General features: G+C 36.3%; 95 protein-coding genes, 3 pseudogenes and 2 riboswitches (2 of these 100 only partly in view). Of the genes and pseudogenes, 60 read left to right on the top strand and 38 right to left on the bottom strand.

Annotated elements, in window-relative coordinates:
- The 3 genes from ED622_RS01245 to ED622_RS01235 all read right to left on the bottom strand — a co-directional run.
- A protein-coding gene (locus ED622_RS01245) for a sensor domain-containing diguanylate cyclase (protein WP_122032163.1) crosses the window boundary here: on the bottom strand, positions 1-701 show its beginning. It extends 889 nt beyond the left edge of the window; the window shows 701 of its 1590 coding nt (coding positions 1-701); the start codon lies at positions 699-701; its stop codon lies beyond the left edge, outside the window.
- 297 nt (positions 702-998) lie between these two features.
- A complete protein-coding gene (locus ED622_RS01240) occupies positions 999-1535 on the bottom strand; it encodes a cobalamin adenosyltransferase (protein WP_122032162.1) in 537 nt (178 codons plus the stop codon).
- A gap of 54 nt (positions 1536-1589) precedes the next feature.
- Entirely contained in the window at positions 1590-2177 is a 588-nt protein-coding gene (locus ED622_RS01235; RefSeq protein ID WP_122032161.1) for a hypothetical protein, read from the bottom strand.
- A 148-nt stretch (positions 2178-2325) separates the two neighbouring features.
- Positions 2326-2392: riboswitch (cobalamin riboswitch) on the top strand.
- Between the two features lie 64 nt (positions 2393-2456).
- Here ED622_RS01235 and ED622_RS01230 point away from each other — a divergent pair.
- From ED622_RS01230 to ED622_RS01215, 4 genes and pseudogenes are all read left to right on the top strand, one after another.
- Entirely contained in the window at positions 2457-3374 is a 918-nt protein-coding gene (locus ED622_RS01230) for an ABC transporter substrate-binding protein (RefSeq protein ID WP_122032160.1), read from the top strand.
- Positions 3374-4414 (top strand): iron ABC transporter permease, encoded by a 1041-nt coding sequence (locus ED622_RS01225; RefSeq protein ID WP_122032159.1) that lies wholly within the window; start codon positions 3374-3376, stop codon positions 4412-4414. The genes ED622_RS01230 and ED622_RS01225 overlap by 1 nt, the downstream gene beginning before the upstream one ends.
- A pseudogene (locus tag ED622_RS20140) lies at positions 4414-5203 on the top strand (ABC transporter ATP-binding protein). Before ED622_RS01225 ends, ED622_RS20140 begins: the two are co-directional and overlap by 1 nt.
- Before the next feature lie 280 nt (positions 5204-5483).
- The gene (locus tag ED622_RS01215; RefSeq protein WP_122032158.1) at positions 5484-7340 is read left to right on the top strand and encodes a methyl-accepting chemotaxis protein; all 1857 of its coding nucleotides are present in this window, start codon (positions 5484-5486) and stop codon (positions 7338-7340) included.
- A gap of 96 nt (positions 7341-7436) precedes the next feature.
- Here ED622_RS01215 and ED622_RS01210 read toward each other — a convergent pair whose 3' ends face one another.
- From ED622_RS01210 to ED622_RS01200, 3 genes are all read right to left on the bottom strand, one after another.
- Positions 7437-8807: an L-serine ammonia-lyase gene (locus ED622_RS01210; RefSeq protein WP_122032157.1), complete on the bottom strand. Its 1371-nt coding sequence runs from the start codon at positions 8805-8807 to the stop codon at positions 7437-7439.
- 253 nt (positions 8808-9060) lie between these two features.
- A complete protein-coding gene (gene nfsA / locus ED622_RS01205; RefSeq protein ID WP_122032156.1) occupies positions 9061-9783 on the bottom strand; it encodes an oxygen-insensitive NADPH nitroreductase in 723 nt (240 codons plus the stop codon).
- A gap of 99 nt (positions 9784-9882) precedes the next feature.
- Positions 9883-10440, bottom strand: a complete 558-nt coding sequence (locus ED622_RS01200; RefSeq protein ID WP_162922415.1) for a TMEM165/GDT1 family protein — start codon at positions 10438-10440, stop codon at positions 9883-9885.
- 95 nt (positions 10441-10535) lie between these two features.
- A riboswitch (yybP-ykoY riboswitch) is annotated at positions 10536-10667 on the bottom strand.
- 83 nt (positions 10668-10750) lie between these two features.
- On the opposite strand from ED622_RS01200, the gene ED622_RS01195 reads away from it, so the two are divergent.
- Both ED622_RS01195 and ED622_RS01190 read left to right on the top strand, forming a co-directional pair.
- Positions 10751-11662, top strand: coding sequence for a LysR family transcriptional regulator (locus ED622_RS01195; protein ID WP_122032154.1), 912 nt, complete (start codon positions 10751-10753; stop codon positions 11660-11662).
- A gap of 100 nt (positions 11663-11762) precedes the next feature.
- A complete protein-coding gene (locus ED622_RS01190; protein ID WP_122032153.1) occupies positions 11763-12527 on the top strand; it encodes a bifunctional 2-polyprenyl-6-hydroxyphenol methylase/3-demethylubiquinol 3-O-methyltransferase UbiG in 765 nt (254 codons plus the stop codon).
- 15 nt (positions 12528-12542) lie between these two features.
- Here the strand turns inward: ED622_RS01190 and ED622_RS01185 are convergent, their stop codons facing one another.
- The 3 genes from ED622_RS01185 to ED622_RS01175 all read right to left on the bottom strand — a co-directional run bounded on the left by ED622_RS01185 (position 12543) and on the right by ED622_RS01175 (position 15874).
- Positions 12543-13454, bottom strand: a complete 912-nt coding sequence (locus ED622_RS01185) for a YjjW family glycine radical enzyme activase (protein WP_122032152.1) — start codon at positions 13452-13454, stop codon at positions 12543-12545.
- 12 nt (positions 13455-13466) lie between these two features.
- The gene (locus tag ED622_RS01180) at positions 13467-14993 is read right to left on the bottom strand and encodes a YjjI family glycine radical enzyme (protein ID WP_122032151.1); all 1527 of its coding nucleotides are present in this window, start codon (positions 14991-14993) and stop codon (positions 13467-13469) included.
- A 119-nt stretch (positions 14994-15112) separates the two neighbouring features.
- Positions 15113-15874, bottom strand: coding sequence for a helix-turn-helix domain-containing protein (locus ED622_RS01175; RefSeq protein ID WP_122032150.1), 762 nt, complete (start codon positions 15872-15874; stop codon positions 15113-15115).
- 98 nt (positions 15875-15972) lie between these two features.
- On the opposite strand from ED622_RS01175, the gene ED622_RS01170 reads away from it, so the two are divergent.
- Complete coding sequence (locus ED622_RS01170; RefSeq protein ID WP_162922414.1) at positions 15973-17094, top strand: multidrug effflux MFS transporter; 1122 nt, start codon at positions 15973-15975, stop codon at positions 17092-17094.
- A 60-nt stretch (positions 17095-17154) separates the two neighbouring features.
- Here the strand turns inward: ED622_RS01170 and ED622_RS01165 are convergent, their stop codons facing one another.
- The 4 genes from ED622_RS01165 to dsrO all read right to left on the bottom strand — a co-directional run bounded on the left by ED622_RS01165 (position 17155) and on the right by dsrO (position 22993).
- A complete protein-coding gene (locus ED622_RS01165) occupies positions 17155-17730 on the bottom strand; it encodes a hypothetical protein (RefSeq protein ID WP_122032149.1) in 576 nt (191 codons plus the stop codon).
- Between the two features lie 278 nt (positions 17731-18008).
- Positions 18009-21110, bottom strand: coding sequence for a tetrathionate reductase subunit A (locus ED622_RS01160; protein WP_122032148.1), 3102 nt, complete (start codon positions 21108-21110; stop codon positions 18009-18011).
- A 9-nt stretch (positions 21111-21119) separates the two neighbouring features.
- On the bottom strand, positions 21120-22220 hold the full coding sequence (gene nrfD / locus ED622_RS01155) for an NrfD/PsrC family molybdoenzyme membrane anchor subunit (RefSeq protein WP_122032147.1): 1101 nt from the start codon (positions 22218-22220) through the stop codon (positions 21120-21122).
- Complete coding sequence (gene dsrO, locus ED622_RS01150; RefSeq protein ID WP_122032146.1) at positions 22217-22993, bottom strand: sulfate reduction electron transfer complex DsrMKJOP subunit DsrO; 777 nt, start codon at positions 22991-22993, stop codon at positions 22217-22219. The genes nrfD and dsrO overlap by 4 nt, the downstream gene beginning before the upstream one ends.
- A gap of 186 nt (positions 22994-23179) precedes the next feature.
- Here dsrO and ED622_RS20135 point away from each other — a divergent pair.
- Positions 23180-24007 (top strand): annotated as a pseudogene (locus ED622_RS20135) (phosphate/phosphite/phosphonate ABC transporter substrate-binding protein); the annotation flags it as partial.
- Positions 24008-24060: 53 nt separating this feature from the next.
- Here ED622_RS20135 and ED622_RS20130 read toward each other — a convergent pair.
- Positions 24061-24135, bottom strand: coding sequence for a hypothetical protein (locus ED622_RS20130; protein WP_371413421.1), 75 nt, complete (start codon positions 24133-24135; stop codon positions 24061-24063).
- On the opposite strand from ED622_RS20130, the gene ED622_RS20125 reads away from it, so the two are divergent.
- The 4 genes from ED622_RS20125 to ED622_RS01130 all read left to right on the top strand — a co-directional run bounded on the left by ED622_RS20125 (position 24134) and on the right by ED622_RS01130 (position 28891).
- The gene (locus tag ED622_RS20125) at positions 24134-25006 is read left to right on the top strand and encodes a sensor histidine kinase (RefSeq protein WP_371413420.1); all 873 of its coding nucleotides are present in this window, start codon (positions 24134-24136) and stop codon (positions 25004-25006) included. The two genes, ED622_RS20130 and ED622_RS20125, sit on opposite strands and share 2 nt — an antisense overlap.
- Positions 25007-25035: 29 nt before the next feature.
- Positions 25036-25644: a response regulator transcription factor gene (locus tag ED622_RS01140; protein ID WP_122032144.1), complete on the top strand. Its 609-nt coding sequence runs from the start codon at positions 25036-25038 to the stop codon at positions 25642-25644.
- Positions 25645-25763: 119 nt separating this feature from the next.
- Positions 25764-26927 carry an extracellular solute-binding protein gene (locus tag ED622_RS01135; protein ID WP_122032143.1) on the top strand — a complete coding sequence of 388 codons (1164 nt, stop codon included), beginning with the start codon at positions 25764-25766 and terminating at the stop codon, positions 26925-26927.
- Complete coding sequence (locus ED622_RS01130; RefSeq protein ID WP_122032142.1) at positions 26924-28891, top strand: GGDEF domain-containing protein; 1968 nt, start codon at positions 26924-26926, stop codon at positions 28889-28891. Before ED622_RS01135 ends, ED622_RS01130 begins: the two co-directional genes overlap by 4 nt.
- A gap of 105 nt (positions 28892-28996) precedes the next feature.
- Here the strand turns inward: ED622_RS01130 and ED622_RS01125 are convergent, their stop codons facing one another.
- On the bottom strand, positions 28997-29887 hold the full coding sequence (locus ED622_RS01125; protein ID WP_122032141.1) for a LysR family transcriptional regulator: 891 nt from the start codon (positions 29885-29887) through the stop codon (positions 28997-28999).
- 206 nt (positions 29888-30093) lie between these two features.
- Between ED622_RS01125 and ED622_RS01120 the strand changes: the two genes are divergently transcribed.
- The 8 genes from ED622_RS01120 to ED622_RS01085 all read left to right on the top strand — a co-directional run bounded on the left by ED622_RS01120 (position 30094) and on the right by ED622_RS01085 (position 43233).
- Entirely contained in the window at positions 30094-30546 is a 453-nt protein-coding gene (locus ED622_RS01120; RefSeq protein WP_122032140.1) for a DoxX family protein, read from the top strand.
- Positions 30547-30583: 37 nt separating this feature from the next.
- On the top strand, positions 30584-31276 hold the full coding sequence (locus ED622_RS01115; RefSeq protein WP_122032139.1) for a pirin-like bicupin family protein: 693 nt from the start codon (positions 30584-30586) through the stop codon (positions 31274-31276).
- Positions 31277-31487: 211 nt separating this feature from the next.
- Positions 31488-35264: a DUF6701 domain-containing protein gene (locus ED622_RS01110; protein WP_162922413.1), complete on the top strand. Its 3777-nt coding sequence runs from the start codon at positions 31488-31490 to the stop codon at positions 35262-35264.
- 199 nt (positions 35265-35463) lie between these two features.
- On the top strand, positions 35464-39150 hold the full coding sequence (locus tag ED622_RS01105) for a transporter substrate-binding domain-containing protein (protein ID WP_122032137.1): 3687 nt from the start codon (positions 35464-35466) through the stop codon (positions 39148-39150).
- The gene (locus ED622_RS01100; RefSeq protein ID WP_122032136.1) at positions 39143-40330 is read left to right on the top strand and encodes an EAL domain-containing protein; all 1188 of its coding nucleotides are present in this window, start codon (positions 39143-39145) and stop codon (positions 40328-40330) included. The genes ED622_RS01105 and ED622_RS01100 overlap by 8 nt, the downstream gene beginning before the upstream one ends.
- Positions 40330-40944 carry a response regulator transcription factor gene (locus ED622_RS01095; RefSeq protein WP_122032135.1) on the top strand — a complete coding sequence of 205 codons (615 nt, stop codon included), beginning with the start codon at positions 40330-40332 and terminating at the stop codon, positions 40942-40944. Before ED622_RS01100 ends, ED622_RS01095 begins: the two co-directional genes overlap by 1 nt.
- A 29-nt stretch (positions 40945-40973) precedes the next feature.
- Positions 40974-42350, top strand: coding sequence for a diguanylate cyclase (locus tag ED622_RS01090; RefSeq protein WP_122032134.1), 1377 nt, complete (start codon positions 40974-40976; stop codon positions 42348-42350).
- Between the two features lies 1 nt (position 42351).
- Positions 42352-43233, top strand: a complete 882-nt coding sequence (locus ED622_RS01085) for a LysR family transcriptional regulator (protein WP_122032133.1) — start codon at positions 42352-42354, stop codon at positions 43231-43233.
- 4 nt (positions 43234-43237) lie between these two features.
- On the opposite strand, the gene ED622_RS01080 is transcribed toward ED622_RS01085, so the two are convergent.
- Complete coding sequence (locus ED622_RS01080) at positions 43238-43849, bottom strand: response regulator transcription factor (protein WP_122032132.1); 612 nt, start codon at positions 43847-43849, stop codon at positions 43238-43240.
- 368 nt (positions 43850-44217) lie between these two features.
- Between ED622_RS01080 and ED622_RS01075 the strand changes: the two genes are divergently transcribed.
- Positions 44218-44961 carry a glycerophosphodiester phosphodiesterase family protein gene (locus ED622_RS01075; RefSeq protein WP_122032131.1) on the top strand — a complete coding sequence of 248 codons (744 nt, stop codon included), beginning with the start codon at positions 44218-44220 and terminating at the stop codon, positions 44959-44961.
- Positions 44962-45001: 40 nt separating this feature from the next.
- The gene (locus tag ED622_RS01070; protein ID WP_122032130.1) at positions 45002-46297 is read left to right on the top strand and encodes an MFS transporter; all 1296 of its coding nucleotides are present in this window, start codon (positions 45002-45004) and stop codon (positions 46295-46297) included.
- 93 nt (positions 46298-46390) lie between these two features.
- Here the strand turns inward: ED622_RS01070 and yidA are convergent, their stop codons facing one another.
- Complete coding sequence (gene yidA, locus ED622_RS01065; RefSeq protein ID WP_162922456.1) at positions 46391-47200, bottom strand: sugar-phosphatase; 810 nt, start codon at positions 47198-47200, stop codon at positions 46391-46393.
- Positions 47201-47301: 101 nt separating this feature from the next.
- Between yidA and ED622_RS01060 the strand changes: the two genes are divergently transcribed.
- A complete protein-coding gene (locus ED622_RS01060; protein WP_122032128.1) occupies positions 47302-47955 on the top strand; it encodes a tRNA (adenine(22)-N(1))-methyltransferase TrmK in 654 nt (217 codons plus the stop codon).
- Between the two features lie 57 nt (positions 47956-48012).
- Here ED622_RS01060 and ED622_RS01055 read toward each other — a convergent pair whose 3' ends face one another.
- Both ED622_RS01055 and ED622_RS01050 read right to left on the bottom strand, forming a co-directional pair.
- On the bottom strand, positions 48013-48648 hold the full coding sequence (locus tag ED622_RS01055) for a hypothetical protein (protein ID WP_122032127.1): 636 nt from the start codon (positions 48646-48648) through the stop codon (positions 48013-48015).
- Between the two features lie 116 nt (positions 48649-48764).
- Complete coding sequence (locus tag ED622_RS01050; protein ID WP_162922412.1) at positions 48765-49706, bottom strand: YeiH family protein; 942 nt, start codon at positions 49704-49706, stop codon at positions 48765-48767.
- 269 nt (positions 49707-49975) lie between these two features.
- Here ED622_RS01050 and ED622_RS01045 point away from each other — a divergent pair, with 269 nt between their 5' ends.
- Positions 49976-51247, top strand: coding sequence for an MFS transporter (locus tag ED622_RS01045; protein ID WP_122032125.1), 1272 nt, complete (start codon positions 49976-49978; stop codon positions 51245-51247).
- On the opposite strand, the gene ED622_RS01040 is transcribed toward ED622_RS01045, so the two are convergent.
- Positions 51244-52191, bottom strand: a complete 948-nt coding sequence (locus tag ED622_RS01040; RefSeq protein WP_122032124.1) for an endonuclease/exonuclease/phosphatase family protein — start codon at positions 52189-52191, stop codon at positions 51244-51246. The genes ED622_RS01045 and ED622_RS01040 overlap by 4 nt on opposite strands.
- Positions 52192-52390: 199 nt before the next feature.
- Here ED622_RS01040 and ED622_RS01035 point away from each other — a divergent pair, with 199 nt between their 5' ends.
- The 21 genes from ED622_RS01035 (at position 52391) to ED622_RS00935 (ending at position 71018) form a co-directional block, all read left to right on the top strand.
- Positions 52391-54019 (top strand): phosphoethanolamine transferase, encoded by a 1629-nt coding sequence (locus tag ED622_RS01035; RefSeq protein ID WP_122032123.1) that lies wholly within the window; start codon positions 52391-52393, stop codon positions 54017-54019.
- Between the two features lie 101 nt (positions 54020-54120).
- Positions 54121-54807 (top strand): response regulator transcription factor, encoded by a 687-nt coding sequence (locus ED622_RS01030; RefSeq protein WP_122032122.1) that lies wholly within the window; start codon positions 54121-54123, stop codon positions 54805-54807.
- Positions 54795-56216 carry a cell wall metabolism sensor histidine kinase WalK gene (locus tag ED622_RS01025; protein ID WP_122032121.1) on the top strand — a complete coding sequence of 474 codons (1422 nt, stop codon included), beginning with the start codon at positions 54795-54797 and terminating at the stop codon, positions 56214-56216. The genes ED622_RS01030 and ED622_RS01025 overlap by 13 nt, the downstream gene beginning before the upstream one ends.
- Before the next feature lie 110 nt (positions 56217-56326).
- Positions 56327-57469, top strand: a complete 1143-nt coding sequence (locus tag ED622_RS01020) for an ABC transporter substrate-binding protein (protein WP_122032120.1) — start codon at positions 56327-56329, stop codon at positions 57467-57469.
- A 231-nt stretch (positions 57470-57700) separates the two neighbouring features.
- On the top strand, positions 57701-58591 hold the full coding sequence (locus tag ED622_RS01015) for a transcriptional regulator (protein WP_122032119.1): 891 nt from the start codon (positions 57701-57703) through the stop codon (positions 58589-58591).
- Positions 58581-59009, top strand: a complete 429-nt coding sequence (locus ED622_RS01010) for a two-component system response regulator (protein WP_122032118.1) — start codon at positions 58581-58583, stop codon at positions 59007-59009. The genes ED622_RS01015 and ED622_RS01010 overlap by 11 nt, the downstream gene beginning before the upstream one ends.
- A complete protein-coding gene (locus tag ED622_RS01005) occupies positions 59002-59322 on the top strand; it encodes an Hpt domain-containing protein (protein WP_122032117.1) in 321 nt (106 codons plus the stop codon). The genes ED622_RS01010 and ED622_RS01005 overlap by 8 nt, the downstream gene beginning before the upstream one ends.
- Before the next feature lie 388 nt (positions 59323-59710).
- On the top strand, positions 59711-59920 hold the full coding sequence (locus tag ED622_RS01000; protein WP_122032116.1) for a Flp family type IVb pilin: 210 nt from the start codon (positions 59711-59713) through the stop codon (positions 59918-59920).
- 12 nt (positions 59921-59932) lie between these two features.
- Positions 59933-60367 (top strand): prepilin peptidase, encoded by a 435-nt coding sequence (locus tag ED622_RS00995; RefSeq protein WP_122032115.1) that lies wholly within the window; start codon positions 59933-59935, stop codon positions 60365-60367.
- An 8-nt stretch (positions 60368-60375) separates the two neighbouring features.
- The gene (gene cpaB / locus ED622_RS00990; RefSeq protein ID WP_122032114.1) at positions 60376-61167 is read left to right on the top strand and encodes a Flp pilus assembly protein CpaB; all 792 of its coding nucleotides are present in this window, start codon (positions 60376-60378) and stop codon (positions 61165-61167) included.
- A gap of 10 nt (positions 61168-61177) precedes the next feature.
- Entirely contained in the window at positions 61178-62506 is a 1329-nt protein-coding gene (locus ED622_RS00985; protein WP_122032113.1) for a type II and III secretion system protein family protein, read from the top strand.
- Positions 62503-63012, top strand: coding sequence for a hypothetical protein (locus tag ED622_RS00980; protein ID WP_122032112.1), 510 nt, complete (start codon positions 62503-62505; stop codon positions 63010-63012). The genes ED622_RS00985 and ED622_RS00980 overlap by 4 nt, the downstream gene beginning before the upstream one ends.
- Position 63013: 1 nt before the next feature.
- A complete protein-coding gene (locus tag ED622_RS00975; RefSeq protein WP_122032111.1) occupies positions 63014-64234 on the top strand; it encodes a chromosome partitioning protein ParA in 1221 nt (406 codons plus the stop codon).
- Position 64235: 1 nt separating this feature from the next.
- Positions 64236-65522, top strand: coding sequence for a CpaF family protein (locus tag ED622_RS00970; protein WP_122032110.1), 1287 nt, complete (start codon positions 64236-64238; stop codon positions 65520-65522).
- Positions 65519-66430, top strand: coding sequence for a type II secretion system F family protein (locus ED622_RS00965; RefSeq protein WP_122032109.1), 912 nt, complete (start codon positions 65519-65521; stop codon positions 66428-66430). Before ED622_RS00970 ends, ED622_RS00965 begins: the two co-directional genes overlap by 4 nt.
- Positions 66427-67305, top strand: coding sequence for a type II secretion system F family protein (locus ED622_RS00960; RefSeq protein ID WP_371413416.1), 879 nt, complete (start codon positions 66427-66429; stop codon positions 67303-67305). The genes ED622_RS00965 and ED622_RS00960 overlap by 4 nt, the downstream gene beginning before the upstream one ends.
- Complete coding sequence (locus ED622_RS00955) at positions 67295-68056, top strand: hypothetical protein (protein WP_216822068.1); 762 nt, start codon at positions 67295-67297, stop codon at positions 68054-68056. Before ED622_RS00960 ends, ED622_RS00955 begins: the two co-directional genes overlap by 11 nt.
- The gene (locus ED622_RS00950; protein ID WP_122032817.1) at positions 68043-68531 is read left to right on the top strand and encodes a TadE/TadG family type IV pilus assembly protein; all 489 of its coding nucleotides are present in this window, start codon (positions 68043-68045) and stop codon (positions 68529-68531) included. The genes ED622_RS00955 and ED622_RS00950 overlap by 14 nt, the downstream gene beginning before the upstream one ends.
- Complete coding sequence (gene tadF, locus ED622_RS00945; RefSeq protein ID WP_122032108.1) at positions 68515-69054, top strand: tight adherence pilus pseudopilin TadF; 540 nt, start codon at positions 68515-68517, stop codon at positions 69052-69054. The genes ED622_RS00950 and tadF overlap by 17 nt, the downstream gene beginning before the upstream one ends.
- 4 nt (positions 69055-69058) lie before the next feature.
- Positions 69059-70336, top strand: coding sequence for a TadE/TadG family type IV pilus assembly protein (locus tag ED622_RS00940; RefSeq protein WP_122032107.1), 1278 nt, complete (start codon positions 69059-69061; stop codon positions 70334-70336).
- A 13-nt stretch (positions 70337-70349) separates the two neighbouring features.
- Complete coding sequence (locus tag ED622_RS00935; RefSeq protein ID WP_254052567.1) at positions 70350-71018, top strand: OmpA family protein; 669 nt, start codon at positions 70350-70352, stop codon at positions 71016-71018.
- A 70-nt stretch (positions 71019-71088) separates the two neighbouring features.
- On the opposite strand, the gene ED622_RS00930 is transcribed toward ED622_RS00935, so the two are convergent.
- Complete coding sequence (locus ED622_RS00930) at positions 71089-73308, bottom strand: ATP-binding protein (protein WP_122032106.1); 2220 nt, start codon at positions 73306-73308, stop codon at positions 71089-71091.
- 559 nt (positions 73309-73867) lie between these two features.
- Between ED622_RS00930 and ED622_RS00925 the strand changes: the two genes are divergently transcribed.
- The 5 genes from ED622_RS00925 (at position 73868) to ED622_RS00905 (ending at position 80214) form a co-directional block, all read left to right on the top strand.
- Positions 73868-74722, top strand: coding sequence for an MIP/aquaporin family protein (locus ED622_RS00925; protein WP_122032105.1), 855 nt, complete (start codon positions 73868-73870; stop codon positions 74720-74722).
- Positions 74723-74801: 79 nt separating this feature from the next.
- Positions 74802-76316: a glycerol kinase GlpK gene (gene glpK / locus ED622_RS00920; protein WP_122032104.1), complete on the top strand. Its 1515-nt coding sequence runs from the start codon at positions 74802-74804 to the stop codon at positions 76314-76316.
- 189 nt (positions 76317-76505) lie between these two features.
- Positions 76506-77273, top strand: coding sequence for a DeoR/GlpR family transcriptional regulator (locus tag ED622_RS00915; RefSeq protein ID WP_065593347.1), 768 nt, complete (start codon positions 76506-76508; stop codon positions 77271-77273).
- Between the two features lie 181 nt (positions 77274-77454).
- Positions 77455-79002: a glycerol-3-phosphate dehydrogenase gene (gene glpD, locus ED622_RS00910; RefSeq protein ID WP_122032103.1), complete on the top strand. Its 1548-nt coding sequence runs from the start codon at positions 77455-77457 to the stop codon at positions 79000-79002.
- Between the two features lie 123 nt (positions 79003-79125).
- Positions 79126-80214 carry a linear amide C-N hydrolase gene (locus ED622_RS00905; protein ID WP_122032102.1) on the top strand — a complete coding sequence of 363 codons (1089 nt, stop codon included), beginning with the start codon at positions 79126-79128 and terminating at the stop codon, positions 80212-80214.
- Positions 80215-80236: 22 nt separating this feature from the next.
- Here the strand turns inward: ED622_RS00905 and ED622_RS00900 are convergent, their stop codons facing one another.
- Positions 80237-81937, bottom strand: coding sequence for a GGDEF domain-containing protein (locus ED622_RS00900; RefSeq protein ID WP_122032101.1), 1701 nt, complete (start codon positions 81935-81937; stop codon positions 80237-80239).
- A gap of 554 nt (positions 81938-82491) precedes the next feature.
- Between ED622_RS00900 and ED622_RS00895 the strand changes: the two genes are divergently transcribed.
- Positions 82492-84453 (top strand): methyl-accepting chemotaxis protein, encoded by a 1962-nt coding sequence (locus tag ED622_RS00895; protein ID WP_254052566.1) that lies wholly within the window; start codon positions 82492-82494, stop codon positions 84451-84453.
- A gap of 35 nt (positions 84454-84488) precedes the next feature.
- On the opposite strand, the gene ED622_RS00890 is transcribed toward ED622_RS00895, so the two are convergent.
- Positions 84489-85628, bottom strand: coding sequence for a winged helix-turn-helix domain-containing protein (locus tag ED622_RS00890; protein WP_122032100.1), 1140 nt, complete (start codon positions 85626-85628; stop codon positions 84489-84491).
- 438 nt (positions 85629-86066) lie between these two features.
- Between ED622_RS00890 and ED622_RS00885 the strand changes: the two are divergent.
- Positions 86067-87575: pseudogene (locus tag ED622_RS00885) on the top strand (methyl-accepting chemotaxis protein); the annotation flags it as partial.
- A gap of 170 nt (positions 87576-87745) precedes the next feature.
- Positions 87746-88657, top strand: coding sequence for a methyl-accepting chemotaxis protein (locus ED622_RS00880; protein WP_122032098.1), 912 nt, complete (start codon positions 87746-87748; stop codon positions 88655-88657).
- A 750-nt stretch (positions 88658-89407) separates the two neighbouring features.
- Here ED622_RS00880 and glpC read toward each other — a convergent pair.
- Genes glpC through glpA form a run of 3 tightly spaced genes read right to left on the bottom strand, consistent with a single transcriptional unit; the run spans position 89408 to position 93770 of the window.
- The gene (glpC, locus tag ED622_RS00870) at positions 89408-90709 is read right to left on the bottom strand and encodes an anaerobic glycerol-3-phosphate dehydrogenase subunit GlpC (protein ID WP_122032096.1); all 1302 of its coding nucleotides are present in this window, start codon (positions 90707-90709) and stop codon (positions 89408-89410) included.
- Positions 90706-92076, bottom strand: coding sequence for a glycerol-3-phosphate dehydrogenase subunit GlpB (gene glpB, locus ED622_RS00865; protein WP_122032095.1), 1371 nt, complete (start codon positions 92074-92076; stop codon positions 90706-90708). The genes glpC and glpB overlap by 4 nt, the downstream gene beginning before the upstream one ends.
- Positions 92073-93770 (bottom strand): anaerobic glycerol-3-phosphate dehydrogenase subunit A, encoded by a 1698-nt coding sequence (gene glpA, locus ED622_RS00860; RefSeq protein ID WP_122032094.1) that lies wholly within the window; start codon positions 93768-93770, stop codon positions 92073-92075. Before glpA ends, glpB begins: the two co-directional genes overlap by 4 nt.
- Positions 93771-94064: 294 nt before the next feature.
- On the opposite strand from glpA, the gene fdhF reads away from it, so the two are divergent.
- Entirely contained in the window at positions 94065-98225 is a 4161-nt protein-coding gene (gene fdhF / locus ED622_RS00855) for a formate dehydrogenase subunit alpha (protein WP_122032093.1), read from the top strand.
- A gap of 82 nt (positions 98226-98307) precedes the next feature.
- Here fdhF and pepT read toward each other — a convergent pair whose 3' ends face one another.
- Both pepT and ED622_RS00845 read right to left on the bottom strand, forming a co-directional pair.
- On the bottom strand, positions 98308-99537 hold the full coding sequence (pepT, locus tag ED622_RS00850; protein WP_122032092.1) for a peptidase T: 1230 nt from the start codon (positions 99535-99537) through the stop codon (positions 98308-98310).
- A gap of 127 nt (positions 99538-99664) precedes the next feature.
- Positions 99665-100024 carry a helix-turn-helix domain-containing protein gene (locus ED622_RS00845; RefSeq protein ID WP_254052565.1) on the bottom strand — a complete coding sequence of 120 codons (360 nt, stop codon included), beginning with the start codon at positions 100022-100024 and terminating at the stop codon, positions 99665-99667.
- A 529-nt stretch (positions 100025-100553) separates the two neighbouring features.
- Here ED622_RS00845 and ED622_RS00840 point away from each other — a divergent pair.
- Positions 100554-101342 (top strand): helix-turn-helix domain-containing protein, encoded by a 789-nt coding sequence (locus ED622_RS00840; RefSeq protein ID WP_122032090.1) that lies wholly within the window; start codon positions 100554-100556, stop codon positions 101340-101342.
- 6 nt (positions 101343-101348) lie between these two features.
- On the opposite strand, the gene ED622_RS00835 is transcribed toward ED622_RS00840, so the two are convergent.
- Entirely contained in the window at positions 101349-101540 is a 192-nt protein-coding gene (locus ED622_RS00835) for a hypothetical protein (RefSeq protein ID WP_122032089.1), read from the bottom strand.
- A gap of 73 nt (positions 101541-101613) precedes the next feature.
- Between ED622_RS00835 and ED622_RS00830 the strand changes: the two genes are divergently transcribed.
- Positions 101614-101961, top strand: a complete 348-nt coding sequence (locus ED622_RS00830; RefSeq protein WP_122032814.1) for an MmcQ/YjbR family DNA-binding protein — start codon at positions 101614-101616, stop codon at positions 101959-101961.
- A 137-nt stretch (positions 101962-102098) separates the two neighbouring features.
- Positions 102099-103448, top strand: coding sequence for a diguanylate cyclase (locus ED622_RS00825; RefSeq protein ID WP_122032088.1), 1350 nt, complete (start codon positions 102099-102101; stop codon positions 103446-103448).
- 90 nt (positions 103449-103538) lie between these two features.
- Here ED622_RS00825 and ED622_RS00820 read toward each other — a convergent pair whose 3' ends face one another.
- Positions 103539-104102: a hypothetical protein gene (locus ED622_RS00820; RefSeq protein WP_122032087.1), complete on the bottom strand. Its 564-nt coding sequence runs from the start codon at positions 104100-104102 to the stop codon at positions 103539-103541.
- 135 nt (positions 104103-104237) lie between these two features.
- On the opposite strand from ED622_RS00820, the gene ED622_RS00815 reads away from it, so the two are divergent.
- The gene (locus tag ED622_RS00815) at positions 104238-105740 is read left to right on the top strand and encodes a DUF3612 domain-containing protein (RefSeq protein ID WP_122032086.1); all 1503 of its coding nucleotides are present in this window, start codon (positions 104238-104240) and stop codon (positions 105738-105740) included.
- A gap of 35 nt (positions 105741-105775) precedes the next feature.
- On the opposite strand, the gene ED622_RS00810 is transcribed toward ED622_RS00815, so the two are convergent.
- From ED622_RS00810 to ED622_RS00775, 8 genes are all read right to left on the bottom strand, one after another.
- The gene (locus ED622_RS00810; RefSeq protein WP_122032085.1) at positions 105776-106879 is read right to left on the bottom strand and encodes a winged helix-turn-helix domain-containing protein; all 1104 of its coding nucleotides are present in this window, start codon (positions 106877-106879) and stop codon (positions 105776-105778) included.
- A gap of 385 nt (positions 106880-107264) precedes the next feature.
- Complete coding sequence (locus ED622_RS00805; protein ID WP_122032084.1) at positions 107265-109181, bottom strand: monovalent cation:proton antiporter-2 (CPA2) family protein; 1917 nt, start codon at positions 109179-109181, stop codon at positions 107265-107267.
- A gap of 6 nt (positions 109182-109187) precedes the next feature.
- Positions 109188-109805: an NAD(P)H-dependent oxidoreductase gene (locus ED622_RS00800; RefSeq protein ID WP_122032083.1), complete on the bottom strand. Its 618-nt coding sequence runs from the start codon at positions 109803-109805 to the stop codon at positions 109188-109190.
- 72 nt (positions 109806-109877) lie between these two features.
- A complete protein-coding gene (locus ED622_RS00795) occupies positions 109878-110207 on the bottom strand; it encodes a multidrug efflux SMR transporter (protein WP_122032082.1) in 330 nt (109 codons plus the stop codon).
- 190 nt (positions 110208-110397) lie between these two features.
- On the bottom strand, positions 110398-110814 hold the full coding sequence (locus ED622_RS00790; protein ID WP_122032081.1) for an RNA-binding S4 domain-containing protein: 417 nt from the start codon (positions 110812-110814) through the stop codon (positions 110398-110400).
- An 88-nt stretch (positions 110815-110902) separates the two neighbouring features.
- Positions 110903-112075, bottom strand: coding sequence for a YcbX family protein (locus tag ED622_RS00785; RefSeq protein ID WP_122032080.1), 1173 nt, complete (start codon positions 112073-112075; stop codon positions 110903-110905).
- 70 nt (positions 112076-112145) lie between these two features.
- Positions 112146-113405: a HAMP domain-containing sensor histidine kinase gene (locus tag ED622_RS00780; RefSeq protein ID WP_122032079.1), complete on the bottom strand. Its 1260-nt coding sequence runs from the start codon at positions 113403-113405 to the stop codon at positions 112146-112148.
- A complete protein-coding gene (locus tag ED622_RS00775; RefSeq protein ID WP_122032078.1) occupies positions 113380-114045 on the bottom strand; it encodes a response regulator transcription factor in 666 nt (221 codons plus the stop codon). Before ED622_RS00775 ends, ED622_RS00780 begins: the two co-directional genes overlap by 26 nt.
- An 82-nt stretch (positions 114046-114127) precedes the next feature.
- On the opposite strand from ED622_RS00775, the gene ED622_RS00770 reads away from it, so the two are divergent.
- The gene (locus ED622_RS00770) at positions 114128-115030 is read left to right on the top strand and encodes a DUF5666 domain-containing protein (RefSeq protein ID WP_122032077.1); all 903 of its coding nucleotides are present in this window, start codon (positions 114128-114130) and stop codon (positions 115028-115030) included.
- 142 nt (positions 115031-115172) lie between these two features.
- Positions 115173-115343, top strand: partial view of a DUF808 domain-containing protein gene (locus tag ED622_RS00765; protein WP_122032813.1) — the beginning only. 738 nt of this gene lie beyond the right edge of the window; 171 of the gene's 909 nt are visible here — the first part of the coding sequence; it begins with the start codon at positions 115173-115175; the stop codon falls past the right edge of the window.

The following is a 115343-nucleotide window of genomic DNA, read 5'->3' as shown; positions in this document are numbered from 1 at the left end:
AGAAAATAATCATCGCTATTAATAAGCATATGATGGTTTCGTTGCTCTAATGAGAAGATCTTTAAGCCATCAAGCAGATGCTTAGCTAAATAATTGAGTACAACTACGCCGCGTTTTGTCCCGTACTCATCAAAGACAGGTGTCGCAAGACGGATCATTGGCTTATAAGGTAACTCAATCTTATCGTGTTCAATGTTTAAATCTAGAATAGAGATATAGATTTCATCGTCATGTAACTTCAAGCTGTCTTTAAAGTAGTATCTGTTACGTTTATTTTGTAAGTGATCTTTAGGTACAACCGTAGGAATGCCATCATTATAATTAATACGTATGATCTCATTGCCATCAAGATCAAGGTAACGTAGTTGGTCGTAAAGCCCTTTTCTAAGGCTCAAAGCAAGGGTATTTAACTCGGCAAGTTTAATGAGCTTTTTATCGTGTCTTTGGTAAGCCTTATTGATCTCAATGAAATCAGAAAGCAGCAAGAGATCTTTCCCTATGCTGTTAAGGGTCATTGCAATGTATTTTTTCTGAGCAGAAATTAGCGCACTTTGTTCTGTTTTTATTTGATTAATCTTTATTTCACTTTCTGAATGCTTATAGAAATAAAAAATAGAAAATAAGAAAGAAAATAAACACAAAAATAAAACAATAAAGCGAGGCCAAAAATATAGATTATTGGACTTATTAAATGTAATCACTTTATTCACTTAACTTAAAATTAACATGGGCACCATTTATGTAATAAACTGTTTTGTTAGAATATTATTTGTTGGTGTTATAAGCGATGAACTTTATAGCATATGAATATTTCTATCAACGTTAAAAAATAATAATACAGAAGAAAAATTAACCTATCTTGTTTTGATGTTATTGGTTAGGGTCTTATGTAGTGTTATGTGGTTAATTGTTATTCATTGTAAGTATGTTTTAGGCAGGCAACAAGCAGCAAACTAATCAGAGACCAGTAGGCGCTTGTTGATAAAATATAGGTTTACTTACTTTGGCATTGGGTAATTTATACTAACGTACTCTGGTTCTTCTATTCCTGCGTCTTGGTTTAATACGCGTGTTAGTACGAAATAGTAGTTAGCTAATACATTGGCAAAGCGAGGTAGTGTTTCTGGTATCTTCTTTGTGGTTAACTTATCTATTTGAACCAAAGCGCGAACCACTTTTTTACTTAGGCTACGACATTGGTGTAGTTGGATCACCGGCCCTGTTCCTCTTGGAAGAACAAAACGTTTTCCTTTATCTTCAACTTGTTCTTTAAACGCAAGCATTTCAGCAAGTAGTTCTTGTACATCTTCTTCAAAAATACCGCACTTTCCACGTATTGAACCATTTAGATGAAATATCTTTGGCTGCAAACGCTCTAGAGATCCTCTTACTTGCACATGAGTGATTTGGGAAAGAGCCAAACCAGTATAGGCACATAACTCATCGGTTAATATTTCAAAATCACACAATGGACTGTCTTCAAAAATGAAAGGGTATGAAAGCTCACCAACCACACCAGATGCTTTTAGTGCCATAATTAAATCACTTAGTTATCAATGAAAGAGTGAATATACTTTATCACGTCTACTCTAGGATTGATTATCCTTTTCTTGGCTTAGTAACTGTAAAATATTGTCGTGATTCTTATTGGTCATTTCAAGAGATAAAGCTGAATTCTCGATGGCTTTTGCCATGGTTGAAATATTGGTAGTTGCTTGTAATAGGGTATTTTGTAACGGACGAAGAATAAACCAATAGAAGCAGGCAATAATTGCGACTAAGGCAAGAACAACGATAGCAAGTAATAAAATGACTTTAAAAGTGAGATCATCAAAGAATTGGGTGCTGGTTGTTGAAAGGGTTTCTTTGGATTCTTTTAAAAAAGTGGGTAAAGATTGAAGAGAGTTAGATGATACATCGACAAGGTTATTGATGTTTTCTATTGTTTTATGAATATTTTGTTGTTGCTCTGGAGTGAGGTTTCTATTTTGTGCGATGAGTTCAAGGGAGTTTGCCATTCTTTGCATTGCTTGGGCGCCTTGTTCTGCTGATTGTTCAATGCCTTTAATATCAACCATGGCGTTAATACTGATAAGAGGTGGGGTAATTTTTTCTTCGCTATTGGCAAAACTAACAGAAGTAAATAGAGTGAGTAGAAGCAGTAGCGTGTATTTCATTTTCAATCCTTTGCACAATATATCCTATGTAAGGGTAACTATAGAAAGAAATTACTTCTATTTCCATTGCTTAGCTCTAATAAAAAAGGGTTTGAAAGTATAAAGATAGAATATATAGCGGTAGCAAAGTACAATACGACCCATCTTCGGAATACGGTGAAAATCCGTAACGGACGCGCCACTGTGAAAGTCTCAATGGGATTTGAGTCAGATACGAAGTGCTTAATTTTATGTTCTATTACATTAGAACAATAATGTACGCGATTTACAGGAGTTTTCATGCGCTGGCCTGCGTTAAAATCATTTATTATTGCCTCTTCTTTTTTGTTTTCTTTTTCATCGACGGCTGAGACTATTTATCCGTTAAGCGTGGTTGATGGCTTAGGAAATTCTGTCGTTATTGAGAAAGAGCCTAAGAAAATCTCATCTAAAACTCTATTTACTGATGCTGTGTTATTAGAATTGGTGGATGACAGTTCACTCTCCAGTTTGACTGATTTAGCCAACAACCCTAATTACTCAGCGGTAAAAGACATTCTTCCTAAATCAGTCCCGTTGTTAGCACTGAATGTTGAAATGATCATTGCTAATCGTCCTGACATTGTGTTTGCGGCTAACTGGAGTGATGCTTCAAAGTTAGCGATTATTGAAAGTGCAGGTATTCCTGTTTATCGAATTCAAACACCTAAAACAATTGCAGAGATCGAAACTGAGATCTTACGTGTTGGCGAGATAGTTAACAAAAGTGAAGCGGCTAACAAAGTCGTTGCCAAAATGAAAGCGCGATTAACTCAAGATGTGATTAAGCCAAAACAAAGATTAACAGCGTTAGATTACAACCCGTGGGGAACATCAAGCGGACAAGACTCAACATGGGATGAAGTATTAGAACAAGCGGATTTGGATAATGCGATTGAAGGGTTAGTCAGTGATAAGTACGGCCAAGTGCCTGTATCAAAAGAAATGGTCATTGTGCTTAATCCTGATGTGTTGTTTATTCCTGCATGGGTTTATGGCGATAAGGATGGGGCTGAACAGTTTAAGCAAGAAGTAATGTCTGACCCATCACTACAATCTGTCACTGCTATTAAAGAAGGGCGTGTGTATCAAATGCCTCATGTATTAAGAAGCGTTTATAGTCAGTACATTATTGATGCTGTTCTTTTTGTTAATCATTCTGCGTATAAGAAACTCTAATGCCTTTTTATCGTTTAACATCATTTCAAATTATTATCTCAGTCAGTCTGTTTATTAGTCTGTTTTTGGCGTATCTCAGCCTTGGAGCTGTGCATATCCCTGTTCTCGATATATTGGCGATGTTTAAGAGTTACTTACTTAATGGTAGCGAATTCGCAGCAAAAGAATACCCATTAGCCTCTGCGATTGTAATGCACATTCGATTACCAAGAGCGTGTGCCGCTATTCTGGCTGGTGGCGCATTGGCGTTGGCAGGAGCTTGTACTCAGGGCTTATTCAAAAATCCATTAGCCAGTCCAGATGTGCTAGGTGTGAGTTCTGGCAGTAGTTTTGGGGCAGTCATCGCAATTGTATCTGGCTTCTCGTTTATGAACCCGATGTGGTTACCTATTTTTACTACGGTGGGGGCATTAGCGGCATCAGCATTTATTTATGTGCTTGCATCTCGTCATTCATCCTCTCAAATCTTGTTTTTAATCTTAACGGGTTTGGCGCTTTCTAGTTTATTAGGTGGCGCTCGAATGGGGTTGCTATTAATGGCTCAGCAATACGAAGTCAGCCAATTTGTCTTTTGGGCAATGGGTGGTTTAGATGGTCGTATGTGGCAACATTTATTATGGCCAACGCCAGTTATTATCATTGTTTCAATTTTGCTCTTAAAAGAGAGCCGTGCCTTAAATTTATTAGCATTAGGTGAAGAGAGTGCGCACGGCATGGGGCTTAATGTAAAGCAAACCCGATTCAAGCTATTGATGTTCGCTACTTTACTTACCGCAATGTCGATAGCGATAGCCGGACCAATTGGTTTTATTGGTTTGATGGTGCCACATTTAGTGCGTTTATTGGTTGGGCCTGCGCATGAAAAGCTGTTGCCGTTCTCTGCCATTTTTGGTGTTATTTTCTTGCTCGTATGTGATTTGTTAGGCCGTTGGGTTATTGCGCCAAATGAATTGAAAGCAGGGATCATTACCTCGTTTATTGGCGGTTGTTACTTTATAGGTTTAATTATTCGATTCCAAAGAAAAGGGCGTTTAGCATGATGAATTCAACAGCGGCACTACTAAACGTATCAAACCTAAGTTATCAAGTTGGTTCAAAAACGCTATTAAAAGACATTTCTTTTTCTGTGAATGCGGGTGAGTTAGTCGGTATTATTGGCCCTAATGGCGCAGGTAAAAGTACCTTAATGAAGTGTATTAGTGGCTTTCAAGCATATTCACAGGGTGAGATATCGATCAAAGATGAATCGCTATCGAGCCTTTCTCATATTGAGCGTGCATTAAGCATGAGCTACTTACCCCAGTACAGTGAAGCAGCATTCCCATTTAGTGTGATGGAAACTATTGGTTTAGGGTTTCATGCCCGTCAGCAACAAGAAGTCATTTCAGCAGCCCTGATTAAAGGATCAAAGCAAAGTGGCGTTAGAAAGGGTGGGAATAGGGCATTTAAGTTCTAGAACCGTGACCGATTTATCTGGAGGCGAAAAGCAACTTGTACATTTTGCTCGAACCTTAGTCCAAGGTACCTCTTTAATGTTGCTTGATGAGCCAACCGCCAGTTTGGATATTGGCCATGAATCTCAGTTAATGAATGTACTCCATAAAGAGTGTCAGAATGGAAAATCTGCCTTGGTTGCGATTCATAACTTAAATACTGCGGCAGAGTTTTGTGATCGGCTAATCTTGATTAACCAAGGTGAAGTGATGGCTGAAGGTAAGCCTAATGAGGTATTGAGTGAAGAGAATATCCGAACTTTATACCAAGACTTAGTGATGGTGTCTCATCATGCAGTGACAGGGAATACGATAGTGTCGCCGTATAAAAGATAGAACAGTAACCAAATTTACCCTATAAAAATCCAGAGCCTCGTTTGAGAACTCTGGATTTTTTCTTATGGTAGTTCTACGAAGAACCTTATTTTTAGATGTAAAACAATTGATCTATTTTATGAATGATTATACCAATAATATAATTCAGAATGGTCAGTTTTATTTTGTGTGATCTAGATCGTAAATATTATATTGTAATATTTTATTGCGATTTATATGGATATGTAACTTAAATTTATGATGCTATAAATATTGCCACTTTAACTCTGGTAAATTTAATATGATAAAAAAAATAAATACCTTTTTTTTAATAGGCATGATTTTATCTATGATGATATCTAGCGTTTTTCTTTATTGGAAAATAAATGATATTAAAGATGAAAGAATAACAACAACTAATAATGATGTTGTGAATGTTATTTCTAAAACATTTAGAGGTAAGTTAGATTCACTTACAACATTAATGAAAAGCATTGCTATTACTGTTGATATTGAAAAAAATAGTGAGTTACTAGAAAAACTTAAACTTACGAATAAAGAAAATGATGCTGTTATTGGATTGTTTGTTGCTAATTTAAAAGGGGATGTTTTTAGTGATAATCTTAATGGTTGGGTTCCTGGGTTTAACGCAAGAGAAGTCGGGAGAGAGTGGTTTAATAGCGTAGCTATAGATGAAATGAACTCAAATATTTCAGCCCCTTATATGTCAGAAGAGAATGGAGAAAGTGTCGTTACGGTATCTGTTCCTATTTATAAAAATAATGAAATTATCGGTATCCTTGGTGCTGATATTTCGTTGTCTTTATTGATGGTAGATTTAAATTTAGAATACGCAATTACTGATAATAAAGGCACAGTTATCGTTGCCGATAAAACAACGGAAGGGTGGTTGTATAAAAATATTTATAAGATAAGACCTGAGTTTGAAAATGTGACAAAATTACCCTACTTATATGACACTCCTGATAGTGACATTTATACAGTATCAAAAACAGCGATTGGAAAAAATTATCAACTTTTTTCTTTTACTGGACAAAAAGAAAATTTAAAAAAACTAAATGACTTGATGGTTTTTATATTTGTTTTATTTATATTTATAGGGGCGTTCCTTTCCTTAATTGTATGTGTTGTGGTGAAAAGGGAATTGAAAATATTACCGATTATATCTGAAAATATAGTAAGCATGTCAAAAGGAGAATTCCATGTGCCTGATATTTCATCTTCTGGAAATGAACTAGATCTTATTATTAACTCTTTAAAAGAAATGAATACAACGATATTAAAAACAACTCGGCTCTCTTCTCATGTGGTTAGTGAGCTTATGAATAGCCAAGAAAGCATTAGTAAAGTCGTAGAAAATAGTGATGTAGGATTGCAAGAAAGTATGTTGCTTGTTGGTGATTCATTGCAAAACTCTAACGATCTTTCTGTAATCGCAAAGAGCGTTGCTGAACAAGCTGAATTAGCGAAAATATCGACGGATAAAGCACTTAATTCAATAGAAAATAGTCGTTTAACATTGAATAAATCTGAAGAAATATCTCAAAAAATAACTCATACAATGGAGTGTTCAGCTGAATTAACTAAAGATATGCGGAAGTACACAGAAGCGATAGATTCGGTAATTGAAGTGATTGAAACCATTTCAGAACAAACTAATTTATTAGCATTAAACGCCGCAATAGAAGCAGCAAGAGCTGGGGAGTTTGGTAGAGGTTTTTCTGTGGTGGCAGATGAAGTTCGAACCTTAGCCACTAAAACACAGAGCTCAACTGTTAATGTAAAAGAAATCATTTCTAAGTTAAAAGAGCAATCTATAAAAACCGATAACTTCATGATTGATAACGTATCGTTGATTGAAGAGTCGAAGAAAATAGTTTCGACCCTATCTGTTGTCTTTGATGGTCTTACTGACAACGTCAATGAAGTGTCTAGGATTAATAATGCAGTCAACTCTGATTCTAAAAATCAAGTATTGGTTGCTGAGAAAATTTCAGTTTCGTTAAATCACATGAATGATATGTCCAAACAAAATATTCAATACCTAAAAGAAACCGTTGTTGTTAATGATCAAATTTCAGTATTAACCGATAAATTGAAAGAGAATATTTCATTCTTTGATGGAGAGAATAAATAAAGTATTCGTTATCTGATATTTTCAGATGGATTAACATAAAAAATCCAGAGCCTCGTTTGAGTCGCTCTGGATTTTTTGTTTACTGGTTAGATGAAATTATTCACACGGTGGTGCCATGTGAATTAACGCCAATCCACCAAGTGATGTCTCACGGTATTTACGGTTCATGTCTTTACCTGTTTGATACATGGTATCGATCACTTTATCGAGTGAAATAAGACATTTACTAGTGCGCTTTAATGCCATGCGAGAGGCGTTAATTGCTTTCATTGACCCCATTGCATTACGTTCGATACAAGGCACTTGAACAAGACCACCAATCGGGTCACAGGTCATGCCCAATGAGTGTTCCATGGCAATTTCCGCTGCCATACAAATTTGCTCATTACTGCCGCCGCGAAGTGCTGTTAGTCCTGCTGCTGCCATTGAGGATGAAACACCCACTTCACCCTGACAACCCACCTCAGCACCAGAAATCGAGGCATTGGTTTTGTATAAAATACCAATGGCCCCAGAGACAGCTAAGAAGTCTTTTAGTTGTTTCGTATCTAGTTCTTTAATGAATCTATGGTAATACATTAACACGCCAGGAATGACGCCAGCAGCACCATTAGTTGGTGATGTTACTACTTGGCCGCCTGCTGCGTTTTCTTCACTTACTGCAAACGCAAATAAGTTAATCCAATCCATGATCTCCATTGGATCATTCTCAATAGAGGCGTTTGCTTCTAGCTTTTTCAATAAAGCAGGAGCACGACGAACGACATTTAGGCCGCCTTCAAGGATGCCTTCAGTTTGAAAACCGCGGTCCATACAAAGAGACATTACTTTCCAAATTTGGTCGGCTTTTGCATCAATGGCTTCCATCGGCTGAAATGCAACTTCGTTACGTAGTACAAAAGCACCTAAGCTTAATCCTTGTTCTTCTGCTTTTTCTAGCATCTCATCAGCAGACTTAAATGGGAATTCAACCTCAACAGTAGTGGTGCTTTTTCCATTCGTTAATTCATCTGCGGTTGCAATAAAACCACCACCAACTGAGTAGTAGGTTTCTATTACTAATAGATCTCCCGTGTTATTAAACGCAGAAATCGTCATGCCATTTTCATGTAAAGGTAAGTTGGTTTTATGAAATAGCATATCCGTTTCATAATCAAAAATGATTTCATGATCGCCAGCAATGCGTAATACTTTATCTTCAATTGCTTTTTTCATGGCTAAGTTGGCGCTGGTAATCTTGATATTATCTGGACGATTTCCCAGTAACCCTAAAATGGTTGCACGGTCAGTGTGGTGGCCGATCCCCGTTAAAGAGAGTGAACCATATAAATCAACCTGAACACGAGAAACTTGCGCTAAATGTGGTTGAATAAGTTGGGTGAAGTTGTACCCAGCAATCATAGGACCATTTGTGTGTGAGCTTGATGGCCCAACGCCAATTTTGTAGATATCAAAGATAGACAGCATAAGACATTACCTATTTTAGAGTTGCAAAACCAAGAATATAAATGTGTGAGCGGCATTTACAGGCATTGCTATTATAATTATTAAGTTTAGTTGTTTTGTAGATTTGTGCTGATACCAATTGAATTTCGTTAGTTGGTATCAAAATTAAAAATCCCAAGTACACATAATGATAACTCGGGATTAATGAGGCGGAAAGTAACATGAATATGGAAGGACAAATACCCCAAAAAAGAAGGGGTAAAGGATTTATTGATTACTTAATCGCTAGGCCTTTGTTATTCAAGTACCCCTTGATATGAGGGCGTGACTCTTGTGACAACTTGCCTGTGATTTGTTCTGACCATGAACTTTGTTTTTGATTACTGCTACGGGTTGCATAGTATGTCGACATGATGTCGTCGTATTCATGGATTTTGCTTTTATCTAATGGTTGATATGTATTTTCATGAACAATGACATCTGGACTTAGACGTGGTTTTTTTTGTGGTGTTTGAGCTGGATGGCCTAAACACATACCAAAGAGAACGGCGGTGTAATCTGGCAACTCAAGTAAATTATCGACTTCTTGCGCATGAGTACGTAAACCACCAATATATACACCACCTAGTTCCATCGATTCGGCCGCCAATAAGCAATTTTGAGCCATGATCCCTGCGTCAACAGCACCAATCAGGGTTAATTCTGTATATTCAGCTTTTATTTCTGGATTCATTTCATAGTGACGTTGAAAATCAATACAAAAAACCAAAAACTCCGCAGCGCCTTCTACATAAGGTTGACCGTCAGAAAGCTCAACTAACGCTTTACGTCTATCTATATCGGTAACACGAATAATTGAATTTACTTGAAGTAAGCTAGAAGAAGAGGCTGCAATACCAGCGCTGATGATGGTATCTAATTGCTCTTTAGAGATAGGTTCGTTAGTAAAAGAACGAATAGAGCGGTGGTTTAGAATCGTATCGATAACTGGGTTCATAAATAGTCCATTATTCGGTTTGTAGGAAAAGTAAATAGCTTACATGAGTGATTTATCAATATTTCTTAAATCAAGAATAATCACTCATGCTCACTATGTCTACATTCCGAAGAAAGTACCTACTGCCAAGCCTAGGAAGATCAAGGCAGTAACACGATGAATTAAGGTTAACGGCAGTTTATCGGCAGAGAATTTACCAATCAATACGACTGGAACGTTTGCAAGTAACATACCTACCGTTGTTCCTAGAATAACCCAATGTAAAGCATCGGCATTTTGGGCACCTAAGATCGACGTGGCGATTTGTGTTTTATCACCAATCTCAGCAATGAAAAAGGCAATGAAGCTAGCAACAAAAGGGCCTCTGTTTGAGATGGTTTCGTCTTCATCTAATTTGTCAGGAATTAAAACCCAACCAGCCATCGCCACAAAACTAACAATGAGAGCCCACTTTAAGGTTTCAGGGGTTAAGAAGTCAGCAACAACTACGCCTAAATATGCAGCTAAAGCATGATTTAAAATAGTCGCAAAAAAGATCGCGGCAATAATAGGGATTGGTTTTCGGTATCTACTGGCAAGCAGCAAAGAGAGAAGTTGGGTTTTATCACCGATTTCAGCTAGTGCGACGGTGGTTATGGATATTGCTAATACACTCACGACATTACTCACTTGGGCGGGATTATAATTATAAGATCCACAGAAAAACCTCACGCCCACCCAATGGTTCGTGATGTTAATCTAAGGTCTTGCCGAACAAGTTGCTCATACTTGTCTCGTATACCATGATGATTTTGCATCAATTATGTTGATATACGAACTTTCAGGTTTCTCTATATTTAGATAAAACAAGAAAGCGGGCTACTCCCCAAAGAGTAAGGCGGTGGATATTAAAGGATGTTATTTCTTATTTCAACTGCAAAGTGTTTTATAATGTTTCTAGGTTTAACTTTTTACTCAATGGGCAATAATGGATCTTATTCAACTCTCTCGCATTAGCTTCAAGCATCTTACTGCGTTGCATGTCATGCTCTCTACACACAGCGTAACGCAAAGTGCTGAGATATTATGCATGAGCCCATCAAGTGTGAGTAAAACCTTATCTCAATTACGACAATTATTGGATGATGAGCTGTTTTATCGTGACGGTACGAAATTAATTCCAACCTCTTATGCGTTAAAAATTGGACCCGTATTGCATCAAATTTTAAATAATATGAATGGGTTATTGAATCAGTCTACGTTTAAACCTAAAGACTTCTCTGGTAAGTACTCACTCTCAATGCGAGAAAGTACTTTTGAGATATTTGCCCCAATCATTAGTGATATTCTTTCGACTCAAGCGCCTAGTTCTCATATCGACATCCACTCAAAAGAGCAGTTGGGGTTTGATGCCTTATTAAATGGCCAAGTTGATGTGATTTTACTGCCACATGATAGAAGTCAGCCGCCAACAACTGAAAAGCAGTTGGTTTGGGAAACGGTGATCGAAGATGAAATGATTTGTCTTATGAGTGCCGACCATCCCTTAGTTGATAAGGAGTTAACGGTTGAGGATTATCTAGCTTATAAACATATTGGTATTTTTGATAAGGAATTAAATGTCCCCTATTTTGAGCAGTGTCTAGCTCAGCAATACCAACCAAGGGACGTCGCTATTTCTGTGGCTGATTTTGGCAGTGCAGCAACCTTGTGTCATCACACTGAATTTTTATTTACGAGCTCTAAAAAATGGGCAGAAATGGCAAGTCAGGCGAAGGGGTTAGTGATAAAACAGATGCCATTTGATTATGGGCAGGTGGTGTATAGCATGGTTTATAATAAATTAAGTATCAATGATCAGGCCGTAAGCTGGCTGTGTGATCGCATTAAGGAAAAATAAGACATGCTGCTTAGGTAATTAATGTTACTATTTTTGAAGAAATATCAGCATCACATTTAATTTGGATGCTTTATAACCAATTGTTTATCAAGGCAGTAAAATGGATTTACCACAAGAACAGATCACCGCAGAACACTCTTTAGAACGTATTTACCCAAAACAGCTGAACCAAGATGATAAAGGTCATCAAGATGTGTTGGAAATCCATTTAGAACGCTATCAATTTGCCTCTGAACAGTTACGTGGCAGTTCTATTTTAGATATTGCTTGTGGTTGTGGTTATGGCACTGCATTAATGGCAGAAGCTCATCCTGATAAACAATTTGTTGGTGTTGATGTTGATCCAATAGCGGTTAACTATGCCAGAGAGCATTATCAAGCGGATAACTTACGTTATGAATGCGGTAATGGTATGGATTTTCAATTAGCTAACAAAGAGGGCGGCTTTCAGCACTTTGATACTATCATTAGCTTAGAAACCATAGAGCATGTGCCTGAGCCTCAAAAAATGGTAACGCACTTATTAACTCAGTTGAATGAACAAGGGGTTATGATCGCGTCGGTTCCGACCACGCCTACGGTTGATGGGAATCCTCACCATTTGCATGATTTTACAGTGGCCTCTTTTTATCGTCTGTTTTCAGCTTCAAATTATCAAGCGGGTGAAACGTTTGAGCAGATCCAATATTGGGAATTTAAAGGATTGTTTTCGAAAAAAGAATCTAAAGAAAACCGCTCGCAAGGTGTCGGTCGCAATATCGTTAAACACTATATTAAAAAACCGAGCGCACTGTTTTATAGAGTGCACTCGATCCTTACTAAAGGTTTAAATAATCGCTATTTGACTGCGGTATTTTCAAAATAACCAATAACCAAAGCATTAAGTATAAATCGATGGGGTGATCACTGAACGCCCTAATCGAGTCACTAACTTGGCTTCAAACTCTTCCATCTGTGCTTTACTGCATTTATCCCACACTAACGCTTCACCAATCACGCCATGATGTTGGAATGCATTTAAACGGATAGTAATATTTTCGGATAATGTCTTTAAATACTCACTAATAGCATCGATTTCACACAATAAATCGGTTTTATTTGGAATGTACAACAGTCGAACTTCGTGCAATTTTTCGTGCTTAGCTAATAGATTGATCGACTGTAATACGCGATGGTTTTCTCTACCGACTAACCATAGATGCGTGTCATTTTGCCATGCTTTTAAGTCAATCATAGTCCCATCTAAATAGGGTAGAACTTTATTCCAGCCTTGCTCAGATAGACTGCCATTGCTGTCTATGAAACAAGTAAGGTGGCCTAATGATTTTTCTGATTTGATGGCTTTAAAGTATTCAATAATGAAGGGTAATTGCAGGGTCGCTTCACCACCAGAAATCGTAACACCACTTAAAAATGGCGCGTGTTTTTTGGTGAATTCAATTAGTTTTCCTACCGTATACGTTGTTATTTTTGGGTTTGATTTACTTGGGCAGACATCAATGCATTTATCACATTGAGTACACAGCGCTTCATTCCATATAACTTTCTTGTTTGGTGAATCATCAAAGGTTAATGCACCTGTTGGGCATGGCTCTACGCAATTACCACAATGATCACAGTGATTAATAGTATGAGGGTTATGACAAGTTATACAATCGTAATTACAGCCTTGTAAGAAGATCACAAGGCGGTTTCCGGGGCCATCAACACAAGAAAAGGTCAGTATTTTACTGACCAATCCTGTTTTGTTGTCGTTGATGTTATCGCCAGAAAAAAGATCAGCGTTAACCATAGTAATGACTTCTTATTCTGCGTATGCAGGTGTCATTTCTATCGCCACAACACGAGGTGTACGGTTCAATACTTCCGTGTTTTTCGCCGCTTCTGCTCCTAAAAACGTAGTATTGGTTCGAGAGCCTTCAGCGTCGTACTTAGCGATATCAGACAGTTTTACCATGTAACCGGTAATACGAACTAAATCGTTAGAAGCAACATTGGCGGTAAACTCTCGATAGCCTAATTGCAGTGCGCCTTTTGCTAAATTAAACATCGCTTCAGGGTTTGATTTAACTGTTTCATCAATGGTCAAAATATCACTGACACCAGAGGTGTAATATTGGTGGTGCTCAGCGGTGGCTTGCACATAAGATACTGGATCAGGTTCTGTGCCGTAAGGGATACGAACACCTGGAGTAACATCAAGATCTAAGCTAATGCCACCTTGTGCATGAAGCAGTGCTTTCCCGTGATAGCCGTGTTTTACCTCGGTTGCATCAACGATCTCTGAGAGTTGTTTTGAAATAGCATGGCCCAATTGGTTTGCCATTTCATCATGACCGTATTTTGCTGCAATGCCTTCTTTTTCCATAAGAATATCGACGGCTTCAGCCATGCCGTAAATGCCAAACATTGGTGCGAATCGGTCTTCACTAATTAATCCTTCTTTGGTTAAAAAACCTTCAAAGAAATTTGATTTTTCATGTAAGAATGAACTTCTTGTATTAATTAAGCCAAACATAACGTTGCAGTAATTAGGTAGCACGTTATCAACAAAGTCCGCTTTATTTTGGGCTTTTTTAGCCACTTCTTTTAAGTTCATGCGGACAAGAGTGTTAGAGCCACCAGCTAATGGTAGCGAGTTGTAGCAACTGACGATGCCAAAGCCGGTGTTATTGTACGCTTTTGCGTGTACTGGGTAATTTGCAATGTGAGGTTTACTGCACTCACAAATATTTGCAGCCGCTTGACGAAGCAGATCATCTGGTGTGATCTCAGCATCGTACATAAAGGTTAAGTTAGGAGCAATTTGCTTTAATTCAGCATCAACACGTAAAATAGTACGACAAATAATATTATCTGTTGGGCCAATGTTTACGTGCATGAAGGCATCAGGTAGTGTGCGATCAAGCATTATCCAAAAGCGTTTTATTTTTTGGTAAATTTCTTCATCACTAAGGGTACCAACAAAAGGCATAAGCACAGTATCAAGTTGGCCAAGATAAACAGGGATAGAAGTAACGGAAGGGACATGATGATAAATTATAGTGAGTAAATTTAATGCATCATCAAAATCTTCGGCCGCAGATAGCTCTAGGTATTTTGAACCTTGAGATAAAAATTTTGCGTAATCAGGTAATACATAACGAGGTTTAAAAGGGGCGTGGCCCTCAAACATATCACACAGAATGCCATCATCCAGTGCTTGTTGAGTATCAGAGTCAATCTCCATATAAGGCAAGCTAGCCTCAGCTTCTAATGCTAAATATTGTGATTTCTGTTTTGGAGAAAGGTTTGCATCGGTAATGATGCTATAGAAACGTTCTTGACTCATGATAAAACCCTTTTTATTAGTATGGGTTTATTCTAATGGAATAGTATAATTTCTTTTAGTGAAAGTATGCGAAGTACTTATTTCTATTTTGGAAATATAATAATTAGTAGTCGATATGTTCACATAAATCGCGCTGGTGTCTCACCTGTGTGTTGTTTGAAAAAGTGAATAAATGCGCTATCACTAGAGAACTCTAATGAATGAGCAACTTCTGAGACGCTTTTATTTTCAGCAAGATGTTCAATAGCGGTAAGTAAGCGCCATTGTTGTCGCCACGCTTGATAAGGCATCCCTGTTTCTTTTATGAATAAACGTGAGATGGTTTTGCTACTGGCCCCAATTTGAATCGACATTTCATTTAATGGCTGTGGAAGGATCGCCTTTGTGGTTATTTTATTTAACCATGCAGTGAGTCGTTTGTCCGTAGGTAAAGGAAGGGTGAGATCGTATCTTTCAGCATGAAGTAATTCCTCACAACATAAAGCCAGAGTATTGGTTTGTTCATTGCTTGGTTTATCCCACTCCCAAAAGGCCATTCGTTCAATAAGTTCTTTCAATAAGGGGGTAACGTTAAAGATGGCGAGTTCGCTAGGTAAGTTATCAATAGCTGAGGGAGCAAAATAGAGCGATCGATAAGCGACAACATTTCTCATGACAGCGCAGTGTTTCACGCCTGCTGGGATCCATGCGGCTTTGGTTGGTGGAAGTACACAGTGTGAGCCATCCAGAGTAATAGTCATGCATCCGTGCGGAGCAAATAGCAGTTGAGCTCGATTATGCTTATGCATGCCTGAATCATGTTTACCTACTTCTGCCGCAATCCCCACAAAAGGATAGAGGGTGTTATCGACATTAATTGGTGTTTTTCCATCGATTAACATAGCTTGTCCTTATTTTGATGTTTATTGTTCTACTGTTGATATTTGACCATGGCGCAAATCTTTATACTTCTTTTATTCCAATTTTAGAAGAAAAGAATATGAATAAAAAACCTCACATGGGATTACTCATCATGCTATTGATGTTCCCTCAAGTTGTTGAAACCATTTATAGCCCTGTATTACCTCACCTCGTCGATTATTTTGGCATATCAATGGCAAGCGCCAGTCAAACCTTATCTATCTATTTTATGGCCTTTGCTGTGGGTGTTGTTTTCTGGGGGCGCATCGCTGATGTAATTGGACGCCGAAAAGCGATGCTATGTGGTTTGCTGATTTATGCTATTGGTTGCCTGTTGGCCATTATTGCCGTTGATTTTAATATGGTGTTAATGGCACGTATTATTTCCGCTTTTGGTGCCGCAGTTGGTTCTGTTATCGGTCAGACAATATTACGTGATAGCTATGAAGGTAAAGAGTTAGGCAAAGTATTTTCAGTAGCGGTTATTGCGGTATCTATTAGCCCTGTTGTGGGTTTAATGCTGGGGGGATTTATTGCTGAGTATTTCGGGCATTTGATTGTATTTAGCTTGTTATTTGTTATAGCTATTATACTTTTAGTTGTGTCTACAGTGTCATTGCAAGAAACAAAACCTAGTCATCTTCAAACGATTAGTTTTATGAGTGTCTTTAAGGCAATGCTTAAAGATGGTGCTATTTGGAAGAGTGCGATTTTGGTTGCTTGCTTTAATATCATGATGTTTAGCTATTACTCTTTAGCGCCATTTATGTTTAGTCAGCTTGGATTAAGTTCGATGGAATTTGGTTACAGTGGTGTGGTCCTAGCTGTGGCTTCTATTTTTGGTAGTACATTAAATAAACGACTGTTAGAAAATGAGTGGAGCTCGCAGCGGTTAATTCAGGTGGCTGTTGTATTTAGCATGATAGGCTCGGTTCAGGTGTATTTGTATCAAGAGAGTCTTTGGTTTTTGCTCGGAATGGCAAGTGTGGTTGCTGGGTTTGGTATGGCTATTCCTAATATATTTAGCACGGCACTCGTTAATTATAAACACCAAGTAGGAACTGCTGGAGCGATTTTAGGTTTGTTTTATTATTGCTTAATTGGCAGTGGATTGAGTCTTGCTGGTGTCGTCGGGGATTTAGGGTTAGTGCTAATAGCAATGTCTTTATTGGCTGGAACCATCTTGTTATCCAGAGAATAAAGAGGATATGAATAAAAAGAGAGGCGCTAATAGCCTCTCTTTATGATTGATTTGATTATTTTATTTTGCCAGTTCGTAGTTTGCTTTCATTTCTTCTGGTGCAATAGCGTATTCGTAATCAGCAAGATAACCGTCTTTGTAGACTGTCATCCCTTTATCATCCCAACTCACTTGAATGATCGCAGTTTTACCATCTTCACTGCCCATCAGTGTTAGCATTTCATCATCAATCTTCACGGCTTTGATGGTTTTAATACGCTTAAATGATGCAAATTCTGTTGAGGTCGGAAGAATACCATACGTGCCTTTCCATACGTCTTGAGGTACTAACCATTCGTTATAGACATCATCAACAACTGCGGCTGGCATTCTAGCGACAACAACCTCTTTGATCATCGTATTGCTTGTTTCTAGATGGTAACCACCTTTGCCATCAGATACATAAGTAGGAAATTCTTTACCTATTTCAGAGGTTTTTGGTAATCGACCTAGCGTTGGTGAGCTCTTTATAAACAGTTGAGCAGATTCAAACTTTGTCATGATCTCTGGGATTTTTTGAAACTCGACAGGTGCTGAAAAGACTGAAAAAGAAGCGAACAAAGATGAAATAAGAAGGGTGTTTACGTATTTTTTCATTATAAACTCAATTGTCAATAAAGGTTGATTTCGCGACAATATAACGTATTTGGTTTTCATAAACAGGGACTGTGCTAACAATACCGCAATAAAAAGCCCTTATTACTAAAAGTGAATAAGGACTTTATTTTAAGCCAATAGACGCTGCTATTTATTATTAAACTTATTAATAAATTTGGGTATTGTGGTTTTCCACATTTATACATAATAATTATTTATTAAGATTAGCTGCTAATCCGGAGAGTACCAGCTAATCAATATGGATAATCAGTAGTTATTTATCCTATCTGGATTTTTGCAGGCAGCGCTTGTCTTGCCGCCGCACCTACTACCCAATCCAGTAATACGCCTTTACCTTTACGAGTTGGGTCAATCAATCCAATGTCATTAATATTCACGCCATCGTTTGATTTCATTTTAACGGGTTGCTGAATATCGCCAATCCAGTGGGCGCGTTCGCTAAGCTCTTTATGACCAAAACCGTGTTCAAAACCAAGCGTACCGATTTGGATACCATCTACCAGCATAGCTAACGCTTTGGTTGAGCTACTTGGTGTGGTGATAGTAAATACATCGCCTGTTGTTATTCCCATTTTTTGGGCATCTGTTGGATGAATATAAACAGGGTTTACGCCTTTAATTGAATTCAAACGAGGTGATAAATTAGACACCGCACTGTGAATGTTTGATTTAAAGTTGGTTAGTGTAAATGGCCACTCTGTCTTTGGGTATTTATCCGCTAGCGGCGTACCATCAGCCAGTTTTTGTGGATACCAAGTTGGACAGCCAATATATTGCTCTCCTGTCATGGTATTGCGAGATGTACCCACTTTTTCATTCCAAATGGAGAGCGGTTTTTTCCATTTATGCTTCATCTCATCGTTTTTGTAGGCTTCTGTTGCATCTTCAAATCGGCCGCCACGAGCAAAAATATAAGCGACTTTACCAAACTCTTCTTGCGTTAATACTCGCTGCATCTCAGGGACTAGACGCTCTAATCCTGAAAGAACAATGTCTTCAGCCGTGGCTGTTGGTGCGCCATTCGCCGCATTCGCCGCATACGCTAAGTTTGCGGCTGAGCGTAAATAGAAGTCTTCAGCTGAGTGAATTGCATGCCAATTTCCTTGAGTATCAGGCATTGCATTGTCACCAAAACCGCCAAGGTCCATTGATTTTGCAATATCAATAAAGAAATTTTCTAGATTGATAGAGCGACCGTCGGCTGTTTTTTCTGTTAATGGTTCAACAATCGGCCAACGTGCTGTCACCGCTTTGGTTGGTACGCCATGCCACGGTGTTGCCATTCCCCAGCTTTCATAAGTCACAGTATCTGGTACTAAATAATCAGACAGAGCGGTGGTTTCGTTAATAAAGGCATCAACAGAGACGATTAATCCGAGTTGTTTAGGATCTTTCAGTTTCTCACCCAATAAATTGTCGAGTCCTGGAACCCCATAAAGAGGGTTCGCCATGTGGTTAATCCATGCTTTTGCTCGGTACGGATAACCATCAATCGCTGCCGATAAATGTTCGGTTAATAATGGTGCTGATATAGGGTACCAAGGTGAGCGTGTTGGATATGGCGATTGTCCAGCCGCTATTTTACGCTTGTATTCGCTTGTTTTTTCATAAGGGAATTTACTGCGAGATAAAAATACGCCTTTTGGTTTTACTTTGCCTTTGAATTTAGCAAAATTATAACGAGGACCCGCTGCAGAGGTTGGATACCCGCCCGCTTTTGCCATCGTTCCACCTTTTAGGTTGATATTACCGATAAGGGCGTTAAGCATTAAAATAGAGAATGAATTATAGAAACCATTACTGTGCATGTTACCACCATGGGTATCTACCACCGCTTTGGTACCATGACTGGTAAATTTAGTCGCGAGAGCAATAATATCCTTTTGTGAAATACCACACTGTTCACTGTAGAAAGCCAAGTCATATTTAAAGGCTTCTTCTTTTAGACGTTGCAGAGAAGATTTGACAGTTATCGTGCCATTAATTGTCTCTAATCGTTGACTAACAAATAAGGTCGCAGGTTTATTTTGCGTATTAACTGACGGTTCATTACTTTGTGCATCAATAATGACATAAGGATCACTGTCTGACAGTGCTTTACCTTCAAAAGGGAGGCCCATTTCAGATGCGCGTAAGAATGCGCCGTTTCTAGGATGGTTTTCATCACTAATAACAAGGTGAGTAGCATTACACCAATGGGCAGTGCCGGCATGTTTCATTGCAGCCGCACTTGGTTGCGCTAAGAAGGTTTTATTATAACGCTCATTAGTGATGATCCATTGGATCATACCAAGCACTAAAGCAGAATCCGTCCCTGAGTTAATTGGCATCCAACGGTTATTATCACCTGCGGCTAGGCTTGATGAACCAGCAGGCAAACTTGGTGTGATAATGGTGTACTCAAAATTTCCACGAGTACGAGCGGCTGCTAATTGGCGAGCTTGGCGTTTAAATGGATTACCGGCTTGAGCAGGAGACATGCCAATAAATATCGCAAATTCAGTGTGTTCTAAATCTGGTTTAACATGAGCGAATTTATTGAGATCACTCATTAAGGCACCAGATCCTGCGCGGAACGCGTAACCACAATATGAGCCATGATGACCAAAGTTACGTGTGCCATAGCTGTTAAAAGCAAAGCGTTTTAGAATATCATCACGACCTTCGTTACCTGCATTGGTGACTAATAGTTGGTTCGATTTTGGTCCATATTCAGGGTTGTTTGGATCTAATGGCGTTTTAATATCACGGATCTCACGTAAGCCTTCAACATGACCTTCACCAAACAGATCGCCGCCTTCAACCACTTCTTTTAGGAGTTGCTCGTAGCTGATAGGAACCCATTTTCCTTCGCCACGTTTACCCACACGTTTTAATGGTTGAGTAATACGATACGGGCTATTACGGATCTCCATCATGCCGTTACCACGAGCACAAGCGGTTGAACGTCCGGCTAATCCTGCTTCACCTGCCATGCCAATATAAGCGTCTTTTACTGACGTATTGAATGGGATTTGTTGTTCATGAGACAAAGGGTGATAAGGATTACCAGAGATACGTAAAATGTTATCGTTTTCGTTATCAATACGAACACGTAAGCCACACAGTGTCCAACAACCAAAGCACATAGAGGGTGCTACGCGCTGCTTTGGATTTGCAATCAATTTGCCATTTTCTGTCACCGTGTATTCTGGCTCTAGTGAATTACCATGATGGATATGATTGGTTTTTTTACCTGCGGTTCCATCAATGACACCGTGCGCCATGTGTGTGCCTGTGGTTGCATATCCTGCTGCAAAAGCACCTACACCACCAACAGCAAGGCCTGATTTTAAAAACTGACGACGTTTGTTATCCATAATTAAATCCTACTTTGTTGTGTGTTTTGTGGTTGAAAGAGAGGTTTTTTGCGTATTCACGATTTCGGATGCAGCTAACGCGAGTGCCATCCATAAACCAAACATTCCTAAGATGCCAAGTAAACCTGCGCCTCCCATTGGTAGTTCGTATGGGTATGCACCAACATCAAATTTTGGGATGGTTTGTACATCCATCATGGTTACCCAACGTAAATAGAAACTCGCAAACAGGGTGGTGGCAGTGATAATGATGAAGCTTGCGCGGTTAAGGTTTTTTAAGGTTTGAGCGACAACAAAACAAGCAATAAAACCAAGAGATAAGAGGCCTAATCGAGTGATCCATGCTTGGTTTTCATATAAAGAAAAAGTCGGATTATTTGAAGTCCATAACGGTACTAAAATAAGAGAAAGTACAGAGCTTAATACCAAGGTGCGCTTGATAAGAGAGGCGTCTCCCTCACTCATTGAAGTCTTGTCTGTATGGCTTGAGGGAAATAAAAACAGCAATAAAGTACTAAAGCCAATCGCCCCCAGAAAAGCGGTCACAAACCAAAGAATAGGGGAGGCGGCTTGATTCCATAACGGGCGACTCTCAATGATGGCAATTTCAGCGCCAGTATAAAGAGCAATACTTAGTCCTGATAAGGTAGTGATGGCTGCGACAATGATCATTTGTGTATGAGTAATTTTCCAATCGCCCAAGGTCAATAAACCCACGAGTTTTGCGATGGGATTGGTGCTGTTTCTTAGCTCTGCAATATCATCGCGCAAATACAGCCATGCCGTAGCTACCGCTAATGCAGAGAACAGAGGTAAGAAGAGTGAACCAAGAGACATCCAAGACCAAGGAGTTAGATGAAAGAAGAAATGCCATGCACGTCCCGGTTGATGTAGATCGCCAGTTAATGCTAATGGGCCAACAATAGCACCAATAGCCACAGTTAAAACCAGAGCTGAACGCATCTTATGGCTAGTATGTTGTTGAAATATCAAGCTCAGTAAAAAGAGAATAGCCGCGGCGTAAGAAGAGCCTATGTATAAGAAATATTGTACTGCCCACGGTAGCCATGCGGTCGCTTGTGGTTGAATTAAGACTTCTGTGATGTTCATGCGTTTTCTCCTTTTGGATCATAAATCGCCGTTTTTCCTTCAATGTGAGAGGTAAAACGCGCATCCATCCCGATGTAGAAGACGTGTGGCTGTGTTTTTTCTTCTGGTTTGAGTACTTTAATGTCCGCTTGGTTTTCTGCCATTAAACGTAAGATTTCACTGCTTGGATCATTTAAGTCACCAATCACACGAGCACCACCAACGCAGGTTTCAACACATGCTGGAAGTAGGCCTTTTTCTAAACGATGCGCACAGAAAGTACATTTATCAGCGGTTAAGGTTTCTTCGTTAATAAAACGGGCATCATAAGGGCAAGCTTGAACACAGTAAGCACAAGCTACGCAACGCTCGTTATCCACCATGACAATGCCATCTTCACGTTGAAAGGTCGCTTGAACAGGACATACTTTGACACAAGGAGGATTATCACAGTGATTACACAAACGAGGTAACATGAATGATTTCACATTCTGAACGTCAGTATTGCCATTATCTAATGTCACTTCGTATTGTTTAACGGTAGTTCTGAACTGGCCAATTGGCGCTTGATTTTCGATAGAGCATCCGACAGTACAGGCTTGGCAACCCACACATTTACGTAAATCAACCACCATGGCGTAGCGTTTACCCACCATGCCTTTTCTATCCGGTTGGTTATTATTTCGGATGATGCTAGTGGCTGATAAGGTACCAGCTCCTGCGACAGGAATAATGGCAGCGCCTGCGGTGAGTGTGCCAAGACGATTGAGAAATCGACGTTTGGTATTGTCCATAAAACCTCTTTTTGTGATGGTTTACTGCGTATGTCAAAATATGAACAAATTATTAATAATTGAGTCTGTTGTGCCTACTGTGGTTTTCCACATAGCGTAAGCTCACTTGATCTAAAACAAGAAAAAACTTGGGAAATAAACAGATATTGATATCCTAGTTAAGTCAGTAATGGATCTGAGAGTGTAATGAGCAAAGAACAGAGAATGGAATGGCACAAGCAAGGTCGATATTTTGTTATATTTATAGGGATAGTTTGTGCATTGCTCTCCAACACGGCTGTTGCTCAAACTCAGAACGTGGATGTAGGTGTATTAGCTACACGAGGTGCGTTAGAAGCGAATCATCGTTGGCAACCGACAATGGATTGGCTATCTCTTAATATTCCTGATACGGCTTTTGTCCTACATCCATTTACTCTTTCTGAGATGGAACAGGCGGTAGAGAATAAAACCGTCGATTTTGTGATCACTAACCCTGGGCAAGCAGTACGACTTGGGCGTCAGTTTTCTTTATCTTGGCTTGCGACGTTAAACAGCGCGAATGGTAATGATCAATCAGGTACCACTCATGCCATTGGTTCAGCTTTTGTAGTTCTAAAAGACTCTTCATATCAAGCTATTGACTCTTTAAGTGGTTATCCTTTAGCTGCGGTCAATGAAAATGCTTTTGGTGGTTATCTCACGATGCGGTATGAGATAAATAAACTGGGTTTAAGTCAATCTCATTATTTTTCTAATATTCAGTTTTTAGGTTTTCCTTTGGATGTACTGCTTTATCAATTACGAGATAAACACATAGAAGGAGCGATAGTACCCGTGTGTTTACTAGAAAGAATGAGCCAAGAAGGCTTACTTAATAAAGATAATTTTCGAGTCATTAATAACGTCGCCCCCCAAGAATTTCCATGTGCCACTTCAACACCGCTTTACCCAAATTGGTCGTTTGCAAAAACAGGTAGAGCGAATAAAGGCTTAGCGAAACCAATTACCAGAGCATTATTGTCATTACCAAGTGATCATCCAGCGGCTATTGCAGCAAACTCATTAGGCTGGACACCTGCAGTAAGTCAGCTGTCGGTGGATAAATTGTACCAAGGTTTAGATATGCATCCACTGCAAAAACCGTGGTGGCAAGAGGCGATGTCGTGGCTAAAGCGAAATCAACAATGGGGATGGATGCTATTTATTCTGGTGATTGTACTCAATGGTTATCACTTTTTATTGGAATATCGTTTTAGTCGAAGTAAGCGAGAATTAGAGAATACACTTAACTCGTTAAAAGAAAAAAACGCCATGTTAGAGCATGCACAGAGAGTGGCCATTGTCGGGGAATTAGGCAGCAGTTTAGCGCATGAAATAAACCAACCTTTAGCCGCGATCCGCAATTACAGCCAAGGCGGATTATTGCGAATAAAAAAAGGAAAAGGGGCACAAGAATTAGTCCCAATCTTTGAGAAAATAGAACAGCAAGTGATACGCGCAGATAGTATTATTCAACGCTTAAGAGCCTTGATAAATAAACGTACTATTGCTAAATCAAATTGTGATATTAAAGACATTATTTCAGATACGTTATTGCTGCTTGATTATGATTTTAAAAAGAAAGAGATTCAAATAATACAAGATAATGAACAGGAGACTTACTCATATTGGGGTGATGCTGTCGGCTTACAACAAGTATTATTAAATGTGTTAAATAATGCGGCAGATGCCTGTTTACAGCGGGAAGAACAAGAGGGTACTTTAGCTCATAAGATCTGGATAGAGACAACCATGAGTGAGCAGAATATTAAGATAGTCATTCGAGATAATGGCATTGGATTAGTTGATAATAATCAACCGTTATCAAAGGCCTTTGTCACAACTAAAGAGAATGGATTAGGGTTAGGCCTAGCAATCTGTCGTGATGTGATTGAAGACCATAATGGAACTTTTTTATTACAATCTGCTCAGCCACAAGGCTGCCAAGTCACAGTAACCTTGCCAATAACAGGTCATAATAGTGCGCATTAATTGCCAGTGAAGTTAAAAGGGAGTAAATCATGTCAAAAATAAATGTGCCAGTCTATGTGGTTGATGACGATGAATCAGTGCGAGATTCATTAGCGTTTATGCTAGAGGGCCATGACTTTAACGTGACTACCTTTGAGGATGGAAAGGCGTTTATTGATGAAGTGGATCTATTACTACCCGGCTGTGTGGTCCTTGATAGCCGAATGCCGATATTGAGAGGCCAAGAGGTTCAACTACGATTAAACCAACAACAGAGCCCATTGTCGATTATCTTCTTAACTGGTCATGGTGATGTCCCTATGGCCGTTGATGCGTTGAAGTTAGGTGCGGTTGATTTCTTTCAAAAGCCAGTGGATGGCGAAAAATTGGCTTTGGCTATTCATAAAGCGATAACGCATTCTTTAACCATGTATGAGTATCAAGCAAATAAAAGACAGTTTGATGCGCTAACAGAAAGAGAAATGGAGATTTTAAAACTCATCGTGAAAGGTCAGCGTAATCAACAGATTGCTGATAAATTATGCGTCGCAGTACGAACTATAGAAGTGCATCGTTCAAGTTTGATGAAAAAATGCCAAGCCAAAACCGTGGCAGATTTAGTGATGAGTTTTGCAAATATAACTAAGAGTATTTTATAAGATATAAAGTCATTTACTAATAGTAAGGGTTAATATTTGCTTTGTCTGATATAATGCCTTACTTCTTATTTACGGTGTAAATGTCCCATAGCTAATCCTTTCAGAAGTCTTTAATTACCATGCCTAAATACCTTATTCTAATCAGTCTCTTATTTTCATTTTCTTCACAAGCCGGAATGTTGGAGTTTTGGAGTGCATTTGGCGATAACGTCGATCAGAAACTCGCAAAGGAATTCGAAGCGAGAACGGGTAATAAACTGATGGTTCGCAAGTTTTCTATTGATGAAATGAAAGCGGAATTATTATTGGCATCTAGATCGAAAAATTACATGCCAGATGTAGCATGGGTACCTTCTGATTTTTTAGGTTTGCACAAGTTTATCGGAATTACTCCTATTCCTAAAGCATGGATAAAACAAGAACAATTAGAATCAGCAGCAAAACAGAGTGCGATGGTTGGCGATCGTTATATGGGATTACCTCTGTTTCTTGGTAATCACCTCATGCTTTTTTATGATAAGACTAAGACAGCGACACCTGTTACACAGTGGGAGCAACTGCAAGCGTTATCTCAAAATGAACCGAATAAGATGCACATTAGTTACAGTGTGAAGGATATGTATTTTTTCTCAGTTTTTTTCAGTCTGTTTCGTCCAAATGTACCTTTAGACCAACTTCACTTTGATGATCCTAAATCTTTAGAAACACTAGCATTTTATTATAATACTGCAAAAAAAAATAAACTCAGTACGCAATGTAATAGTTTATGTAGCCGCCAATTATTTATTGATGGTAAATCATCTTACCTTATAGATGGTGACTGGGCTGTTAGTCACTTAATTGAAGAGTTTGGTTCTGATTTAGGAATCGCCTCATTACCGAGTTACCAAGGCATACCAATGAAATCCTTGTCTGGTGGTAAAGTTCTGACAATGACGAAAACGAGCTTCCAAGATCCTGAAAAAAGAGCAATGATCAAACAACTGATGGAATTAGCACAGGATAAAGAGTTTTTGACTCGTTTGATTAATGAACATCAATACATATCAGCTTCTACAGAAGTAAATCAAGCTGCAATATTACCCAATAAAAAAGTAATGAATGCGGTGTATCAGCAATATCTACAATCTCAACCTATGCCTACAAGTTTACGAGTTTCTTTTGTATGGGAAGCATTAGCCAGAGGGGCCTCTCGTCATTCAGATGGTATGCCAGAGAAAGAAACAATGGTATATATTGAGAACTTAATTGATCGATTTTCGGCTAAAGTGGAAGATTTATGATTACTCGTCCTTATTTTAGTTTACGTAAATCTTTTACCTATACATTGCTAATTGCATCATTAGCTCCGTTAATTTTTATTAGTCAATTTGTGACCAGTAGTATTGGTGAAACATTATTTAATCAAAAAGAACAACAAATTCAAAATGCAGTATCAACGATTTCTCAAGAAATAGTCGTGGAGTTTGATCGCATCCAGCAAAGCCTAAATTGGCTATCTCGCGATAGATTCAATATTCAGGCATTGGATAATATCTTGTATACAAGCGTTGTCATGCACAATCTCACTCGGTTTAGTGAATTGTCGCACTTGATTAACAGCGTTTATATTTTGAATGACAAATGGGAACCATTATATGATCTTAATGGCCGCCCTTATCACTTTGAAAATAGCCAATTATTAAACGAAATCAGTGCAGATAAATCGATTTATGAGCAGGGGTTAACTAAAACGCATTTCTATACAGAACCAAATTTAATCAAAGGGATCCCCTCGTCAAAGGGCATTGCTTTAATTACACCAATGTTAGCTTATAACTTAGAAGGTGCTGGCCGTTATCGTGCATCTGGTTACGTAGTTGTTCTAATATCGTTTGATACCATAGAGCAGAGCTTCCAACATTTTTTACTAAAAGATGAGAGTTTTGATTTGAACCCTCATTTAGATACTGGTAGTGAGCTAAAAACAGAGATGACAGAGAGTGGGGCTCTTGAGCGGATTTTTGTCTTAAATAACTCGTCATTCTCATCGCCTTTAGCCCTTGATATTACTTATCAATTCTCAGATATAGAGCGTCTTAAAGAGATGAAATCCTCTCTTTTGGCTTTATTTACTGTCATTGGGTGGACATTTATAACGGTTCTTTTAATCGCAATGGGGATCACTCGTTGGATCTCTAGAGAGTTTATCGATATAGAAGACACTATAGTTAGTTATGCATCCAACAAAGAAGTAAAGGGTAAGAAATTTCAATTCTCTGAATTTGATCGAATGGCACTGGTTTTAAATAAAATGAGCATTACAATCAGAACTCAATTGAGTGAACTTAAAAACAAAAATGATGAGTTAAATGATTCTAAAAAAGTCATTGAACGAAGCAATAAAAAACTCTCCAATTTTAATCAAGAGCTTGAGGTTCAAGTAACAAAACAAACCGCTCAACTTAGTGATGCTTTAACTAGAGAAGAATTACACAAGAACAATTTAGCAGCAGTGATAGAGTTTGGTTCAATATATAAAACATTGAGTTATCGTGATTTACCTCAAAAAGTAGAAGCTCAATTACAGCATCTGTTTTCTGACACTCAGTGGCAGTTACGATTTAAACCTTTAGGAAGCCATAAGGGGCTTCAAATACTATCTAGCAAGGATAAATTTTTAGCTAGCTTGAGGTTTGAATCTAGCCCTCAATTAGAAGCAAATCAATTAGTATTTGAGTTATTTGTTAAACAGCTTTCCTCGTGGTTAGAGTTAGTTGATATCGCAAGAAGTGATGCATTGGTGCAATGTGGTAATCGGAAGGCTTTCGATGAAGATCTTGCACATTATCAAAAACGCTATCGAGATTCAGAAGCCACTTGGAATTTTGGATTATTTATTTTAGATGTTAATGGTTTAAAAGCAATTAACGACCAATATGGCCATGATTTAGGAGATGAACTCATCCGAGTTAGCAGTTCTCACATTTCTGGGTTGTTGAGCGAAAATGAGTCTTTCTATCGAATTGGTGGTGATGAGTTTGCTCTTTTAACTAAGGGAATGACTAGAAAAGAATGCGCATCCTTGGCTGAACAATTACAAGTAAGCCAAGAAAGCTTAAAATTCTTTGATAAAGAAGGAAAAGTGTATGATGGGCATTACTCTATTGGTTGGGCGTGCTCTGATAATACTGATTTGTTTAAAATGTTCACTATTGCTGATGAGTCTATGTATCAAGATAAGAGAGAATATTACTTACATTTATAATGGAATAGCACATTTTAATTAATGTGCTATTTTTATTATCTAATTAATTTTGTACATCTCTTTATCAATAATGAATACTTTCCACATTAGTTATAAAGTAAGTAATTACAACCACACTTTACTGATTAATTCATTAGTTAACCATTCGCACGCTTTACCATCGTTATCTTTATGCCATGCAATAAATAAAGGTGGATTAACTCTTGGTACTGTGCATTTTTTCTCTATCAGAAGACCTTCGTTTAGTTGTTGTTTAATTAAATGACGAGGTAAAAAACCAACCCCAAGGCCCATTGTCTGAGCTTCAATTTTAGCCTGCATGGTTTTAAAGCTAATTTGTTGTTTGCTTTTAAATAGGCCGGTATCTCTAGTGGGCAGCAATAAAGAAGAATCAGATACAATTAAAGAAGGATAAAGCAACAAATCATTGGCTTCAATAGGTCGTTCTATGAGGGCCAAAGGATGGTACTGGCTTACTGCAAATAGAAAATCGACTCGACCAATCTCTTTTATTTGATATTCGCCTTTTGGTAAGTGATCTGAAACGCCAATGGCAATATCGGTCCGATTACTATGCAGAGCATCCCAACCTCCACCGAGTGATTCTTCAGAAATAGTAACATTGGTATCATGTTCTAATTTATTGAACTCAAAAATAGACTCTAGCAAAGGAGTTAGCGGGATAATGGTATCTCTTGAGATGGTAATGTTTCTTTCCCACCCAGAATCAAGCTGCTTTACTGCTGATTCTAATTTATCGGTAGCGATTAGAATTTCTCGTCCTTGCTCTAGAATCAACTTGCCAACAGAGGTTAGTTGGGCTTTCTGTTTTGAGCGATCAAACAAAACCACACTAAGGTCATCTTCGAGCTTTTTAATGGTATAAGTGAGTGCTGAAGGGACTTTAAATAAGGATTTAGCTGCGGCTGCAAAACTGCCTTTTCTATCTATGGCATCTAATGCTCTTAGTGCATCAAGTGTGATGGGTGATTGCATAAGGTCCCTCATTCTAAAGGTATTGAGTCGAAATATGACAGAATTGAATTAATACTAGACCGCTTACCTTATCATGCCAATTTTTATATTCAAAAAATTTGAATGATAAGCTCAAATACTTCCAATTTTCTTTATGAGCCGATTATCTATACTGATTAGCAACGACAGAGGGATCTCCTCTTAGACTTAATTGGTAAGGAAATAAAATGAAACAGAAAATTGAGCAACTATTAGCTTCAAATGCAGGATTTAGCACATTAGCGCTTCGTATTCCTGTGGGCATTATCTTTATGGCACATGGTGCTCAAAAACTGTTTGCGTGGTTTGGTGGCTATGGTTTATCTGGCACGGGGCAGTTCTTTGAATCGATTGGATTAGCACCGGGTGTTGCAATGGCATTTTTAGCAGGCAGTGCTGAGTTTTTTGGTGGCCTATTTATTATTCTTGGTTTACTGACTCGACCATCGGCCTTGGTATTGGCATTTACTATGTTGATTGCGATTGTAAGCGTTCACTTACCTAATGGATTGTTTATGTCCAATGGCGGCTATGAGTTTGGTTTAGCACTATTGGCAGCGAGTGTTTCTTTGATGTTATCTGGTGGCGGTAAAGTAGCGGTGGATAACTGGTTAGCAGCTCGATTTTCTGTGCAAAAGTAATGTTTAGTAAACTTGAGTGATAATTAAGGAGAAGATGATGTTTGAATTAAGAAAAGCGAATGAGCGTGGTAGTGCAAATTTTGGTTGGTTGAATGCAAAGCATACCTTCTCCTTTGGGCACTACTATGATGTGAATCACATGGGGTTTGGCCCATTACGAGTGATTAATGAAGACCGAATTAAACCTGAAGGTGGCTTTGCAACTCATGGTCATGAAAATATGGAAATCTTAACCGTTGTGTTGTCAGGCGCAATTGCCCATAAAGACAGTATGGGACAAAGTGAGAAGCTTGTACCTGGTGAATATCAGCTGATGTCTGCAGGAGCAGGGGTTCAACACAGTGAGTTTAATCCCTCTTCAAATGAAGAATTGCATTTATTGCAAATCTGGATACAACCGAATGTATTTAATGGTGAGCCGAGCTATCAACAGAAACCTTTCCCTCAAGAACAAGGCTTTGTAGATATAGCAACGCCAACAGCGAGTGGAGGCTCATTTTTAATTAAGCAAAATGCGGTGATAAAACAACTTATTTTAGAACCCAATACTCAGCAATCACTTTCTATTGAATTAGATAAAAAGGTCTTTGTACAAAGCATTAATTATGGGTTGTCAGTTGGTGAGATAGAACTAAGCTCTGGTGATGGGCTTAAAATAACTCAGGAACCAGAATTACTATTTAGCAATAACAGTTCAAAGCAGGTTAAAGCTATCGTTTTTATTATGTGACTGCCCTTATTATGCATCTAAGTAAAGGTAGTTTCTTATAAATAATCGGCATATAAATGGTGCTAGTAAATTATAATACTAAGTGCCATTTATTTAGTTCTTGAAAAAATAAAATAAGAATTACCCCCTTCATTATTCAGATTTTCCCTACATTATATTATTGAAATTGACATTATTATTTCTTTTTAATCTGGTTTAAGAAGAGTAATTTGTGATTCGATTAGTTATTGTTTTTTTCTTTATATTTATAAGCTTTAATGCACTAAGCATGGAGTTTGGTCGATTTAATGTATTAGAAACTACAAATAAAAGCTGTATTGATTCATTATGTAGAATAAATTTTAAAGAAGAATATACAGAGAATCCTAGGGTATTCTTAATGGACTCGGTTGTATTTAAAAATGAAAATGATATGCCATCTAGTTTGCGTATTATTAATATTACAACCAAATATGTCGAATTCATTCAAAAAATAGCACCAAATAGTAAACAATCAAATAATTATAAATATGAACCTACTATTATGACGCATATCGATTATTTGATCGGAGGAGATGGTGTCTATGACCTTGGTAATAACCAACAATTAATTATCGGTGCTGTCAATTCAAAAAAATACCAAAGTAAAATAGCCCACTCATCAAGTGCTAATGTAACTAGAGGGAAATGGGAGACGATTTACTATTCTCATTTTAGTGCTGAAAAATTTACTGCAAAGCCTGGAATTATTCATCAAGTTCAATCGATAAATAATAAAGATGATTTTTGGCTAACATCTACAGTTAGCAATGTAAGTGCTCAGTCGTTTAGGTTGTCGTTAGAGCGCTCTGAGATTGGTGGAAGTATAAATCAAAATATAAGACCATATCCTGAGTTGAATGAAACTATTGCATTTGTAGCTGCTGCTGGTGAAGGGGTTGTTAACGGACTTAAGTTTGTAATGAAAAGCATGGTCACGCGAAATTCACAAAATGGCCAACCACCAGTATCAACAGGTTGTGAAGTATATGCTAATTACGATACTTTTCCTTCCAGCCCAATTGTATTAGCAAATAAGAACACACGTAGTGGTGTTGATGGAGGGTGGTTAAGACGTTGTCGCTTAGAAGCTAATCGTGCTAGTTTCATGATAGATGAAGATTTTGATAATGATTCAGAGCGAGGGCATACCGCTGAAACTATTGGTATTTTAGCTATAGAGCCTAGAGTTGATATTGATATTTGTACTATCGCAGGGAATGCAGCTCAAAGTTGGGATACAGCTTCGACAATTTCATTCAAAGGATCAAGTCAAATTCAAAATACGGTAGAAAGCCATAAAATTGGCTATAATTCGATTTCTGGAAATAGTTCATGCGACGGTTCTAGTTGTGTATTCGATCCTACTTTACTTGTAAAAAAATATAATTTCTCTCAGTTTGATAACTCATCTTACAATGATCTGGTTTTTAATTCATGGAATGACCATATAGCAGAGCCTGGTTATTACAATAAAGCAAATATACAAACTAAAAAGGTGATATTTAAAGAAGGTGTGTATTGGTTTAATGATATAACTCTTGGAGGTAATACTGAGTTTGCTACGACAGGACCAGTCATTATAAATACGAATTATTTTGAATTAGCAGGCAGTGCTAGTTTCAATGTGAATGGAATTCCTGCGGATGTATTAATTATTGCCCATGGGGATAACGGTGAAATAAAAATTAAGGGGAATTCAAAGATTGTCGGATTTTTATTATCTGAAGGTAAGATTGAAGTTCTTAATAGTGTCAAAGTTACAGGTGGCATTACATCTTTACATGCAGAGTTAGAAGGAAACAGTCGAGTTGTTGGTGATTCTTCGGGTTGCAAAATTCCAATTAATAAACATCTAGTCATATCCCCAAATACCAATATAACAAATGCAGGTGATGCAATGGAGATTACTTTTTCTATAGTTGATGAAGAAGGAGTAATAGATACCAATTTTTTAGGAAATCTTAATATATCAACAGATAAAGAGAGTGATCCTGCAGTTTGTTGGAAATCATCTCAGACTGCCAATTGTGAGAAACAAGTTAATTCAGTTCCTATTATTGGAGGGAAAACAAAACTTTATCTGTATAGCAGTCAAGAAAATGAAGTAAACATTAATGTACATATAAATGAAGACCCGCAATTGCAATCTACTGGTGGACCTTATGTATTCAATAGTAAAGGGGGATTCATATTTACTCCTTCACCACTTTACATCATCGCTGGTAAACCAACTACAGTGGAAGTTTCAGTTATAGATCCAAACTCAGGGAATGTAGTCACTGATTATCATGGAGATAAGGAACTGATGATTAGCCAAGTTACTTACGTCATTCCTAGTACTGGCACGGACAATCCTTATTTACTTAACCAAACAATTAAATTCAATCAAGGCATAGGAACACTAACACTGGTTTATCCCGATGCAGGAGCTATTGCCATAGATATTGAGGATATAGAAGAAGAAATAGTAGGGGTATTATCAATTCAGTCACGTCCTCATACTTTCGCTATTTGTGATGTTACTTCATCAAATGGAAATACAAATATAGATGGAACAACTACAGAAGGAAACGTATTTTCTGAAGCAGGAGAGCATTTTTCTGTTCGCTTGAAACCAATAATCTGGACATTAGATAGTAGTTTAGATCATTCAGGTGATGGGAAACCCGATATTAGTAGTAAAAATTTATGTGCGATTAAAACTACGCCAAATTACTATTCAAATAGCAATAATAAAGCTTCTGTTTCTCTTTCTATCCCCCAATATTCCGCAACACCTAAATTAGGGGATGGAGGCCAATTAAATCATAATGATATTTACTCAAACTCTATTGAATCGGAATTCAAGACTGCAGAAGAAGCGATGAATGGGATTGTCATTTCAGCATTATCTTGGACTGAGGTAGGTAGTCTGTGGCTACAGGTCGATGGAGTAGAAAATGAATGGATAGGAGGGAGTATTATACAAGGTATTACAGAAGTAGGTCGTTTTGTGCCTGCTCATTTCTATATTTTAGAAAGTAATATTACTAATGCTATGGATGATATATTTACCTATATGGGACAAGAGTTTCAAGCTGAATTTACAATTCAGGTACGCAATAGATATAACCAAGTTACAACTAATTACGATGATTTTAAACAAGATTTCATGCAGTCAATTGATATTCTAGCTGTAGAGCAAGGGACAAAAAAAGACTTATCTTCAAGAATTGATTATTCTATGCTACCCAATAAGTGGCAAAGTTCTTGGTTAAATGGGGAGCTAACTATTGATCATACTAACATGGTATTTAATCGAAGTTATATTGATACAGAAAGTAGTACACCAGATGGACCATACCTTATTGATTTATATTTATTAGTACCTTTGTCTGATTGTGGAATAACAGGGTGTTTTTCATTTTTATTTAATGAGAACATTTTTGGAGATGACATTTCATTTGGGCAAAGTTTGAATGGCTTTATTGATTCTCGGTATGGTCGATTAAAGTTAAAAGATGTTGGAGGTGCTGTTAATTCTGAGTTGATAGTACCTACAATTGCTGAATATTGGGATATAAATGGAAAGTTTAGCAAGAATATTGACGATAATAAATCTACATTCGATGGGGATAATTATTGCAGGAATGCTATTTATTCAAAGAGAGATATTAAGGAAACTGAAGCCTCGTTAGAAGGTAATATTGAATTAAACAATGGTAGTGGGAATGCATTAATAGCAAAACAAAATCAAACTAAATCTTATAAAGAACAGGTTCGTTTATGGTTACGTTTAGGAGGAGGGATTCCTGATGGTGATGATAATAAATGTTTAGGAATGGAACCAGTATTTATTCATAGCCACCCTTGGTTAAAGTATAACTGGCGTGGTTTTGGTGATGAGGACCCATCTGCAGTGGTTACTTTTGGTATATACAGAGGCAATGACCGAATATTATTTAGAGGTGAACCAAATATGATGTGAATAGCTTCTATTTGTTTTAGTCATTCCCTAGTAGATAGATTATGTAGGATAACATTTATTGAGTTGTAGGTCTTGGCCTACAAGCTTTATATTTTTTTAATTAAATCAAAAGTTTATGTTTGTTTTGTTTTCGTGGTGAGTTTGACAATAATCAAGTTAGCTTTACTCTAGTACTTTACTTACTCCTTGGTGGTTTTAAATGTATAGAGTGTTAGCTTTTTTTATGATGTTATTTTTATCTATGGCAGTTTCTGCCGTTGAAATTAAACTTACAGCAATTGAAAAAGATTTCATAAAAAAACACAAAACACTCTCTGTTGCAGTTTTAACAGAAAGCTGGTCACCATACATAGTGAAATCATCTACTAATGAGTATAACGGTATTCATGTTGATTATATTAAAAAAATATCAAAGATTGCTGGTTTTAATGTTAGATTTAATGCATTTCAAACAGTTAAGGAATTATTAGAAAGCGTAAAATCTGGTGAGTCAGATATAGCTATTGGTTTTAGTTCTACGCGAGAACGTAGCCAATCATTTATTTTTTCAGTACCATTTTTTACCGGTAGTGTCGCAGTGTGGTATAGGAAAGACAGAGCTGCTTATTTTCCTATAGAGAGCTTATCGTGGTCTTGTGTTAGAGGTACAATTTATTGTGATCGATTAAAGGAAAAAGGTGTCGTTAATATCTATAAAAAAGATAATTTTTATGATGCAATTGACTTAGTTAACAGTGGTAAAGCAGATGCTATTATTGCTAATTATGTAACTATAGCTGAATATTTGAATGATGAAAATATAATTAATGGTACAACTCAATTACCAGGGTGGCTTGAGCCCGAAAGTACTGGAGTAATATCCTCGAAAAGCAATAGAATCCTTATCGATATTATTAATAAAATTGTGTTTTCTAAGAGAGGAAGCTCATCTCAAGGTTCAATTAAATCAGATAATATTTACCATCAAAGTGATTTATTAAACCTTGAATACAGAAATATTAAGAGTGAAGAACAGACGATTAGATATAGTTTGAAAGAAGATTCATATCCTCTTTTTTATAGGAATGATGACGGAAAAATAACAGGATACTTATATGACTATATTAAGCTAATACAAGCTAGAACTGGTTTGAAATTTAAATATATTCCGACTATAGGTGAAACTGCGTGGGATAGTTTATCTAAAGGAAACATAGACCTTATTCCACTGGCATATCCCGGTTACATTAATGTCGATAATGTTACGTTAAGTAACCCATACATGAAAATAGTTTATCGCTCTGTTGAGAAAAAGAACAATTTAAATAAAGCTAAAAAATCAGGATTTTTAGTTGATACTAATAGCGATAAAGTTAGTTTAATTAACTCAGGTTTTAAGCATGAAGCGGTTACATCTAATGATATTAAATTATTATTAGATGATTTAGAAAATGATTTAATAGATAAGATATATTTACCTAATGATTTGATTCAAGGTTTGATAGCTAAAGACTTTACTGATAAGTTTGTTATTGGTAAAAGTAAAGATAAATTAATTGATATCTCATTTGCAGTTTCTAATGAGAATAAGTTACTTTCTAACGTTATAAATGCAGTGTTGAATACTGTGGATAATGAAGAGTTAAAAAAATTAAAAAGAGGATATCGCCAATTTAATGTTATATATGGATATGAAAAAAGCAGAGTATACAAGGTTATTATATTATTAAGTTTAGCAGTTCTTCTTTCTTGCTTAGTGATTAACTTTTGGCTTAAAAATTTAAAATTACAAGTTAAGTTAAAAGAGAAAGATGTAAAGCAATCAGAATCGGATAAGAAATGGTTACAAAGTATAATTAATGAATTACCAAGTATAATATTCATTAAAGATAGTGATGATAATATAATATTAAGTAATTGTGTTGAGTTTAAATATTATAAGTGCGTAAATTGTGTCCTATTTGCAGATAAAAATACAGATGATAATAAAAAAATAATAAATGGAGATACAGTTTCTGATGATTTTTTTGTGAAAGGATGTAATCTTTCCTATGAGCAAGTAAAGCGAGTAAGAAAAAAAGTCATAGCACCAAATACTCAAAATGAATTTATGCTAATCGTTATCAATGATATTACGGAACAAAAAAAACAAGAAGCAGCTTTGATAGCAGCAAACGATGCTGCTCAAAATGCAATAGTTTCAAGAGAGCGATTTCTAGCAAGTATGAGTCATGAGTTAAGAACTCCTATAGCTGGGGTTACTGGCTTATTAGAACTGCTATCAACAAGGGTTAATGGAACTGAGAAACAAGGATTAGTTGATAATATTTCTTCTTCCATGCGCCATTTGCATATGCTCGTAAATGATATTTTAGATTTTTCTAAATTAGAAGCAAAACAGCTTAGCTTAGAATTGAGAGAGTGTAATTATTTAAAAGAGCTTGGGAGTGTATTTCGTTTGCATAATGCTGCAGCGTTAGAAAAAAAACTGAGTTTATATATTAATATAACACCTAGCAATGTAGAGATGATAAAAATAGATTCTTTAAGGCTAAGTCAGATAGTAAATAATTTATTGTCTAATGCTATTAAATTTACAGAAAGAGGTCATGTTGAAATTTTAGTCTATTTTATTGAAAATAAACTAAACATTCGAATTTGTGATACAGGTGTAGGAATGAATAGCTCTCAACTGGGAGGGGTATTTAAGCCTTTTACTCAAGCTGATAATAGCATTGCTAGAAAATATGGAGGAACTGGTCTTGGTTTAAACATTGTTAATGAATTAGTTAAGTTAATGGATGGAGAGCTTAATATAAATAGTGTAGTAGGTGTAGGAACATCAGTAGATTTATCAATACCTATAGAGATTAGCAGCTATTACACGCAATCTTTAAAAGGTTTAAATATAGACTGCACTCTTAATGATAAAAACATTAACGAATGGTTACGCTTATGGTTTGGTTATGATTTTCCTAATGAGTTAATATCTAACAAATCTGTAAAAATTACAGATAATAAAAATGAAATCAATAATGGTTTAGATATTATTTATTTGGGGGGGGGGAATTTAGAAAATGATAACTTAGATAATAGGATTGTCTCAATAAATAATAAACCTTTATTTATTGATGAACTATATTCTTCTATATTAAATATTAATCTTGAACAAGATGATCATTTATTAGAAATTTCACCTCATTTAGAGGGATGTGTTTTAATTGCGGAAGATAATAAAATAAATCAAAAGTTATTAGTGAAACAATTAGAAGAATTTGGTGTTATGTCAGTTGTTACTAATAATGGAAAAGAAGCCTTCGATAAGCTACTAGAAGAATCAGAGAGGTACGATGCTTTGATCACGGATTGCCATATGCCTATAATTGACGGTTTTACGTTAGCTGAAAAAGTCAGAGAAGAAATCCCCAATTTTTCTAAAAAAGCGATTATAGGATGTACTGCAGAAGATCTTAGAGTATCTAGATTAAATGGGAAAACATCAGGCTTTGATGATATGTTATTTAAACCCTATGGGCTTAAAGAATTATACTCGATATTAAGCAATAGATTAAAAAAAAACACTGATACTATAGATAAACAATTTTACTTAAATAAATTTATAGAGTTACATTCCAGTGGTCTTTTTGAAATTTTCATTGAAACAATGCGAGAAGATTATTATTTGTTAACTTCATCATTATCTCATGATGATTTTAATAGTGCTCTACACCGGATAAAGGGTGGCGCTGGAAGTATTGAACTTCAACCTTTAGTTATTTTGATAAATGATATATCAAATTATAGTTTTGGAACTGATAAATATAAAGAGTGTTTAAATAAAGTAATTGCAAATATGAATCACGTTATAAATGAAGCATCTGAGTGGTATGAGTTAAATTATGACTAGTTTAAATATTCTTATTGTTGATGATCATAGATTACAAGCTCAAGTTTTAAAAAATAAACTTATAAATATTGGAGGAGCAAATATTACGTGTGTATATTCAGGGAGAGAGGCGGTATCTAAAGTTAAAAGTGATTCCTTTGATGTTATATTTTGCGATCTTAATATGCCTGAAATGGATGGGGTACAATTATTATCATCTATAAAAGATTGTGGGTATAATCGCTCTATTGTAATATTAAGTGCTCTAGAAAAAGATATTATTTCAACAGTTGGAGACATATGTAAAAAGTTAGACTTTTCTTTCATAGAAACGATGGAGAAACCTGCAAGTGTTTCTAAATTATTTCAAGTAATTGATAGAATAGAAAAATCAAATGTAATTGATGCGTCGGTCGTTAAATTTAATAATAAGTTACCTCTTAGTATAACAACAGATGATGTATTACTTGGGCTTAGTCAAGGAGAGTTTAAAAACTACTATCAACCACAAATTGACTTTAAGTCAGGTAAAACTGTATCTGTTGAAGTGTTAGCAAGGTGGCTGCACCCTATTTATGGAATATTAACACCGAATGTTTTTTTGCCTATTATAGAGTCTGAAGGCTTAATTGATGAGTTATTTGAAGTTATTTTAATGAATACACTTAGAGATTATTCAAAAAAAATGCTTAGCTATCCATCATCAATCAATGTAACTCAAGATTCGTTAAATAGAGATAATTTTTCAGACCAATTCTTTGATTTATGTAATGAATATAAAGTTGATCCTACGCTTTTTACATTTGAACTTACAGAAAAGGAAGTTTTTAGCGATTCTATTAATTTATTAGAAAACTTATCGAGATTAAGAATAAATAAAGTTGGCCTGTCAATTGATGACTTTGGTACTGGGTATTCATCGTTAATTAAACTATCTAAACTACCGTTTACTGAAATTAAAGTAGATAGAAGCTTTATTTCTAATTGTATAAATAGTACATCAGAGAAACTTATTGTTGATTTTTCATGTGCTTTAGCTAAAGAAATGGGTTTAATTATTGTTGCTGAAGGCGTTGAAGATAAAGACACATTAGAATATTTGAAAAAATCAGGATTTAATCTTTGTCAAGGATATTACACAGGTAAACCTATGCCTATAGAAGTATTTATCATATTTATTGAAATTGAAGGAATGAAATAATGGTACTAAATAAAAAAATAAATGTCTTAATATTAGATGATCATCCTTTAGTATGTGCAGCAATAAAAAATTTGATAACACCTATAGATTATATTGATACAGTCTTAACCATATCAGATGTTAGAAAAGCATTTAAAATTATAAAATCATTAAATATAGATTTACTTATTTTGGATATTAATTTAGGTGATAATGATGGGTTTGATTTTTATCGGAGAATTAAGGCCCATGGATATAATGGTAAGATACTTTTTATATCTGCAAATGATAACCAATTATATTCAGACACAGCATTCAAGTTAGGAGCTGATGGCTATATTTGTAAATCGGAAGATATGGATTTAATTAAAGAGTCTTTAGATGGAATAATGAAAGGATATACGTTCTTTAAGTTTAAGTCTAGTGATGATGGTTGTAATAAAAAAGTAGCATTATCTAATAGAGAAACAGTTGTGTTTAATTATTTAATAAAAGGAAAAACAAACACAGAAATAGCTGAAATATTATCACTAAGCACAAAAACGGTAAGTACATATAAAAGACGAATTTTTGATAAATATCAAATAGATAACATAGTTGATTTGATTAAGTTAGACAATTGGCGATTGTACTAATAATTGAAATTTAAATAAAAGGAATTTAGATGAGAATTTTAGTAAATAAAGTTCATGAGCTAGTTTTGCGTTCAATGTTAATATCTATAATTTTGTTTTTAACCATGATTATTTTATTTTCTGAACGATTAGTTAAAAATGAACTTCAGACATTTGATTTAATAACGACTCAAATTAAAGAGTATAAGAATAATATTCTCTTGATTGGTCTTTTGTTAGAAGATAGGATTGCTGGAGTGAATTTAAAAAAAGATAACGTTGATAAATATGTTGATTTACCATTAGGTGGAATCTATAAGTTAGATATTGAAAAATTTACTAGAGAAGAATATTTAGTGTTACAAGAGTCAAAAGAACTATTTAATTATTTACCTAATTTTTATAATGATGAACATTATCTATTATATTATCGTTCTTATATTGGTAGGAAATTATTCACAGCAAGAAGACACCCTGATTATATATTAACTGAAAACGTATTTTCTAGTGAGAGATTGAAAAAAAATAGGTCTTCTACTTTATATGGAAGCGTTCTGGATTTAAAAGATAGGGTGATTATATCTGGTATATATACTGATGATATAACAGGTAATTATATTGTTACTATTGGAACACCTATTTATAAAGGAGATGAAATAATAGGAGATATAAATATTGATATATATATTGAGAATGGTATTTTTCTCAATGATGGAAAAGAGATAAATTTTAATAAAAATGGTTTTTATAATATTGTATTAATTGAACATAAATCTTATCCATTACATTTTTTTTCATACTCAAAAGAGTATGTTATTGATAATAACACAATGTTTATTTATAAAGTCCCATTTTCAAAAATTATTGTGGATTTTATTTGGTTATTTATTGGTTTGATCTTTTTAATGTTTTATATTTTATATAAACTTTCAGAACTTAAAGGAAATAAAATAAAGTTAAATTATGCAGAATCAGTCGTTAATTTAGATGAATTAACAGGGTTATATAATCGTTCAATATTAAATGATGATGTTTTATTAAATAAGATTGTACAAGAAAAGTCATCGATAATTGCTATAGATGGGGATAAATTAAAGTATATTAATGACAACTATGGACATCATATTGGTGATGAAGCAATTAAACAAATATCACATGGTATGAGGGTTACTTTTAGAGATAGTGATTATTTGATCAGAACTGGAGGGGATGAGTTTTTAGTTATCTTACCAAATTGTGATAGTACAGCGGCACAACGTTTAGCTTTTGATTTACAAGAAAATGTTAGTTCGGTTACATTTAGTAGTTATAGTTTATCCGTTAAAGTCAGTACTGGAGTAACTAGTATTTTGAAGAAAGAAACATTAGAATCAGCTATAAACCGTGCTGACACATTACTATATAGTGAAAAATCAAAAAGGAAGTGATATGAAACAAGGGGTTGATTATAATTTATTGAGAGTATTAATTTTACTAAATAAGCACCGTAATTTAAAAAAAGTGGCTTTCATTTTAGAAAAAACAGAGAGTGCAGTAAGTAAATACCTAGCAAAATTGAGAGAGCAGATCGGAGATCCATTATTTATTCGGTCCTCTCAAGGGTTAGAACCAACATATTTGCTGTTATCATTACTACCAAGTATTGAGGCTGGACTGAATACAATTGATAATGCATTACTTAATAAAGTAAAGTTTTCTTCAAAAGATTATGATGAACCAATTCGAATTGCAATTCACTCTGTTGCTATTTCATTGTATGCCTCAGATATTTATAAAGCGATTCGTTCACATTTCCCTAAGCCTATTATATCTATTGAAGTGTGGACGGAATCTACAGAGCTGAGACTTCTTGATAATAAAGTTCAAATAGGGATAAACTTTATGCATGAAGAGCGTATAAAAACTATTTACCAATCAAAATTAATTGATACTACACTAGTTATAGCACTTCCAAAAGATAGTCCGATTAATACATGGGAAGAAGCTATTGATGGGGAGTTTGTATTTTTTAAAGTGAATGATTGGAATCATTCAAGACAATATTTTGTTGAGCATTGTAAGAAAGAAGGCATTAATCTTAACTATAGAATGACTACTGATGATTTTGCGACAGCTATACGTTTATCAATAGAAGAGAATATGCTTCTTATCTCATTAAAAAGATTAATTAATACGGATAGGTTAAAGACTATTGAAATTCCTGGGGACTTTCAATCTATGTTCCCAATGGTGTCTTGCCTTAAATTATCAAACAGGCAAAACCCATTGCATACTCAGTTAGAGAATATTATTAGAGATGTAATTAATTAATTTTTTAACATGCTTCTTTTATGCTGTTATTTACATTTAATAATTCAATAATAGAACCTGCATTATATTTATCTAATATTCTTGATTTATAAGTACTAATAGTTTTTGCACTTAGAGATAATATTTCAGAAATTTGTTTATTGTTATACCCTCGAATTAAGTAATCTAAAACAATTACCTCTCGATTTGATAGGTCCATATTTTTCTCTGATAATGAAGTATGTTTAAAAATAGAATATCCTCTTAATATATTACTGATAGCATCATTGATAAGTTCTGTTGGTTCTTCTTTAGAAATATAGCCATTTGCACCTACATTTTTTGCTGAGTCTGAGTACATTTCATAGCCATAACTTGAAATTACAATAATGTATCCCTGGTAATTCTTAGATCTTAGCCTTTTTATAAAATCTAGCCCATTGAATTGATTTTGTTTTATATCTAGTGCGATAAATCCAATGTTATTTTCTTTAATAATAGTTAATGCTTTTTGCATAGTTGTTGCAGTATAAATTTGTTCAATGTTTTCTTTGCTTTTTAGTTGTCTCGTTATTGATTCAACAATAATAGGAAATGTATCTAAAATTAATGCGTTAACCTTAAAAGAAGAAGGCATTTATGTCTCCACTTGTATATGTTATTTGTCATAAAACGCATCCTTTTGACGTATCCATTAACGTATTAGAAATATAGTAACAGTTAGTATACAAAACTAAAGGAAAAACCAACTTTCCAAAATGGAAAGTGATAGGTCAATAATTATCTTCTTGTGTGGTTTGAGGCAGTAACTTGATACCGACACAGCTTAAATTTAGGGATATGCTTCTTTCATATAGTATTAATAATGTTAACTGTTAGACAAAAAAACAGATAAAGCTCCAATTCGAACGTTCGAATGCGCATTATGTTCGTTTGTGTCACATTTATGTCATGCTCTTCGCGTTATCATCGCTCCCATCTTCTAACACGTTAAATAGGTTAACAATGAAAACATTAATAGCGCATCGTGGAATGTCTTCTCTTGCTCCTGAAAATACGCTTTCAGCTTTCTCTTTATGCAAAGACCATGGTGTTCAATGGTTTGAATGTGACGTAGATATTCTTCAAGACGGTACGGTCATTATTTCTCATGATGATACGTTAGATCGTTGTACTGATAAAAGCGGTCGCTTATGTGACATTAGTAGCGCTGATTTGTCTTCTATTGATGCGGGTAGCTGGTTTAGTGATGATTATATTGATGAGCGTTTACCTACTGTTCAACAATTAATTGCTATGGCGAACGAAAAAGAACTGAATTTAAACATTGAAATTAAGTCGTGTTCAGCTAGTGCGAAGCTAAGTCATCTGTTGATTGATAACTTGATCATTGCTCTTAAAGAATTAGCGCCAGAAAGAGAGCTGATTATTTCAAGTTTTAACCACCTTGTACTATCAGAGTTTAAGCGTAAAAGTCCTCAAACTAAAATTGCGTGTTTGTTTGAAAGTCATAACTTATGGGATGACTGGAATTCAATTATTGAATGGTGTGAAGCGGATTATATTCATCCTGAAGAGAAAGGCCTAACTCGTGAAATGGTACAAAAATTCAAAGCGTCTGGCATTAAAGTCAATGTTTGGACGGTTAATGATTTAGCGCGTGCAAATGAACTGTTTAACTGGGGAGTTGATGGTATTTGTACCGATATAGCGCATAAGTTCCCTTCGAAATACAAAGCTCAAAAATAATAATTAAAAAATAAAACAATAACGTGAAAGGATTACCTCTATGAACTTCTTTGAAAAAATAGGCTTTACTAGCCGAAATCAATTGTTTGGCTTCTTCTCTGTCGTGATGTCAGGTCAAATTATTTATTCGGCTTTTGAAGCTTTTAAGGGAACATTTTACAACTTACTTTTAGACGTTCTGCAAATAGACAACACCCAAATGGGGATCTTGTTTACGCTGATAGGCTCAGCGATGTTCTTTTATATTCCGGCTGGCTGGGTCAATAACCGTTTCTCTGTAAAATCCATTTTAATCACCAGTTTGAGTATTCGATTCTTGAGTATGATGGCCATCATATTTTTACAACCTGGCTTTAGTGTATTGGTGGTAATTGCCGGTATTTGGGGTTTAGTTGATGCCGCTTTCTGGCCTGCGGTTGTAAATGGCGTGACCTTAATGTCTGGCGATAAAAATAAAGGTATGGCATTTGGCTTGTTAGAATCTGTACGACGCGCGGCTGAAATGAGCATGAATGCGGTGATCGTTGGTATTATGGCACTGGTTGGCGGCTCTATTCTTGTATTCCAGGGCGCGATTGTTTTCTATACGTTATTAATCCTTCCTATGATTTTCTGTGTATGGAAATTTGTGCCAGATAACCACATGGAAATCAAACAAGGTGAAAGTAAAAACAAAGAAGCGTTAAAAGGTTTATTCCATGTATTGAAAATGCCAACGGTATGGTTAGCTGCTATTACGTCTCTAACGGTATATTGGATTTACATCACTCTGATTTACACGGTTCCTTATCTACAAGCGGTATTTGGATTATCAACAGCACAAGCGGCTATCTTCGGTATTATTAATACTGGTGCAATGGGTGTAGTTGCTGGTTTGGTTGCGGGTTCGATTGCCGATTTCGTATTTAAATCGTCGATAAAAATGATGTTCTTTGCATTAGGCTTAACTGCGGTGTGTTTAGGTGTGACTATTGCGTTGCCTAAGACTGAAGGCATGCTGATGATGAACATGGTGCTACTAATGTGCTTCTCATTCAGTATCTTCTTAGCAAAAGGAATTATCTTAGCGCCAGTAGCTGAAGCCGGTGTACCAAAAGATTACAGCGGCTCTGCAATGAGTGTGGGTTCGTTTGCGGCTTACGCTTCTGTATTCTGGGCTTACGCATTAAATGGTTGGATTATCGATACTTACCCTGCGATTGAAGCCTATCAAATGATCTTTGGTATTGGTTTAACGGTAGCGGTACTTGGCATGGTGTGTTCACTTATTCTGATTTCACTGAAGAAGAAAAACGGTGGTGATCAAGAGGGTAAACTGGTTGAGTCAGAAGCTTAATTATCTATTGAATTAAATAAAAACCCCAGAGTGTTAAAATGCTCTGGGGTTTTATTTGTTAGGTATGTTGAGTTATCAATATAACGTGAACGATTAAGCGTTCAGTACAAACTCTTCAATCACTTTAGCTACGCCGTGATCATTATTGCTAACGGTAATATGGTTCGCAATTTCTTTGATATCATCAGTTGCGTTTGCCATTGCAACGCCAAGACCTGCGTATTTGATCATATGCCAGTCATTGCCCGCATCGCCCATACAGATCACTTCATCTGCAGTAATACCAAGATGATCCGCCAGTGCTTTTACACCGACGCCTTTATTGCTGTTTGGGTTTAAAAACTCCAAGAAGAAAGGCGCACTTTGTACAATCGTAAATTGCTCATATAGCTCTGCTGGCAGTTGCTTGATAGCTGCTGAAAGTAATTCTTCTTCATCAATCATCATCGCTTTTAAGATCTGCTCGTCATCGGCCAGTTCTTCAAAATCAATCACGGTGATTGGCATGCCAGTGATGCTAGATTCATGCTCAGTGTAATAGCTTGATTCTGGTGTAATTAAGCCTTTTTCTTGAGAGAAAGCATGAATATGAATCCCAAGCTTTTTAGCCAGTTTAGCAATGGCCTTTGCATCCGCACCCGTAATGATTTGGCTGCGGATCACTTCTTCACTTTTTACTTTTTGAACTAATGAAGCGTTATAGCTAAGAACGTAGTCGTCCTCAGTGGTCATGCCTAGTTCTTGTAGCTGTGGTTTCATGCCATTTAATGGGCGACCTGAAGCTAATACAACGACAACGCCTTTTTTACGAGCTGCAGCAATTGCCGCTTTGTTTTCTGCTGAGATTTGTTTATCTGAATTAAGCAGAGTGCCATCCATATCCAGTGCGATTAATTTATACATCATAGTTACCATTGGATTAAAAATACTATTAGCTAGCTTACCTGAATTTTATGAAAAAAATACTATATACTGTGGCTGATTTTTACTACTGATACAGGCTAATGAAGTTAAGTTCTCGTTTAGATACCATAAAAAATAAAGTTACCGATCACTATAATCATATTTGGGATTGCTGTTGTGATCATGGCCAATTAGGTGTTGCTTTATTGAGCTCACAACCTAAAAGTATGATCCACTTTGTTGATGTCGTAGATGAATTGATGGTTGATCTTGAAAGTCAGCTTCAAAAACACGCATCAGCAATTCAGTCTCAATGGCAAGTGCATTGTATGGATGTAGCGAAACTACCGTTAATAAAAGGGAAAAAGAACCTGATTATTATTGCAGGAGTTGGTGGGGACTTGTTGATTGAGTTGGTGCGTTCTATTCAGACACGTCATAGTGATATTGAGCTGGAGTTTATTCTTTGTCCTGTATTACATAACTATATGGTTAGGTGTGAGTTGATAGAGATGGGCTTTGGTCTGATATCAGAAACATTAGTTAAAGAGAACAAACGCTTCTATGAAGTACTGCATATTAGTAACCAAGCAGCAAAACCGATTACGTCTGTTGGAAGCGACATGTGGAATTTATTAGATAGTGATCATCAAGAATATTTAAACAAGACTATTTCACATTATCAACGAATGGAAGCGAATTCTAAATGCACGAGTAGGGTAAGTGAGCAGTATCAAGAGCTTATAGGTAAGTAAGTATTTGGTGAGTAAAAGCTAACGCAATTGAATAATCGTTAGCTTTGTTCGCCTTAATTAATGTTTTTGAAGGCGATGAACTTCAATACCAAACCCTAAAGCACTGTAAGCCAATAAAGAGTAACCAAGCAACTCGGTGCCTTCTTCAGCTAAGTTTTTTATGGTTCGAATATAGTGCCCATCAAGCAATGTTTGCCATAAATAGTTCATTCCTGCTAATCGAGAGAAAACAAGAATAATCACCAATGCACAGCTGAGAGTGTAAAAATAGCGGCTATCAAAAAATCTTGCTGACGTAGACAATAGGCCTTTTCTATTTTTAAATGCTAAGAACAGACAAGTGAAAGCAACGATCAAAGCTGGAACCAACCAGAACCCATGATAAACCTTGTCCAGAACCCCGTCAGACTCCCTTATAAACATACAACTAAAGAAACCAATGATCAGCGTAGCAAAGGCTCGTGCTTTTTTGTTCACTACAGCGATGTAAGTAAAAGAGACGATCACAACGAGTAGTAAAAACTGTTGATAATACTCTGTTAATGAATTTTCACTAAGCCCATTCTTTAAAACGATGATATCAGTACGAATAACAAGATAGGCAATAGCGGCGACAATACATTGGATAAAAAATTGCAGTAATCCTTTTTGGATTTTTTTGATATCTGGATGTGTTGAATAGGTAAGAAACATGACAGCCTCAAGTGTTATTGACTAATTCATCATTATAGAGGGTGTGACACAATCTGTATGTACCCATTTATTAAAAATAGGATTCCATATCAAGAGGCTATCATGTTGTAAATGTCTTATGAAGCGTAATTCATAATATAAAACAGAGAGGTTGTTGATATCACAACCCACAAGCTAACACCAAAGATCAACGGTTTTGCGCCCGCTGCTTTGATTTTTTCAATCGAAATACCACAGCCAATAAAGAATAAGCACAGAACTAAGAGCTTTTTCGACACATCAAAAATACCACCATAGATCAGGCTAAATTGCGGTAAGTTATCACTAATTAAAATAGCTAAGCAGTAGAAAAGGATAAAGTAAGGGATCGTGATTTTTTTACTGTTGCTACGAAAAAGTAGAGCACTAATAAAGGCAACTGGAACAATCCATAATGCACGCGCTAATTTAAGCGTTGTTGCAGTTTTTAACGCTTCTTCACCGTATGCAGAAGCGGCACCAACCACAGATGAAGTATCGTGAATCGCAATAGCTGCCCAAGTACCAAAGGCGTGTTGGCTTAGCTCTAATGCATGGCCAATGACTGGGAAAATGAATAGCGCAATTGAGTTCAATACAAATACCGTAGCTAAAGCAAGACCTGTAGATTCTTCATCAGCATTAATCGCAGGAGCAACTGCAGCAATAGCGCTACCGCCACAAATAGCAGTACCCGATGCGATCAGATGGCCTGTCACTTTATCCAGTTTCATCAATCGTGCCAGTAACCAACCTAGAACGAGTGTGCCTACGATGGTTGATAAAATAATGCCAATTCCATTTGAAGTGGCCTCTATTGCTTCATTCAGCTGAATACCAAACCCTAAACCAACAATAGAGTAAGCTAACAATTTTTTAGTGACTTTTCCCAACGCAAAGGTCGTGGGTACAAAACCAAAACTAGCCAGAGCAAAACCCATAACTAAAGCGGTTGGTGAACTAACCCAAGGGGTGAGCGTTAATAGTGCAGCAAGATAAAAAGGAAAATAATGTTGTAAATGGGATTTATTAAAAGTCATGTTTATTATTCGTAGGCATAGATAAAGCAAAGATATCACTTTTATTCTGTTTAGTAAGTTTAATAATTCAATATATTAGGTTAAATAAACCTTAACAGAAGTAAGGATTTTAGAAATAAGACACAAGGCAGTGTAATAGACTGGTTTCATTAAAAATAAAAGCAAACTTAAGAGATTTACACTCTTATAAATTTAAGGTTAATCGGTATACTTTTTAAACAAAGGAAAATAATAAAAAATGGCTAGATAGCAGATCCCAAGGAGGGTGTATGGAAGAGACAAAAACAGCTGATGGAAATAGTGGCGTAGAAGAAACGGAAGAAAGTGGAAGCGTATTACAGTGGGACCGTCTTTCTCGTTTTAATCATATTATCTGGACAGTATTGGTTGGAACTCTTTTAGCGCGAACTACGTATTTTATGGCTTGGCCCTTTCTTATTGTCATTCTCTATCAAGATTTTAATGCCAGTGCAGTAACGGTAGGGGCTATTTTAGCTGGCTCAGCAGTGGTGGGGTCATTTACTGGGCTATATTCTGGTTGGTTATCTGATAAATTTGGCCGTAAGTGGGTGATGGTTTCTGGCTGTATTATTGCGGCGTTTTCCTATTCAGGAATTGGTATTGCGAATTCTATTTTTCAATTATTTATTTTGGTCGGTATGTGCGGCTTAATGCGACCTATGATAGAAGCCCCTGCAAAGGCGGTGATTGGAGATAACCTAGACGATGACAAAGACAGAGAGCTAGCGCTTAATGTTCGTTATTTCTTGATTAATGTAGGTGGAGCAATTGGTCCTTTAATTGGTATTACTTTAGGTTTAGCTCATCCAAAAATATTGTTCTTAGTCACAGGAATTACCTATTTGGCTTTTGGTCTCTTTTTGTTTATCTCTTTTGCCAGAAGTAATAGCGAAACATTACTGTCTAAAAGTACAAGTGATGTAACGTCCTTTTTCTCAACAGTTCGGATCATCAGTAAAGACAAGCTATTTATTAAATTGATTGCCGCAAATTTAATTATGATGTTTGTCTATGGTCAGTATGAATCTTCGATCCCTCAAGTAATCGTTCGTACGGATATTGTCGATGCTGCCAAGTTTATTAGTGGCTTGGTGTTAGTGAATACATTAACGATAGTGGTATTGCAGTTTCCGATGTTAAAGCTGCTTGAGAATGTACCATTATTTACACGCACTCGGATTGGTATGGTGATGATGGCCTTGGCACAAATTGCTTTCTTAATGGTGCCTATTGATTTTCCGGTTGGTTGGCTAATGGCATGCTTTATTTTAAGTGTGGGGGAGGTGATTGCTTTTCCAACCTTGAATGTGCAAATAGACCAATTAGCGCCTAAACATTTACGAGGAAGTTATTTTGGTGCCGCCGCGATTTACGGGCTAGGGTTTGCACTTGCTCCCTTCGTTGGTGGAGTGCTTATTCAACTTGGTGGTGCACCCCCTCTGTTTATTGCTTGTTTTGTTCTTTCTTTATTAATGATTGCTTTATATAAGTGGGCGGAGAAGGAAATTCCAAGTAATTAGTTTGGTTTTGATTTAGCCGAAAGATAGGTCACCACCGCACTATGATCAGAGCCTGAAAACTGAGGTAATGCTTCACGTTTACAGATAAACAACGAGGGTTCCTCAGAATTTCTTATCCAAAAATGGTCAATGGCGATCTGTGCAAAAGTTGGGATAGGAATGCCTTTGATCTCTCTTGGCCAACTTTGAACAGGGGCTGTTTGGTATTCTTTGTAAGCGTGTTTAAAGCGTTGTGTATTTGCAGATAAATTGAAATCACCAATAATTAAGGTATCAGTATAAGGGGAGTAATCTGCTAGGCGTTCTAAACTTCCTATAAGTGCATTTCTTTCATGCCAAAGTTGCTTGGTTCTTGGTGATGGTGGATGAGCAGTATATAAACTCACTGGGCGATGTTCACTGCTTTGCCATATACCGCTGATCATATAATGACCTGCTGGAGTATTCTGTGCTCTTAGATTCAATGGTTGTTTACTGATTATCATTTGCCCGCTTGGGTAGCCAAGTCCAGGTGTTCCTCCAAATTGATACGGATATTCATCTATTAACTCCATAAGTCGATCACCATGCCACGGTGCTGTTTCTTGAAGCACGACAAGATCAATATCATTATCTTTTAAATAGTCTAAAAAGGGAGTGAGATCAGGGTTGGTGTAATACAGATTATATTGAATTATAACAAGAGGGTTGTGGCACTTTTGGTTTGAGTAACTCGCTTGTGGGGACTGATAGAGCCAAGCAAAGAATAAGCTCAAAGCTAAGAAAGAATAAAAGTAATAGCGGCGCAATAATAAAACAATAAAAAGAAAGGCATAACCAAAAGCAATGATACTTGGTATACCTAAAATGTTTTCTAACCACCAAATAGCGGGCACATAAGAGAGTGAAACCCAAAGTAGACTAGGTAAAATTAGTAGTGCAATCCAAAGTCCTTTTTTATGCATTTAGCCTCCATTTATTACTCTTATGCTTAAGACTGTTTAATTTGTCTTAGGTATTTAGTATGGGTGATAAATTAGAGGTTTGCGCAAAATTATTAATGCATTCAAATTAATAATGAACCACAGCGAATCATAAGTTTATCTTCAGTGAATCTTAAGTTTGATATGTGACACTCGTTTCATTCCCTAAGAGCCTGAAGGTATGCTTGTGTTGTCCAATTTGATTTCAAAACTTAAAAGCCAAAAAATAACCATGAAGATGGTGTCACTGATTACTTTAGTGTCCCTGTATTTTGCCGTGGTATTTAACTATCCAATTAATGAAAAGATTTATCTACTTTCTCAAGGTAATGGCCTTTTTCTGTTTCTAACACCTGCGATTCTTACTTGTGCTTTTATTATTATTTTCTCAATGATTGCTGTGCCTTACTTGTTCAAAGGTATTGTGATTATTTTGACTCTCACCTCTTCGATGGCGTTTTATGCCGCGTTGCAATACAACACCATGTTTGATTATGCGATGATCGAGAATATCTTTGAAACCAACGTTGGTGAAGCTTCCTCTTATTTAAGCTCGGCTTCTATCGGTTACTTTATTGTCTTTGGTGTGCTTCCATCATTGTTTCTATTAAAAGTAAAAGTGATCCGCAATGCTTCATGGGGTAAAGAGCTATTTCATCGTGCTGCATTAATGAGTGTTGCGATTGTGGGGCTGCTGCTGATTTCTGTTTTCTATTTTAAAGACTATGCCTCGATTGGTCGCAATAACTCGTATTTAAATAAAATGATTAACCCTGCCGATGCTTTCAATACGGTTAAGTACATTAATAATGAATATCTAACCGCACCTTTGGACTACATCACAATCGGTGAAGATGCAGAGGTAATTCCAGCGAAGAACGGTAAACCGACACTAATGGTAGTGTTAGTTGGTGAAACTGCTCGTGCGCAAAACAGTGCTTATAATGGATATGAAAGAGAAACCAATCCATACACTAAAGATCTTGGTTTGATTGCTTTTCAAAATGTGTCGTCGTGCGGAACAGCAACAGCCCATTCTTTACCATGTATGTTCTCTAATATGGTGCGTACTAATTACAATAGAGAGCGTGCCAATAACCAAGATGACGTATTAGACGTGTTGACTCATGCTGGTGTCAAATCGGTATGGATAGATAACGATGGTGGTGACAAAGCGGTTGCCAAGAACATTGAAAAAGTGATGATTAGCGATACCTCTTCAGATGAATTTTGTAATGGCTCAAGTTGTTATGATGAAGTGTTATTACAAGGCTTAGATGAGCGAATTCAAAATACCACAGGAGACCAACTGTACGCACTGCATATGATTGGTAGCCATGGCCCAACGTATTGGAAGCGTTATCCTGAGAATATGGCGGTATTTACCCCTGCATGTAATCGTAGCGATATTGAAAATTGCAGTGATGAAGAGATCACCAATGTGTATGACAATACATTAGTTTATACCGACTACGTAATTGCGCAGACGATTGCAAAGCTAAAAACGTATTCTGATAAATATAATGTAGTGATGCTATACATTTCAGATCACGGGGAATCGCTTGGTGAAAATGGGTTATATCTGCATGGCGCGCCTTACATGATAGCGCCTAAAGAGCAGACTCATGTGCCTTTCTATGTTTGGATGAGCGATGATTATGCGAACCAAAAAGGCATAAATAAAGCCAGTGTTATCAGCAAAGCGGCAGCGGGTGGTTTTTCCCATGATAATTTGTTCCATACGTTACTTGGCTTATATGGTGTGAAGACTAGCGCGAAAGACAATAGTTTAGACATTATGGCGAACTAGTTAGAATTGAGTTCCTCAAATAAAGAAATGGGTTAATCATGAGAATGGTTAGCCCATTTTTGCTACTATCATTATATAAAATAATAAAGTGGTACTGAATAATGAAAATATTGCTAATAGAAGACTCTGAACACTTACGTCGTAGCTTAGTGGTGGGTCTGAGTAACCTTGGTTTTACTATTGATGAAACTGGAGACGGTTCAAAGGGGCTCTCGATGGCAATTACCAATGAGTATGACTTTATTATTTTGGATTTAATGCTTCCTAATGTCGATGGTATCACGCTCTTAAAAAGCATTCGTAAAATGGGTAATGATGTAAAAGTGATTATCTTATCGGCAAAATCACAGCCTGAAGATCGCGTTGAAGGCTTAATGTCTGGCGCTGATGATTATTTAGTTAAGCCATTTTCGTTTGATGAACTGCATGCTCGTATCTTAACCGTAGCTCGTCGAGGTGGAGTAAAGCATAATGACGACCACGTGGAAATTGAAGGATTTACGCTTGATTTAGCAAAGAAAGAACTCGAATTCTCAGGTCAATTGATTGAACTAACAAAAAATGAGTACAAGATTGTCGAGTGTATGTTTCGTTCTCGCAATCAGGTAATGACAACAGAAAATATCAGTGATTATGTTATTGGTTCATTTGATTCAGTTTCGAAAAATACCATAGAATCACACTTATCCTCCATTCGAAAAAAGGCGAAAGCCGTTGGTGGCGAACTGCCAATAAAAAATAAACGAGGCTTTGGTTACTACGTGGAAAAACGCTCATGTACTCAATAAAAGATCGGTTGGTTAATGCGTTAACCGTGATCATTGGCATCATTTTATTGGTGGTCTTTTTATCTTTGGATTTTATTCTCGATGCTTGGGTTGATCAGCAATTCGACGATGCATTAGTGGAAAAATCAAACTACTTCAAATCCTTAGTTGAAGTGGAAAGTGATGGTATTGAGTTTGAATATCACAAAGGTTTTATGCCTCAATTTGAGAGAGAAGAAGAAGCTCAATACTTTCAGATTTGGTTAGGTGAGAGTACTTTTGCAAAGTCGCAATCTCTTAGCTATTTTGATGATATTGACCTTGATTATCAAGATGTACCTACCCATGAGAGTCGTATCTTTGATATTAAACTCCCTGATGGTAATATGGGAAAAGCTATTTCAGCTCGTTTCCAACCACAATTATCATCCGATGTAGATCCTACAGATGTGACTTATATTGAAACCATGTACTTAACCTTGGCGATCTCTAATCAACGAGTGAGTAACATTCTATTGATGGCAGATTTGTCTCTTATCTTTGTTTTTATTACTGCTATCTTTGGTATTCGAATGGTTGTAATAAAAGTAGTAGATAGAGAATTAGATTCATTGTATTTGCTCAATAAAGAAATTTCAGAGCTTGATGAAAATGCACAAGGTATTCAATCTAATCCAAAAGAAAGCAAAGAAATTTCACCTATTAGAAAAGAGCTCAATCGATATATTGAGTTGAATATTCAAAATGTAGCCAATGAAAAACGTCTTTCTTCCGATATTGCCCATGAGTTAAAAACACCGATAGCAGAGCTCATTAGTTTAAGTGAAATGAACATTCGTTTTCCTGATGATATTCGTATTTCAGCTACTTACAAAGAAGATGTACTATCGATTTCGAATAATATGAAGACCATCGTCAATCAATTAATGGCATTGAGTCAAAGTGCATCAGGAAATTATGGGATTGAAAAGAAGGAAGTGGATGTTCGACTCTTGACTGAAGAGATCTGTGCAGAATTGCAGTTTAAGTATCCAACAATGGGAGAGAGAGTTGCTTTCTCTTCATCATTAGCCTCTCCGATGATTTATGTTGACCGTTTTAGCTTAGAAACCGTGATTAAAAATTTATTGGATAACGCTCTTTTTTATAGTGTAGAAGAGTCCATCGTGTCTGCGAGTATTGAAAAAGAGGGAGATGGAAGTGTTGTGATTAAGATAAAAAATACATCTTCTAATCCATTAACTCATGACGATCTCAATAACATATTCAAACCTTTATATCAGGTAGATAAATCAAGAACCCACACAGATAGGCATGGCTTAGGCTTAGCTATTGTAAAGAATATAGCTCAATTAAATGGTTATGATTTATCGGTTGATTATCAAGAGAGTAGAGAGATCACATTTACTGTTGTGATACCGCAAATATAGCTATTTTTGATTATTAAATATAACCACAAAGCTCTGAATAATCATAATTTATACACTATAATCGGGACTAACATAATAAAAATACTCTTTAATGGATAAAGGAAAAACAGATGAAAAAGTGGTTGTTATTGCTCAATAGCCTAATACTTTCTTTTAGCGTTCATGCTGCAGATACATGGAAAGAAATAGAACAAAAAGCCAAAGGCCAAACGGTATATTTCCACGCATGGGGGGGAAGCCAAGAGATAAACAATTACCTTCGTTGGGCAGATAAAGAGCTACAGCGTAATTATGGTGTCACGCTAAAACACGTAAAAGTGGGTGATATTGCGGAAAGTACGTCACGTTTATTGGCTGAAAAAACCGCAGGGAAAAACGACGGTGGCAGTGTTGATATGGTTTGGATTAATGGTGAAAACTTTAAATCCATGAAGAATAACCAACTGTTGTTTGGTCCATTTGTTAATAAGTTACCAAGCTGGGAGTTTGTGGATAAAACCTTGCCTGTAGACAGTGACTTTTCTGAGCCGACGTTAGGCTTGGAAGCGCCGTGGGGTGTGGGTCAACTTGTATTTATTCATGATAAGCAAACACTAAGTAATCCGCCACAATCTTTTGCTGAGCTGCTTAGTTACAGCAAAGCTTTTCCAAATAGAATTACTTATCCTAAGCCGCCAGAATTTCATGGTACGAGTTTCTTAAAAGCGCTATTAATTGAGTTAACCAATAACAACCCTCAGTTAATGAAGCCAGTAGAGCAAGTGAACTTTGCTGAGGTGACTAAACCATTATGGCTATATCTGGATGAACTGCATCAAACGGCATGGCGCAAAGGTAAGCAGTTCCCATCAGGTACGGCACAATCATTACAATTATTAGATGACGGTCAGATTGATCTTGCGGTTACGTTTAATCCAAATGAAGTCTTTTCTGCACAAGCGAGTGGTAAGTTAGCTGGCACCACACAAACCTACGCAATGGAAGCGGGGGCACTGTCTAATATTCATTTCTTAGCTATCCCATGGAATGCATCAGCAAAAGAGGGCGCTCAAGTAGCAATTAACTTTTTACTGAGCCCAGAAGCACAGTCTCGTAAAGGGGATTTAAGTGTCTGGGGTGATCCATCAGTGCTGTCGTCACAGTATTTAACGGGATCGGCAAAAAACACCAAGCTATTTAAATCCTTAGCAGAACCACATCCAAGCTGGCAGGTGGCGTTAGAGAAAGAGTGGCTAGTTCGCTATAGCAAATAAATTATAAGTACGATAAAGGCTGGATAATTAGTATTTATTACTCATTCTCACAGCCTTTTTTTATAAAATGCGTTCTTGGCTAATCTTAAAAATGTGACGTAAAAGTAAGCAAAAGATCTATAGACTCGCTTTCCTTGTAGGCATTTTTGTTTAACTTGTCATTTGAAATGCTATGTGAATAAAAAAAAGAAAGGATTACCTTGCGCAAAGGTAGAGAATTAGTTGATTTTTATGAAGCGTTTATTTGAGCAGATTTTAAAAAAATATAGAATAAGAAGCGGAATTACACAGGAATTCATGGTCGACTTATTAAGTAATAGTTCTCCTAAACTGCAAAAATTAGATAATGTTACCTTTAGTCGTTGGGAAAGAGGGATTACTATTCCTCCGTTTCGAAAGCAAATTGAAGTATATCAACTGCTTGAGGTTGATCCCATTGATGAGCTTATCGAATTAGACATAAAATTACCTGTCATAGAGAGTGGTGAATATTTTGTCGCTGATCATTATCTGGAATCGATAGAAGCCTTTTCTTCTGACTTCTTAAATAGGGCGAACATTACTGATATTGATTTATTCATGAGTGATATTGAACTTATAATCGCATACGATTTGTATTTTCAACGGCTAATGATAGCGTTTAGAATTACAGATTTGAAAGAATTCACTTTAATGTTGATTAAATCCTTCAATGCAGAAATCATGTGTTGTAAATATAAACGAAGACTTATTGGGCATTCGATTATCATCCATTGTGATTCTGATTTTATTACAGATATTATGAATAATAGTATTGATGATTTAAAAATAGATTTATATTCAGGAATCAATTCATTCGTTGTTTCATTTCATAGCTCGACCTTATCTTCTTTTGAGTTTACTATCGGAAATATATTGAATAAATATATGGAGATACCAAATTTAGATGTTAAATTATATTTATCTTCAATAGAGAAAAGCACCCATAAGTTATTTTTAAAGTTAAAAGCAAAAGTTAAGTACAATGAGCTTTATAATAATGAAAACCAAAAGACGGCAGAACTCTCTAAGCTTGATGTTAGCGTCTCTAGAGAGGCAATGTATTTGATTACTGCGTTTAGAAGGAAGCATTATGAAAAATAAAATAAATATAGTATTAGTTGATGATATTAAATTTTCAAGAAAGGTAATCTCTTACATTATAAACAAACACTTCGACGATCAAGTTAATATAATAGAAGCAAATAATAGCAATGATGTACAAAGTATTTTTAGTAAAAATATTAAAATTCACGGTATAATTTCAGACATTATGATGCCTAATGGTGATGGGGTAGAATTAATAAACATTCTATCTAGTAATAATTATAAAATACCCATGGTTATCGTCTCATCACTAACAACAAAAGTTATAGAACAAACGATGGAGCAGGCAGAGTCTGGGGGAGTAAATATTCTTAGTGCTTTTAAAAAACCCATCCTTGCCGAAGATATAATTATGTCTATTGAGAACTTCCTCTTACAGAATATGATTCATTCACGGGGTGAACACTATGTGTAGTCGTGTTCAAGAATTTAATGCTGAAGATTTTGAGAGAGGAACTAGTACCATCAATGGTACAGAGGATGCACAGTTCTTTAAATTGATGCTTAAAGAACAACTTGAGTATGAGATCAAAGGTGTAGATAGAGGTAACCTAAAAGAAACTATTCATGCGATTAAAGGTATATCCAGCTATGGCGGTTTGAATCGATTGCATGAAATATGTAAAAAATTAGAACGTTATTATCAAGTTATCGAAGTTAATTATCTTAAAGTAATGCTAGAAAAGGAGTTTGTGAAAATTGTAAATAACAAAGATTTTATTAAGTAACGATACAGGTCTTATCTCCATTAGTAATCAAATCAAAATCCGCAATTATTTCGTATTTCCATCCTCCTTATTAATAGATGCCTCATTAATAATTATTATCTTTTCTCTATAAAACTAAATAAAGTACAGTTAAATGATACTTGACTCACATTTGAGAACGCAAGAGTGCTCGATGTAACTTGTTGTTTTTGTTATTCTTATCTTGTTGTAGGCATTTTGTTTTTATTTGAAAATCAAAATGCCTTATTCATGTTTGTGGCAGGTTATTATTATTTTTCCAGTTTCTTGATATGTCTAAATAAATAGGTATCTCATTAAATATAAACATCAGAGAATAGCAATAAAATCGATTATTCTTTGTCTATAAAAATTAATATAAGGTTATAACATGCTAACTAAGCTTGTAGTTAAGTCTCAAATCGCATTCGAAAATTTTAAAAATGATCAACGTGGTGTTACTGCTATTGAATACGCTATTATCGGTGTATCAATCTCAGCTATCGTTTTACTAATGTTTAACGGTACTTTAAAAGATGCGCTAGTTGGAGCAATGACAACTGTTTCAGATAATATCTCAACTGCAAATGTAAGCAGCTAATAATTATTAATCATGAGTGATTTTTTATTTAAATGGTGGCTTTTATTAGTCACCATTTCTTGTTTTATTTGTTATAAAGATATCTCGGTTCGAGTTATTTCAAATCGCATATGTATGATGGTTTTAGTATTGTGCTGTGTTGTTTGTATTATTATTAATAACTACGATGCAGTTCCATATTCGATTGTTATATTTATTGTTGGCTTTATTCTATTCTTAATGAATATTATAGCAGCGGGTGATATTAAGCTTGCTTCTGCGTTCTCTATCGCAGTCAACCCAAAGTACCAATTGTTAGTGATTACTATTATTTTATTGCTTGGTGGTGTTATTGCCTTTAGCCAATTGCTTTGGGGGAAATATCGAAGTAATGAGAATCTAAACGGCGTACCTTACGGGGTCCCTATTTGTGTTGGCTACCTATTTGGTATTGCAGCATCAATTTGAGGTGAATAATGAAAACTAAATTAATAATTTTACTAGCTGTTGTAACTATATTTTTTGGCCTATACGGTTTAGTAAATAGCTTATCCCTATCTCCCACTCCTCTTAAAGAGATCATACCTAATAAAGTGGTAAAGATTAAGCTTTGGCGACTGAAAAAAGATGTAGTTTCAGGTGAGGAAATAGCTCAACGCACATTAGCATTAGATCTTGTTTCTGAGTCTAAAGCGAATGAACTTGGCTTTGATGATAATGTATTAATTGATATCAAGCCTGGAGTGATCTTCAGAAATACTCTTGCTGAAGATACTTACATATCAATGAATGATTTAATTACACCAGATCAAGATGGTTACATTAACTATGTTATTGCCCCTGAACGAATTCCTTTTCCTATTTCTGTAGACCCTTCTTCTGTTATTGGTGGAGTGATCAGTGCTAGCTCTTTTGTTGATATTTTAGCCTTATCATCTCCTCAACAAAGTAAATACAACTCTAAAAACTCCTTGAGACAAGGGGTCTCTATAACTCCAATTTTTAATCGAGTTAAGGTGCTACAAGTTAAAAAGTCGGTTTTAGAAAACTCGCGAGATTCAGACCAAACTCAAACGGTGACTTTAATCCTTGAATTAACCCGAGAGCAAGCAGCCAAAATGATAGTGGCAGAGAAAATTGCCGATATAGAAGTGTATAAATCTGTGGGTGATTATGACTCAAGTGAGTTACATGCGGATGCTGGAGATATTCTCTCCGATTTCAATGCTATCACTGAATATCGCGCAAATGATGTGACGATTAAATAGGACAAATGATATGTGGATTAAATGCTATAAAATAATCGCGGTGATAGCTCTATTTAGCTTGTCCTTTACGAGCTTTGCTGCTGGTGTATTGAATCTATCAGAAGGCGATGCAGAAACGATCACGGTACAACAAGATATTTCCTCTGTTTTCTTATCTGATCCGAAAATTGCAGATTATCAAGTGATTGATAAAAGAAAGGTGGTTATTTATGGAAGAACTATTGGTAATAGTACGGCATTAATTTTTGGAGAGAATGGCAATACATTAGTAAGTAAAAAAATTATTGTTAATAAAAGTTTAGGTATTATTCAACAGTATATCTCGGTTAAGTATCCAGACAGCGATGTTGATATTTTAAATGTTGGCGAGCAAGTGGTATTAAGCGGTACTGCACCGACAGAGCAAGAAAAAGATGATATTAACGATGTTGTAGGTCAGTTGTTAAAAAAAGACAGTACAGATTTTACGTTTGAGCACCACATGGAAAATGATGATTATGAAATGCAATTTATGGAACGTCATGATTACGATGGGATCTTAAATAATATTGAAGTCACAACAACCAAGCAAGTTAACGTTAAAATTTCAATTGCTGAAGTTTCACAATCATTCTTAGAACAGGTCGGAATACAATATGGTACGGCGGGAAGTGGTGCTGGTGTATTTGTACAGCCATTAACTAATTTTAGTTCGTCCGACATAATGTCAGTAATTACGGCTATTGGTAATGACTCTGTGGGACAAATATTAGCTGAACCCAATTTATCTGTTATTTCTGGTGAAAGCGCGAGCTTTTTAGTCGGTGGTGAATTACCTGTTGTTACTACGATTGATAATACTCCAAGTGTCAGTTACAAAGAATTTGGTGTTCGATTGGAGTTAATGGCAAAGGTAAAAAAAGATGACAAGATTACGTTGTCATTAGTTCCTGAAGTCAGTTCTTTAGATACTCAATATGCAAATGATAATTATAATTTACCCGCATTAAAAACTCGTCGAGCACGTACGACAGTAGAACTCGGTGATGGCCAGAGCTTTGTTTTAGGTGGGTTGTTGAACTCTGAAGATAAAGAAGATCTACAAAAAATTCCTTTAATTGGTGATATTCCTATCCTTGGCGCTCTATTCCGTAATTCGACGACACAGAGAAATAAAACAGAGTTGATCATTGTGGCTACTGTCAACTTAGTTCAACCAATTCATCCATCTCAAGTACAACTACCAATGATGAGAAAAACAACCACATTAAGTCGATTTTTTGGTTTAGAAAGTTCTTATTCTAAAGCAAGTGATAAATGGGCTACTGAGTTATTAGCAACTGGAGGATTTGAAAAATGATCAATTGGAAGGCGTTAATATTCTTACCTATTTTATTTATGTATGGTTGTGCCGATCAGGTGAGTGAGCGTCATGGTACTGATATCGATGTATTTCCTGTGACTTTCTCTATTCAATTGGTGAAATCCAAGAAAGCAGAAGTAAAACTATCGGCATTTATTGATATACATGAAAGTGAAATGAAAAATCATGGTGTAGATATTCAATGGTTTAATAATAAAGGTAAAAAATGGGCAAATGAACTTAATAAAAAGCTGATTTCGAGCGGCATAGATAAAAAAGTCATTGTGATTCATCAAGGCAAGAAAGCAACCTCCCACTTTGATATGAAGGTGTCACTCATTACACCTAAAGTGGTTGTTTCACATTGCGAATATGCAACACATTACAACATCGGAACCAAGGCCGATGGTTGTTTTACTGAAAATGCACGTTGGTCTTCAATGGTTAACCCACAAAAAATGCTGCTAGATACCACTAATTTAGTTCCAAAGGCTGGTGAGTAATATGTTTGACCTTACAAAATCAATCAGTCTGCCTGTTAAAGAAGAAAAAACAATATCATTAGTTTTATTTTATCAAACAGAAGAATACAAAGAATTAATGAAAGAAGTTTTCCGTTTTGAGGGCGTTACCGCTCCTGTAGTCTTTAAATACAGTGATGATGAAATCCGTAATAATGCTCGTGATTTTAGTGATCATATTATTATGATCGAACTGAATGAGGCTTTTGACGTAACCTATGAAATAGAACTGATAAGCCATCTACTACCGACGAGTGCTTCTGTTATTGTCATTGGTTCTGAGAACTCAATATCAACGATCCGAACGTTGAGAACAATGGGCTATTACTATTTATTCTGGCCTATCAATAAATTGGAATTAATTGATTTTATTCGCGGTGTTAATGAAGATATTTCGAGAAATAGTAAACTTAAAAAGAGCCGTCAAGCTAAGAGAGTTGCGATTTGGGGGACAAAAGGGGGAGTTGGAACTTCATTTATTGCCGCTCAATTAAGTAAAGAACTGTCTGAAAAACGCAGTAGCTCTTGTTTGGTTGTTGATCATAATTTTAGTGCTGGCAATTTAGATATTATGATGGGAATTAAGCAATTTAAAAGACGTCTACTTTCACCTGGAATGTTAAGTTCGAATCTGGATGTTGATTTTGCAACCAGTATGGCGACTAAAATCAACGATAAGCTCTCTTTGTTAGCGATAGAGTCTGAACATTTATCAACGAGTGATATGGAAGGCTACGTTGAGGTGCTTACCAATCAATTAGCTCAAGATACCAACTTCATTATTGAAGATTTATCTGGTTTTGCGAGTGAAAGACTCGACTTTCTAGCACAAGATATGGAAAAACAGCTTGATGTTTTAGTTTTAGTAATAGAACAGTCAGTTTCTAGCTTGAGAGAAGCATCATTGGTATTAAATGCAGTTAATGAAAAAAAACTGACAGTACGTGTCATTGTGGTTGTAAATCAAATAAAACCTGAAAAGTACTCAACGGTTGATTTGGATGGAATTGAAAAATACATCGATACAAAACTCGATGTGCTTTGTCCATTTGAACCAAAGCTAGGTTCCATTCTTTTACGTGGTGAAAGTGTCCATTCAAAAAGTCTTCCTATAAGCCGAAGCCTTAGCCATTTAACCTCATTGTTACTTGGTGAAACACCTAAGAAATTAAGTCTATTTCAACGTTTAACGAAGAGAATCTAGCATGAATCAAAATAAATTAATTTATATTGAAATTAGAAAACAGATCTTTGAAGCGTTGGAAGCTGATGCTGTAAATTCGCTCTCTAAAGAACAATTAAGTCAGCAGTTAAGCAGTGCCATAGATATGTTGCTTGCTCGTCAAGAGAGACATGTAAGCTCTGTTGTTCGTTCTGAATTTGTATCTAATCTGGTTAATGAGCTGCAAGGATTAGGCCCATTACAAGTTCTAATGGATGATGAAAGTATCAGCGACATAATGATTAATGGCCACGATAATATCTTTATCGAAAGAAATGGTTTGGTCGAAGTTGCTCCAGTGAGCTTTATTGATGAAGAACAGCTTATTCATATTGCTAAGCGTATTGCTTCACAAGTGGGTCGTCGAGTCGATGATTCTTCTCCAACTTGTGATGCTCGTTTACAAGATGGAAGTCGTGTCAATATTGTGATTCCACCTATTGCAATCGATGGAACATCAATGTCGATTCGTAAATTTAAAAAAGGCAGCATTGGTTTAGATAAACTGACGGAATTTGGTGCTATGAGCCCTGAAATGGCTCAGATTTTAATGATTGCTTCTCGTTGTCGTCTTAATATTCTAATTTCAGGCGGTACAGGCTCAGGTAAAACAACCATGCTAAATGCCTTGTCTCAATATATTTCAGAAAAAGAACGCATCATTACGATTGAAGATGCTGCTGAGCTTAAAATGCTTCAGCCTCATGTTGTTCGTTTAGAAACTCGAAATGCGGGCATTGAAGGAACAGGAGCAGTGACTCAGAAAGATTTGGTTATTAATGCCTTACGTATGCGCCCCGATCGCATTATTGTTGGTGAGTGCCGTGGTAGCGAAGCCTTTCAAATGCTTCAAGCAATGAATACGGGCCATGATGGTTCAATGTCAACGCTTCATGCCAATACTCCACGAGATGCCATTGCTCGTGTAGAAGCCATGGTTATGATGGGAAGTAGTAGCCTTCCATTAGAAGCTATTCGTCGCACTATTGTTAGTGCAGTAGATTTGGTTATTCAAATTAGCCGTTTACATGATGGCAGTCGAAAGGTCATGAGCATCACTGAAGTTGTTGGTCTTGAAGGCAGTAGTGTTGTACTGGAAGAGCTTTATAAGTTTACACCAACAGGTCAGCATGAACACAATGGCAAGATAATGGGGCGCTTTGATACAGAAGGTTTAATGCAACGTTCTGTTTTAGTTCAAAAAGCACGTTTTTTTGGGTTGGAAGAACAGTTAAGTTCGGCGTTTAATCAGCTGGAACAAATGGGATGATATATTGGCTTTCATTAATCTTTGGTGGCTTAATCACGCTATATTTGATTTATTCGCATTCAAAATCGAATCATGAATATCTTAATAAGGTATCTGTGGCATTAACTGATGAAGATCGCCAAGCCGTTAAGTTAGGCGTGTTATCTGATGAAAGTTTTAATAAAAAATTATTACGATTATTTACAACAACATATAGTCATATTGATTCTCATGCGACGGTAAAAATTGCCGTATATTGTTTATTACTAGTTGCTGCGGGTATTTATTTAAATCAGACATTTATACAAACTAACCCACTGATTGTAATATTTATTACTGAAGTCCTTGGTATTTCTTTTGGTATCGTATGGCTAAGTAATCGTGAAAAAAGTCGATTTGAAGAATCATTTCCTGATGCATTAAATATGCTTTCGAGTGCGGTTAGCTCTGGTGAAAGCATTATGCATGGCATTATTTTTGTGGGTAACTCTCTTGAAGGAAAAGTCGGTCAAGAATTTAAACGAATGGGAGAGCAACTGCAGTTGGGTGAGACGGCAGATTCAGTTTTTCGCAAATCCTGTGTAAGGTTTCCTTATCCATTGTTTCAGTTTTTTGTTATCACGCTACGCACGAGTATGCAGCGTGGTGGTCAATTAAAAGAAGTGATGACGCGTCTTAATCGCTTGATGTTTGGTGCAAGAGCGATAGAGAAAAAGAAATATGCATTAACCTCGGAAGCAAGAGCTTCAGCAAAAATTGTTGCGGCTATTCCATTTATCTTTTTGTTTATGTTGCAATACCTTAGCCCTGAGAATTATGAATTTGTCATGTTTAATCCTGCGGGCAAACCCATTCTTTACTATGTATTAATTAGTGAATCCATTGGGATATTTATTATTTGGTTGTTAATGAAAGGGGTACGCTCGTGACGGTATCACCAGCATTATTATTTTCAGGAATCGTGTCTTTTGGTTGTTTCATCGTTTTTTGGCTATTGGGGCAAAAACTACAACAGAAAAAAGCAATGCGAAAATATCTTGCCAGTAATGAATCTTTGAAAAAAAGCTTAAATGTATTAGATAAAGTAGATCAACTGTTACCAAGTGCTGTGACAACTAACAGTGATGAAGTAGAGCGGAAATTTTACTCTGCTGGTTTCTATGATTTTAAATTTTCACATATTTATATGCCAGTAAAATATGCAGCCGTTATTGTTGGCTGCGGCAGTATTTATTGGTCTTTAAATGGAGATTCAGATCAAAAAACAATCATTGCGTTTATGTGTATGTGGTTAGTTTTTTGTATTTCAGTGCCTGATGGAATATTGAATTATCGTATTAAAGCCATGCAAGATAATTTATCGAATCAGTTACCTTATTTATTAGATCTTCTTGCTATGTGTGTTCATACCGGGATGACGATTGAATCATCATTAGCGTATTTAGCAAAAGAGATGCAAGGTTTTGATAAAGATTTAGCGCATATGGTAAGTCGAACTAATGACCGAGCACGTATTGTTGGTTTAGCGGTTGCGTTAGATGAGTTATATGTACGAGTCCCAACGAATGAAATGCGTAGTTTTGTAATGACACTAAAGCAAAGTCTTCATTACGGAAGCTCAATTTATGGTGTTTTAAATACCTTGGCTAGTGATATTCGCCAAGTACGTTTACTTGCTCTTGAAGAGAAAGTAGGAAAGTTGGCGGCAAAAATGTCAGTACCATTGATCTTATTTATCATGATCCCTGTGGTCATTCTAATAGCTGCTCCAGGAATAATGAGGATGATGACAGGTGCATACTAGAAATATATTAATACTCTTTTTGCTTTTAAGTTTGACGGGGTGTGCAACAAAACCAACGGTAGATACCAAGGCAGTACAAGAAAAAATTTTAGTAAATACTAAAAATTATCCAGACTTGATTGCTTTCTATAAAGAGCAATTAAAAAATAAACCAGACCCAGAAGTTAGAGAAAAATTAGCGCAAACTTATTTGAACTATGGAGATCCTGAATCGGCATTATTTATTATTCAGGCGAATGATGAAGATCCTAGGACAGTTCAATCTTATTTAATTGAAGCGAATGCCCAATTAGATTATGGACAAGTGGCGGACGCACTAGAAACCGCAAAAAAAGTGTATTGGTTTAATAAAGATAATGCAGAGATAGAGAATTTACTTGGTGTTATTTATGGTATAAAAAAAGATGTTATTCAGGCTCGATATTACTTTAATTTAGCAAGAAAGCATTTATATAACGATATAAAAATAAAAAACAATTTAGCCATGCTCGATATTATTGAAGGGAAGTATGACCAAGCTAATAATCGTTTATTGCATGTTTATATGAGTGATCAAAGTAATCATCGAATTGAATCAAACTTAATGCTAGCTATGGCTAAGTCGGGTGACTTATCACTTATGAAAGAAGTGTTATCGCCTAAGTATACAGAGAGTGAAATCAAACAAAGGTATAACGCTTTACGTGGAATATCACGTCAAGACGATCAAGGAACACAGTTTGAGAGCAAAAAAAATGATAAAACGAAATAAAAATAAAGGTGTAGCCAGTATTGAATTTGCTCTAGGTTTTATGGGGTTCTGGTTAATATGCATGGGTTGGGTCGAGATGAGTTACATGTCTTATGTTTCGGCTATTAGTGATCTCGTTGTTTCTGAATCAGCACGAGTAGCGAAAACGTCGGAAGCTGACTATATGGATGCTTTTCATGATGCAGTAGATAAAAATGAATCAGTGTGGGGGCATGTCATTGACCCGAACAAGTTCACATTATCTATTGAATATCTAGATAAAGTGGCTGATTTAGAAGGTACTAAAGATCCATGCGTAGTTCCAGATGATGAAACAACAGCAGAGTGTGGTGTTGCTAAAGACAGTGCGATTGCTATTTATCACCTTGATTACCGTTTCTCATCTATTTTTAATTATTTTACAGACACTGCCAGTCTTTTTAGCCGTGAAGTTATTGTCATTCAGGAGTACGAGCGTGATGCCTTTGGTATTTAAACAACGAGGAAATTTCTCTGTTGAATTTGCAGTAGTTGGTGTTGCTCTGAGCCTTATATTTGTTTTCAGTGCTGATGTCATTATCAAGCTAGCAATAAAAGGTAAATTGGACAGATTGTCATATTCATTGGTGAATGTATTAAAAGAACGAACACAATTGTATGACGAAGATTATGTTCTTGAGAAACAAGAAGCGGATTCAATGTTCGTCATCGCTAAAAATTCAATGGCTCGTATGCAAAGTAGTTATAAGAGTGAAAATTTTGGTGTTGTTGTTGAGGAGTTAACATTTCGTGAGATAAATCAACCAAATTCTCCGACACGATACAACCTTGGTTCTTATACGTGTTCGCTACCTAAAACGATAGATCAATATAAAGACCTATCAGTAGTTACTACATGGACAAGACAAGCAACGCTGTATCGAATTACCTTGTGTTATAAGACAAGCAATTTGTTTGGTTCTTTGGTAGATCAAAAATTTACTGATGTGAATTCATCTTCCATCATTATAGGAAGATAACGAAATGAAATTAAAAAGACACCAGCAAGGCCATGCAGCCATTCTATTTGCCATGATGATACCAGTCTTATTTGGCATCTTTGCTTTGGCAAGTGATGGCGCAAGAGCATTACAAACTAAAGCAAGAATTGAAGATGCAGCTGAGGTGGCAGTGCTTGCGATTTCAGCTCATAACGATACTGTTCAAAACGAGAATGGTAATGGTGCACCAAGCAATTATAACAACACCTTAGCGCAAAAGTACGTGAATGCTTATATCAATGACGTAGACAGTGTCAAAGAAGTCAAAGTGTATAAACGTACGTGTGAGAATATTACCGATTGTAAGGAAGGGATTGCAAATGGTAAACCACGTTTCTTTGAACATGAAATTGAAGTTACAACGACTCAAAAATCTTGGTTCCCAGGACAAGGCGTGATCGTCGGTATGGGAGAAACCTTTGATACCTACGGTGATTCACGAGCTCGAAAATATCAGAGTGAAGCGGTAGATGTTATGTTTGCAGCGGATTACTCCGGCTCAATGCTAGACGGATGGAGTGGCAGTTATAACGCTAAATACGTCGATTTAAAAAATATCATCAAAGATATCTCTGAAGAGTTACAAAAGTTCAATGAGTTACAAAAGAGTGATAACAATAATACCATGGGAATTGTTGCTTATGATGAATACGCCAACTCAGAATATGCAGGAGGGGGAAGTAATTTTTGTTATTTAATGCAGCAACAGGGTGGTTATAGCTATCCTTCTGTTAGCGATACAATCAGGGATATCTTTGTTCCTAAAGGAAAAAATAATTGTACTGATTATAGGTATAAAGGCGTATTTCATGAAATGACTTTAACAGAAGATTTTGATTCGTTTAATCGTGAGCTTTCTGGTTTTAGTCCATATGGTGGCACTGCATCGTATTCTGGAATAATTCGTGGTGCACAGTTACTTAAAGAAGGTACTAATACTCGTCGATTACTAATTATTTTATCTGATGGAGAAGATGGAGGACCAGGTCATGATAGCCCTAATGTTAAAGAATTTTCTAATCAATTAGTCGATGCTGGCATGTGTGACAAAGTTCGTGAGGGCTTAGAAGAAGATAAAACTCCTGATGATCGTGATATTAAAGCTCAAATAGTCGCGATTGGTTTTGATTATAATGCCAATGCCAACCAAGCTTTAAAAAATTGTGTTGGTGAAGACAATTTATATAAAGCCGAAAATGCTGATGAAATTAAAGATAAAATTCTTGAGTTAATTAGCGAAGAAGTTGGGCATTTAAAATAATAGGTAGCACATTGTGCGTAATAAAGTAGAGAACAAAGTTATGAACAAATCTTTTGCAGTAATGGTACTGGCTACCTGTTTGTCATTTGGTGTGCAGGCGCAAGTTAAAGAATCCGTAAATCAGTCAATTATGCTTTATTGTGGATCATCTAATGCCGAGTATCAAAAAGAGGTTATTGTTGGAGAGGGAGTAAGAGTATCGTTGAATCAAGGTGGATTTTATCAAATACAGCAGCTCGAAGGTGTAAAGCCTGAAACTGCTTTTATCCGTAGTCAGTTTAATCGCATGGCAATTGATGAGCAGTGTACTGAGTTTTTATTAAGCCATTCATCTTCAAAAGTGATCAAAGGGGATACACTGTTAGCTCGTGTTTACTTTAATTTTGATAAATCAGCTTTGACTAAGCGTTCTGAATATGTATTAGATCAGATGCTCGGTCGTATAAAAGATGAAAGTGATGGATTAAAAGTCATAGGCCATACAGATTCTCAAGGCAGTAAAAAGTATAATTATGCATTAGGTTTAAAACGTTCGGATATGGTTCTAAAATATTTAGTTGATCATGGTGCCGATCCAAAGCAATATACTGTGGCTTCAAAAGGTGAACTTGAACCAGTAGATAGTAATAAAACTCAGGCTGGTCGAGATAAAAACCGCAGAGTTGAAATTAAGAAAATTTAGTATATTTTATACCATTGATGTGTGAAGTTAAGCTGAATGGATATAATATTCATTCAGCTTAATTTTTCTATTATGATTGCTTATCTTCAAATATCTTCGCTACAATATGATCTAACTTACTATTATCAATAGGTTTAACTAAATATCCATCACAATGCTGTTTGATTTCAATCTCTTCATTTAGCATACCTTGTGCAGTAATTGCGATCACCGGAATATGTTGCATACCTTCTTTACTTTTAATTATTTGAGAGAGTTCAATCCCATTCATGACGGGCATTTTTATATCTGTAAAAATAGCATCAGGGAGTTGTAAGCATTGTGCAAGCTTATCTAATAAATCTTGTCCATTAATGCCTTCTATAATTTTGAATTTATAAGGTTCCAACTTTCTTTTTAATACCTCACGATTAAATTGAATATCATCAACAATGGCAATACGTTTTAGGGGAGGGATTTTAGCAAGCTGACGTTCAGGTGTTTGGCTTTTAGGTATAGTGTTAGATTGATCTATTTCAATATTTTTTAAGGTAACATGAATTGAGGTGCCAACGTTTATTTTACTTTTTATGAATATTTCACCATTCATATCTTCAATGATTTTTTTTGTTATAAATAGACCTAAGCCCGTGCCATGTTCATTATCTTTATTATACATTTGCTCAAATGGTTCAAATACACGGTTAATATCTTGTTCATGTATCCCCCTACCATTATCTGTAAATTCAAGAATTACGTCAGTTGATGATGTTGATGTCTTTATATAATTTACATTAATGATAACCTTACCATCAATATCTGTAAATTTTATGGCATTACTTAGTAGGTTCATTACTACTTTGGTTAAACGGTTCTTATCTATTTTTATGTTATTAAATTGGTGGTTTTTCAATTCAATGCTAATGTTTTTTAATTGTGATTGATTCTTAATGATATTAATTGTGTTAGTGATGATGGTTTCAATAGAGTGTGATTCATTATTTAATACGGTTTTATCGGCTTCAATTTTACTTAAATCGAGAACATCATTAACCATTTCTAACAAACCAAGTCCGGCATAATGTAAGGTATCTAATGTTTCCTTTTTGTCTTTGTCTGTTTCTTTTTCGCTTAGGTATAAGCTTAATCCTAAAATAGCATTTAGAGGGGTTCTAAGCTCATGTGATATGTTGGCAATAAACTTTGATTTATTAATATTTGCAGACTCTGCAATTTCTTTGGCTTTTTTTAATTTATCTGTTCTGTCGTTGATTTCACCTTCTAAATTATCGACACGTGTTGACACATGTTGAGCCATTTTTGATACATTTCTTGCTAATATACCAAGCTCATCTTTTCTATCAAGTAATGGGTTATTATACTCATAATTCCCATGTCTAATTTCTTTTATCCATCTATTAAATAAAACTAAAGTGTTTTTTATATAATTAGTAATAATTGTTGAAGTTATTAATGTGATAATAGTTAAAATGCCAACCATGCTTATTATCTTGTAAACGATAGCGCTATAATTGTTATGTATTTTACTTGTTAGCTCTTGATTGTACGTTTTTGAATCTTTCTTTTTTATAATAATACCAATATTCCATGGGTAGCCAATTATGGGTCTTATCGCAGCAATGTATCTCTCATTTCCAAATTCCATTTCAGAATTCCATTTTTCTTTATTTTTTAATTTTTCTAACATTAGTACTTTGTTTTTGTTTAGTATGCCACGCCCTATATGAATGCTATCTTTGTATTGTTGTAGATATTTTTTTGATATATCATTTCCAGTTAACATGTTAATGTCGGTATCAATTAAAAGTGTTGTGAATTTAGTATGATTTTTATCATCTGAAATGTTATTTATTAAACTTGATATGTTAGTTTCAAAATTCAAATACAAAGCAGTTTTTATTTTATATTGCCTTGTCGATATATCTGTTACTTCTTTTTCTATATTTAATTTTTTCGTTGTTATATAGGCAATGGTAGAATATTTCTCTAGCTCTGAAGTTGATATTTTTACCATGTTTTTAGCATTTAAATGGTCTATTTCTTTTATTAACCCAACATACCTATGCTCAATGTTTTTAATATCTTCCATTTTGGCGCTTAAAGAATCACTAATGTCTGATGCATAGTCAGAAACAATTTCTTCTATGTATTTATTTTCGACATTTTTAGCTGCTATTGTGATCTCTTTTTCATTATCAGAAATGATCTGAAAAGAGGCGATTGATATTGCAATTGCATAAATAGTGATACTTCCAGTAAGAGCAATAAAAAATTTGTTTTTTAAAAGCATGGGTAGCCTATTTTGTATATTATTAGAGAATAAAGCAGATGTGTAATAGTAACTCGTACTGATTTTACTATGGTTAACATTTTTAAGAATAGATATCTTTTTTATGGATATCTATTGATGTCCGTTTAATTTTATTAAAGGTTGGAATCGAACATTTTTATGTTTAGTACATAGGTAGGTATAATTACCAATAGATGAAATTGTGTGTTTTTTGCTATTTTTTATTTATATTCAATATGTTAGGTTTTTTTGTTGTTGCTTGTTTTATTAAACCTATTTTAGATTTAATCTTACGCAACCCTTCCTGGTCATACCTGTTCGTTTGCTTGTTTTATGCTCTAGATCTTCTTTTTGTTATTCTAACACGCATTTTTTGTGCTCGAATGCTCATTTTGACCTTGGTGATATTTCAATTAATTATAAAAGGAGTACATTTCTCGCTGCTTAACGTGAATGCTGTATACCTACTTTAATAATAATTGGGCCGTTTATCTTGAGTATATGAGAGTTGTATATACGTTGGATGAAATGAGTACATAACGAAACAAAGGAATGAATCATGGCGAATAATAAACAACATACATTACTTGGACAATGCATCGCTGAATTTATCGGTGCTGGTTTATTGATCTTTTTTGGTGTCGGCTGTGTCGCTGCCTTAGTATTAACTGGTGCTGAATTTGGCCAGTGGGAAGTCAGTATCATATGGGGTATAGGCGTTGCCATTGCTATCTATTGTACTGCGGGCGTTTCTGGTGCTCATCTTAATCCTGCTGTTACCATTGCATTGGCTGCGTTTCATGGGTTTGATAAGGCAAAAATAATTCCTTATATTATTGCTCAAGTATTAGGGGCTTTCTGCTCTGCGGCATTGGTCTATGCTTTATACAGTAACTTATTTTCTGATTATGAAATTGCAAATGGTTTCTTACGTAGCAGTAAAGAAGCATTATCTACAGCTGGCATCTTTTCAACTTATCCACATCCCTCTTTATCGATGCTAGGCGCCTTTGCGGTTGAATTTGTTATTACTGCGGTTCTTATGTTCGGAATTCTTGCTTTAGGTGATGAACATAATGGGGCTTCTCGTGGTGCAATGAACCCACTTCTTATTGGTTTACTCATTGCTGTTATTGGTGGTTCTCTTGGTCCTCTAACTGGTTTTGCAATGAATCCTGCGCGTGACTTTGGTCCAAAATTATTTGCTTACTTAGCAGGTTGGGATTACGCATTAACAGGAGCAAAAGAAATTCCTTACTTTATCGTTCCAATTTTAGCGCCAATTGCTGGTGCATGTTTCGGTGGCTGGGCTTATCCAAAAATGATTGGCGCTTACCTACCAAAAGCAGGTCATGGTTGTACTATTCCAAATCAATGTGAAACGGAAGAAGAAGCCAAAACAGCTGAAGCGTAACGAATATTAAAAATAAAAAAAACTAACAATTACCTCCCTATGAGTTAATACATTAAATAATACACAAAAGGACTCCATCATGACTGAGCAAAAATACATTGTTGCACTTGACCAAGGAACTACTAGCTCTCGTGCCGTCATTCTTGACCACGATGCGAATATTGTCAGTGTTTCTCAGCGTGAATTTACCCAGATTTATCCTCAAGCAGGCTGGGTTGAGCATGATCCATTAGAGATCTATGCAACACAAAGTTCGACTCTAGTTGAAACTTTAGCAAAAGCGGGCATTCGCAGTGATCAAATTGCTGCAATTGGTATTACGAACCAACGTGAAACGACGATTGTTTGGAACAAAGAAACGGGTAAACCAGTTTACAACGCTATCGTTTGGCAGTGTCGTCGTACTGCAGATACGTGTGAAAAACTAAAAGAAGCAGGTCTAGAAGAGTACATTCGTGAAAATACAGGTTTAGTTGTTGACCCATATTTCTCAGGTACAAAAATTAAGTGGATTCTTGATAATGTTGAAGGCGCTCGTGAAGACGCTGAAGCAGGTAAGCTGTTGTTTGGTACTGTTGATACCTGGCTTGTGTGGAAGATGACGCAAGGGCGTGTTCACGTGACTGATTACACCAATGCTTCTCGTACCATGGTGTTTAATATCAATACGCTTCAGTGGGATGAAAAACTACTGAAAGAGCTAGATATTCCACTGTCAATGATGCCAGAAGTGAAGTCGTCATCAGAAGTGTACGGTGAAACGAACATTGGTGGTAAGGGTGGTACTCGTATTCCTATCGCTGGTATTGCAGGGGATCAACAAGCGGCACTTTATGGTCAAATGTGTGTTGAACAAGGCCAAGCTAAGAATACCTACGGCACGGGTTGTTTCTTGTTAATGAATACAGGCAAAGAGAAAGTAACGTCTCGCAATGGCCTATTAACAACACTAGCATGTGGCCCACGTGGTGAAGCCTCTTACGCACTTGAAGGTGCGGTATTTATGGGCGGAGCATCAATTCAATGGCTACGTGATGAGATGAAATTACTGGCAGATGCAAAAGATTCAGAATACTTTGCAACTAAAGTCGATTCATCAAATGGTGTGTATGTGGTTCCTGCCTTTACGGGGCTTGGAGCACCATATTGGGACGCGTATGCGCGCGGTACGATTGTTGGCTTAACGCGTGGTTGTGGTTCAAACCATATTATTCGAGCAACATTAGAGAGTATTGCTTACCAAACTCGTGATGTAATTGATGCCATGCAAGCGGATTCAGGTATTAAGTTATCAGCACTTCGAGTTGATGGTGGGGCAGTTGCGAATAACTTCTTAATGCAGTTCCAATCAGATGTACTGGATGTTGCCGTTCACCGTCCACAAGTAACAGAAGTTACAGCGTTAGGTGCTGCTTATCTTGCTGGTCTTGCTGTGGGTTTCTGGGGTGGTCTTGACGAACTGGCAGATAAAGCTGTGATTGACCGTTCGTTTGAACCTCATCACGATGAAGAGAAGCGTAACCAGCGTTACCGTGGTTGGAAACGCGCAGTAAAATGTGCACAGTCGTGGGCTGAGATGCATGACGAAGAGTAATTAATCTAATTTGATGATTAAATAAACTAAAGGAGCGCATTTAATGTGCTCCTTTTTCTTTTCCGAACTTTGTTTGATATATATCACGCATATTTTCATCAAAAATTTCATTCCTTATATTTTCTTTAGTACACTGATTTAAGTTGAAAAATATAAGTCATTGATTGATCGAAATTAGGGGAGTAATTCGTGAAGCAATTATCAAGACACCAAGAAATAGTAAACCTTGTGCAACAACATGGATACGTCAGCACTGAAGATTTAGTGGAGCAATTCAAAGTTAGTCCACAAACCATTCGCCGTGACTTAAATGAACTGGCTGATGAAAATAAAATACGCCGTCATCATGGTGGAGCTACTATTCCATTAAGCTCGGTAAATACGGCATATACAACGCGTAAAGTGATGCAGTTAAACGAGAAAGATACAATTGCAGAAGCACTTGCGAAACATATCCCAGATGGCGCTACGCTCTTTATTGATATTGGTACAACACCAGAATCAGTAGCAAAAGCACTAGTGAAAAACCATAAAGATTTACGAGTAGTAACTAATAACATCAATGTTGCTATGATCTTAATGGCGAACCCTGATTTTAAAGTTATCCTTGCCGGTGGTGAAGTTCGTAACCGAGATGGTGGCATTGTTGGTGAAGCTACGTTAGATTTCATTAAACAGTTTCGCTTAGATTTTGGCATATTGGGGATCAGTGGTATTGATTATGATGGTTCGTTATTGGATTTCGATTATCATGAAGTTCGAGTAAAAAAAGCCATTATTGAAAATAGTCGCAGCGTATACCTTGCGGTTGACCATACGAAATTTGGTCGTAATGCGATGGTGAATTTAGGCAGTATTACTGAGCTGCAAATGATCATTACCGATCAAGAGCCACCAGAAGAGATCGTGGCTATTTTAAAAGATAATGAAATTCCTTATGAAGTAATTTCTAAGTAGCTCTCACTTTTGACCGGTAAACGATCCCTGTTCTTGATTAAGATCAGGGATTTTTTGTATCTGCATCACAGTAAATGTTCGCAATCGAAAATAAAAAGTGACTCAAAACGAAAGTTAAGATATCGTCTATTTATCGTAATTAATGTTCGTTCGCTCATTGTGAGCATTTGAGGTCACTACTATGAATAATGAAAACCAAACACACACAACCTGCGCTGTTTTAGATTTGATTGTAGTTGGTGGTGGTATTAATGGGGCCGGTGTTGCTGCTGATGCCGCTGGTCGAGGCCTAACTGTTGGCTTATATGAAGCATCTGACTTTGCTTCTGCAACATCATCAGCAAGCTCAAAATTAATTCACGGTGGTTTGCGTTATTTAGAACATTATGAGTTTCGTTTAGTCTCTGAAGCCCTTGCCGAACGTGAAGTGCTATTGGCTAAAGCGCCACATATTGCAAAACCAATGCGTTTTCGTTTACCTCATCGCCCATTTTTACGTCCTGCATGGATGATCCGTGCAGGTCTTTTTCTTTACGATAACCTAGGTAAACGTACAACTCTTCCTGCAAGTCACTCAGTGAACCTTGCTGCATCAGGTTTACTTAAGCCTGAAATGACCAAAGGTTTTGAATATTCAGATTGTTGGGTTGATGATGCTCGTTTAGTGATCCTAAATGCAATGGCTGCAGAGAAAAATGGCGCAGAAGTGAAAAACTATTGCCGAGTGGAAAAAGCCACTCGTATTGATGATATTTGGCATGTCACTATTTTTGATGAGCAAACAAACACGCGTTTTGAGCGTAAAGCCAAAGCCCTGGTTAATGCTGCGGGTCCTTGGGTTAAACAATTTTTTGATAATAGTTTAGAAGAGGAATCCCCTCGTAATATTCGTTTGGTGAAAGGCTCGCATATTGTGGTGCCTAGAATACATAATGAAGAGCAGGCGTATATCCTACAAAATAAAGATAACCGAATTGTGTTTGTTATTCCTTATATGGAAGACTTTTCAATTATAGGAACAACGGACGTTGAATATAAAGGCGATCCGAGAAAAGTAGAAATCTCGGAAGACGAGGTAAACTATTTAATTGATGTTGTAAACCAGCACTTTGTTGAACAAATAAAACGCGATGATGTAGTTTGGACTTACAGTGGCGTACGTCCATTGTGTGATGATGAGTCTGATTCACCTCAAGCGATTACTCGTGATTACACTCTAGAGTTAGAGCAAGAATTAGATCAGGCACCATTGCTGTCTATTTTTGGTGGAAAGCTAACGACTTATAGAAAACTGGGTGAAACAGCCATGAAGATGCTAAACCCATACTTTTCTAAAATGGGAAAACCATGGACAAGAAACGTTGCACTGCCAGGTGGTGATTTTGATTACCCTCGTAAACAATTGGTTGAAAATATTTGCAGTCAACATTCGTGGTTACCAGAAAAAACAGCCATTCGTTACGTGAATCAATTTGGTACACTGGTTTGGACGCTACTAGAAAATGTAACTTCAGAAGCAGATATGGGACGTGTATTTTCAGAAGGTGTATATCAAGCTGAAATTGACTATTTAATGCAGCATGAGTTTTCTCAAAAAGCCGAAGATGTATTGTGGCGCCGAACTAAGTTAGGGTTGTATTTAACTCAAGACCAGCAAGATGCCGTAGCTCAATATATGAATGAGAAATTAGGAACAAAGAAGGGAGTTAAACTTGCGCAAGTGAGTTAATGTTAAATTTAAATCTTTTGATTAAGTCTGAAGTATGCTTCAGGCTTTTTTGATTTTATAGAAATACTTGGATTTATCATCTATAAGAGTACTATCTTAAGGTCATATTAATGGGATCGTAAAATGAAAATTAAACTTCTTTCTGTGCTTATTGCGTCTTGTGTCGCGTATTCAGCGAGTGCCTGTACGGGTATTTCTCTTTCAACGGTTAATCATGATTACATTCAGGCTCGAACGATTGAGTGGGGTCAAAATGATCTGAACAGTAAATTAATTGTATCTCCTCGTGATTATTCATACGTATCTACCATGCCAGATCAAAAGCAGGGATTAAAGTGGGATTCTAAGTATGGATTTGTTGGCATCTCGGTCAGCGATGATCGTTTTATTGCTGATGGTGTTAATGAGGAAGGATTAACGGCAGGCCTATTTTATTTTAAAAATTATGGGTCGTTAGAGAAATACAACCCAAATGATACTAAGACAACGATTACTGATATGGACTTTAACCGTTGGATGTTATCGCAGTTTAAAACAGTAGCTGAAGTCGAACAAGCGATTAAGCACATAAAGATAGTACCAGTTTATATTGATGCTAAAGGAGTGCCATCACCAACAGCACACTGGCGCGTAGCTGATAAGCAAGGTAATAACATTGTTATTGAAATCATGAATAATGGTGAAGTTAATATCCATAAAAATGTGGCTAAAGTACTGACAAATGCTCCAGATTACCAATGGCAGGTAACTAATTTAAATAATTATATTCATTTAACTCCAGGAGTAAGTCCGGGACAAAAGATCAACGATGTAGATGCTTTCTCTTTTGGTGTTGGTTCTAGCTTTTTAGGGTTGCCGGGTGATATTACGCCACCGTCAAGATTTGTACGTGCTGCCTTTTATGTAAATTCAACGCCTGTAATGAAGGAAGGAGCCGATGCGGTATCTCAGGCATTCCATATTTTAAATAATTTTGATATTCCGATTGGAAGCGAATTTAATGATAAAGCACATATTCCTGATTTACCAAGTGCGACGCAATGGACTTCTGTCGTAGACCAAACAAATGGATTATTTTTTTATAAAACCATGCGTGATAGTACGATAAAAAAAGTGGATTTAAATAAGATCAATTTTACTGGAAAAGTAGAAGAAAAACGGTTGTTAGATTCAGGAACATTCCATGTTCAAGATGTGACTCCAGATATATAGATAACTCTTTAATCAAGCCTCACTATGAGGCTTGATTATTAATGATTTCCTTACGTTTTCTTTTATTTATGTACATCAACTTATCTGCCCTTTCTAAGGCGTACTGAATGTCCATATCTAATGGAGCTACACCAAATGAGTAGGATAAATATATATCTTTCTGTTGAAAATGATGCTCAAAATTTCTACGGATCATTCGCATCTTAGTTTTAATATCTTGAACTGAATGAGAGTCAAAACACAGTACAAATTCATCCCCGCCAAAGCGAATAAGAAGATCTTCTTTTCTTAGATTCTGGTTAATTAACCGTGCAGTTTCTTTAAGTTGTTGATCGCCAAATTGGTGTCCGTACTGATCATTAATATTCTTAAACCCATCCAAATCAATAAATACCACAGTGTGATAGGCATTTATATCAATATGATTAAGTTTAGCTTTAGTAAAACATCCAGTAAGTGAGTCAATAGGCGCCTGTACATCTTGGTTATTTTCATAAACAAATATCATGATAAAGGTTTTATCAAAATACTTTATTTTTTGGCGATAGGTATGGAAATGTGTTGTTGTTGAATCGACCTCTACCGTCTCGTTCGACATTAAAATATCAGACTCGTTATTGAGTAATTGTTGATCAAGTTGCAGACAAGTTTGATAGTCTGGGAATCGTTTTAATACTTCAGAAACAGACATCCCAACTAAATCACAACCAAGGTAATCAGTATGCTTTTTATTATTATATATTGCCACACCGTGCTCATCTCTTAGAATAAAAAGACAATTACAATGCTTCATTAGATTAGTTGTAAATAAAATTGAAGGACTTTTAATACCATCGAGTAGTTCTTGATATTTTGTATTAAGTGCCTGTAGATCAAAATTACTGTAATCAATACCTAATAAGTTAAATGGGTCCTGTGGTTTTAACTCATTTAAAGCTACATTTAACTCAGATTGATTCTTGGCTACATTAACATTATAGATATAGCGGTCTATCGGCGGGTTAGAAACTGTTAGCTCATTGGTTATCTGCTTCTTTTGCGATTCAAAGTTGTGGTCAACATCAGCAATCGATAATGGGTATGATAGGTGGTAGCCTTGTGATATTACAGAACCAAAGGAATTAATAAGGTTGAATTGATTGATATTTTCAATACCTTTCATTACGACATTATTGCCTAGAAACTTATTTAATTTATGGTAAAGGGATCGTAAAAAACAAAATGAAAGGTAATCATCATTAATAGGAGCGATTAAAGAACGGGCTATTTTTATGTAATCAAAGTTTAAGCCAAGTAAAGGGTCTGAATTTATACACTCAGTTCCATAATCGTCTAAGGTAAAAGAGACTCCTAAATCTCTTAAGCGATGCATATTATGTCGAATTTTTTCGAGATCAAACCGTCTATTATTGAAATTAACTTCTAAAGTAAATCCCTTACTTTCTCTAAATACAGATTCACAGTAATCAACAAAAGATTGTGACTCTAAACTTTCAGGAAAAATATTGATGGATATGTGGATATCATCTTTGTTTCTTAAGCTTAGTTTATCAGTAATGACGTGAGAGATAACATTCTTATCAAATTCTACTTTATCTACAATGGATGAAATCATATCACCTGGCAGCTTTTCTGAATCTGAAAATCGGATCAGAGCTTCATAAGAGACAATTGAACCAGCAAAAAAATTAGGTTGATAAATGAAGTATTTATTCTCAAGCATATATCATATTCATCCAAAAAATGTGGGGCTAATTTATCACGGTTAACACTAATAGGTCTCTAACATTAATGGTTTAAAATTCGATCGAAATCACATTTATAAAACTAATAAAATTGTGATGTAAACCACATTCATCAATCGTCAATTATCAGACGCCGTCAAAAAAAGACACCTTAATGACGGAGTGATTTTTATTCTAAAAAAAGTAAATAATATAAAATATATTGCATTAAACATCATTATGATATTGATATTTAATGGTTTATTAATTTTTATAATTATTGTGGCTATCCATATTGATAGATTAATAATGTAATATTTTGTGTTAATTCTCATAAAGAAGATGTAGTTAACTAACAGTATGAATAGACAAGGCATTAGCGCTAAAAAAATTGTCCTTACAGCCAGTGGACAGATTAAATGCGATACATCAATACTTTCGATTTTAAGTATTGAAGAGATTTCATTTATTGAAATGTTATTGGGTGTAAAACTTATATCAAGTTAACTCGCTTTCATATATTTGGACAATGACAATTTAAAAAGGATAAAAAGTGCATTATTTACAACGTATATTTATGAACCTTCAAGTGCGTTATCAAGTTTTATTACCTGTTATGTTTGCTGTATCGTTAATGGTGGTTCTATCTGCCATCATCATTAACGGCTACAGTAAGTTAGAAGATAACTCGTTAGCAATGGATTATAACTCGTTAGATAGCTCTAAATTAACCGAAGCGCAGGAAAACTTTTTGCATTTAAGGATTGCAGTTAGTCGCTCTATTGGTATTCCTGCAGAGCTAAATACATCTTATAAAAAATTTCAACACATAGAGGCTTCAATTTTAACTTTGTTTAGTGAAGTGGAAACCTCTAAGAGCAAATTAGTATCATCTGAAGAATTTGTTTATAAAATGGAAGAAGTTGAAGGCTTACTCAATAGCTATGGTTCAATTATTAAAGATAATATAGACCTATACAAGGTAATGGATAAAGAGTGGGGAAATTTACCATGGGTTACAGATTACATTAATCAAGCGAATAATATTATTTTAGATACTGTTACCTCTGAATCAGAGCGTGAAGAGTGGCGAAAAATCCGACAAGAGCTGTATTCTTCGGCAGCAATTATCGTTGTTAGAATGTCATCTGTATATGCTTTAAATCTAGACTCTAAATTTGAACAAGAGCTTGCAACACATTTTAATAAAGTGTTTGAGCAAACAGATAAAATTAAGAATAGTTTAGCTCGTGAGATCCTTATTCAAGGCTTTAATGATTATGGTTCGGTTAATCAATTGCTATGGGCGCAAGGGCAGGAGATTAGCAAGAATAACTTACAGTTAGTTAAGTTAGGTAGTCGTGCAGATAATATACTCGCTGGCTTATTAAACTCAATAATTGATAGAACTCATGAGTTAAGTTTAGATGCAACGGTGCTGATTAATGATAGCCAATCCTTTATGATTTCTTTTTTAATTGTTGTATTGTTTATATCAGTTTTGATTGGTTGGCTAACTGCACAAATTATCTCAAAACCAATTGTTGCTTTACAGCATCAAATGAACTTGGTTGCTAACGGGGACTTAACTTATACCACTTCGTTAAATGGCAGTAATGAGATAGGGCAATTATGTACCAATACAGATGAAACTATTACTCATCTTCAAAAACTAATTAATGAATTACGAGGTATTGGGATAGAGGTTTCTTCAGCCTCGACTGAATTAGCGGCTGTAATGACGCAAAGTGAAGCAAATGCAAGTGAACAAAAATCTCAAGTTGAATTAATTGCAGCTGCAGTGACAGAGCTTTCGGCTTCTGCAACACAAGTTGATGCATCTGCAAATCAAGCGGATATACGAGCAAAAAATGTATTAACCTTATCAATAGAAGGGTCTAAAAGTGCAGAAGAAAGTTCAATATTAACTCGCTCACTAGCTACTCAAATGGATATGACATCTAGTGAAGTCATGACACTTAAAGATCAAACAGATCGGATAAGTGAAGTTATTACTGTTATTGACTCTATTTCTGAACAAACAAACTTGTTAGCACTTAATGCGGCTATTGAAGCAGCAAGGGCTGGAGATAGTGGTCGAGGTTTTGCCGTTGTAGCTGATGAAGTTCGTGTTCTAGCTGCGAAAACGCAGCAGTCGACTCAAAATATTCAGCAAATCATTGATAATTTACAACAGAAATCATCAGATGTAGTTGGGTCTGTGCATGATTCTATAAATATGATTAATGAAACTACACGTATGAGTGAAGAAACAAACAAGTACTTAGATGATATATCTAAGGCAATAGAAGAAATTTCACATACAAACTCAGAGATGGCAGGTGCTGCGAATGAACAGAATCGTGCTATTTCTTCTATCAGTGAAAATGTTAATGTCATTAGTGAGAGTATTCATCAAAATGTAGAGGGAATTAAAGAGAGTGCTCAGGCGAGTAGTCATTTATCTGAGTTATCGGAAGGGCAGAAGTCTAAGTTATCTTTTTTCAAAGTGTAAGTTAATTGAGGGCTACTTAAGGTAGCCCTTTCTATTTATTTATAGCTGAAGGCTAAGTAAGATAAGTTCATTTCTTCCATATAAACATAATGAACGCCTTTACCCATGGGGTATATATGGGTGTAATACGCTTTTCGTTCAGTATTTAATAGTTTAGGGTATGCATACAACTGATTTTGGTCTCTTATCGTGCCAAAGTGCTGCCTTCCTGAACCAACATCTCTGTCATTTCGCTCGATTAAAGCTATGAATTGATCTTTTTTCTTTTTTGTTATCGCTGTTATATTTACATTATAACCATAGCTACCAATATATCCTGTCTCTTTTACATATGCCGATAGTGTTGCATTATATTTATGATTGTCTTTTTTTTGGATATCATAATTTATGTAAGCGTGGCCTTTATAGGTTAAATTATTGATTGCAGATAGATTAATACTACTAGTCATTTTAAATTCATTAGCTTCTTTATTACTTAAGTTTTTTAATGGCTTTTCAAATTCAAATGAAATTTCATTAATTAGCTCATCAATGTTAATTGATGTTTCACTATTATCAATGAAATATATTTTGTTATAAATGCTAGAGCATTCATTACCTAACATTTCACATGCTGATATACTGATGGACTTTTCTTGTTTGTTTATGAAGTATTTTATTTTTTCATGTAAATTGTTTTTATTTAATATTACTGATTCTGAATTTGATGGCTGATATATATTGTCATTACTCTTGATTAGGTGCTGATCTATTGCTGGTGATATGTCTTTATTATTAATTATAATATAAGATGTTACTGATGCCCCTATTAAGCAAAAAGGTATTATATACAGATATATATTATTGATATGTTTTTTGTTTGACGAATTTTTACTACTAGCCCTATACCCTCTACCTTTCACCGTATCAATAGCATCTATATTATGTCTATATAATTTTTTCCTTAAAATTGAAATTGCTTGAGGAACAACACTAGTATAATTGTTGTCATCCTTATCCCAGGCGTAATTCAAAATTTCATCTTTAGAGAAAATAGTGTCTGGGTTTTTAAGTAATAAAGTTAATATTTTATTTTCTGTATCGGTAAGCTTTATAATCCTTTTGTCTTTATTTATATGGTTACAGGTGTGGTTTAATGTGAAATCATTATGATTGATTTTTTCTTTATTAAGCATTTTATGAATAGACTTATTTATTATGTGAATTATTATTATAATGAAAATTATCAATTGCTATGTCAGGATTGTATCAATTTTGATCACTTCGATCTAACTCTTTGATATTGATCACTATTTTTATTTGGCTTTGGGTGGGGGTATTTATTTATGTTGTGATTGCATTTTCTTTAATCATATTATCTATGATTGTTATTTTTCATGTTTAGTTATACCAATTTCAATACTTACTGTGAATAAATACGGTTTATTTGATCTGTGGTGTCGATCTGTCTTGTGATTTTCATCACATTTCTTATTTTGCAGGAAAAATTAATTAATTAATTAAATATAAAATAAATTTATTAATAATATACTCGCTGAGGTTTTTTAATACTAATAAGTAAGGGTTTTAATTAAATGAATATTGAACACAGCTATCCAGAGAGTGCCATTTTAATATCAATTACAGATAAGGATAGTATTGTTAAATACGCAAGTGAGGATTTTATAAATATATCAGGGTATTCTTACAACAGCTTGATTGGTCAACCTCATAATATAGTTCGTCACTCTGATATGCCAAAATTGGCTTTTAAAAGCTTATGGACTACTGTAGGTAGTGGATATAATTGGATGGGTATTGTTAAAAATAAAAGAACCGATGGTAATTATTACTGGGTTGATGCATTTGTATCACCTATAAAGAGGGATGATGAAATTTATGAGTATCAATCAGTAAGAACTAAACCCAAAAAAGAATATGTAGATCGTGCTGAAAATTGTTATAAAAAAATAAACTTAGGTATAAACCCATTACGATGGAAGTTTTCTCTTTCAATTTTACAAAAATGTATACTAATGTCTTCATTTAGTTTGATAATATCGCTATTAGCTTTAAATTATTACAATGCGATGCATATCTTAATTGGGTATTTTCTAGCGTCTATATGTGGTGTTTATCTCGTTACTAGGAGATTAAGTAAATTAGCTAAAGGTTCTAAATCTGTTTTTGATAACCCGTTAATGTCGTTTATCTATACAGGAGCGATTGATGATATTTCGTGCATTGAATTAGACCTTAAAATGAAAGAAAGTGAAATTAATTCGCTACTTAAAAGAATATCAATATCAGTTATGGACAGTAATGAGTCTATCAGTTATTCAGTCAATAACACAATTGCATGTGGAAAGCGAAGTATGGCTAACTTAGATGAACAGAAGTTAGCTGTTGAAATGGTAGCAACAGCAATGAATGAAATGCACTCAACAGCTAATGAAGTAACACAGAATGTTCAAAATGCTTCTGATGCTTCAAATACTGTTCAATCAGTTTCTATGACAAGTGTTGGCATACTTCAAAAGGCTAATGACTCAATGGCTGAACTTGCAATTAATTTAGAAAAAACGTCGATGATCGTTGAATCTCTCAATGAGCAAAGTAAGAGAATTGGTAATGTAGGTGATGTTATTAATACTATCGCGGATCAGACTAATTTACTTGCATTAAATGCAGCAATTGAAGCTGCAAGAGCAGGAGATGCAGGACGAGGTTTTGCTGTCGTAGCTGATGAGGTAAGAACATTAGCTCAAAAAACACAATGTTCAACCGCTGAAATTCAAGATGTTGTTTCAGAAATACAACTTGGAAGTGATTCTGCTTATAGGGCATTACTTGAGGCAACAGAGAAGTTCTCTGTTTGTGTGGAGCAAATTGATAGCGTAAATAATACCGTGTCTCAAGTTGATTCACTTTCAAATGATATAGCTTCAAGAAATGAACAGATATCGGTGGCCGTTGAAGAACAGTTGGCCACGGTTTCTGAGATTAACGAACAAATACAAAGAATAAATGATAAATCTAGTGAATCTTTATTGCTAACTTCTGACACAATTAAGACAAGTTTGTCTGTAGAAAGTCTGTTAATAGAACAAGTTCACTTAATTGAAAGCTTTGTGAATAAGTAAATTACCTATAAATATTTTGGTTAAATTACGAATTCAAACTATGTCATTACTTAGAATTCGAAGAGAGTTAAATAGCAAGAATTCATAAAGTTAATGTTTATTTTAGAGATTTAGTCAAAAACTATAGCTCTATAATAGTTGGTTTGAAATTATTGAGTGATAGGAATGTTATGAAATTAAAAACACAAATGCACTTATTGTCAATTGTTATATTTTCATTATCTGAAACCACTTTTAGTATTATTGGTAATAGTCTGAAATTAATGAGTGATGTGAAAGATAAGCAGAACAATTCTATTCAATTAACAAATTTAATTCAAAATAACTCTCTTAGTGAACTTTCGTCCGTTGAGCAAATTGCAACAGCATCGACTGAACTCTCTTCTACGGCAAGGGATGTTTCTATTAACGCTCAAAGAGCTGAAGAAGCTACAAATGAAGCCAATGAAGTTATCAAATCTAGCCAATCAATCATCCAGCGATCTACTGAAAATACAGTAGAAATATCGGAGTCAATTTTAGAAGCGAAAGATATTGTTAATTTATTGAGAGAATACTCTGAGCGTATTAGTCGCGTTGTTGAGGTGATTAATTCTATTTCTGAGCAAACCAATTTGTTGGCGTTAAATGCAGCTATTGAAGCTGCTAGAGCCGGAGAGCAAGGTCGTGGTTTTGCTGTAGTTGCTGATGAGGTAAGAGCATTAGCAAGTAAGACTCAACAATCTACTGTTGATATTCAAGAGATAATTAATCAACTACAAGAACAATCTAAGTTAGCTGATGAGTCAATGAGTAAAAATGTAGAGCTAATGGATTCAACAAAGTTTGCTATTGAAGATCTCGCTCAATCATTCTTAGCAATTACTGAGAGAGTCGTTGGTATTTCTGAGGTAAATGTAATTGTTGCAACAGCTGCTGAAGAGCAAAGAACGGTTACACAAGATATCTCAAAGCAATTAGAAGATATGAGTGCATTCGTGCAACAAAATTTAGAAGGCGTTGATCTCAGTTTGGAATCAAATGAAAAGGTCAGTAAATTAGCTACCCAACTTCAGATAGAGCTTTCATTCTTTAAGTTGTAATACAGATATAAATAAAATTTATCCAGATGAAATCCTTTGTGGCTACATTGAATTTCATATATAGATTCAATGTATGAAACCCACTGTCATAAAGTTTATATATAAGCTGTAATCTTTGAATTTATTTTTTGTTTTTTTATATCGTTTTATTGATGACTCTTTCGGAATAAGGGTATTCTATGCTCGTTTGTAAATTATCATGCTGGAGTTAAAGTGAATATGAACATAACTATTATATCTAGGTCACCTCAATCATTTATTGATTTATGTGATAATGAATTAGTGAATGAAAAAAATATACATTGTACATTCAATATTTCAAATAGTGATAGAGATTGGATGATAGAATATTTTAAAAGTAAAGGAGGTGAAACGTTTTCTTCTACAATAAATCATCCTACTTTATAGTAAAAATAGGTGGATTATAAATATAAATTTGAAAATATTAGCAGACTAAATGTTCTGTCTTCATAACGTTCTGTTGGCTTCACTAAGCATTTGATAATGTGTTAGGAATTATAAGTCGTTAATTAAATTATAATTGGGTGTGGTTTATTACTATTTTAAAATAAAATTTATTAACTCTGTTTAAATTATAGATTATAAATATAGTATCCATAATTATTTATAGTCTATAATTTAATACTACTGGTAACAAAGTTAATATATATTTTATCTCTTAACTAAGAAAGGCAGATAAAGAAGTGAGATAGGCTGTCTTTATCTGTCTTTATCTGTCTTTTTTGTATATTAATTGTCTTTTGAAAAATCTAGAGCTTCACACAGCAAAGAAATAGGATGAATCGTAGTAACATTAGTATTTTCTTCTATTTGCCATTTACAAGTTTCACAATCGGTAATGGCGTAATCTGGTTTTGCTGCTTTTATTTGGTCAAAGATATTTTTACCAATAGCGATAGAGGTATCGTAATTCTCTGTTTTAAAACCATAAGTACCTGCTAAGCCACAGCACTCACTGTCTAATACTTGCACTTCTAACCCTGGTATCGCACGTAACAATTCGATGGTGTAAATATTGCCGCCACTGCGTTCTAAATGACAAGGCGTATGGTAGATAATCTTTTTATTAAGTGGTTTCATTTTAGGGCCTCGACCGTTCATGATCTCTTTTAATAAAAAGCGCGTAACGTATTCTATTTTCTTCGCTACCTTGCTGTTATCGACATCTAATACATGCGGGTACTCTTGTTGTAAGGTGAATGAGCAGGTAGAAGAGGTCGATAAAATCGGCACATCTCTACGCTCAATCGCAGCTTCTAAATTAGCAACATTAAACTCGGCGTTTTTCTGTGCTTTTTTATGAAAGCCGTTAGCAATAAGAGGAACACCACAACATTTTTCTTTATCTAATAACTGCACGCCAATATGCATGTTATTCATGACACGGATAAAGTCTTTCCCTAGTTGAGGGTGGTTATAGTTTACAAAGCATCCGTGAAAATAATGGACTTGCTGCTGGTAAATCGATTGATCTGATACTTCTTTTTTATACCAACGGCGGAACGTTCCGTGAGAATACTTAGGAAGTGATTTGTGATCATGGACACCAATGGTTTTGTGCATCACTTTTTTAACTAAGGGTACGCTTGTGACGGCGTTTACAATAGGGGCAACAGGTGTTGCTACTGAGCCAAATAGATCAGTATGACTTAGTATAAAATCACGGATCCCTTTCATGTTATAAGCCGGTTTTCCGTGTTTACCACGAGCAACTGCAATCATGTCACCAATTTTAACTCCTGACGGACAAGCGGTTTCACAGCGCTTACAGTTGGTACAGAGTTTTAAGGTTTCGTCATAGTATTCTGGGCTTTTAAAGCGTAAACGCTCGCCATCAGGACCACATTGTTTTGGGCCGGGGTAATCAGGATTCTCTTTAGCAACAGGGCAATAGACAGTACATACGGTGCATTTTAAACACTGATCAAAGCTGGTATTAGCGGGTGCTCTAAAAATTAAATTATCTTTGGCAAAACGATCTTTGAGTAAATCACCTTTTAATAGATCAGAACGAAATAATGGGCTGCTCATAATGCGACCTCTTGTTGTTTTTCTGTTTGGTTAGTGGTTAAAAATTCAGGTTTGATTTGCTTGATTATTGATTCTGCAGCATGAAAGCCAGAGCTAATTGCCACACCACTGCCGCTGCCTTCTAATACAGGGTTATAACCAGATAAGATCGCACCTGCACAGTAGAAGTTATCAATAACATGACCTGATTTTATCGCTTGTAGTTGTGACGTCGTTTTTACACCCATGCTTAAAAATGGGTGTGATTGTGGACTAAAAAAAGCAGAACTGTACCAATCTGTGCGAGAAGCCGTTTGGTCCATATCTAAACCAAAAATAGGTTCTTCCATTGAATCTGCACTTGCTTTTAAGCCTTGGCTAAAGAAGCTGCCGGTTGCTAGTACAAACTGTTTTGCTTGCAGTGGGAAGTCACCATGATTTTTAGTGAATATACGGTTTAATCTGTAGTGCGAATGTTCAGGATCTTCTTTATCAACATACGAAAACTCACCTTGAATAACGTGGTCCCCATTGAGTAGGGTTCCACCTTGTTCAATGAAAGCGTGTTTCATGGTTTCTTCTAATCGAATACCTAACAATGACGGTGGCATGGTTGGAACTTCACATAAAGTTAATTGAGTTAATGCTTCAATCTCTTTTAAAAGCCCCAATCCTTTGCCATTGCCAAAAATAGCAGGAATAACGACAAGATCGCCGAGATTAGCGTGTTGCTGCAGTGCATGTGCAAACTCTTGTAAGTTCGCTCGTTTTGCTAATAATCGAGAAAGATCAATGGATCGTAATTCACAGTGATTACGTTGAATTTCATTAAACGCAGACAAAGAGACGGTTGCTGTTGAAATTTCAACATCAGATAATTGAGTGATCTGCTTTAAGTTATCTTGCGCTAATTTTGGTTGAAAATCACGAAAGCCATCAACCGTCACTAATACGATTTTTTGCACTGTATTGCTTTCTAATGCCATTGGGAATTGATGAACAAAAGGTTGCGATAACCACGTTGATTTCATTGTGCCTAGTGGCGTTAATCGATAATGATTACGTCCGTTTGTTTGAGAGGTTAGTGGAACACCAATACTAGATAGCGTCGCTTGGTACCAATCAATAGCACGGTTTACCGTTTCTTTTCCTAATGTGGCATAAGGGTGTTCAGGATAATGAGTCGAAAATCCATCAATTGCTGACATAGGGTCGATAACATGCGTGCCGTCAGGTGTTTTTGCTAATACATCAATAGAGCCTGATGAGAAGTGTAGGGCACTTTGACCAGAGGCAATCACCGCTGTTTTTAAGCCAGCTTCTAAGCAGCGAAGAGCACAGCTTAATCCTGCCATGCCACCGCCAATGATAATGGTATCGAAATTCATAATGTTGCCTCTTGTTCTTTTTGTTGTTGAGACGTCTCTGTTTGTTCTGACGTTATAGCGGTATTAGGATTGGTGTTTACGGTTGGTATATCGCTTGCACCAAATAAGCCTTCATAAATCCAATAGCTAAATTCAGCCTCACGCAGAGCATCACCCCAGAAAACGGGTTTGATACCTTTCCAGCGTTCTTCTAAAAAGTGAGTCAATAATTGGCTAGATTGATTGCCAGAGACTTGGCCGCATTCTTCAAAAAGCCCCGCAGCACGGTAAGTACATAGTTCGCCTTGGCAAGGCCCCATACCTAAACGAGTACGACGACGTAGATCGACTAAGTTGTGCACATCTAATTGATTGATGGCATAGTTGATTTCACCTTGAGTTACCATTTCACATTCACAGATAACCGCTTGATCTTTGGCATTATCAGTTAAGAAACCTTGTGCTCGTTCACCATGACGATAAACCGCACTTTGATAAACGGGTTTTGCTAGGCTTGCTGTTTTTTTCGCTTGAATAGAAGCACTGTTTGAACCTGGGAGTGGGCGAAGATGAGTGGTACATTCTTGAGTGTTTCTTAGTTTTTTAGCCACAAGATCGGTCGTCATCTCAGCCATTAAGCGTGAAGTCATTAACTTACCGCCAGTAATGGTAGTAAATCCGTTCAGTCCATCTTTTTCACCATGATCAAGCAGTACAATTCCGCGGCTTATATTTCGACCTGAGCCATCATCATCAACAGCGACTAGCGGACGAACACCAGCATAAGCACGAAGTACTCGAGTATTCGCCATGATCGGGGCAAGTTTCGCGCCTTCGCTTAGCAGGATATCCACTTCTTTAGCGCTAACGTGAAGGTCATCTATTTTGTCATAATCAATATGCTCAGAGGTTGTTCCTATTAATGAAATAGTGTCACCCGGTACTAAAATGTCGGCATCAGAAGGTTTACGGCAACGGTTTATTACTAAGTTATTAATACGATAATCTAAGATCAGTAATGAGCCTTTCGCTGGGAACATCTTGATACTCAAATCAGCGTATTCACAAATGTTTTGTCCCCAAATACCTGCGGCATTAATCACTTCTGAAGCAAATATTTGGGTTTTCTTATTGGTTCTTGTATCAATGCAATTTACACCTAATACGGTATCTTGATGGCGAATAAGAGAAGTAACATGAGTATGAGTGAGCAAACGCGCACCATTTTCTTTCGCATCAAGTACATTTGCCGCACATAAACGAAAAGGGTCAAGTGTTCCATCTGGCACTTGAACCGCACCAATTAGGTTAGGATTGACGTTTGGCTCAAGTAATAAGGCTTCTTTAGGCGTGAGTTGTTTTGCTTCAATACCAGCAACTTGGCATGACTCAATAAACTGCTTTTGAAAATCTAAATCATCATCAGGAAGAGAGATAAATAGGCCTTGTGTATCTTCAACACAATGCTTTGCGATGTTTTTTAGTATTTTATTCTCATGAATACATTCTTTTGCTGATTCGTTATCCGTCACGGCATAGCGAGCCCCAGAGTGAAGTAAGCCATGATTTCGGCCTGTCGTTCCAGAAGCTAAATCGTCTTTTTCAATTAAAATGCAATCGATACCGCGCAGAGCACAGTCACGCATGATCCCTGTGCCTGTTGCACCACCTCCAATGATGATAACTGACGTTTCTAATCGAGACGTTTTGTCCATAATTCACTCTCTTTTTACCACTTTTGATGTATGGAACTATGATGATATTTATCTTCTGCACTTTCTTTGATTTAGCGCAATTATGCTCGTTCGCGCATTCGTGTTGTTTTCGTTTTGGTATATGAGTCACATGATTTTCATTAATCGAAGGTTAATTTAGGGGTTTTACTCGAGGGTAATGAGAATGATTTGCTCGTTTTCGAATTATAGATAGGTAGGTTTGCGAGGCACTTCAAATTTTATAAAGAACAGGTGATATAATTGGGATAATTAGTAATAAATCTAGGGTACTGAATGATGAAAATAACTATAGATAACCAAACATTCACTATCGCTGAAGAGTTAACACTTTTAGCTGCTGCAAAGGAATGCAATGTCGAGATCCCGTCACTGTGTGGAAACAACATTAATGGTGAAAAAATACCATGTGATCTGTGTGTTGTAGAAGTTGATGGGCATGGAATTCAACGTGCTTGTGAAACTCAAGCAGTTGATGGTATGCAAGTGATCACTTCGTCTGAAGCGTTAGCAAAACGTCGTCAAAGTGCATTAAATAAAATACTTTCTGATCATTACGCAGATTGCGAAGCACCGTGCCAAACCGCGTGTCCTGCTGGCGTGGATATACAATCATACCTGTACCATATTTCGCAAAATGATCACCAAAAAGCCATTGAAGTCATCAAACGAACATTGCCAATGCCATTATCAATTGGCCGTGTCTGCCCTGCTTTTTGTGAAACTGAGTGTCGTCGTGGCTTGGTTGATGAGCCATTGGCTATTCGTCAACTTAAGCGTCACGCCGCTGATGTGGATCTGCATGCGCAAGAATCTTATGTGCCCCCTAAAAAAGCGGACAAAGGTAAATCCATTGCTGTAATTGGCAGTGGCCCTGGTGGATTAACCTGTGGCTATTACCTAACTAATGAGGGTTACAACGTAACGGTGTTTGATTCGATGCCTAAAGCGGGCGGTTGGTTACGCTATGGTATCCCTGAATATCGTTTACCAAAATCAATTTTAGATAAAGAAATTGAGTTGATGTGCCGTAATGGCATGGAGATTCAAACTTCTGTGAAATTAGGTGAGGATTTTTCATTAACACAGTTAAGTGACGATTACGATGCGGTTTGTTTGGCGGTAGGAGCTTCAAAAGCCGTTGAAATGCATTATCAAGGCAGTGAGCTTGGTGGCTGTTATTTAGGTGTTGATTACTTAAAAGATTACGTAACTGAATCTAAACTCATTACAGGCAAAAAAGTAGCGGTTATTGGTGGTGGTAACACGGCGATTGACTGTGCTCGTACAGCGGTGCGTGATGGTGCAGATACCACGCTTATTTATCGTCGTACCCGTGAAGAGATGCCCGCTGAAGATTACGAAGTGGTTGAGGCTGAACATGAAGGCGTTAAATTCCATTTCTTAACCAATCCTGTTGAAAATATTGCCGATGAAGATGGGCGAGTGACTCAAGTTCGTTTAGAGAAAATGGCACTGGGTGAGCCGGATGCGTCTGGTCGCCGTAGCCCTAAAGCAACGGGTGAATTCTTTATTGAAGACTTTGATACCGTCATTTCAGCGGTATCACAAAAACCGGATTTAAGCTTTTTAGACAACGACACTATTGATTTGCCACTGACTCGTTGGAATACGGCTGATTCGAATAGCCTAACCATGCACAGTGGTGTGAAAAACATTTTTAGTATTGGTGATTTTCGTCGTGGTCCTGCAACGGCTATTGAAGCGGTTGCTGATGGGCGTATTGCTGCAGAAGCGATTGATCGTTTCTTTAGTGGTGATATGGAGAAGATTCCAACTAAACCGTTTAATTCTCAAAAAGAGAAAAAGACCAAGCAGGTAGATCCTAAATACTTCGAGCACATTCAAAAAGCGATGCGCGTTATTATGCCAGAGTTAACCGCAGAGCAACGTGAACAAAGCTTTGATGAGGTTGAAACGGGTTTTGATAACTTAGATGCAATACGTGAAGCGGAACGTTGTTTAGAGTGTGCGTGTCAGGCAAATACCAATTGTGGTTTGCGTGATTATGCGACGGAATACAAAGCCGATGAAACAGACTTAACTAACGAAAGTAAGCAAAAGTTTGCTATTGATACTAGTTCTGAATTTATTGTTTTTGATGCCAACCGTTGTATTAGTTGTGGCCAATGTGTTGAAGCGTGTAACGAGAAGGGCGTGCATGGCGTATTAAGCTTCATGAAAAATGAAGACGGCACCAATGCCTCTCGCCCTGAATGTCGTGCAGGGTTTGAGCACGGTTATGACATGGGTAACTCGAACTGTGTGCAATGTGGCGCGTGTGTTCAAGCGTGTCCTGTTGGTGCATTGGTTGATTCCCGTGATAAATCTCAAGGCCGAATCGAAATTTTAAAACCAGTAGATACCATTTGTACATACTGCGGTGTGGGTTGTAAGTTAACCATGATGGTTGATGAATCAACAAACAAAATTAAATATGTGCAAGGTGCGAAATCATCTCCTGTGAACGAAGGCATGCTGTGTGTTAAAGGTCGCTTTGGTTTTGATTTTGTCAGCAGTGATGAGCGTTTAAAAACCCCGTTAATTCGTAAAAATGGTGAGTTAGTTCCTGCAAGTTGGGAAGAGGCGATCACATTAGTTGCTGATAAGTTCAGCGCAATTAAATCTCAACATGGCGGTAATGCGCTAGCTGGATTCTCGTCGGCAAAAACCACCAATGAAGATAACTACGCATTCCAAAAATTAGTACGTCGTGAGTTTGAAACCAATAACCTTGATCACTGTGCACGCTTATGTCACTCAACCACGGTAACGGGCTTAGAAGCGTCTATTGGTAGTGGGGCAATGACCAATGATATTCCAAGTATCAAACATTCTGACCTGATCTTTATTATTGGTTCAGATACGACATCTGCTCACCCTATTATTGCTTCTCACATTAAACAAGCCATCCGTCATCACGGTGCTCGTTTGATTGTTGCGGATCCTAAGCAAGTTGATATCTCTGATCACGCTGAGCTGTATGTAGCGCAACGTCCGGGGACGGATGTAATGTTACTTAATGGTATTATGCAGCAGATCATCAAAAACAACTGGCACGATCAAGCATACATCGCTGAACGTGTTGAAGGTTTTGATGAGCTGAAATCAGAAGTGATGTCAGAGACATATTCACCTGAGAAAATTGAGCTAATCACCGGCGTAAAAGCACAAGATGTGATTGAAATGGCGCGTTATATTGGTACAGCCAAGCGTACTGCTATTTATTATTCAATGGGTATTACGCAGCATACGACAGGGCATGACAACGTTCGCTCTATTGCTAACTTACAAATGTTGTGCGGCAATATTGGTATTGAAGGTGGTGGTATTAATCCACTTCGTGGTCAATCAAACGTACAAGGTGCGTGTGATATGGGCGCGTTGCCAACGGATTTCCCTGGTTATCAAAAAGTCGAGAATCCAGCGGTTTACGAGAAGTTCGTAAAAGCGTGGAATAAGCCAAACTTACCAAATAAGAAAGGCTTAACACTAACGGAAATCATAGATGCGGCGTGCCATGAGCAAGTAAAAGGTTTATTCGTCATGGGCGAGAACCCTGTATTGAGTGATCCTGACCAAGCGCATGTAATTCACGGTTTAGAGACGTTAGACTTCTTAGTTGTACAAGATATCTTTATGACAGAAACCGCGGCTTATGCTGATGTTGTTCTGCCATCGTGTTCGTTTGCAGAAAAAGCGGGTCATTTTACCAATACTGAACGTCGCGTTCAGCGTATCTCTCCGGCAGTTAATCCTCCGGGTGAAGCGAAAGAAGATTGGTGGATCATTCAAGAAATTGCCAATGCAATGGGTGGTGAATGGAATTACCAATCGGTTGAAGACATTACTGAAGAGATCACTCAAGTGACGCCTCAGTACCAAGGCATGCACTGGGATGCCATTGGTAAAAATGGACTTCAATGGCCATGTAATGACGCGAATCCGCAAGGCACTCGCATTATGCATAATCAGCAGTTCTTGCGTGGTAAAGGTCAAATGGCAGCGGTTCCATTTAGATATGCTGCAGAGCTTCCAGATGAAGAGTATCCATTAGTATTAACAACGGGCCGCTTATTGGAGCAGTACCATACAGGCACTATGACACGTAAAACTAAAGGGTTGAATAATCTTGCAGGTCCGCGAGCCATGATGAGTGTGGCAGATGCTGAGCGTTTAGGTATTTCAAACAGTGAGATGGTTCGAGTATCAACACGCCGTGGCACGATTGAAGCACCAGCATTTGTAACCAAGCGTATGCAAGAAGGGGTAATATTTGTTCCATTCCATTTTGTAGAAGCGGCGGCGAACAAATTGACCACAACTGCACTTGATCCTCATGCCAAGATCCCTGAGTTTAAAGTCGCAGCGGTGAAGGTTGAAAAGGTATTACAACCAGAACCTGAAATGTGCTAAATAACGGTTAAGGCAAATAAAATGCCCGATGATTTGAGTTAATCATCGGGCATTTTTTATGTTTTAGAAATAGTGTTATGAATTACTTATTGTTGATTGCGTTTAACTCTGCAATTTTCACAATTACATCAACGGCTTGTTTCATGCCATTAATGGTAATGAATTCATGAATACCGTGGAAGTTATAACCACCCGTAAAGATATTAGGGCACGGTAATCCCATAAAGGATAAACGAGCGCCATCAGTCCCGCCTCGAATTGGTTTAATATCTGGTTGAATATCACAAGCGGTCATTGCTTGTTTTGCTAATTCAATGACGTGTGGATGAGGCTCTACCATTTCACGCATATTGAAGTAGCTGTCAGTTAAAATCAGCCCAACACGACCTTTTTCTAGTTTCTCGTTTAGTTCATCGACTTTTTGTTGCATAAAGGCTTTACGCTCAGCCATGCCTTCACGGCTAAAGTCACGCACAATGTAGCCAAGTTCTGTTTTTGCTACGCCAGTTTCCATTGATTTTAAATGATAGAAACCTTCATAACCTTCTGTGCCTTCTGGAGTTTCTTCGGCAGGCATCATCAATTGGAATTGCGCGGCAATGTTCATGGAGTTGATCATCTTGCCTTTAGCTGTGCCTGGGTGAACGTTAACACCGTGACAAATCACATCAGCGCTAGTGGCGTTAAAGTTTTCATACTCTAATTCACCAACGGGGCCGCCATCAATGGTGTAAGCCCACTTGGCATTGAATTTTTCAACATCAAATAGGTTCGCGCCACGACCAATTTCTTCATCTGGTGTAAAGCCAATACAGATATCACCGTGTGGGATCTCTGGGTTGGCTTTTAGTACTGCAATTGCCGTTAAAATTTCAGCAATACCGGCTTTATTATCTGCACCAAGCAGGGTTGTCCCGTCAGTCGTAATTAAATCATGCCCAATTAGGTTTTTTAAATCAGAAAATTGAGCAGGGTTTAGTTCTTCACCACTAGTACCGAGAGTAATAATGTCGCCTTGGTAGTTTTTTATAAGTTGAGGTTTAACATTCTCACCGGATGCATCTGGAGCGGTGTCCATATGAGCAATAAAGCCAATCGCAGGGACAGTGTAGTCGACGTTCGAAGGCAAACGAGCCATGACGTAGCCATTCTCATCTAAAGATACATCAGAAAGTTCTAACTCATTTAATTCAACAATTAATTGCTTTGCTAGATTGAATTGTTTTTCTGTACTAGGGCATTGAGGAGCAGAAGGGTTTGACTGGGTATCGATACTTACATAAGAAAGAAAGCGTTCTACAAGGTTTTTCATGATAATCACTCTATGTAATTGAAAAGAAGGCAAGGAGTGAGTATGGATCAAAAAAGAAGATGAAAAATTGCGATGGGTCATGAAAAGTAAAGTGGAGTAGCGCATATCTATGCGCTAGCTACGTACTTTATTTGTTTTCTTTTGTCTTCAAAATAAAACCAAATTGATTGATTAAGTTACTGATTGATTTGAATAACATCGTGCGTTCAGATTTAGAATATTTTGAGAGCTCTTGATGGAATTCAATAACATCAGACATAGTGACTCCTAACCAATCAGGGATGTTATCACTACCAGAGATAATCCAACCAAGTTCTTTTTTTAGTACAAAACTTAATGGTATTAACTTAGAAATGTGTGGGCTAGAAAGACCACTTGTCCAGTTAATAACTGTTCTCGTTGACACATCGCATGCGGTAGCTATTTGAGTATTGGAAAGTCCTAGTTCTTTTTTTCTGGCCTCGATCCGTCGAGAGATACTTTCCATAGAGGTGTTTTCATCTAACACAATAAACCTCGGAATTGTAAATTTAATATAATGATAACAATTCAATATTTAATTGAAGTTATATTTCCAATTAATTTAGATACGAATGAAATAAATTTCATTACTCAACTTATAGAGTGTGATTTTTATTTAATATTCGCTGAATTGTAGATAAAAATAATTTAAATGAGCAGATATTTTAAGTCGTAATCTGTGAGTTTTTGCATGTTAAAATTAAATGTTATTTTGGTTTAACTACTTAATTTTATTTGTAAGTATCTGATAAGAAGGTATCGAATTGATTTTGTGAATTCATAATAATCATATTGCTCATTTAATGCAAATTGTTTGTACAAAAAATACTTTATATTTTAACTGGTAATTAAATAGTTAAAATATATATATTAAAATATGAAAAAATTAGAGGTTAGCATCAGTTTATTCATTTATTTTAATATTACTTGTTCACTGTAAATAACTATGATTAGATACCGTTATTCTAGTTAATACAGTTTATTGAGGTTAAGGAATGGTAGGTCAACGACATATACAAGCATCAGTTACTTTTGAGGCGTTGCCTTCCGATATTTATCTATTGTTTGATGCTTTTCGCTCAAATACTGAAACTCGTTCTCATTCACACTCATGGGGACAATTGCAGATCATTAGTGGTGGTATTTTAGAGTTGAAAGCTGAAGGGCAGCGCTTTCTTGCTCCATCTCATTTTGCCATTTGGGTTCCTGCGGGAGTGCAGCACCAAAGCTATAATCGAAAACCCATTGCTTATTGCTCCGTTAATATTGTTCCTGAGCTAGCAAAAAAACTTCCCGCTCATACTTGTTTATTAGAAATTAGTGCACTAGTTGAGGTATTAATTGCAGAGCTACGAGAACATAAAATTCAAAAACCAGAAAACGAACAGCAAGAAAGATTAATTAAGGTATTATTCGATCAATTGTTAGTCGCCAAACAAAGTGAGCGATTTTTACCAACATCAACAGATAAATTACTGAAACCGATCTTAGAAGTACTTGAAGCTAACCCTGCTGATGAAACGTCATTAGGTGAGTGGGCAGAAAGAAATCACACTACAGAGAGAACGTTATCTCGTCATTGTCAAAGTGAATTAGGCATGAGCTTTACAGAGTGGAGGTTAAGGATCAGATATCTTTATTCTTTAGAGCTGTTAAGAAAGAAAATGTCGATTAAAGAAGTTGCATTCAGCTTAGGCTATAACCAAACGAGTCCATTTATTACCATGTTTAAGCGTTATTCAGATTGCACACCAGAGCAGTATAAAATGAAGCACTCAATTTAAATTACTTTAACGCTCATCATTTTTTGCTGCAAACTTAAAGGCGAAATAGACAATGATAATCATACTTAATGGAATTATGGCTGCAGCGTATTCAAGCCAACTAGCATCAGAAAAAAGACTGCTGAGAATAAAGTGACCTATAATAGAGAGAAATGCACACAATAGAGCAATAGGAATAAGCTTGAGTTCTGATGACAAGGTAACTCTCCAACATAATATAATTAAAGGGATATTAACATTGAAAGAAAGTCTTGTAATTGAAGCAGCGCAAATGACAGAAAGAGAATTGATAGATTATCTTCTTGCCAAACCTTGTAGTGAAGATTCTTATCCTTTTGGGCCAGAAGCTCAGGTATTTAAAGTCTTTGGTAAAATGTTCGCTCTGATTGGATATCGTAATGAAAAATTGACGGTTACCCTTAAAGCCTCTCCTGAGAATGTCACTTTTTTGAGTGAGGAGTTTATATGCATCGAGCGAGGCTATCATATGAACAAAAAGCATTGGATCACAATCATTGTTAATGATGAGGTTTCTGTTGGGATGGTGGAGGATTGGATTGATGATTCTTATCAACTTGTTACCTCTAAATTGACGAAAGCACAAAAAATGATGGTGTGATTTTAGATAATTATAAATTTATAAATAGAACTGATTGAAAATCATACAGATTATATGTTTAAATACGATTATTGCTTTTTTGGAACCAATATCAAGTTTTAAGGGTATTGATAAATGTATTTCAAGTAAGGGTCGGTATGAGAGTTAAACTACTTTTAACTAAGAAAACTACGATCATTATACTTTTAAGTTGTTGTATTTTTGTCGCCATTTTTATTGTTGAAGAGTTGCATAAAAAGCAAAATACTTATTTAAAAAATCAGATTAATGCGAAAGCTAAAACTGAATTAGCGATAGTTAGAGCTAATCTAGAGAGCACTATCCATTCTGATATTTATTACGCTAATACTTTATCTACATTACTTACCGTTAACCCAAACTCGACCATTAAACAATGGGATTTGATTGCAGCAGAGCTGTATCGTGATTCATTTAATATTCGCCATTTGGCGATTGCGCCTAATGATATAGTGAGCTATGTCTATCCTTTAAAAGGTAATGTTAAAGCCCTAGGTCTTGATTTTAGAACGATTCCAGATCAATGGATTACGGTACAGAAAGCACGCCATTTAGAAACTATTTTTATTGCCGGTCCCGTTGATTTAATACAGGGGGGAAGCGCTTTTATTGCACGAATGCCTGTTTTTTCTGATCCTCCTTATAATCGAGACTACTGGGGGGCGATAAGTATCGTAATTGATATTGATGGTTTGTTTTACAATGCTGGTATTTTTGATTTGAAAGCAGATTATCATTTTGCAATGCGTGGGAAAGATGGCGAAGGAGCTAGTGGAGAGGTCTTTTTAGGTAAAGCCAGTATTTTCGATAATCCGATTGTTGTTGAAAATGTTACGCTTCCTTATGGCAGCTGGCAAATGGCCATCCAAGAGAAATCCTTAGATAAGGTATATCCTTGGTTTCGCATACATATTATTCGGTTAGTTGGTTATTCTTTTTTTGGTTTAATGCTGCTGTCTATTTCTATAATGTTCCGATTTTATGTTGTGGCAACCAATCGCTCTCTTGAAGATGAATTAACTCAGTTACCTAATCGTCGTTATTTTATGTATACACTAAGTTCTTTGTTTTCTAAATCAAAAAAACAAGGTATGCCTTTTGCAATATTGAACTTAGATTTAGATAAATTTAAAGACATTAATGATACTTACGGTCATGCCGCTGGTGATGAAGTATTAAGAGAAGTTGCAAGAAGAGTGACAAAGGTTCTAAGAACGAATGATGTGATTGCTCGTATTGGCGGTGATGAGTATTTAGTTCTTTTGCCAAGAGTTCATCAAAAGAAAGATGTTCACCTTATCATTAGTAAGATTAAGTCGGTGATTACTGAGAAGCCAGTAGAGTATAAAGATGTTCATATTTATGTGAATACAAGTATTGGTTATGGCTGCTTTGATCCTGAAATGAAATCAGTGGATGATCTGCTGCATAAGGCAGACCGAAATATGTATTTCAATAAGCAGCGTTAGTTGAATCTGAGTGTCATAAGACATTCGTAAGAACAAAAGAAAGGCCATCCTTTAATACTGCAGGGATGGCTTTTTATTTTTAAGGGTAGATTAAATACTAAAACAGCAAGCTAGTTGATAATCATCGCCATTCTTTGCTGTGTATTCTTTATCTTCTTGATGAGCTTTAGGTTGTGATTTCCCATCTCGCTTTAGCAGACTGATCCAGTGACGCATGGCTGCAAGACTAAAATCTTGAGTAAAGGTTGTGCAGGTTTCCATTTGAATATCATCAATGGCTGAAAGCGTATTTTTTCCCGCTTCAGATTGACCAAATATAACCTCAACATGGCTGCCGCTATTGTCTTTTAAAAGGATAGTATCAGGTGATGATCGGTGACCGGTAAAGGCAACGAATTTTCCTGGATTACGTAAGCCACTGCATCCACCATCTTTAAAGAAAACCACTAAATGGTGATAATCTAGCAGATAATTAGTTACGTCTTGGTGCGATCCTTTCGTGAGTGGAAATAACTGGTCTAATAGATTTTTTATTTGATATTGCTTTTCTTCAGTATGATCTTCACCCATTTTTTCTACGGCATAGACAGCTTCAGCCATAAACGGAGTTTCTTGTTGTGCATTATTCGTGTTGTTTATATTTGTGATAGCCATAGTCTTGCCCTCAATTTTCGTCCTGAAAGATAAGTAAGTCACACTGGTCAGAGTTGTTTGCTTACTTGTATTGAAGCTTAGCTTAATATTTACTACAATTTCACAACAAAAACTTAACAGTGTGAATTTTACAAGATGCGCCAGTCAAAAAGTATTATTAGACAAAGTCATTTTCTTGGAACAAAAATTCGAAATCTGAGAAAACGCAATCACTTAACGATGGAAGATCTCTCCACTCGCTGTATTCGAGTTGATCCTGAGAATTCACCGTCAGTGTCTTATCTTTCTATGATAGAGAGAGGAAAGCGGGTTCCCAGCGCTGATATGTTGGAAGTTATCGCTACGGTATTTCAAAAAGAATCTTCGTGGTTCTTGGATAGCGAGCCAGAAGCACAAGCTATTACGCCAGATAAGGGACGTAGAGGTGGTATCAGCGGTATGGCACTTGAACCGAGTTTTCTATTCTCCAATGACATTTTACAAATAGCGATCCCTGAAATGCTAAATCAAACGGGGATCACTGGCCGTCAATTTGCGCACCTTCTTATTCGAGCCCATCAAGAAAATAATCAAAACCACTTTCCAGATTTAGAACGTGCCGCTGAAGAGGTAGGGCAGAAACAATTACCATTGAGTGTTGAGCAGATGATGGATTTGGCTGCGCATCATGGCTTAATTCTTAAGTGGGTACAAGATACGCCAAAGTCCGTTGTTGATGAATTTGGTGTTAACGGTAAAGAGTTACTGACGTCCTTTTTTGAGCCACCTTGCACCGTCTATCTGAATGAGATTTTAAAGAATCATCCGACGCGATTGAAATACGATTTAGCGGTATACATTGGTCACTGTGTTTTACATAACAAAGAAGGCTTGAAGAGCTCTTTGTCTGTCGGTAGCCATCGCGTGTTTGATGATGAAATTCACCACACTGACAGCTCGTTAAATGCACAAGATATTTTAAATGCGTGGCGTGATTTTGAATCCAGTTTCTTTGCGGGAGCATTACTGTGTCCACGAGTTCCGTTTAGGCAATTACTTGATAGACATGGATATGAAATAGATACCCATCGTTTAGCAGGAGTTTCTCCTTCTGTGGCGATGAGACGAATGACGGTGGTTTCTCCCTATCCTCATTGGCATTATTTTGATGCGTATGCTCCAGGGAAGCTCAAGGCCGTTTATCGTGGCAATGGTATTCCCTTACCTTGGGGGAATATGAAACAAGTGAATGATCCTTGTCACCATTGGGCGGTATTTAGACGATTATCGGAACCTAAAGAGGGAAGTTCAGCGCAAATATCTATTCTTAATGTAAATAATGAACCTCGTATCTATTGTTGTGAATCGGTTAATATGACTGATCCTGCGGGTAATAATCGGGTGTTATGTGCTGGAATAGATCTAAATCCTGCGATTGAAGCTCAGGGAAAAGATGCGGTGTCATTAGCTCGTGATTTACAAAAAGCATGTGTAAAAAATGGTGGTGAGAGCCCTATAGCAAAAGGAATAAAAAGAGAGTTAATTAGTGTTGCTAAGATACTGAATATTAATTGGATTGAACGTGGGTTAGAAACGGATGCGAGAGTGATTTGTTCTCGTGGAGCAGTTTGCCCAAGAAAGCCGAGTTGTTATAAATAATAGCCGTTAATTATGATAAATTAACGGCTATTCGTTTAGTATTGATAAACCAAGTAAGAGAGCTGCGACTCTGTATTATAAAATAGCGAGACATCTCTACTCACCGGAAATAAGTGAATACTTAATCCGCTTGTTGCTTGTTGGAAAAGTTTTCTATAAGCATAATCTTTTTTAGGATCTGAAATGGATCCAAAATAATTCACACAATCTTCTCCTTGGCATTGGAGTGGATGAGCATCACTTTTACGAGTGAAAGTACATTGTCCACGATAGCCTGTTTCATCAATAACAATAGATGCTTTGTTATAAGAATAATTATTGTGGTTATTCGACTTCTTTAAGCTATAGTTTGCAATCACTTGACCTCTATAGTCTTTTTCGCTTTCGCTATCAACTAGAACTTGCGAGGCTGTATTAAATCGGTCCTGATTGCTGTTTATGTCTTTTTTATATAGCGAATTAGTGAAATTAATTTCGTCAATATATTTGGTAATTATAGAGTCAAAATTCCCATTTTGTAAGAAGATAATTTTATTATAAACCAAATCACATTTGTTATTTATTTGATGACAGGCTGAGATATTCAAACTTTCAGTTTGTCGGTTAATGTAATAGGTCATGTTTTCTTTTAATACAGTAGGATCAAAAATAAACGGCAGAGAGTCACTTACCTGAAATACGTTTGGCATTAATATTTCTAAACTTGGTTCTGTTTTGCTTGGTGTGTGTCTCAGTTTTTTTTCAAAGAAAAAAAGACAAAAACAGAAAACGACAAGAATAAGTAAAGAAAATATGTAATGGCTTTGATTTAATTTTTTTTGTCCAAAACTAGTACCATAAGTATCCGCTTTGTAACCTTTATTTTTAATAGTTTCAATAATATAGATATCATTGTTATGTAATTTTTTTCGTAACACCGAAATGGTTTGTGGTACTACACCTATATTACTAGCTGTACCGTTCCAAACATATGTAAAGATATCATCTTTCGAGAATATTTTGTTTGGAGAAGTTAAAAGCAGTTGTAAAATTCGTGATTCACTATAAGTAAGCTTGATCGTACAGTCGTTTTTAATTATTTGATTTATTTTAGGGTCAAACGTTATATCTTTAAATCGTATAATATTCTTATTTAGCATTATGTAACCAAAGAGAAGGAAACAAAGGAAGTGCCTTTATCATGTTGATAAGCATATCAAGAAAGAAACTTCATTATCAATAAATAAACAACAATCAATGATGAATGTTTTTGTTGATGACGATAAAAAAATTTAATCTTATAACTAGTTGAATTTTAATGTAAAAATAGCATTCTTTGTATCGTAGGAGTAGAAATTTAATATGCTTTATGAATTAATAAGATCTTATCTGTTTACTTAGCAAATAAATTAATTACGCATAGGTTTCGTTTTCGATTTTAAGGTACTTAAAATAAAAATAACCATTTATTTTGTAATGATAATGCTTATATTTTTAAATTGAAAATATAAGCATATAGTAGGAGTAAATTATTAGTATATAAATTTATTCATCAAGATCATCAGCATAGCCTTTTGGTGGTGGTGTCCACGCACGTTCTGATTGGTTGTGTTTGTCAGAACGATCTTTACTCATGGCATGTTTAATAGTGCTTTCAAGTTCAATGAAGAGTTTGCGATAGTTATTATCAAATCGCTCGCCTTCTGAATCATCTAACCACGCCTGATATAATTTATCAGAGCTTTGATTTTCGACCTTTTTGTACGCTATTTTTTGTTGTTCTACATGGAATGGGTGTTGGCCTAATCCACGCATTGCTTCTGCCCCCATCTCAAGTGCAGAACGAGTGGTTTCAGATTCAATAAAATCAGCACCAGCACAACGAAGCATATAAGAATGACCTCTATCAAATGCACGAGCTAAGATCTTAACTTTAGGGTAGGTGTGCTTAACATACTTAACCAGTTCAACACTGCTTTCTTGATTATCTATAGCAACGACCAACATTGCTGCATGATCAATTCCTGCGGTATGCAGTAGATCAGGACGAGTAGCATCCCCAAAGTAACTCTTGGTATTGATCTGACGTAACGTATCTACCTGATCGGCTTGGTGGTCAAGAACCACTGTTTTTACATGGTTTGATACTAAGAAGCGATTAACTACTTGGCCAAATCGACCACCGCCAGCAATAATTACCGTGCCTTTTTCATCAATGCTATCCGACTCTCTATCATTCGATTTTTGCTCGAAGCGAGGTAAGATCACTTTATCAAAAAGAATGAATAACCCAGGAGTAAAGAACATAGAAAGGGCTACAACTAATGATAATGGCTGTGCGACTTCTGGTGGTAATACATGGTTTTGAACCGTAAAACTCAATAGTACAAATCCAAACTCACCAGCTTGAGCCAAACTTAAGGTGAATAACCAACGATTACTGTTTTTAATCTTAAAGATTAAGGCTAAAACATATAGAACAGCGGCTTTAAGTGCCATTACCCCAATAGTTAAACCGATAATGGTAAAGAAGTCATCAAACAGAATACCGAAGTCAATCCCTGCCCCCACGGTAATGAAAAACAGCCCGAGCAACAGCCCTTTGAATGGGTCAATATTCGATTCGAGTTCGTGTCTAAATTCGGAGTTAGCTAATACAACGCCAGCTAAGAAAGTTCCTAGTGCAGGTGACAGTCCCACTAAGCTCATAAGAGCTGCAATACCAATCACAAGCATTAGTGCCGTTGCCGTGAATATTTCACGCAGTCCAGAGCTTGCTACAAAGCGAAACAGTGGACGGCTAAGATAATGACCACCAACCACTACAAGCGCAATGGATGCGGTAATGACTAAACCATAAGCCCAGCCGGGGAGCCCTGCGACTAAGCTTATTTCATTATGGTGCTCTGCTGCGGTTGCTGCCGCTAATTGTGCTTTTTCAATTAATTCAGGCAATGCCAATAATGGAATAAAAGCCAACATTGGGATCACGGCAATATCTTGAAATAACAATACGGAGAAGGCATTTTGACCGCCTTCTGTTTTTGCTAGCCCTTTCTCATTAAAGGTCTGTAATACAATAGCGGTTGATGAGAGTGCAAAGATTAAACCGATGGTGAGGGCGATAGTCCAAGGCTGGCCAAAGAACAGAGCAATCCCCATAACAATGGCGGTTGTTCCACCCACTTGTAGGCCACCTAACCCCATTAAGCGATTACGCATTCCCCATAGCATTTTTGGCTCAAGTTCAAGGCCGACTAAAAAGAGCATCATTACAACACCAAATTCAGCAAAATGTTGAATTGTTGTTGTTTCTTCGCCAACTAAGCCGATGATTGGGCCAATTACAACCCCTGCAATCAGATAACCAAGAACAGATCCCAGACCAAGATGCTTAGCGATAGGAACGGCAATCACAGCAGCAAAGAGATAGATAAAAGCTTGTAAAAAATATCCCGTCATAATGCGTTAATCCTTAATAAATTTATCGAATGAGTGGTTTAGCTTAGGTAAGGTTTTCGCCACTGAAATATCCACGCGATCATTAATTAACGCAGAGAGTAAGTTTTTAAACCGTTCTGTATGCCTTTCTACTCGTTCATCTTCTAATGCGGTCCGAGCACCAAAAAGTACTAATGGCGCGATGTATTCCATATTTGTTAAAGAAGCCATTTGTTCAAGAGGGTGCAGAAGTTCACGAATAGTAAATTGGTTATAACCATTGGTTTGATAAGCTTCTTCTTTACCACCGGCAGTAATGGCGGATAGAAAGATTTTGCCTTCTAATGATTTCCCTTCGGTACCGTAAGCAAATCCGTATTCAAGTACCATATCTTGCCATTCTTTTAAAATCGCGGGTGTTGAATACCAGTAAAGTGGAAATTGAAAAATAACGACATCATGTTCAAGTAGGCGTTGCTGTTCTTTATCAATATCGATATTAAATTTCGGGTAGTCATGATACAGATCAACCACGGTGACATGTTCGATTTTCTTTGCTGCCTTTATTAGAGAGACATTCACTTCTGAACGATGTTGAGAAGGGTGAGCAAATAATATCAATACTTTTTTGGGTTGCTTTGTCATAAAACCTCTTTGTTTTTACTAAGTTTATAAAGTAAATCTTGAATACTTTACAATCATAGCAATAAAAGGGGCTTAATGGGTATGTGGAACTGATGAAAGATTTATGATCGCAATTCCGATACTAATAAATCCAATACCTAGCCAAATTTTGCTGTCTAAATGTTGGTGATAAAACGCACTTGAAATAAGAGTAACAGCAATAATAGCCAAACCTGCCCAAGAAGCGTGTGCGATACCAACCGGTAATGTTTTCATCGCTTGGCTAAGAAAGTAAAAAGCCCCTAAGTGTCCGGTAATAACAATCACATTAGGAACAAGGTGTGAAAGACCATCTGTTGCTTTTAGGGCGACATGTGAAAGTGCTTCAGAAGCTACAGCAAGAAAGAGAAAAAGCCATCCCATTTTATTATTCCTATTTAGAGTCAAGGTGTTATTAAGTTGGGAAGAGTATAGCTATTTCAAATTTAATGATAATAGGCAAAATAAATAATTACTTTTGCTTATTTGTAATAATAAGAAAGGAGGATAAAATATTTGTAGTGGACATAATAAATAAGCCCCTAAGGGTAAGGGGCTTATAATTGAAACTGGATTAGAAGAAGTTAATTGAACGACGTCCGCTTTCTGGATCAATCGTTGTTGGAATTTCTGGTTTCTGCTTCTTCTTCTTTTCTTTTTTCTCTTTTTTAGGCTTTGGCTCTGTGTACTCAGGTTCTACTGGAATAAATTGAGGTTTCTCTTCAATTTCTGGCAGCTCACCAACAGGAGTATCACAGATAACAACGTAATATTCTTCATTGAATTCAATAACATCACCATCGTACATTTTACGACGTTTACGTTGTTCTAATTCGCCGTTCACACCTACATAGCCTTCACTAATCATGTGCTTAGCTTCACCGCCGCCATTCACAACATTAGCAATTTTTAATACTTTATAGAGTTCGATAGGTTGAACATTTACTTCAACGCCAATCGCTTCTACTTCAAATTCTTCTTGATCTGACATGTGGGTCTCTTAGGATTACGAATTATAGCTATTGTAACTGAGAGAAAGGCATCGTCCTAGCGCCTTTCTCTGCTTGCGAGTGAAAGTCTTAATCAACCACTTCAATGTCTGTTTTAGGTACAGAGCAGCATGCTAGGATCATTCCTGCATCTTTAAGACGCTGATTTAGTGCAGGAGAGTCTTCTTGTTCAACATCGCCAGACTCTAAAGTGACTCGACAAGCACCACATAAACCTGAGCGACAACTGTAATTGATGCTAAGTCCTGCCGCCTCAACTTGTTGAAGTAAAGGCTCTTCAGTGTTTCCAGTGAATAAATTGCCGTTTAAGCTGATGGTGATCTCTTCTGATTTAGTGTCTTCTTTTGCTTTTATTGGATCTACTGTTACTTGCTGAGTTACAGCAATGGAGCCTGAATCTTTATAATATTCTTTCTCTTTGGTTTCCAATACTTCGATCTTATCACCGACTTTAATCGCCCCTTCATTTTTAGCAATGAGGTTTTGACCAAAGTAAACATTACCAGAGTCGTCAGCACGGAAGGTGGAAAAGGTTTTTAGCGGTTCTTTATTTGGATGATACTGAGCGGTATTTGGATTTACCGTGGTTAAGATACAGCGTTGGCAAGGCTTAACGACTTCAAATTCAACATCACCAATACGAATACGCTTCCAAGAATCTTCAATAAAGGCTTCATTACCTGAAACGACTAAGTTAGTTCGAAATTGAGCCATAGTATGATGGCTGCTACTGCGTTTATTTAATTCAGCAAGTGAAGCTTCACTGATCACCAACAATGGGTAACCGTCGGCAAAACTTACGTTGGTTTGAATTTTTTCACGCATACGATTGGATTGCTCGCCAGAGAATAGCAATTGTGCTTCAGTTCCTAAAATAGAGCTGAACCATTGATTGGCTTCTTCTGTGGTGGAATAAGCCGTAAAAGTATCACTCCAAACGGTTGTATCGATCTCTTTCATTTCTAATTCATTAAAGGTGAAATGCAGGTCAATCAATCCTGGATAGCATAGAACTAATCCATCTGGTTCAATAATGGCTTTGATTTTGACCATTTGTGGATGAGTACGTGCGGTAATCATTTTTCCATCTAAAGACGCAACCATGAATCGGCGATCACACTGTAAGCCTTGCTTTTCAACCTGAGCAGTAGATAGTGAAATACCTGCGATTGATTTTACAGGGAATACGTTGATATTTGATAAATTTGAAACTGAATTAATTTGACTCACGCTGGCATCCATTCTTTGTGGTGTTATTTATGTAAAGTGTATCAAACTCTCTTTTATTTTACTGCCTATTCTCTACTCATTATTATTCTGAAAGTTCATAGGATTTGAAGGTGACTGTGGTAATAAAGTCTTTCTCAGTTTTTTGAATATTAAATTCCCAAGCCATGCGTTCACAAATGCGCTCAACAATCACCAACCCGCAACCATAGCCAGCATTATAAGTATCATTACCATCATGACAGTTGATTATACACAGCTGGTTTTTATCTAGGCTTATTTGAATGTCGCCCACGCTGTAGCTAAAGGCATTTTTTATTAGGTTATTGATCACAACCGTTATAAAACTGCTCGGAGCAAGGCAAGGTTCACCTTGAACTATTCTTAGTTGAGCGCCCATTTCTTGTTTGGCAAATAGAGGTTCTAAATGGTTAAGTTGAGTCTGCAAGATCTCTTCTATTTGATAGTGATGAAAATGATGAGCTTCTATTTCTTGTTTACCCAATAGTAAAAAAGTTTCAGTAAGCAGCGTCATCTCTTCACTTGCTTGATGTAGCCGATTAATTGCTTTGAGCGCGACTCTAGGTTGATCTGGTACTTTAGCAAGTAGATCGGCTGAGCCGCTAATAATCATTATTGGTGTTCGTAATTCATGAGAAGCGAAGCGACTAAACTCTTTTTCACGAGTAAAAAATTGAGCAATATGATGCTTACTTTTTAGTAATGAGCGTTCAATATCTTGGGTTTCTTGGTATTTAGTATCAATAGTAAAGTCAGAGTGCTCAGGCGACATTAAATCAACTTTATGTTGAATATGGCGCAGAGGGATTGAAATACTACGAACAAAATATACCCCGTATAAAACCATTAAAATAGTCGTAAGAATACCTAGACCTACAGTAATGTAATGCAAGTTGGCTTCATACTCATCTAGGTAATCATCGGCATCATCTTGAAAGAGAATATAAAGCAGTCCATCACCAGAAGGGTGGTCGATGACAATAAAGTGCTTATCTTCTGTACCTAGCAGTTGCTCGTATAACCCAGTTTTTTTGTAGTTGTTAAGCCAAAGCGGATGTTCTCTTTCACTCCAATACGTAGAAAACTCTTCTTCATTAGGCAGTGGGGTATCTTTACCTAATTGAGTATATTTTCTGGTGTATTGGGTGGCTTCGGTATCTAACCAGTGGTGTAGGCTAATGATTTCTAATTGATCTTCTGCGATATAAATAACCGCCCAAAAGAGTCCGAACATCAAAAAGGTAAGGACGGCAAATGTCCAACGGATTTTTTTAAAAAAGCTCGGTTGATGTGAGCGATTATTTAAGTCGGTAGCCTTTTCCATGAATGGTCTCTAGTCGTGGTGTATCAAAGCCTTTATCAATGGCATTTCGAATTGTATATAAATGACTTCTTAATGCATCACTTGATGGAGAATCATCCCCCCAAATGTGCTCTACAAGTTCAGTTTTACTGACAATATCAGGCGCTTTTTTCATTAATAATGCAATGATTTTTAGCTGAATTGGTGCTAATTTAATAAGTTTTTCCTGCCGATATAGAGTACCGGCTTTGATGTCCATTTCCATATCTTCAAACGTCAATTTTCCGATATCAGTGCGTCGACCGCGATTGGATAAAGCAAGTAAACGCATATGCAGCTCTTCCATTGCAAATGGTTTTACAAGGTAATCATCTCCGCCAACTTCAAAGGCATGAATTTTATCTTCTAATGTATCTTTTGCGGTTAAGAAAAGAATAGGGGTACTGCAAGCATGCTCACTACGCAGTGCTTCTACTGTGCTTATACCATCCAGTTTAGGCATCATGATATCCATTACGATGACATCGAAGCTCTCTTTTTTTAGGATTTCTATTGCTGCAACACCATGGTAGGCGCAATCAATATCGATACCGACTAATTCAAGGTAATCAGCAATAGTTTCAGCAACGTGGTGGTTATCTTCAACAATTAATACTTTCATTTTATCTCTTCACGAATCCTTCACATACTAATCATTATAGTACTCTCATAAAGTACATAATTTATAATAATTAGGTTAAAAAATGAAAAAAGTCGCTGTTTTATTATTAGGAACTGCAATGCTATCGGGCTGTGGCTCGGATGATTCAAGTGATAGCCGTGTGTCAAGCTCATACATTGGTGCAATTGAGTCGGTTGATCAAAGCAATGATTCGATGACAGTAGGCTCGAAGTCATTAAATGTAAGTCATGCTGAAATTAAACTAAATGATATGCCAGTTAACTTCATTGAGCTTGATAAAGGAATGCAGGTTGAAGTTGAGTATGATAATGGTACGGCTTACGAAGTTGAGTTGGAGCCAGTAGTTGTAGGCAAAGTATCACACGTTACTAGTGCTGATATTACAATTAATGGGCAAACATTTAAACATGCTGATTTAGCAGCAAAGCAGAATATATTGGCTGACCAAAGAGCTATGTTATTTGGTTACCTTAACGACTCAAAAGAATGGGTAATTACAGCAATTTATAACGCTGATTTTTTACCTAATGATGTGCATGAAGGTGTTGTGTCAGATTTTGATCGAGCAAACAATACGTTCAAATTGACCTCTACATTTGTTGAGTCTAAAGATTACGATGATGTAAATGAATTAAGCAATGGCGTGTGGGTTGAAGTCGAAGGTACATATAGTGCAAATAAATTCATAGCTATTGATGTTGATGTAGAAGACGTATCTGACTTTTCTAATGCAGAAGTAGAAGGGCATATCACAGCTCTTAATCCTGAAAAAACATTAATGATATTGAATGGTAGAACAAAAGTAACAATCACTGAAAATACTCAGTTCTTTAAAGAAGATAAAAATGGTGAAGATGTCACGAGTGATAACAGCATATTGGCACTAAATGCAAAAGTAGAAGTTGATTTAATCAATAAAAATGGCGTGTTAGAAGCAACAGAAATTGAACTAGATAACGATTAATTTGTAGTTATCCTAAAAACCACAGGATCTAATTGAGTCTGTGGTTTTTTGTTTTTATGTACTATCTAAAAAATAAGCCATGACAATTGATAAATTCGGCTTACTATTTAATGAGAACTCAAAAGAATTAAAAGGAAACAAAATGGCAGGGTTAAGTTTATTAACACTATTAGATGATATTGCATCGGTACTTGATGATGTTGCGTTAATGTCAAAAGTGGCGGCAAAGAAAACCGCGGGTGTATTGGGTGATGATTTAGCGCTTAACGCACAGCAAGTGTCAGGCGTTAGGGCGGAACGAGAGATCCCTGTT

Source organism: Aliivibrio sp. EL58 (assembly GCF_900312675.1).
In the GTDB taxonomy this organism is placed as follows: domain Bacteria; phylum Pseudomonadota; class Gammaproteobacteria; order Enterobacterales; family Vibrionaceae; genus Aliivibrio.
Note: the sequence above shows the minus strand (reverse complement) of the source record. Positions and strands in the feature narration are given on the sequence as shown.

Excerpts from the sequence above, each read along its gene's own strand:
- ED622_RS01135 (WP_122032143.1), top strand. The coding sequence starts at position 25,764 with ATGCCTAAATACCTTATTCTAATCAGTCTCTTATTTTCATTTTCTTCA.
- ED622_RS00975 (WP_122032111.1), top strand. The coding sequence starts at position 63,014 with ATGTTTGACCTTACAAAATCAATCAGTCTGCCTGTTAAAGAAGAAAAA.
- ED622_RS01020 (WP_122032120.1), top strand. The coding sequence starts at position 56,327 with ATGAAAAAGTGGTTGTTATTGCTCAATAGCCTAATACTTTCTTTTAGC.
- ED622_RS01085 (WP_122032133.1), top strand. The coding sequence starts at position 42,352 with ATGAAACAAGGGGTTGATTATAATTTATTGAGAGTATTAATTTTACTA.
- ED622_RS00970 (WP_122032110.1), top strand. The coding sequence starts at position 64,236 with ATGAATCAAAATAAATTAATTTATATTGAAATTAGAAAACAGATCTTT.
- ED622_RS00810 (WP_122032085.1), bottom strand. The coding sequence starts at position 106,879 with ATGCTAAATAAGAATATTATACGATTTAAAGATATAACGTTTGACCCT.
- ED622_RS01095 (WP_122032135.1), top strand. The coding sequence starts at position 40,330 with ATGGTACTAAATAAAAAAATAAATGTCTTAATATTAGATGATCATCCT.
- ED622_RS01090 (WP_122032134.1), top strand. The coding sequence starts at position 40,974 with ATGAGAATTTTAGTAAATAAAGTTCATGAGCTAGTTTTGCGTTCAATG.
- ED622_RS01055 (WP_122032127.1), bottom strand. The coding sequence starts at position 48,648 with ATGTTTCTTACCTATTCAACACATCCAGATATCAAAAAAATCCAAAAA.
- ED622_RS00845 (WP_254052565.1), bottom strand. The coding sequence starts at position 100,024 with ATGGAAAGTATCTCTCGACGGATCGAGGCCAGAAAAAAAGAACTAGGA.
- ED622_RS00965 (WP_122032109.1), top strand. The coding sequence starts at position 65,519 with ATGATATATTGGCTTTCATTAATCTTTGGTGGCTTAATCACGCTATAT.
- ED622_RS01180 (WP_122032151.1), bottom strand. The coding sequence starts at position 14,993 with ATGAGTCAAGAACGTTTCTATAGCATCATTACCGATGCAAACCTTTCT.
- pepT (WP_122032092.1), bottom strand. The coding sequence starts at position 99,537 with ATGAAAAACCTTGTAGAACGCTTTCTTTCTTATGTAAGTATCGATACC.
- ED622_RS01115 (WP_122032139.1), top strand. The coding sequence starts at position 30,584 with ATGTTTGAATTAAGAAAAGCGAATGAGCGTGGTAGTGCAAATTTTGGT.
- glpC (WP_122032096.1), bottom strand. The coding sequence starts at position 90,709 with ATGAGCAGCCCATTATTTCGTTCTGATCTATTAAAAGGTGATTTACTC.
- ED622_RS01230 (WP_122032160.1), top strand. The coding sequence starts at position 2,457 with ATGCGCTGGCCTGCGTTAAAATCATTTATTATTGCCTCTTCTTTTTTG.
- ED622_RS01075 (WP_122032131.1), top strand. The coding sequence starts at position 44,218 with ATGAAAACATTAATAGCGCATCGTGGAATGTCTTCTCTTGCTCCTGAA.
- glpD (WP_122032103.1), top strand. The coding sequence starts at position 77,455 with ATGAATAATGAAAACCAAACACACACAACCTGCGCTGTTTTAGATTTG.
- ED622_RS00815 (WP_122032086.1), top strand. The coding sequence starts at position 104,238 with ATGCGCCAGTCAAAAAGTATTATTAGACAAAGTCATTTTCTTGGAACA.
- ED622_RS00940 (WP_122032107.1), top strand. The coding sequence starts at position 69,059 with ATGAAATTAAAAAGACACCAGCAAGGCCATGCAGCCATTCTATTTGCC.
- ED622_RS01030 (WP_122032122.1), top strand. The coding sequence starts at position 54,121 with ATGAAAATATTGCTAATAGAAGACTCTGAACACTTACGTCGTAGCTTA.
- ED622_RS00925 (WP_122032105.1), top strand. The coding sequence starts at position 73,868 with ATGGCGAATAATAAACAACATACATTACTTGGACAATGCATCGCTGAA.
- ED622_RS00780 (WP_122032079.1), bottom strand. The coding sequence starts at position 113,405 with ATGGAAAAGGCTACCGACTTAAATAATCGCTCACATCAACCGAGCTTT.
- glpK (WP_122032104.1), top strand. The coding sequence starts at position 74,802 with ATGACTGAGCAAAAATACATTGTTGCACTTGACCAAGGAACTACTAGC.
- fdhF (WP_122032093.1), top strand. The coding sequence starts at position 94,065 with ATGATGAAAATAACTATAGATAACCAAACATTCACTATCGCTGAAGAG.
- ED622_RS01120 (WP_122032140.1), top strand. The coding sequence starts at position 30,094 with ATGAAACAGAAAATTGAGCAACTATTAGCTTCAAATGCAGGATTTAGC.
- glpA (WP_122032094.1), bottom strand. The coding sequence starts at position 93,770 with ATGGACAAAACGTCTCGATTAGAAACGTCAGTTATCATCATTGGAGGT.
- ED622_RS01050 (WP_162922412.1), bottom strand. The coding sequence starts at position 49,706 with ATGACTTTTAATAAATCCCATTTACAACATTATTTTCCTTTTTATCTT.
- ED622_RS00995 (WP_122032115.1), top strand. The coding sequence starts at position 59,933 with ATGAGTGATTTTTTATTTAAATGGTGGCTTTTATTAGTCACCATTTCT.
- ED622_RS01210 (WP_122032157.1), bottom strand. The coding sequence starts at position 8,807 with ATGCTGTCTATCTTTGATATCTACAAAATTGGCGTTGGGCCATCAAGC.
- yidA (WP_162922456.1), bottom strand. The coding sequence starts at position 47,200 with ATGTATAAATTAATCGCACTGGATATGGATGGCACTCTGCTTAATTCA.
- ED622_RS00795 (WP_122032082.1), bottom strand. The coding sequence starts at position 110,207 with ATGGGATGGCTTTTTCTCTTTCTTGCTGTAGCTTCTGAAGCACTTTCA.
- dsrO (WP_122032146.1), bottom strand. The coding sequence starts at position 22,993 with ATGGACAATACCAAACGTCGATTTCTCAATCGTCTTGGCACACTCACC.
- ED622_RS01040 (WP_122032124.1), bottom strand. The coding sequence starts at position 52,191 with ATGCATAAAAAAGGACTTTGGATTGCACTACTAATTTTACCTAGTCTA.
- ED622_RS00825 (WP_122032088.1), top strand. The coding sequence starts at position 102,099 with ATGAGAGTTAAACTACTTTTAACTAAGAAAACTACGATCATTATACTT.
- ED622_RS20125 (WP_371413420.1), top strand. The coding sequence starts at position 24,134 with ATGTCGTGGCTAAAGCGAAATCAACAATGGGGATGGATGCTATTTATT.
- ED622_RS01175 (WP_122032150.1), bottom strand. The coding sequence starts at position 15,874 with ATGTTAATCGATGGAAAAACACCAATTAATGTCGATAACACCCTCTAT.
- ED622_RS01170 (WP_162922414.1), top strand. The coding sequence starts at position 15,973 with ATGAATAAAAAACCTCACATGGGATTACTCATCATGCTATTGATGTTC.
- ED622_RS00770 (WP_122032077.1), top strand. The coding sequence starts at position 114,128 with ATGAAAAAAGTCGCTGTTTTATTATTAGGAACTGCAATGCTATCGGGC.
- ED622_RS01140 (WP_122032144.1), top strand. The coding sequence starts at position 25,036 with ATGTCAAAAATAAATGTGCCAGTCTATGTGGTTGATGACGATGAATCA.
- ED622_RS01105 (WP_122032137.1), top strand. The coding sequence starts at position 35,464 with ATGTATAGAGTGTTAGCTTTTTTTATGATGTTATTTTTATCTATGGCA.
- tadF (WP_122032108.1), top strand. The coding sequence starts at position 68,515 with ATGCCTTTGGTATTTAAACAACGAGGAAATTTCTCTGTTGAATTTGCA.
- ED622_RS00785 (WP_122032080.1), bottom strand. The coding sequence starts at position 112,075 with ATGGATGCCAGCGTGAGTCAAATTAATTCAGTTTCAAATTTATCAAAT.
- ED622_RS00905 (WP_122032102.1), top strand. The coding sequence starts at position 79,126 with ATGAAAATTAAACTTCTTTCTGTGCTTATTGCGTCTTGTGTCGCGTAT.
- ED622_RS01190 (WP_122032153.1), top strand. The coding sequence starts at position 11,763 with ATGGATTTACCACAAGAACAGATCACCGCAGAACACTCTTTAGAACGT.
- ED622_RS01215 (WP_122032158.1), top strand. The coding sequence starts at position 5,484 with ATGATAAAAAAAATAAATACCTTTTTTTTAATAGGCATGATTTTATCT.
- ED622_RS01000 (WP_122032116.1), top strand. The coding sequence starts at position 59,711 with ATGCTAACTAAGCTTGTAGTTAAGTCTCAAATCGCATTCGAAAATTTT.
- cpaB (WP_122032114.1), top strand. The coding sequence starts at position 60,376 with ATGAAAACTAAATTAATAATTTTACTAGCTGTTGTAACTATATTTTTT.
- ED622_RS01025 (WP_122032121.1), top strand. The coding sequence starts at position 54,795 with ATGTACTCAATAAAAGATCGGTTGGTTAATGCGTTAACCGTGATCATT.
- glpB (WP_122032095.1), bottom strand. The coding sequence starts at position 92,076 with ATGAATTTCGATACCATTATCATTGGCGGTGGCATGGCAGGATTAAGC.
- ED622_RS00880 (WP_122032098.1), top strand. The coding sequence starts at position 87,746 with ATGAAATTAAAAACACAAATGCACTTATTGTCAATTGTTATATTTTCA.
- nrfD (WP_122032147.1), bottom strand. The coding sequence starts at position 22,220 with ATGAACATCACAGAAGTCTTAATTCAACCACAAGCGACCGCATGGCTA.
- ED622_RS00840 (WP_122032090.1), top strand. The coding sequence starts at position 100,554 with ATGGTAGGTCAACGACATATACAAGCATCAGTTACTTTTGAGGCGTTG.
- ED622_RS01225 (WP_122032159.1), top strand. The coding sequence starts at position 3,374 with ATGCCTTTTTATCGTTTAACATCATTTCAAATTATTATCTCAGTCAGT.
- ED622_RS01185 (WP_122032152.1), bottom strand. The coding sequence starts at position 13,454 with ATGGTTAACGCTGATCTTTTTTCTGGCGATAACATCAACGACAACAAA.
- ED622_RS01080 (WP_122032132.1), bottom strand. The coding sequence starts at position 43,849 with ATGCCTTCTTCTTTTAAGGTTAACGCATTAATTTTAGATACATTTCCT.
- ED622_RS01070 (WP_122032130.1), top strand. The coding sequence starts at position 45,002 with ATGAACTTCTTTGAAAAAATAGGCTTTACTAGCCGAAATCAATTGTTT.
- ED622_RS00930 (WP_122032106.1), bottom strand. The coding sequence starts at position 73,308 with ATGCTTTTAAAAAACAAATTTTTTATTGCTCTTACTGGAAGTATCACT.
- ED622_RS00805 (WP_122032084.1), bottom strand. The coding sequence starts at position 109,181 with ATGACGGGATATTTTTTACAAGCTTTTATCTATCTCTTTGCTGCTGTG.
- ED622_RS01100 (WP_122032136.1), top strand. The coding sequence starts at position 39,143 with ATGACTAGTTTAAATATTCTTATTGTTGATGATCATAGATTACAAGCT.
- nfsA (WP_122032156.1), bottom strand. The coding sequence starts at position 9,783 with ATGAACCCAGTTATCGATACGATTCTAAACCACCGCTCTATTCGTTCT.
- ED622_RS01045 (WP_122032125.1), top strand. The coding sequence starts at position 49,976 with ATGGAAGAGACAAAAACAGCTGATGGAAATAGTGGCGTAGAAGAAACG.
- ED622_RS00790 (WP_122032081.1), bottom strand. The coding sequence starts at position 110,814 with ATGTCAGATCAAGAAGAATTTGAAGTAGAAGCGATTGGCGTTGAAGTA.
- ED622_RS01010 (WP_122032118.1), top strand. The coding sequence starts at position 58,581 with ATGAAAAATAAAATAAATATAGTATTAGTTGATGATATTAAATTTTCA.
- ED622_RS01160 (WP_122032148.1), bottom strand. The coding sequence starts at position 21,110 with ATGGATAACAAACGTCGTCAGTTTTTAAAATCAGGCCTTGCTGTTGGT.
- ED622_RS01235 (WP_122032161.1), bottom strand. The coding sequence starts at position 2,177 with ATGAAATACACGCTACTGCTTCTACTCACTCTATTTACTTCTGTTAGT.
- ED622_RS01005 (WP_122032117.1), top strand. The coding sequence starts at position 59,002 with ATGTGTAGTCGTGTTCAAGAATTTAATGCTGAAGATTTTGAGAGAGGA.
- ED622_RS00980 (WP_122032112.1), top strand. The coding sequence starts at position 62,503 with ATGATCAATTGGAAGGCGTTAATATTCTTACCTATTTTATTTATGTAT.
- ED622_RS00830 (WP_122032814.1), top strand. The coding sequence starts at position 101,614 with ATGACAGAAAGAGAATTGATAGATTATCTTCTTGCCAAACCTTGTAGT.
- ED622_RS01125 (WP_122032141.1), bottom strand. The coding sequence starts at position 29,887 with ATGCAATCACCCATCACACTTGATGCACTAAGAGCATTAGATGCCATA.
- ED622_RS01130 (WP_122032142.1), top strand. The coding sequence starts at position 26,924 with ATGATTACTCGTCCTTATTTTAGTTTACGTAAATCTTTTACCTATACA.
- ED622_RS01035 (WP_122032123.1), top strand. The coding sequence starts at position 52,391 with ATGCTTGTGTTGTCCAATTTGATTTCAAAACTTAAAAGCCAAAAAATA.
- ED622_RS01015 (WP_122032119.1), top strand. The coding sequence starts at position 57,701 with ATGAAGCGTTTATTTGAGCAGATTTTAAAAAAATATAGAATAAGAAGC.
- ED622_RS00890 (WP_122032100.1), bottom strand. The coding sequence starts at position 85,628 with ATGCTTAATAAAGAAAAAATCAATCATAATGATTTCACATTAAACCAC.
- ED622_RS01240 (WP_122032162.1), bottom strand. The coding sequence starts at position 1,535 with ATGGCACTAAAAGCATCTGGTGTGGTTGGTGAGCTTTCATACCCTTTC.
- ED622_RS00820 (WP_122032087.1), bottom strand. The coding sequence starts at position 104,102 with ATGGCTATCACAAATATAAACAACACGAATAATGCACAACAAGAAACT.
- ED622_RS01060 (WP_122032128.1), top strand. The coding sequence starts at position 47,302 with ATGAAGTTAAGTTCTCGTTTAGATACCATAAAAAATAAAGTTACCGAT.
- ED622_RS00775 (WP_122032078.1), bottom strand. The coding sequence starts at position 114,045 with ATGAAAGTATTAATTGTTGAAGATAACCACCACGTTGCTGAAACTATT.
- ED622_RS00900 (WP_122032101.1), bottom strand. The coding sequence starts at position 81,937 with ATGCTTGAGAATAAATACTTCATTTATCAACCTAATTTTTTTGCTGGT.
- ED622_RS01165 (WP_122032149.1), bottom strand. The coding sequence starts at position 17,730 with ATGAAAAAATACGTAAACACCCTTCTTATTTCATCTTTGTTCGCTTCT.
- ED622_RS01195 (WP_122032154.1), top strand. The coding sequence starts at position 10,751 with ATGGATCTTATTCAACTCTCTCGCATTAGCTTCAAGCATCTTACTGCG.
- ED622_RS00985 (WP_122032113.1), top strand. The coding sequence starts at position 61,178 with ATGTGGATTAAATGCTATAAAATAATCGCGGTGATAGCTCTATTTAGC.
- ED622_RS00800 (WP_122032083.1), bottom strand. The coding sequence starts at position 109,805 with ATGACAAAGCAACCCAAAAAAGTATTGATATTATTTGCTCACCCTTCT.